Raw genomic sequence first — 114,319 nt, forward strand, 5'->3', positions numbered from 1 at the left:
ACGGCAGGCGGACCGCCTGGGACTTGATGGTGATGCCGCGCTCGCGCTCGATGTCCATCCGGTCGAGGTACTGGGCGCGCATCTGCCGGGGGTCGACCACACCGGTGATCTGCAGCATCCGGTCGGCGAGCGTCGACTTGCCGTGGTCGATGTGGGCGATGATGCAGAAGTTGCGGATCAGCGCCGGGTCGGTACGGCTGGGCTCTGGCACGTTGCTCGGGATCGCGGGCACCTTGGTCCTCGGGGCGGTCGATGTGATTCCGTCCATCCTCCCACGACCCCGGCACGGCCCGCCGTTCAGCTCTTCCGCAACCGCTCCCGGTGGGGCAGGATCAGCAGCCATGATCTTGGAGAGTGCCCTGCTCGACGTCCGCCCCGGGCAGGAGGAGGCCTTCCTGGCCGCCTTCGCCGGAGCCCGCCCGCTGATCGCCGCGCAGCGCGGCTTCCGCTCCCTGGAGCTGCGGCGCTGCCTGGACCAGGGGCGCGGCTCGCGCTTCCTGCTCCAGGTGGAGTGGGAGGCCCTGGAGGACCACACCGAGGGCTTCCGGGGCTCGGCCGAGTACCAGGAGTGGCGCCGGCTGCTGCACCACTTCTACGAGCCGTTCCCCGAGGTCGAGCACTACGGCGAGGCACTGCTCACGGCCTAGCCGGTTTGGGGGGCGCGCGGGGGCTTTGGTAGCGTTGGCCGCTGCACTCGGCACCGGTATGCCCTCTCAGCTGCCCGCCGGGTGCGACCCGTTCAACTTCCAGACAAAAGCTGAGGCACTTTCGTGGCGAACATCAAGTCCCAGATCAAGCGCAACAAGACCAACGAGAAGGCGCGCCTGCGCAACAAGGCCGTCAAGTCCTCGCTGAAGACCGCCCTGCGCAAGGCCCGCGAGGCCGCTGCCGCCGGCGAGACCGAGAAGGCCGTCGAGCTGGCCAAGGTCGCCTCCAAGGCGCTCGACAAGGCCGCCAGCAAGGGCATCATCCACAAGAACCAGGCCGCCAACAAGAAGTCCGCGATCACCAAGGCTGTCGCGGCCTGACCTGACGGTCCCCCTCGGACGGCGTGACCGGCGGCCCTCTACCCGCCTCCGCCGACCGGCCCCCCTCGCGTCAACTTCCGGCCCTCTACCCGGAACACGTGAGGCGTAGTGACTCCGTACCGCACGCGGCCTGCGTTCGCCACGCGGGTGCGGTACAGCGACAGGCGTCGTGGCTCCGGCCGCGGCGCCTGTCGGCGTTCCCGGGGGCGTTCCACCGCCGGACCTGACGCTCCCTCACGTTCTGCCACGCCCTGGTCACCGATATGGTTCGTGCGACGCGCTCCGTGCGGATCCCGGTTTGGGGGCTCATCAGATGACGCATCAGGTACCGACCAGGACGGACGGCGGCCGGACCTACGCACCGCCGCCGCCCTACCGGCGCCCGCCGCGCCGCAGCCGCCGGCACCTGGTCTGGGGCGCCGCGAGCGCCGCGCTGACCTCGGCGATCTGGGCCGCCGCCGTGCTCACCGTGCCGGGCCTGGTCGCGCTGCCCGAGGGGCCGGCGCCGGACCTCAAGGCGTACCGGGTGGTGGACGACCTGTGCACCGCCGCGAAGCTCAACCGCTTCTCCCAGCTCTACCCCGCGCAGTCCGGCACGCCGTACCACTACTCGACCCGGCACGCGGCGCTGGACGACATGTACTGCAGCAAGTACCTGAAGAAGAGCTCCGGGGAGACGGAGTACTCCTCCCTCTACATGCAGGCCCAGCTGCACCGGCGGACCGACCCGCGGGCCGAGTTCGAGGCCCAGCAGTCCGGGCTGCGGCAGCGCCACTACCAGATCACCGAGGTGCCCGAACTCGGCGAACAGGCCTACCTCGGCTACCTGGACGACCGCAGCAGCTCGGACCGGAGCTGGCACTACCTCACCCAGGTGCTCTACGTCCGGGACGGGGCGCTGACGTACTACCTCAGCTGGTCCGGCTCCTACCAGGAGGGCAAGGGCGTCGAACCGGACCGGGAGACCATCCGGCAGGCGCTGCTGATGGACAGCCGGGACCTGCTGCGCGCCCTGGGGCAGGCGAGCGCCTGACCCGACGCCCCGTCAGCGCAGGCGGAAGACCGGGCCGCGCGGGGTGAAGGGCAGCGCGGCGCCCTGCGGGACCAGGAAGGCGTGCTCGCGGCGGATCCGTACCACGTCGCACTCGCCGTCGGTGATCACCAGCACCGGGGCCGAGGGCGGGAAGTCCTCGGCCCGCTCCAGCAGGTCGACACCGGGCTGCAGCACGGTGCCGCCGCGGCCGCGCACCCGAACCCGGCCGGCGATGTCGTCGGTCGGCAGGAAGCCGGCGTCGTGCGCGGCCGCGTCGCAGAACACCACCCGGGCCGCGGGCACCTCACGGGCGGCCGCGTAGGAGGCGATGGCGCCGAGCGCCTTGCCGAGCAGCTGACGGCTCATCGATCCGGAGGTGTCCAGCACCACGCCGAAGGTGCAGCGGGCGAGCTCCTCGGGCGGGTGGTACCGCCCGGCGCGCGGGATGCCGGGGGTGGAGGCCTGCCGCCGGGACGGACGGGCGTAGCTGCGCACCGGCTGCGGGGAGGGCACGAACTCGTCGAACCAGCGCGCCAGTCGCGCGTCCCAGGGCACCGGCGGCTGGGACAGCGCGCGGATCTCCTCGACCAGGCCGGCCGGGAGGTACCCGCGTCCGCGCCGGTGCAGCTCGAAGCCCTGCTGGAGGCCGCGCCGGTAGAAGTCGTCCAGGTCGACGTAGTCGCGCGGGCGGCCGAGCGGCTCGCCCAGGATGTCGCCCCGGCCCTTCCCCGCCAGGGTGGCCAGGCGGCGGATCCGGCGCTGGTCCCGGACGATCCGGTCGTAGACCTCCTCGGCCGACAGGCCCTTCAACTGCGGGTCGTGGAGCAGCCCTTCGGGCATCTCGCCGACGCCCATCTCCAGCAGCCAGCCGTTGATCACGTAGTCGGCGGCGACGTTGAACAGGTACGGGTCCCGCCCGCCGCAGCGGTCACCGTGCCGGAGCGCGGCGTGCAGCATCTCGTGGGCCAGGACGAAGCGCCACTCCTCCTCGCTGTGGTGGCGCAGCGGGTTGAGGTAGATCTCGCCCGCCTCGGCGTTCACCGCCGCGACGGAGATGCCCTGGGCGCGGGCCAGTTCGGCGTCGGCGACCAGGGTGATCCCGGCGGCCAGGCCGCCGAGCAGCGGGTAGCTGGAGACGAACCAGTTGAGCGCCCTGGTCCAGGGCCGCTCGGGCGCGCGCTCGCCGGTCAGTTCGTCGCGGCGGCCGCCGGCCACGTCCATCGCGGCGGACATGGTGCGGGTCAGCGCGGCGGCGAAGGCCGTCGACCAGTCCGGCGGCCGGCGGGTGGGGTACCAGGGGACGAGCAACTGGTCCGGACTGCTGCCCGCGGTGCCGGGGATCGCGGGCAGCCCCTCCTCGCGCCAGCGGGCGGCCAACTGCTCCTCGTCGCCCGGCGGGATCCGGGGCTGGAGTTCGAACGGGCTGCGGCCGACCGGGAAGGTGGCCTGGAAGCGGTGCACCACCGCGCAGTTGGCGGCCTGCCGGTGGGCATCCGGCTGGGTCCGGCGGCCGTGCTCGGCGGGCAGGTGGCCGAAGCCGAGGTGGAGCAGGCAGTGCGCCAGCACCCAGGCCCACTCGGCCGGTTCGGCGTGGCGCATCCGGGGGTGCGTGAGGTTGGGGTGCAGGGTGCCGTCGGAGTCGATCACCAGCCAGCCGTCGTCCGGCTCGTCCGGGCAGTCCTCGGCGTGGCAGAGGTCGACGGGCAGGGCGGCGAGGGCGTGGTTCTCCTTGACCTTCCGCCAGCCCTCCAGGAAGGCCTCCATCGCCACGTCCCGGGGCTGGGTGCCCTTCTCGGTGGCACCGGCCTTCGTGCCGGCCTTCGTACCGGTCCTGGTGCCGGCCTTGGTGCCGTTCGCGCGCCGGCTCAACGGCGGGCCTCGACCAGGCGGGGCATGTCGCGGGCCGCCTCGATCAGGAACCAGGAGGGCAGCACCGGGTTGCCGTCCGGGCCGTCGGCGATCACCGTCTGGGCCACCTCGACCGAGATCTCGGCCAGTTGGACCAGCAGCGACTTGGCCCGGTAGGCGGTCTGCCGCAGGGAGTCGGAGACCTGCTCCTTGCGGGCCGGGAGCTCCTTCACCAGCCGGCCGCGGAAGGCGTCGGCCAGGTAGTAGAGCAGGTCGCGGTCCTCCAGGCGGTGCGGCCAGCGGGCGTCGCCCTTGAGGATCGCGTCCAGGCCGTAGGAGTTGCGGACGATCTTGATGTAGCCGCTGAAGGAGACCGCGTGCTGCGGGGTGAGCAGACCGTGCGCCAGGACCTTGAGGGTCGGCTCCTCCAGGGTCGGGCCGAAGGAGTGCAGGGCGTCCGAGAGCATGTGCCAGGCGCGCGGGGTGGAGAAGGGCTCCTCGGTCTTGGGCGGGGCGGACCAGAGGTGGTCCGGACGGTCCGTCAGGTAGTCCAGCACCCACGGGTGGACGCCGTTGGTGGCGGCCCAGGTCAGCCAGTCGGCGGCGCTGGCCCGGAGGTGGACGTGGACCAGACGGTTCACCAGGGCGGAGGCCATCGGGCGGGCCAGGGCTCCGTCGGTGGCGCGGTTCCCCGCGCCGATCACGATCGAGCCGGGCGGCAGCTCGTAGGAGCCGATCCGGCGGTCCAGGATGAGCGAGTAGAAGGCCTTCTGCACGTCCGGGGTGGCCGCGTTGAGCTCGTCCAGGAAGAGGCAGTAGGGCTCGGTGCGGGCGATCGACTCCGGCGGGCAGAACCGGGAGCGCCCGTCCTCGGTGATCTGCGGCACCCCGACCAGGTCCTCGGGCGCCAACTGGGTGCCGATCAGGCTGACGCACTCCAGCCCGAGCGACTCGGCGAACTCCCGCACCAGCGAGGACTTCCCGATGCCCGGGGCACCCCAGAGGAAGACCGGCCGGACGGTGGCCAGCCCCAGCAGCAACTCGGGGACCTGGGACGGCGACACGGTGACAGCAGCCTGCAACGCGGGGACTCCTCGGGAGGGTTGGGGATTCCGCGCCAGTGTGCGGGAGGGCCGGGCGGGCCGCACCTGCTTTTCGGGGGCTGCTGCTGTCGGAACGGGATGGGCGGGTGGGAGGTACTGGCCCGAGTGGGAGACGGGCCGACGGAGTGTCAGCGGTGCGCGGCGGGACCGCCGTCAGTACGGGCGGGCGCTCGCACGGGAGGCCCGGGCCACGGCGACCACCGCGCGCTCCAGGGCGTAGGCCGGATCGTCCGAGCCGCCCTTGACGGCCGCGTCGGCCTGGGCGATCGCGGTCAGGGCCGCGGCCACGCCGTCCCCCGTCCAGCCGCGCATCTGCTGGCGGACCCGGTCCACCTTCCACGGCGGCATGCCGAGCTCACGGGCCAGGTCGGCCGGGCGCATGTTCCGCCCCGCGGTGGCGAGGCGGCCGATCGAGCGGACGCCGGAGGCCAGCGCGTAGGTGATGCCGGTGGGCGGCTGGCCGACGGCGAGGGCCCAGCGCAGCCGCTCCAGGGCCTCGGCGGCCCGGCCGGTGACGGCCAGGTCGGCCACCTCGAAGCCGGTGGCCTCGGCCCGGCCGCTGTAGTACTTGGCGACCACCGTCTCGTCGATCGTGCCCTCCACGTCGGAGGTCAACTGACTGCAGGCGGCGGCGAGTTCACGCAGGTCACTGCCGAGGGAGTCGAGCAGCGCCTGACAGGCCTCGGGGGTGGCGGCGCGGCCCAGGGTGCGGAACTCGTTCTTGATGAAGGCCAGCTTCTCACCCGCCTTGGTGAGCTTGGCGCAGGCCACCTCGCGGCCGCCGGCCTTCCGCCCCGCGTCCAGCAGGCCCTTGCCCTTGGCCCCGCCGGCGTGCACCAGCACCATGATGACCTCCTCGACGGGGGCGTCGAGGTACGCCTTGACCTCCTTGACCGAGTCGGCCGAGAGGTCCTGGGCGGCGCGGACCACGATCACCTTGCGCTCGGCGAAGAGCGAAGGGGTGGTCAACTCGGCCAGGCTGCCGGGCTGGAGACCACCCGGGGCGAGGTCCCGCACGTCCGTGTCCGGGTCGGCCTCCTTGGCCGCGGCCACCACCGCCGCGACCGCGCGGTCGAGCAGCAGCTCCTCCTGGCCGACCGCGAGGGTCAGCGGGGCGAGCAGGTCATCGGGTGCACTCTTCCTGGCCATCGCCTACCAGGATCGCATGCGCGGCCGACAGCACCTCGACGGCTGTGCACAATGGTCCCCGTGACCATGAACGACACCCGACAGTTGCTTGTGTTCCCCGACCGCGACGCCGCCGAAGAGGTGGCCGAGGAACTCTCCGCCCGCTGGCCCGACCTGGGCGAGATCGAGGTGGCCCGGGACGCCCTCGCCGGCGAGGACGACGCCGAGGACGCCCAGTGGGTCGTGGCCGTGGAGGCCCCCGAGGACGGCTGGACCCCGGGCCAGCTGCGCGGCCTGGACGAGCTGGCCACCGACCAGGACGGCTGGCGCGAGGAGGGCTGAGCCGCAGCGCCCCGGGCCGCTCGGCCGCCCACCCCTCGGGCCCCCGCCGCTCCGGCCCCGATCGCTCCGGGCCCACCTCCTCCGGGCCCACCTGCTCCGGACTCGCCCGCTCCGGGCCCACCGGTTCCGGCCCCCGCCCCGTGGCGGGGGCCGCACACCGGGCCGCCGCCGGGTCAACCAGGGTGGTACCGGCGGTCCCTGGTACACCGTCAGCCGAGCAGCGATCATGGACCGCATGGACATGGACCGCCGCGAACTCGCCGACTTCCTCCGCCGCTGCCGAGAACGGATCAACCCGCAGGACGTCGGCCTCCCGGCGGGCTCCCGGCGGCGCACCCCCGGGCTGCGGCGCGAGGAGGTCGTCCAGCTCGCCGGGATGTCGGCCGACTACTACATCCGCCTGGAGCAGGCCCGCAGCCCTCAGCCCTCGCCGCAGATCCTCGCCTCGCTGGCCCGGGCGCTGCGGATGAGCGAGGACGAGCGCGACCACCTCTACCTGCTGGCCGGCCACCGGCCGCCGGCCGGGCGCCAGTACGGCACCTTCGTCCAGCCAGGGCTGCTCTACCTGCTGGACCAGCTCAAGGAGACCCCCGCCCAGCTGCTCAGCGACCTGGGCGACCTGCTGGCCCAGAACGCCATGGCCACCGCGCTGTTCGGCACCGTCTGCTCGATCCAGGAGGACGGGCGGAACGTGGTCTGGCGCTGGTTCACCGACCCCGCCGTCCGGGCCGCGTACCCGGCCGAGGAGCACGACCGGCTCGGCCGGGTGCACGTCGCCGACCTGCGGGCGGCGGTGGCCCGGCGGTCCGGGGACGCGGCCTCGACCGCGCTGGTGCGGCGGCTCTCCGAGGCCAGCGAGGAGTTCCGCACGCTCTGGGAGCTGCACGAGGTGGCCGTCCGGCGGACCAGCCGGATGCTGGTCGACCACCCGTCGATCGGGCCGATCAGCCTCGACTGCCAGACCCTGCTCACCCCCGGCGAGGACCAGCGGCTGCTGATCTTCACGCCGCCGCCCGGCACGGCGGACATCAACCACCTGGAGCTGCTGCGGGTGGTGGGGACGGAGCGGTTCAGCACCGCCGGGTGACGCCGCGGCCTGCCCGACGCCCCGGGCGGCAGCTTTCCGGACGGCGGCTCCCCGGGTGACGGCGTGCAGGGTGGCCGGACCGCCGAGGACGGCGACGGCCCCGGCCCGGTCGGTGCGCAGGACGGTGGCGCCCAGGGCGGCGAGCTGGGCCACGGTGCGGGCCGAGGGGTGTCCGTAGGGATTGCCCTCGCCGCAGGAGATCAGGGCCAGCCGGGGGTGCAGTGCGGCGGTCAACTCCCAGTCCTGGTGGGCCGATCCGTGGTGCGCCACTTTGAGGACGTCCACCCGGGACAGCTCGGCCCGGGCCCGCAGGGCGGCCTGGGCGGGTGGTTCGAGGTCGCCGAGCAGGGCGATCCGCAGAGCGTCGGGCGGCTCCCCGACGGTGGCGAGCAGGGCGATGCTGGCGTTGTTCGCCCCCGGGGTGGCCGGGGTCAACGGGTCGACGGGCCAGAGCAGCTGCCAGGAGAGGCCGGGAGCGGCGGTGCGCCGCTCGTCCTGCCGGGCGGTCAGCACCGGCACCTGCGCGGCGGCCGCCCAGGCCAGTACACGGGCCCGCTCGCCCGGCGGCGAGTCCAGGGTGGTGACCTGGAGCGCGCCCACCGAGCGGCCGCGCAGCACGCCCGGAAGCCCTTCGGCGTGGTCCGCGTGGTAGTGGCTGAGGATCAGCAACGGGACGGCCGTGACGCCGAGTTGGCGTAGGCAGCGGTCGGCGGCCACCGGATCGGGCCCCGCGTCCACCACCACCGCGCTGCCGGGCCGACCGCGCACCGGGAGCACCGTCATGTCCCCCTGCCCCACGTCGCACATGACGAAGCGCCAGCCCTCCGGGGGCCAACCGGTGGCCAACCGGACCAGGGACGGCGGCCGGAGCAGGGCCAGCAGGAGGGCGGGCAGCAGCACCGCCGCGAGCAGGGTGCGGGGGCGGCTGCGCCGGCCGAAGGGGCGGGCCGCCCAGACCAGGGCCAAGGTCGCCACCGCCAGTAGCAGGGAGCCGAACAGGCCTCCGGGCCAGTCGAGTTGGGCTCCCGGGAGGGCGGCGCCGTGCCGGGCCACGGCGGCCAGCCAGCCGGTCGGCACCGCCGCGAGGTCGGCCAGGAAGCGGGCCGGGCCCGGGGCGAGCGGTGCGACGGCGAGGGTGGCGAAGCCGAGCAGGGTGGCCGGGGCCACCGCCGCCTCGGCCAGCAGGTTGCACGGGACCGCGACCAGACTGATCCGGGGCGCCAGCAGGATGGTGGCGGGGGCGCAGAGCGCCTGCGCGGCCGCGGTGGCCCCGACGGCTCCCGCCAGGTGCCCGGGCCAGCCCCGGGCCCGGAGCGCGGCCGTCCAGCGCGGGCCGAGGGTGAGCAGGCCGGTGGTGGCGAGCACCGAGAACAGGAAGCCGAAGGAGCGGGCCAGGGACGGATCGACCAGCAGCAGGACCAGGACCGCGGTGGCGAGCGCGGGCAGTGCCTGGCGGGAGCGGCCGGTCGCCAGGGCGAGCAGGCCGACCAGACCGGTGGCGGCGGCCCGCAGGACGCTCGGCTCCGGCCGGCAGACCGTCACGAAGGCCACCGTCAGGGCGGCGCCGAGCAGGGCCGTGGTGCGCAGCGGCAGGCCGAGCAGCCCGGCCAGCCCGCCCCGGCCGGAGGTGCCCGCGGTGGCCGAGGCCCCGGTCAGGACGGCCAGCACGATGGCCAGATTGGCTCCGGACACGGCGGTGAGGTGCCCGAGGTCGGTGGCCCGGAACGCCTCCGTCAGCTCCGACGGCAGCCGGGTGGTGTCGCCGACCACCAGGCCCGGGAGCAGCCCGCGGGCATCGGTGGGCAGGTGGTCGGTGGCCTCCCGCAGCCCGGCCCGCAGCCGGGCGGCCGCCCGCTGGGCGGGGTTGGGGCCGGCCAGCAGCTGCGGGCCGCCCTGCACCACCAGGGCGGCGGCCGTGCTGCGGTACTCCTCGGCGGCGGGCAGCACCCGGGCCCGGGCGCGCACCCGGGCGGACGGGACCAACTGCTGCCAGGCCCCGGCGTCCTGGGCCCGGACGATCAGGGTGACGGGCGTACGGGTGCGGACGCCGTCGGCCCGGTCGACGGTGGCCTCGACGACCAGCAGCGACTGGCCGGGGGTGGTGCCCCGGGCGTGCGAGGAGCGGGGCTCGGGGTCGCCCGTCACGGTGAGCTCGACCGTGGTCAGGACCGTCGGGGCGGCGGGGGCGGGGGCTGGACCGGCGGCAGGGGCGGCGGCAGGGGCGGGGGCGGCGGCGGGGGCGTTCGGGGCGGCGGGAGTTGACGGGGCGTCGGTCACCGGAGGTACCGCGGCCCTGGCCAGGGCCGGGATCGGGCCGCGCTGGAGGTCGGCGGTGTGCAGGGTGGTGACGGCGGCCGCGGCCCCGGCCGCGAGCAGGACGGCGGCCAGCAGGGCACCGGCCCGGCGCGGGCTGCGCAGGGCCGGGATGGCGGCCCCGGCCAGCAGGAGGGCCCCTCCGAGCAGGTACGGCCGGTACTGCGGGCCGAGGCCCAGCACGGTGGCGGTGACCGCCCAGACCACGGCGGTGGGGAGCAGCAGTCGCAGGTCGGGCGGCGCGGCGGGGTCTGCGGTGGCGGTGGTCGCGGTGGCGGTGGTGGGCACGGGTTCACCTCCCTGGCCGGGAACGGGGGTCGGTCGCGGGCGGGCGGGCGGACGATCGGACGGGGCTCAGAGCGTGAGCAGTGCGCGGAGGTCGGCGAACTTCCGCTCGCCGATCCCACTGACCTCGCGCAGCTGGTCGAGGGAGCGGAACGGCCCGTGCTCCTGACGGTGCTGCAGGATCCGCTGGGCCAGCGTCGGGCCGACCCCGGGCAGGGCGTCCAGCTGCTCCCGGGTGGCCTGGTTGATGCTCAGCGGCCCGGCGGCCGGGACGGCTCCCCCGGCGGCTCCCCCGCCGCCGACGGCGTTGGCCGGGGAACCGCCGACCAGGATCTGCTCGCCGTCGGTGAGCACCCTGGCCAGGTTGAGCCCGTCGGTCGCGGTGTCCGGCAGCGGGCCGCCGGCCGAGGTCAGGGCGTCCGCCACCCGGGCCCCACTGGGCAGCGTCCGCAGACCGGGGTGGCGGACCTTGCCCGCGACGTCGACCACCACCGTCGGGCCCGCCGGCGGAACGGGCGGCCCCGGCGGCCCGGCACCCGGACGGGCCGAGGACGGCACGGAGGCGGAGACCACCGCCGTCACGGCGGGGACGGCGACCCGGCCGGGGCGGCCCAGCCAGAAGTGCTGCACGGCGTAGCCGACGGCAAGCAGGAGCAGCACGGCCAGCCCGACCACCGCCCGCCGGTCGAACAGCAGGACCCCCGGAAGCCGGCGCCCCACCACGGCAGCGCCCTCCGGCCCGGCACGCGGCCGCCCCTGACGCTCCGCCACCTCCCCGGCGGCCCCTTGCCCCTGCCCCTGCCCTTGCCGATCGCCGCCCACGGACGACCCCGGCCACTCACCACCCACGGACGCCCCCGGCCGGGACGGCGCCGGCGGGCTCTCCCAGGCCTCGGACCACACGGCGGCCGGAGGCTCCACCCGCTCCCCCTCGGGGTGCGGGACCGGGGGCACGAAGAGGTGGGCCACCCGCCCCCGGACGGTCTCGGTGGTCTCGCGTCGGCGGGCCGCGCCCGGCGTCATCGTTCTCATGGCCAGGACCGTAGGCCCGGCCGCCACCCCCGCCGAGGAAGCGTCACCAGCCTGTGGAAAACCCGGGGTTGTGGACGGCGAAGGTCCCTCGAACGAGGGCGTTTCAGCGCGGCGCGACCACCACGGCGAGCAGCCCGGGCCCGACGTGGGCACCGATCACCGCTCCCACCTCCAGCACCGTCAGCTCCCGCAGCCCGGGCACCCGGGCGCGGAGCCGCTCGGCCAGCGGTTCGGCCCGGTCGTCGGCGGCCAGGTGGTGCACGGTGATGTCCACCTCGTCCGCACCCGCGCACTCCACCGCGATCTCCTCCAGCCGGGCGATCGCCCGCGAGGCCGTACGGACCTTCTCCAGCGGCTCGATCCGGCCGCCCGACAGGTGCAGCAGCGGCTTGACCGACAGCGCGGAGCCGAGCAGCGCCTGCGCCGCGCCGATCCGACCGCCCCGGCGCAGGTACTCCAGGGTGTCCACGTAGAAGAAGCCGCTGGTCCGGGCCGCCCGCCCGGAGGCCGCCGCGACCACCGCTGCGACCACCGCCGCGAGCTCGGCGCCCTCTCCCCCCACCGTCCCGACCCCGGCCGCCCCGCCCCCGGCCGCCCCGTCTCCGGCGGTCTCCAGCGCCTCGGCCGCCGCGAGCACCGCGTGCCCGAGCGCCATCCCGACCAGTCGGCTGTCCACTACCTCCACCGGCAGCGGCGCCTCGGCGGCCGCCAGCCTGGCGGCCTCGACGGTGCCGGAGAGTTCGGCGGAGATGTGCACGGAGACGACGGCCTCGTACCCGGCCTCGGCCGCCGCCCGGTAGGCCTCGGCGAAGGTCTCGGGGCTGGGCCGGGAGGTGGTGACGCGCTGCTTGGACCGCAGGGCCTCGGCGACGTCCTTCGGGGAGATCTCGACCCCCTCGGCCAGCACCTCGTCCCCGACCACCACGCTCAGCGGGACCACCGCGATCCGGTGCCGGTCGACCACCTCCTCGGGGAGGTAGGCCGTGGAGTCGGTCAGGAGGGCGATGCGGCGGGACATGAGGCGGAGGTTACTCCCCCCTCCCCAGCACGGACACCCGGGGAACCTCCGGGGAGCCTCCGGGAGCCCGGAGGAGGGTCAGGACTTCCGCAGACGCTGTGTCAGGTCGGCCGCCAGCCCGAGGAGCTGCTCCGCCGTGACCGGCCGGTCGTTGCTGATCGCCTTCCGTTCCGGCCGGGGAGCGCCCCCCGCCGGAGCCGCGGACGAGGACGGAGCCGAAGCCGAGGACGAGGCCGAAGCCGAAGACGGAGAAGCAGCCGAGCCGGTGTCCCAGTGCCGCAGCGCCCCCGCCTCGGTCTCGCACTCGTCGGCCAGCCGCGCCAGCTCGTCGTCGGCGAAGCGCTGCATCCGGTCCTGGGCCGCCCAGCGCATCGACTCGGCGGCGTGCGTGATCCGCTCGGCCCGCTCCCGCAGTGCGGGCAGCTTGTCGGCCACCCGTCCCGCGTCGGGCTCCAGCTCCAGTGCCTTCAACTCGCCGTCCAGCTCGGCCGCGTGGGCGTCCAACCGGGTCAACAGCTGCAGGGACTCGGCGAGTTGGGAGTCCTCGGCGAGACCGGCCGCGAGCACCTTGCGGGTGGAGTCGAGGGCGGTGCGCAGCGAGAGCCGGACGGCCGAGATCTGGCCCGGGGCCCCGGGCTTGGCGAAGGTCTTGGCCTTCAGGGTGGCGGTCTCGATGGCCCGCCGGGCGTTGGCCTCCTGCTGGGAGAGCTTCCGGGCGGCGGCCTTGCCGGCCTTCACCGCACCGACCGTGATCATGATCAGCAGCGCGACCACGAAGAGCACACCGAGGCCGACCACCACGCCGAGCGCGTCCATCACGAGCCACCTTCCGGGAGACCGACCGAGGGCTCCACAGTAACCGCACGGGTTGCCGTGGAGCCCTCGTCGTAGGGGTCCGTGAGGAGAGATCAGGGACAGCTCAGGGAAACCCCGAGGACCGGCCCCGACGGATCGTCAGCGTCAGCCGGTGACGATGTTGACCAGCTTCGGCGCGCGCGCGATCACCTTGCGCACCTGGGCGTCCCCGATCGCCGCGACCACGGCCGGGTCGGCCAGCGCCAGCGCCTCCAGCTCGGCGTCGGAGATGCCCGGCGCCACCTCCAGGCGGGCCTTGACCTTGCCCTTGATCTGGACCACGCAGGTGACGGTCTCGTCCACCACGTAGGCCGGGTCGGCCACCGGGTAGTCGACGTACGCCAGCGAGCCCTCGTGGCCCAGGCGGCGCCACAGCTCCTCGGCGATGTGCGGGGCCAGCGGGGCGATCATCAGCACCTGCTGCTCGGCCACCTGACGCGGCGTCGAACCGCGCTTGACCAGGTGGTTGTTCAGCTCGATGGCCTTGGCCACCGCGGTGTTGAAGCGCAGGCCCGCCATGTCGCCGCGGATGCCGTCGATGGTCTTGTGCAGCACCCGCAGGGTGGCCTCGTCGGCCTCCTCCTCGCTGACCACCAGTTCGCCGGTGGTCTCCGAGACGATGTTGCGCCACAGGCGCTGCAGGAAGCGGTACGAGCCGATCACCGCGCGGTCGTCCCACGGGCGGGAGACGTCCAGCGGGCCCATCGACATCTCGTACAGGCGCAGGGTGTCCGCGCCGTACTGGTCGGCGAACTCGTCCGGCGCGATGGCGTTCTTCAGGGACTTGCCCATCTTGCCGGCCTCGCGCTTGACCTTCTCGCCCTGCCAGAAGAACTCGCCGTCGCGCTCCTCGACCTCGGCCGCCGGCACCGGGAAGCCCCGGTCGTCGCGGTAGACGTCGGCGGTGATCATGCCCTGGTTGAACAGCTTGTGGAACGGCTCGACCGAGGAGACGTGGCCCAGGTCGTGCAGCACCTTGTGCCAGAAGCGGGCGTACAGCAGGTGCAGCACCGCGTGCTCGGCACCGCCGACGTACAGGTCGGCGCCGCCGCCCGGCTTCTGCTCGGTCGGGCCCAGCCAGTACTGCTCGTTGGCCGGGTCGACGACCTTCTCGCCGTTGGACGGGTCGATGTAGCGCAGCTCGTACCAGCAGGAACCGGCCCAGTTGGGCATGGTGTTGGTCTCGCGGCGGTACTTCTTCGGGCCGTCGCCCAGGTCCAGCTCGACGTTGACCCACTCCTCGTTCCGCGACAGCGGGGTCTTCGGCGAGGAGGTCGAGTCGTACGGGTCATAGGTGTGCGGCGAGTAGTCCTCCACCTCGGGGACCTCGACCGGCAGCATCGACGCGGGCAGCGCGTGCATCGCGCCGTCCTCGTCGTAGACGATCGGGAAGGGCTCGCCCCAGTACCGCTGGCGGCTGAACAGCCAGTCGCGCAGGCGGTAGTTGACGGTGCCCTCGCCGATGCCGCGCCCGGTCAGCCAGGCGGTGACTGCGGCCTTGGCCTCGACCACCGACAGGCCGTCCAGCGACAGGTCGCCGTGGGCGGAGTTGACGATCACCGAGTCGTAGCTGTCGAAGGACTCGTCCCACTCCGACGGGTCCTCGGAGCGGCCGTCGGTGGGCCGCACCACGCAGCGCATCGGCAGGTCGAAGGCGCGGGCGAAGGCGAAGTCGCGGCTGTCGTGCGCCGGGACGGCCATGATGGCGCCGGTGCCGTAGCCCATCAGCACGTAGTCGGCGATGAAGACCGGGACCAGGGCGCCGCTGACCGGGTTGGTCGCGTAGGCACCGGTGAAGACGCCGGTCTTCACCTTGGCGTCCACCTGGCGCTCGACGTCGGACTTGGCGGCGGCCTCCGCGCGGTACTTGGCGACGGCCTCGGCCGGGGTGGCCGCACCGCCCTTCCAGTCCTCGTGGGTGCCGGCCGGCCAGGCGTCCGGGACGATGCCGTCGACCAGCTCGTGCTCGGGCGCCAGCACCATGTAGGTGGCGCCGAACAGGGTGTCGGGGCGGGTGGTGAAGACGGTGATCTTGTCACCGTCGATGCCGAACTCGACCCGGGCGCCCTCGGAGCGGCCGATCCAGTTGCGCTGCTGCAGCTTGATCGCCTCGGGCCAGTCCAGCAGGTCCAGGTCGGCGATCAGGCGGTCGGAGTACGCGGTGATCCGCATCATCCACTGGCGCAGGTTCGACTTGAAGACCGGGAAGTTGCCGCGCTCGGACTTGCCGTCGGCGGTGACCTCCTCGTTGGCCAGCACGGTGCCCAGGCCGGGGCACCAGTTGACCGGCACCTCCTTGGAGTACGCCAGCCGGTACTCGCCCAGCAGCTCGTCCCGCTCGACGCCGGACAGCGACGCCCAGGCACGCCCGCCCGGCACCTCGCGCTCGCCGGACTCGAACTGCGCGACCAGCTCGGCGATCGGACGGGCCTTCTGCGCGGCCTCGTCGTACCAGGAGTCGAAGATCTGCAGGAAGATCCACTGGGTCCAGCGGTAGTACTCCGGGTCGATCGTGGCGATCGAGCGGCGGGAGTCGTGGCCCAGGCCCAGGCGGCGCAGCTGGCGGCGCATGTTGTCCATGGCCGCCTCGGTGGTGATCCGGGGGTGCTGGCCGGTGGCGACGGCGTGCTGCTCGGCGGGCAGGCCGAAGGCGTCGTAGCCCAGGGTGTGCAGCACATTGTGGCCGGTCATCCGCTGGTAGCGGGCGTACACGTCGGTGGCGATGTAGCCCAGCGGGTGGCCGACGTGCAGGCCCGCGCCCGACGGGTACGGGAACATGTCCATGATGAAGCTGTGCGGCTTGGCGACCACGTCGCCGGCGGCCGGGTCGGCCAGGGTGCCGGCCGGGTTGGGGGCGTCGAACGTCCCCTCCTTCTCCCAGACGTCCTGCCAGCGGGACTCGATCTCGGCGGCCAGCGCGGCGCCGTAGCGGTAAGGCTCGGTGGCGGCGGCCTCGGCCGCGGCGGGGGTCGTCTCGCTCATGGTCCTTCGGGCTCCATCTGGGTCTCAGTGCGCGAACGGCGCGAACAGCCGGCTTCGGAAAACAAAAAAGCCCCTCGCAGGAGGGGACGCCACGCCGACTCCGGCCCTCGGGCCGGTCCTGGTCAGCGCGGCCGGCTAAGAAGCAGGCGCACGGTTCGCATGGCCAACAGGGTACCGCACCGCCCAAGGGCGGCTGTCAAGGTATTCGGGACCGCTCCTGACAGCCCGCCAGAACCGTGAGGGCCCTCAGGGCCGCTGGTCGAACTCCCGCAGCGCCCGGGCCACCCGGGCCGACTGCATCCCCGCCGCCAGCCGCCGGGCACCGTCGGCGGTGCGGGCCGCCTCCTCGTGGTCCCCCGTCCTGCGGTACGACCCGGCCAGACGGACCATCAGCAGCGCCTTCGCCCGGGCCCGTTCGGGCGCCAGCACCGCCACCGCCCCGGCCAGCAGCCGCTGGGCCTGCCCGTGGTCGCCGAGGAAGAGGTGCGCCTCGCCGACCATCCCCTCCAGGTCGGCCCGCTCCTGGACCCGCTCCGGCTCCTCCTCCAAGGCCCGGAAGGCCCGCTCGGCCACCGCCTCGGCGCTGATCTGCTCGCCCTTGCGGCCGTGCGCCCGGGCGATCCGGCCCAGCTGGAGCGCCCTCTCACGGGGCGTCAGCACCTCGTCGGCGGCCCGCAGCGCGGTGGAGAGCATGGCGACGGGGTCCAGCCCCCGCCCGCCGGAGACGTAGGTGGCCTGCACCGCCAGGCAGCCGACCGCGCTGACCCCGAGCCGCGGGTCCCCGCTGACGTGCGCGGCGCGCAGCGCCGCGACGAAGGCCCGCTGGGCGGCCGCGTCGTTGCCCAGGTCGTAGCTGGCCCAGCCGACCAGCCGGGCGGTCCGGCTGGCCGCCCCGTACAGCTCCCGGCCGAGCGCCTCGTCGTACGCGCCGAGCTCCAGCAGCTTGCCGATCACGTCCAGCTCGGCCCGGGCCAGGCCGAGGATCAGGCCGCCGCCGTAGGCCCGTTCCAGGCGCTGCTGGCTCTCGTAGCCCAGCCGCAGGTCGGCCAGCTGCTCGGTGGCTATCCGCAGCGCGCCCTCGCCGCCGGTCAGTTCGGGCGGCGGGGAGGCCCAGTCCTTGGCGGCCTGGAGCAGTTCGTCGCCGCGGAACAGGTCGGTCAGCCGGACCGGGCCGGTGTCGGCCCCGGCCTCGCGGAGCGCGGTCTGGGCGGTGTCGGCGGTCCACGGGTCGGTCAGCAGACGGGGCGAGAGCGTCTTGGCGCCCCGGCCGCTGCCCATCCGGCCCCAGAGCTGCTCGTAGGTGACCGCGATGCCGAGCGCCCCGCCGAGCACCTCGCAGACCGTCTGGTCGTGCGGGCTGCGTGGCACCATGCCCCGGTCCCGCCACTTGTAGGGGGCGGTGGAGCTGATCGCCAGGCCGGCCGGGAGCACCGCGCTGACCTCGCGGGCGAGCCGCTCCGGGTTCCAGCCGAGCTGGTGCAGGATGCGGGCCAGCTCCTCGTTGCGTCTGCGCTCCAGGTCGGCCATGCCCCAGACAGTACCGGGCGGCCGCGGAGGTCCCACCGCGATCGGACAAACGAAAGAGGGCCCCTCTCGTTTCCGAGAGGAGCCCTCTTTCTACTGTGGAGCTACGGAGAATTGAACTCCGGACCTCTTGCATGCCATGCAAGCGCTCTACCAACTGAGCTACAGCCCCGTGTCTTTCCGGCGTTTCCCCCGGCGACACCAGTTACTTTACACGCTCCCCGGCGTACTTCCCTAATCCCTTCCGGCGGCCACCGCCCGACGGGTGCGGAGAGCCAGGACGGCGGCGAGCACGAAGGCCACCGCCACCGCCGTGACCGCCGCCCAGAGCGCCCGGCCGGAGTCCGCGGGCGGGGCCGGGTAGGAGACCCGGCCGAGGAAGACGGTGCCGAGCAGCGCCACCCCGACCACCTGGCCGAGCTGAACCACCGTCACCAGCAGACCGCTGCCGTCGGCCGCGTCGGCCGGATCGACCCGGCCGAGCGCGGCGGCGAACAGCGGGCTGTACGCGCAGCCGGCCGCCAGCCCGGCCACCAGCAGCACCACCTCGATCACGACCCCGATCCCGGCCCCGCCGCCCGCCAGTGCGCCGACCACCAGGTACGCCCCGGCCGTGGTGGCCAGCCCCAGCGCCGGCAGCGAGCGGTGCAGCCGCCGCGGCAGCCGCTGCCAGCAGAGGCTGGAGAGGCCGAAGGCGACCGCCACCGGGCCGGAGAGCAGCCCGGCCCGCAGCGCGCTGTAGCCGAGCCCGGCCTGCTGGTGCAGGGCGAAGGAGAACAGGAAGCCGGCGAACCCGGCCATCACCAGGAAGACGGCACCGGCGGCCGGCAGCAGCCCCGGCGCACGGAGCACCCGGGCCGGCACCAACGGCTGACCGCCCCGGGCCCCGGTCCGGTGCTGCAGCACCGCGAACACGCCGAACAGCAGCGCGCTGCCCGCCAGCATCAGCCACCCCCAGCGCGGCCAGCCCAGCTCGTGCCCCAGCACCAGCGGGACCACCAGCAGACCGAGCGCCGCGGCCAGCACCAGCAGACCGGGCAGGTCGAACCCGCGCCCCCGGTCCCCCGGCAGCACCGGGAGCAGCCGCTGCCCGGCCAGCAGCAGCACCACCCCGATCGGCACGTTCACCAGGAAGACCGGCCGCCAGCCGGTGCCGAACAGATCGGCCTGCACCAGCACCCCGCCGACCACCTGACCGACCGCCAACCCGCCCGCCAGCACCGCCGAGTAGAGCCCGAGCGCCCGGACCCGGGCCGCTCCGGTGAAGGTCCGCTGCACCAGGCTCATCACCTGGGGCACCATCAGCGCCGCCCCGGCCCCCTGGAGCACCCGGAAGCCGATCAGCCAACCGGTGCCGGGCGCCAGCCCGCAGGCCAGCGAGGCGGCCGTGAACACCGCGAGGCCGCACTGGAACAGCCGGCCGTACCCGTACCGGGCGCCGAGCCGGGCACCGGTGATCAGCAGCACCGCGTACGCGATGGTGTACCCGGCGATCACCAGTTGCAGGGCCGCGCCGGAGGCCCCGAGGTCGGTCCGGATGGTCGGCACCGCGACGTTCACGACGGAGACGTCCAGCAGGGCCATGAACTGGCCGAGCAGGAGCAGGGCGAGCAGGCGCCCGGGGCGGGTCGGCGCCGCCGGGGCGGCCCCGGGGCGGGTCTGGAGGTCCGTCATGGGCACCAGCCTCCCGGCCGCCGGGTACCGGTGGTTAGAGCCTGCCGATCCTGGTACCGGCAGCACCCGGCAGGGCCGGCCGGCACCGGGTGACGATCCGTCAGGATGGGCGCATGACCGTCCTCGACGAACGCACCCCGCCGCCCGCCGCGCCGGACCGCCGGACCGAGCTGGCCGCCTTCCTCCGCGCCTGCCGGGCCCGGATCACCCCCGAGTCGGTCGGCCTGCCGCCCGGCCCGCGCCGCCGCACCCCGGGCCTGCGCCGCGAGGAGGTCGCGCAGCTCGCCGGGGTGGGGGTCACCTGGTACACCTGGCTCTAACTGTACATCCCTTAGGTTACTCGCCTGACATGCAGGCAATTAGCGGTAACTCACTTTGCCGTAAGGCAAGTTGAGCACATTGCCCGACCTACTGGGGAAGGTTCGGCGAGGTCAGGCCCACACTGGTCAACGGACGGGGTTACCGGGTTGGTCCAGCCAGACGGCTTGGGTACCGTCCGGGCTGATGGTCATCCCGAAGCGGATCAGTTCGGGTTTGCCTTCCTCCAGCCACCACAGGCGGGCCGCTGTGATCTCGTCCCAGAGTCGGCGGGGCCCAGACTGGTGAACGGCGTCCTCTGCATCCCATCGGCTGTACCGGACGGACGCCCATGATTCACCGCCGTCCGAGAGTTGCATGCGGTACGTGCCGTGGGGGTCGGATTCGTCCCAGGCGTGTTCGTACCGGACGCCAGGGACCTGAATGCCGATGGCAAAGGCCGCGTTCACATCCTCCAGGGCTAGGTCCGGGTCCATTGGGGATGCGCTCCGGCGCTCGGGGCCCCGGGTCGGGCCGCTCACGCGGTGCGGTCGCTGGGCCCGCATCCACATGAAGCTGACGTTGCCGACGAACCGGCCGTGCGACGGCTCGCCATCCTCGCCGACCACCAGGCGCAGTAGCCCCGCATTGGCGTACGGCGTGCCCCAGGGAGTCACGATCACGCCGCCGGGGTGAGTCTGCTCCAGCCACGCGGGAGGCACGTGCTGAACGGCTGCCGTCGAGTGGATTCGGTCGTAAGGGGCTCCGCCCGTCCAGCCAGCGAGTCCGTCGCCGACAGTGCAGGTCGGGGCGAACCCTGCTTTGGCGAGCCGATCGGCGGCTTCGGCGGCCACGGCCGAGTCAACCTCGATGGTGGTCACGGCCTCGTCACCAAGTCGGCTGCACAACAGGGCACTTGTCCACCCGGTGCCGGTTCCGATGTCGAGAACGGTGTGCCCCTCGCTCACGTCCAGGTACCGGAGCATGGACGCGACCAGGGACGGCATGGATGCGGAGGATGTTGCCACCCCGGGGCCGTCGTCGGTCCCGTCGTCCACCTGCGTGACAACCACGTCGTTGGCGTTCGCCAACGCCCACCACTCCGCCGGGTTGGCAGCGCGGGTAAGTCGGCGGTAGCCGGTCGCGGCGTCGCTATCGGCGATCCACACGGTGTCCGGAATGAAGGCAGAGCGCGGGGCGCGCTCGAACGCGCCCCGCCACTCCTCGCCCAGAGCGCCCGCCTCGGTCAGGTCAGCGAGCAACTGCGCGTAATTGTCCATGAGTTATGACTCGCTCACTTGCTCGGTGCGGGCGGGATCGGCTTGTTCCACTGCCCGTCGGACTCCTTCGGGGACTGCTGCTTGTCTCCGGAGCTTCCGCCTTTGCCATCTCCGTGCTTGCCCATGTCGGTGTTCCTCTCGATCGCTGGTCGTCAGGTGGTCTGCGTGGCGGTCTTCTTGGTGTCCGGCGGCATCGGCCCGGGGCCCGGGGGCGGGGACTTCAGCGGTGTGCCCATGCTGGCGACTCCTCATAGTGGGTAGAACCGGCGCAGGTAGCGCGCAGGGTCGTGCAGTGGTGCGAGAGACCCGCCCCAGATGATCATGTGAATGAGCTGCCTGGGACGGGAGTTGAAGCCCCAGGGGCACCGAGTCAGGAACGCCGGCGGCCCTGGGGAGCCTGGTGTGACCCCCACCGGCCAGACGTACGGGGGTACGTCTCTTCCCGTGGCGGTGAGGGTCGGTGGCCCGCTCTGCCGACTTGCCCAGCGGCAGGGGCCAGCCCGTTCCACGCACGACCCAGATGTAGCGCGCGGAACGGGGGTTCAGGAGGGGGTCGGCCCGGCTTCGGCGCCCCGGGCCAGGGCGGCGCGGACGCGGGCATGGGCCCGTCGGCGTCGCTGCCACCCCTCCACCCAGTCAGGGCCGAACGCGGTACCGATCATGGCCAGCGACAGGGCCACGAAGCACAGCACCCAACTCCGCGCGCTGGTCGGCTGCACCATGGCGAGGCCGAGGGCGACTCCGGCAGGAGCGGCACCGATCCCGAGGGCCAGCACGCCGGAGAGCAGTGTCACGCGGCTCACGCCGACCGCCGGGGCTGGTCGAGCTTCTGCCGCAGGGCCGTCCGGCGCTTCGCGGCCTCCCGCGCCCGCTCCCACACAACAGCCATTTCCGCCTCCATCCTTGCCGCCAACTCCAGCGCCGCACCCTGCTCGACCGGATTACACGTGTGGGCACGGGCATCCGCCAACTTCTGCGGGGACATGTGGATTTGGGCTCCATCCTCGGCCTGTTGCCGCTCGATACCATCGAGCCACACACAGGTGAAGCACCCGGGCGGCTCGGGGCTCGGCGGGCTCGGCGGGGGGACGTTCACCGGTCACTCCCAACGCCTTGGGCCTCGGGGTCGGCGCACCTCATGCGCTGCCGAACCGGACCGGCGGCCTGATACTCCGCCCGCATCAGAATGAAGTCACCCGGGGCGGCGCGCTGGTCAAACCCAGGGAGGCTTCGCCGATCCGGCACGGTCCACTGCCTGTGCATGCTGCGCCCCTTCGTCCGGCGGGCATCTGCGGCCCGTCACTGGTTCGGTGCTTTCTGTTACCAGCATCGGCGTGGGTGGCTAGCATCGGTAGTCCCCCGAACTTGACTCTTGCCATAGGGGGGACTCAGATCCGAAAGGACGATCGGGCGTGCGCCGTACGGAACTTGATCCATCGTCATCCCCCGCCGCTGCCTTTGGGGTGCAGCTTCGCAGGTCAAGGGAAGCGGGCGGGCTTTCCCAGGTACAGCTAGGGGCGCTGATCGGCTACAGCGACACGTTCCTGTCGTGCGTCGAAAGAGCTACAAAGAATCCCCCTCTCGCACTCGCGACTGCTGCTGACAAGGCTCTGGAGACCGGGGGAACGCTTGAGTTGATGTGGTGGAGCCTCAAGCAGACGGCGCTACTTGAAGGCTTCCCCGAGTACGCCGCACTAGAGGCCAAGGCGGCAGAGATCCGGATCTTTGAACTCGGCATCGTGCCAGGCCTGTTGCAGACTCCGGCCTACGCGCGAGCTCTCGCACAGGCGGCCGTGCGGCGCGGAAGCATCAACCAGGACCAGGCAGACGAACGCGTCGCCTTTCTCGCTGCTCGCCAACGTCTGCTCGACCAGCCATCACCACCACTGGTGTACGCCGTCCTTGACGAGAGCTGCATCATGCGGCCGATCGGCGGCCCGAAGGTAATCGCGGCCCAACTCACCTATCTCGAAGAGCTGGCCAAGCATCCAAAGATGACGATCCAGCTCGCCCCGTACAGCCTCCGGGAGGATGTGCCCTTCACTATGGCCGTCACGCTTCTGACCATGTCAGACAGGTCGGTGGTGGGTTACACGGAGTCCCAGCAACGGGGGCTCCTCGCCCGAGAAACTGCCACGGTCCGCCCCTGGGAAAACGACTACCATCAGCTACAGGTGGAAGCACTGTCGAAGGGCGCTTCTGTGGAGATGATCAGCAAGGTTCGGGAGGAAGCACCATGGGCGGCTACGACCTAAGCGGCGCGGATTACCGCAGCTCGACCTACAGCAACAACGGTGGCCAGTGCATCCAGCCTGCGATGAACTTGCACACTGACCGGGGCATCGTTCCCGTCCGCGACAGCAAGGACCCGAGCGGCCCTGCCCTCGTCTTCCCGGCCGCCTCCTGGGCCGCCTTCGCGACAGCCGTTGCCGATGGCGAGTTCGACACTGTCTGACGCCACGTCAAACACCGAAACGGCCCCGTACCGACCCCGTGATGGGGAGGGTACGGGGCCGTTGTCGTCTCCGTCAGTTCCAGCGCCAGGGGCCGTGGTCGAATGTGCGGTGTTCCTCGTCGTACAGGGCCGGAAGAGCGCGGGCCCAGCCGTCCGCGACCAGGCGGGCGGCCGGGACTATCAGGGCGGCCCAGTCGGTGATGGTGGCGGCGCGGGCCTGTTCCAGGATCAGCAGGCGGTACCGGGAGTACACCGCGTCATCCGGTCGGAGGTGCCGGTAGCGGCCCGCGTCGTCCAGCCACAGGCGGGCGTCGTGACTGAACAGCCGGTCGGCTTCCGGGTGGTCGGAGAGGACGTCCAGGACGTGCTCCTGGTCCGGGTTGTCAGCGGCCACCAGGGCGTGCAGGCGGTCCGTCAGGGAACCGGCGCCGAGCCGGCGGGCTCTACGCCGCCGGGCCACCGCGCACCCCCCAGCGGGCCCGTGCCATGGCCCTGGCTGCCGCAGAGCGGTCCGGGCCTGTCAGGCCGTCAGGGACCTGCTCAGGGTCCGGCATGACGGTCTTGACGATGGCCCATGCTGCCGCGCGTTCCCGGCGGGCCTCCGCCACGGCCGGATTGGCGACCAGTGTTCCCCGGGTACCGGAGATCAGGACGCCGTGGGCGGTCACGGCGGCGTCGCAGTCCTCCGCCCGGTCCAAGTGGGCCCCGGCCAAGGTCAGGGCCTCCTCGGCGAACTCGTCCGGCTCGCACACCTGGCGGAACAACTCCACCAGGCGCACCCCGGCGTTGCGGCCGTCGGGCACGGCGCCCCCTTCCTGTTATCTGTGCACGCGCACGCTTCTGGTGCGCTGGCAATGGGCGGACTGCTATACGCCTGCGGGGGCCGGGGAACCGCTGGAGGGGTTACCCCCCAGGGTGCCCGGCGTCAGGCCGCGAGCGTGATCTTGGTGATGGCGGCGCGGTGGGCGAAGCCGAAGCCGACCCGCATGGTGCCCCGGACCGCGACGCGGTCGGACGTGAAGAACGCATCCGAGGAAACGTCCACCTTCACGTCACGGCGCAAAATCGTGAACACACGGTCGTCCGGCAGGCCCCAGACGGTACCGGCCTTCACGGCCGGGCTGACGTACAGCGGCACGCCGCTGATCAGCCGTCGGGTAGGGGCGGTGGGGTCTGCGCCCAGAAGAGGGACGTTGCTGCCGGTCTGCTGCTTGAGCAGGGCCAGGGCAAGCGCGTCGGTGGGGTTGGCGACGAACGCGGTCAGGGTCGCGCCCACCGTCTCGGCCTGGGCGATGGCCTGGAGGAACGGATCGATGTTGGTGAACTTGGCCCCGGCCTGAATCACGGTGACCCCGGTCAGGGACTCAAGCCCCTTGGGAGCCGGTGCCGGTAGGTTGCCGAAGAACGCAGCGTCGACCTTGGCGGCGATGGAGCGGGCCAGGCCACTGCCGACCACGGCCTGGGCATCGGGGTTGCTGTCGTCGGCCAGCTCGGAGGAGACGACGGACAGCCCGGCGACCTTGGACGGCGTGACGACCTCCTCCCCCAGGGCGGCGTCATCGACGGGGATCTCTCCACCCTCGTCCACCCAGGCCGCCCCAGCGTCCTCCACCACCAGGGGCAGGTGCATCCGGGTGGACTGGGTGGCCAGGTTGGTGGAGACCTGGAAAGCGACCGATCCCGTCTGAACGGGCTGGACAATCAGGGCGGCGTACGCGTCCGGGGTGAATGCGGCAACGCCGGGCGTGGTGGTGGAAGTGGTTAAGGTGCGGTCTCCGGTTTTCTCTTAGCGGGTGGGCGGCTGAATGTGACCGACGAAAGCCGTGCTGCCGCGTCCGGCCTTTCGTTCCTCGCGGGCGCGGCTGAATGCGGAACTCCACTGCGTTGCCGGTGCCAGTCCGCTGGGAGTCAGTCCGCCACTTCCGAGCCCGGTGGGCTTGCTGGCGTGAATGGCGGCGCTGAGCGTGTGCGCCAGCTCTTCCAGGTTCTCGGCGGGGTGGTCCTTGAATGCCCGCAGGATTTCCGGCGTCACGTACGGCGTGCGGCGCGCCAGGTCCGTGATCAGGTCCTCCCGGTCGCGCTCCGCCTTGTACTGCTCCAGCTCGGCCACCCGCTGGCGCAGGGCCGTGAGCTCGTCCGGAACGCCGGCGGCCAGGGTCTCAGCCAGGGCGCCCTCCACCGGGGGCCCTGTGGCCGCTTGCGGGGCCTCTGGCAGGTCAGTGGAAGACATCAGCACTCTCCACGCTGGTGACGCCAGACAGCGCCAGACGGCCGTCCTGGGCGCTCAGTGCCCCGGCCGCGCAGGCCCGGGTGACGGCGCCCTGGAGGCCCAGGGCCTCGGCGGTCCGCTTCTCCCGGTACTCGGCGGACAGCTCGGGGCACCCTGCCGTCAGCGCGGAAGCGGCAAGCTCGCCGAGAAACGCAATGTGCTGCCGAGCGAGATTGATCCGGACATGAATTTCAGACATGGGGCGCTCTCCGTCCCGCAAGGCCCGGGGCAACAGACGGCCCGCACGGCAAATGGTCCCTACGTGGATCCAGAGAGAGCGAAGGTAGAGCGCCAGTCAGGCGTGTAGAAGTGTAGCTTTGAACCCCAGGATCTGTTTAGGCCCTATATATGTAGGCGTTAACCGTGAAACAGATGCAAACCTACACTTCTACACGCCCCTTCGCCGGAAAGGGAAACGGGTCGACTCGGGGCATGGCGTGCTGAATGTAGGACGGGACGCCGAACCTGGGTTAGAGCCTATGCGTATAGGTGTTTTACGTGGATCACCTACAAAACCTACATTCAACACAACCAGCACCCCCTAGAGACGCCAAACGGCCCGGCCCCGGGACTCTCCCAGGGCCGGGCCGTCGTGCTGTCGGGCCGTCAGGCGCTCACCAGGGCACGCCGTTCAGCCACGGTGGCCGGGCGGGTGAGCTTGTTCCTCTGCCGGGGTGGCTTACCCCACTCGATCACCACACGGTCGCCCGGAGTGCTCGCCGGGAGGATCGTCACCCGCAGGCCCTTCTCTGCCAGCATGCGGCGCTGCGTGGCCTCGTCAGCGCCCTCCCAGGCGTCGGACAAGGTCGAGTCCAACGTCACGTACGTGGTGGTCACTTCCGGGGCGTGCTCGGCCGTCAGCCGCGCCGTGGTCTCGGTGATCTCAGCCAGCTTCGCGGTCAGCCCGTCCAGCGCGGGCCCCTGCACCTTCGCAATCGCGGCGATCACACGCTCCTGCGAGGCCGCCAGATCGGCCAAGGCACCCGAGTGGTCGATGCCGCCGGTGTGAACGGCCTTCACCAGTTGCTCGGCGCCGAAGCGGGTGTGGAACTCGATGGACACCAAAGGCTCGACAATGCTCGCCATGATCGACCCGTGCCCGTTCTCGCACTGATAGACCGGCTTGCCTCGGTTGGACTTGCTGCCATTGAAGGCGCACCGCTGGACGCAGTCCACGAACCCGGCCAGGAACGGCGCTGCCGACCGGGGCGCGTACTCACCCCGAGCCAGCTCGTCCAAGCGCAGGCGCACGCGCGCGTAGGTGGTCGCATCCAGTACCTCCGGAGCGAACTGCACGGGGGTGACGCCGTCCTCCCGTACAACGAGTTCGCCCTTGTACTTGCGCCAACCGCGCAATGTGACCCCCTCCAACAGCTTCTTCCACTGCTGACGGCCGATCGGCAGGGGCTTGGACGTGCTGGCCAGGGTCCCGCCCGCCAGCAGCTCTCCGACGGCCTTGATCACCAGCGGCACCATCGCACTGTCCGCGTCCAGGTATGCCGGGGCCTTCGGGTGCTCCCGTACGGTCTTGAACGGGAACGGCGCGGTCCCGGAGATCCACCGGCCCTGCTCCCGGCGTTCCTGGTGCGCGGCCAGGATGCGCTCCGTCATCATCTGGCGCTCCCACTCCGCCAGCGCCACCAGGATGAGGGCGATCAGGCGCCCGCCGGGGGTGCCCGTGTTCAGCGAGCCGTCCGACGTTGCCAGGATGACGCGCTTGCCGGGCGTCTCTGCCCACTCCACCAGGTGCAGGAACTCCCGGACGGAGCGGCTGTAGCGGTCGAGCTTCCATGCCCACACGTGGGTCGGCTGATATGCCATGAGGCCGGACAGCCCTTCGCGGTCATCAAGAGGGGCCGCGCCGGACACGCCGTCGTCGATGAACACCTTGGCCGTGCACGGGTCGTACCCGGCAAGCTCAATGGCTGTCTGGCATGCCTTGAGCTGGACGTCCAACGACGTGGAAGCGTCGTCCGCACGCGACAGGCGCAGGCTGATCGCAAGGCGGGCCTCGGGGCGGAAGGTGGCGGGTACGGTGGGTGCAGAGGTCATGCTGGCCTGGGAGCGCACGGGTCGCTTCTCCGTATCGGGAGCGGTGAACAGTTCCCTCGAACAGGGCCGGCCGATCAACGCCAGCGAGCAGGTGCTCGCCGCGGTGGGCCGGACCCTGCTGCTGGACCGGACCGAACTCGACCACCTCTACCGGCTGGCCGGCCTCAGCGCCGTCCGGCGGACCGACCCGGCCCGGCCCTCCCTGGACCCGGCGACCCAGCAGATCCTGGACCAGCTCGACCCGCTGCCCGCCGCGGTGAACAACACCCGCTACGACCTGCTGGCGCACAACGCCGCGTACGACCTGCTGTTCCCCGGCGCGACCCGCCCCGCCGCACCGGGCGGGCGGCGGAACAGCATGTGGTGCGCCTTCACCGTCCCGCCCTGCTGCAACCCCTTCGTGAACCGGGACACCGAACTGCCCCGGATGGTCGGGGTGCTGCGCGGCGCGTACGGACGGCACGTCGGGGAGCCGGTCTGGGAGGAGTACGTCCGCGACCTGGCGGCGGCCAGCCCGGAGTTCCGCGAACTGTGGGCCCGTCAGGTGGTGGCGCCGCCCCGCTCGGCCCTCAAGGTCTTCCGGCACGCGGCCGTCGGGGAGCTGCGGTTCGGCCTCCTACCTGACCATGCCGAGCGCGCCCGAGGTCTACCTGACGGTCTACACCCCGGAGCGGCCCCAGGACCGGGCCGCCCTGGAGTGGCTGGCCGCCCACCCGGACGCCCCCGCCACCGACCACCACCACTGAGGGCGCCGGGAACACCGGGAACGCCGGAAGGCCGCCTCCCCTGGGGGAGACGGCCTTCCGACTGTCTGTGGAGCTACGGAGAATTGAACTCCGGACCTCTTGCATGCCATGCAAGCGCTCTACCAACTGAGCTACAGCCCCGCGTGCCGCACGGACCTGACGGTCCGTCGAAGCGGAGTGGAGCTACGGGGAATTGAACCCCGGACCTCTTGCATGCCATGCAAGCGCTCTACCAACTGAGCTACAGCCCCGCACTCGGAGGACTTCCCGCCTTCCTTCCGGTCGGCGTTCTTTCCTGCGAACGAGGAAGACTCTAGCTGGTCAGGGCCGGAACTGCGAAATCCGGCCCGGTCCGGGGCCCCTGCCTCAGGTCTCGTCGCCGATGACCGGCTGCGGCAGCGTGCCCGCGTTGTGCTCCAGCAGGCGCCAGCCGCGCACGCCCGGGCCGAGCACCGACCAGCAGCAGTTGGAGAGCCCGCCGAACCGCTCCCACTGGGCCGGCTCCAGCTCGAGCAGCCGCCCGAGCATGGTGCGGATGGTGCCGCCGTGGCTGACCACCACCAGGGTGCCGTCCTCGGGCAGCTTCTCCACCGCCGCCAGCACCACCGGGACGGACCGGTCGGCCACCTCGGTGCTCAGCTCGCCGCCGCCGCGGCGGACCGGCTCGCCCATCGCCCAGGCCTGGTACTCCTCCGGGTAGCGCGCCCGGATCTCACTGTTCGTCAGACCCTGCCACTCGCCCGCGTAGGTCTCCCGCAGGCCCTCGTGGTGGTCCACCGTCAGACCGGTGACCTTGGCCAGCTCGGCGGCGGTGCGCCGGGCCCGCTTGAGGTCGGAGGAGATCAGCAGGTCGGGCTTGAGCCCGGCGAGCAGCCTGGCCGCCCGCTGCGCCTGGAAGATCCCCTGGTCCGTCAGCTCGATGTCGGTGCTGCCCTGGAAGCGGTTCTCGAGGTTCCAGGAGGTCTGGCCGTGCCGCCAGAAGACGATGCGCGGGCCCCGCGCCTTGCCGCTCAGCTCTCGTCCTCGGAGGCGACGGCGTCCTCGGCCTCGCCGGTGGCGTTGCCCGCCAGGTCGGTCAGCACGCTCTCGGGGCGGTTGCGGGTGGCCAGCGCGTCGGCCGGGATCGGGAGCTCGGGGCAGTCCTTCCAGAGGCGGTCCAGCGAGTAGAAGGAGCGCTCCTCGGAGTGCTGGACGTGCACCACGATGTCCAGGTAGTCCAGCAGGATCCAGCGGCCCTCGCGCTCGCCCTCGCGGCGGACCGGCTTGATGTCCAGCTGCTCGCGCAGCTGGTCCTCGATCTCCTCGGCGATGGACTTCACCTGGCGGTCGTTGGCGGCCGAGGCGATCAGGAAGGCGTCGGTGATCGACAGCACCTCGCTGACGTCGAAGGCGATGATGTCGTGGGCCAGCTTGTCGGCGGCCGCCTGGGCGGCGACGTTGATCAGGTTCTGGCTGTGCTCGGTGGCAGTCACGTTGTACTTCCGGTCGGCTGTCTGGGATTCGCCTTCCAGGATCTCACGAACCGGCTCCGCCCCCGGCTGGATGGGCCGGGGGCGGAGCGAGGACGGGGCGACCGCTACTGCTTGGGGGCCGTGAAGTCCTTGCCGAGCACGATCACCACGTCGGCGTTCTGGGCGCCGGTGACCTTCTTCACCGCGTCCTCCTTGAACCCCAGCGCGGTGGCCAGCGACTGGGCGGCGGCCTGCTTGGCGTCGTCGGTGTAGCGGATCTCGCTGACCGGCTGGACCGGCGCCTTGGCCCCGGTCGGCAGCACCTCCAGGCCGCCGTTGGTGACCTGGATCGCGGCGGTGGTGGCGGCGTCGTCGCTGCCGCTGGCGTTCAGGATGCTGACCCGGGTGGTGGCGTTGGCCGCCTTGGCCTTGCTGACCGTGCCGCCCAGCACCTCCTTCACCTGGGCACCGGCGGTGGCCTCGTCCAGGGTGCCGTCGGGCTGCACCTTGAGGGTGGAGACGGTCAGCTTGCCGCTCTGGTCGAGCTGGGCCAGCTGGGCCAGCACCGCGCCGAGGGCGGCCTCGGGCAGCGAGGGGTCGAGCACCGAGCCGACCCGGCGGACGGTGTCCTGGGCCTCCTTCAGCTCGGTCGGCATCACCTTCAGCACCGCGTCCATGACCTGGCCGAAACGGGCCAGCTGGGCGTCGGTGGACTCGCCGGGCGCCTGGTAGGTGGCGTACGCGACGGCGGCCGGGCCGCTCAGCGTGACGTTCTTCCCGGCCGGGGCCAGCTCCTTGCCGGCGGCGTCCTTCACCGCGGCGTTGGTGTCCACCTTGATGGAGCCGAGCTGGGCCACCATCCGGTCCAGGTACGGGGTGTCGAGGCGCCACGTCCCGGCGACCGGGGCGCCGAGCACGGTGGCCAGGCCCTCGCGGGTGGCGGCCGCGCCGAGCGCGTCCATCGACCTGCCGAGCGGCTCGGTGGCGGAGTCGCCGGTGCTGGGCAGCTTGAGGACGTCCGGCAGCAGCAGCACGCTGGCCTTCTGGCCGGACTGGTCGTTGACCAACAGGGCGGTGGAGACCTTGCCCTGACGGTCCTTCAGGTGGAGCACGTTCACGGTCCGGCCACCGGCCGCCTTGGCCGCGGCGCTGGAGCCGCCGAGGTCGCCCTTCCACCACAGGTAGCCGGCCGTGCCGCCGCCGGCCAGGGCCAGCACCAGCAGGGCGCCGATCGCCCGGGTGCGCAGCTTGCGGCGGCGCTCGTCCCGGCGCTCGGTGCGGGACTCGGCGAACTTCAGCCAGTCGATGACGTCCTCGGCCTGGTCCACCTCCTCGTCCACGAAGGTGAACTCACCGGTCGGGTAGTCCCGGTCCGCCTTGGGGCCGGCGGGCTTGGGCGTCGCGGGCTTCGGCGCGGCCGGGCGGGCGGCCGCGGCCGGCCGGGGCGCGACCGGCGGCGGCACGACCGCGGGCTCGGGCTGCTGCGGCACCACCGGCGGCGGGGCCACCGGCTGGACGGGGGCCACCGGCTGCTGGGGCTGCTGGTAGTACTGCTGGGGCTGCTGCTGGTACGGGTCCTGGACGTACGCCTGCTGCTGCTCCGGCTGGACGTACTGCTGCTGCCCGTAGCCGTCGTAGTACTGGGGCTGCTGGGGCTGTTGCGGCTGCTGGTAGTACTGCTGCTGGTACGGGTCCTGGACGTACGCCTGCTGCTGCTCCGGCTGGACGTACTGCGGCTGGCCGTAGGCGTCGTAGTAGACCTGCGGCTGCTGCTGGTACGGGTCCTGCGGGTACCACTCCTGCTGCCCGCCGCCCTGCTGCTGATCACCCGTCACGGGGTGCCCCCTCGCGCGTACAGCTCCCGCTTGTGGATGTACCGGACGACGCCGTCCGGGACGAGGTACCAGACCGGTGCGCCCTTGGCGACCCGCACCCGGCAGTCGGTGGAGGAGATGGCCAGCGCGGGCACCTCGACCAGGGAGACGCCGCCGGCCGGCAGACCGGCGTCGGAGAGTATGTGGCCGGGCCGGGTGCAGCCGATGAAGTGGGCGAGCTCGAACAGCTCGTCGGAGGAGCGCCAGGAGATGATCTGGGCCAGCGCGTCGGCTCCGGTGATGAAGAACAGGTCCGCGTCCGGGTGCTGGGCCCGCAGGTCGCGCAGGGTGTCCACGGTGTAGGTGGGGCCCTCGCGGTCGATGTCGATCCGGCTGACCGAGAACTGCGGGTTCTCGGCGGTGGCGATGACCGTCATCAGGTAGCGGTCCTCAGCGGGGGTGACGTGCCGGTCGCTCTTCTGCCACGGCTGCCCGGTCGGCACGAAGACCACCTCGTCGAGGTGGAAGGCGCTCGCCACCTCACTCGCGGCGACCAGGTGCCCGTGGTGGATCGGGTCGAAGGTGCCGCCCATCACGCCGAGGCGCTTGCGTGCCCGCTCACCGGCGGCCTTGGCCTGCTGTCCCATGCCGCCACACCTTACGCGAACCCCGTCGCGGCCGGGCAAGCCCGCCCGGCCGCGCGGTGCGCGACGCCGCTGCTCAGCGGTCGCGGTTGAAGCGCGTGGTGATGAAGAGGAGGAGCAGCAGGATGAACAGACCCGCGCCACCGGTGAGGTACGGGCTCAGGCTCTCGTGGTTGCCACCCTCGCCGCCCTCGGAGGCCAGCTGGGTCAGGAGGGGAAGTGCGGTGTGGGTCATGGTCGGCAGGACCTTCTCGACTCGGTGAGGGCCAGGGCGCGCGGGCCGGGGCGGCCCACCGGCCCATCGTACGGGGCGCCCCCGCGCAACCGCTCGCCGCCCCACCGCGTCTGACGCCTCGGCAGGGGCTCGGCGGACGGGGTGTCAGCTGTTCCGGGCGGACGGGGTGTCAGCTGTTCCGGTTGGCCCGGGCGATCGCCCAGCCGAGCAGGCCGACGCCGACCACGCTGGCCACCAGCACGATGCGCAGGAAGAGGCCCGGGCCCGGCTCCTCGGAGATCGGTCCGGCCAGCTGGGCAAGGGTGGCGGCGTTCATCGGGGTCTCTCCTCGGTCCGTACGGCTCGACCCTCAGGGTAGACCCGCTCACGCCGACGGACGGACGCCGGGCCCGGCGTAGGGTGGCCGACGGGGACGAGTACACGCAGACGGACGTTGGAACCGACAGCAAGCGGGGGCCGGGCGGAAGCCGGTGCCGGCGACGACCCAGGAGGTACTCAGCAGATGACCGACATGACCAAGGACAACGCGCCGGGCCGCCGCCGCGAGCGCTTCCCCGGGATCTCGACCCGGGCCTGGGAGCACCCGGCCGACCGGTCCGCCCTGGTCGCGCTCCGCAGGCTCACCGGCTTCGACGACGTGCTGAGGAAGCTGGCCGGCCTGGTCTCCGAGCGCAGCGTCCGGCTGATGTTCCTGGCCACCGCGGTGAAGGCCTCGGAGCGCCAGTTCCCCGAGCTGCACGCGATGGTGCGGGACGCGGCCTACGTGCTGGACCTCGACCAGGTGCCGGACCTGTACGTGACCCAGGACCCGACGGTCAACGCGATGTGCATCGGGATGGACACCCCGATCATCGTGCTCACCACCGGGCTGGTCGAGCTGCTCGACGCCGAGGAGCTGCGGGCCGTGATCGGCCACGAGGTCGGGCACGCGATGTCCGGCCACGCGGTCTACCGGACCATGCTGCTGATCCTCACCAACGTGGCCACCCGGATCGCCTGGATCCCGCTCGGGAACCTCGCCATCACCGCGGTGATCACCGCGCTCAAGGAGTGGTTCCGCAAGGCCGAACTCTCCTGCGACCGGGCCGGTCTGCTGGCCGGTCAGGACCTCCAGGCCTCGATGCGCGGGCTGATGAAGCTGGCCGGCGGCCACCACCTGGCCGAGATGAACGTGGACGCCTTCCTGGAGCAGGCCGAGGAGTACGAGAAGGCGGGCGACCTGCGGGACGGCGTCATCAAGCTGCTCCAGGTGCTGCCGCAGACCCACCCCTTCGCGGTGGTGCGGGCCGCCCAGCTGAAGAAGTGGTCGGAGAGCGACGAGTACCGCTCGATCCTGGCCGGGGCCTACCCGCGCCGGGCCGACGACCCGGACGCCTCGGTCGGCGAGCAGTGGAAGGCCGCCGCCGAGTCGTACTCCAAGTCGGTCAAGGAGAGCAAGGACCCGCTGATGGGCCTGCTGCGGGACGTGGCCGGCGGGGTCGGCACCGTCGGCGGCAAGCTCCGGGACACCTTCACCGGCAAGCCCGCCTCCTCCGGCGGATCGGAGCGCCCCGGCGGTTCGGAGCGGTCCGGCGGGGAGTGAGCTCCGCGGGCCCGGGGGCGCGTGCCGCCCCCGGGCCCGTCACTGCTTGAGCGGCGCGCAGAGCGTCCAGGCCGGACGGGCGTGGTCGCCCGGGTCGACGGCCGGCGGCGGGGCGGAGCCGCCGAGCAGCGGCTGGAGGTCGGCCGCCAGCCGGGTGCCGCAGGCGGTCGGCCCGGCCTGCAGCACCGAGTCCACCACCCGGACCCGGGAGGCGGCCAGGTCGGCCCGGTCCAGCTCGAAGCGGAGCGCCCGGCGGACGGTGTGCAGGGTGACCGGGCCGGACGGCTGGTCGGCGGCCCGCAGCGCGTAGACGAAGGTGTGGTCGGTGCCGATCTCCAGCGTCCCGGCGTCCGCCTCGTCCACCCGCATCGCGCCGACCACCTTGACCGTCTCGGTGGCCAGCGCCACCGCGGCCGGGTCGAAGCGGACCAGCCAGCCGGTCGCGGCGTGGTGCTGGTCGTCGCTGGGGGTGGCCAGGCTCTGGTCGAACTGGTCCTGCTCCCCCGGGGTGAGCAGCCGGCGGACCGCCTCGGTGCCGCCGCGGCCGGTCAGCACCGCCGGGTCGAGGGCCGAGACGGTCAGGTACTTCTCCACCGTGGCCAGCGCCCGGGAGACCTCGGACTTGGTGAAGTGCGCGGTGGCCGAGCCGCCGGGGGCGGCCAGCCCGGCCGTGCCGTCCCGGTAGGAGGCGGGGAGCCCGGCGAACGGGTCCTGCCGGTCGGCCACCGGGGTGACGGCCGAACTCGGCACCAGGGCCACCAGACTGACGGTCAGTTGGTTCCCGGTCGGCTGGGTGGAGCGGGGCTGCGGGGTGGAGAGGCCGAAGTAGACCGCGGCCGCGAAGGCCACCACGATCACCAGCATCAGGGCCAGCGCCTGGCGGGAGAGACTGCCCAGCGGCCCCCGCCGGCGGACCCCCGCCCGCCCGTACCCGCCGCCCAGCCGCTCCCGGGCCGAGAGCTCCTGGATCCGGGCAGCGCGGACGAACGATTCGTCGAAGACGACGGACCGGTACTCGTCCTCGTTACCTGAACCACCGTCGGGCACACCCTCCGGAGGTTCGAGCGGGTCACCCATGATTCAAGGGTAGAGCGGCCGTTCGCGCGCCACGAGAGGCTGTGCACAACTTCTTCGCGGCCGCCGGCGGGGCGGCCCGCGGGCGGTGTCAGCCGGTCAGCGAGACCGCTCTCGGCGGGGCCGGAACGGGGATGTCGGACGGGCTGCTGGTGCCCGTCTCCGGGCGGCCCGCCGGTGCCTCCGCGCCACCGGTGCCCCGGTAGATCGCGGCCACCGCGACGGCCACCACGCTGACGCCCATCACCACCGCGAGCACCCAGGCGACCGGCCGGTGCCAGCGCTGCTGGGCCACCGAACGGGCGGCCCCGGCCCGGCCGGGGTCGAAGCCGTCGGACCGCCAGCGCGAGCGGCGGGCGGGGCGGCCCGGGGGCGCCCACGGGTCCCAGTAGCGCCGGTCGTCCTCCAGGCCGGCCGGGTGCGGCCGGAGCTCCAGCGGGAGCCCGCCGGCGTCCGGCAGCTCGGAGCCGCGCCCCAGGGTCAGCGTCTCCGGCTCGAACCTGGCCTCGGCCGCGGCCAGCTGCCGCTCCTCGGCGCTGGGCTCGTGCACAGCGGCTGACCGGATGAATGCCTCGTCGAGGACCACGCTGGCGAACTCTTCGTCCGCTCCACCGTGGTCTGCGCCGTCGGAGTACGGCGAGTCCCCCTGCTTCTCGGCCATGGCTTCAATGTATTACCGGCCGGGGGATTTGTCTGTGGCTATTCGCAGTTCGGGCGTCACGGACGGCCACCACTGCGGCCGTCCGTGACCCGACGTCAGCCGTTGGCACCGCCCACGGTCGGAGTAGCCCCGCCCCGCACGTGCCCGTCACCGGTGACGACGTACTTGGTCGAGGTCAGCTCCGGCAGCCCCATCGGGCCGCGCGCGTGCAGCTTCTGGGTCGAGATGCCGATCTCGGCGCCGAAACCGAACTCACCCCCGTCGGTGAACCGCGTCGACGCGTTGACCGCCACCGTGGTGGAGTCCACCAGCTGGGTGAACCGGCGGGCCGCCGCCTGCGAGGTGGTCACGATCGCCTCGGTGTGGCCGGACGACCAGCGCCGGATGTGCGCCACCGCCGCGTCCAGCGAGTCCACCACGGCCGCCGCGATGTCGTAGGAGAGGTACTCCGTCTCCCAGTCCTCCTCGGTGGCCGGCACCGCCGTCACCGCGGTCCCCTCGGCGGCCTTCAGCACCGCGTCGTCGCCGTGCACGGTGACGCCCGCCTCGGCGAGGGCGGCCAGCGCCAGCGGCAGGAAGGCGTCCGCCACGTCGCGGTGGACCAGCAGGGTCTCGGCGGTGTTGCAGACGCTGACCCGCTGGGTCTTGGAGTTGAGCAGGATGCCGACCGCCATCGCCAGGTCCGTCTCGGCGTCCACGTAGACGTGGCAGTTGCCGGTGCCGGTCTCGATCACCGGGACGGTGGAGCCCTCCACCACGGTGCGGATCAGCGAGGCGCCGCCGCGCGGGATCAGCACGTCCACCAGACCGCGGGCCCGCATCAGCTCCTGCACCGAGTCCCGGCTCTCCCCCGGCACCAGCTGGATCACGTCGGCGGGCAGGCCGGCCGACTCGACGGCGTCCCGCAGGACCTCGGTGAGGGCGGTGTTGGAACGGTAGGCGGAGGCCGAGCCGCGCAGCAGCACCGCGTTGCCGGACTTCAGGCACAGGGCGGCGGCGTCCACCGTGACGTTCGGGCGGGCCTCGTAGATGATGCCCACCACCCCGAGCGGGACCCGGACCTGACGGACGTCCAGACCGTTGGGGAGGGTGTAGCCGCGCACCACCTCGCCGACCGGGTCCGGCAGGCCGACCACGCTGCGCACGTCGGCGGCGATGGCGGCGATCCGCTCGTCGGTGAGGGTGAGGCGGTCGATCACGGACTCGGCGGTACCGGCCTCGCGGGCGCGGGCCACGTCCTCCGCGTTGGCCGCGGTGATCTCGGCGCTGCGGGCGGTCAGGGCGTCGGCGATCGCCAGCAGCGCGGCGTCCTTGGCGCGGCGCGGCAGTGGGGCGAGGACGGCGGCCGCCTCACGTGCACGGCGCGCGACGGCGAGGACGGGGCTGGTGGTCAGGTCGCTGGTCATGGCGCAAGGGTAGCGACTGCCGTCCCCGGGGCCGCCCACCTTTCGAGCGGTGAGACGGGGACGCCCGGGGCGCGCCGGGTTGCGCCCCGCAGGGGCGCGGGGAACTGCGCGCTGGGGAACGGCAGCACGTGCAACCGGCTGACCTGCCCTCAGGTGCAGGTGAGCCGCCTTCCGACTCGCGCAGTTCCTCGCGCCCCCAGAGGTGTGGCCACTACCAGGGGTGGACGCCGCCGAGGTGGGGCGGGGGCCCGCCGAAGCCTTCGGCGATGCGTTTCTGGTAGGTGGGGCGGTCGATCACCTCGAGGCCGACGATCTCCCAGGGCGGGAGGTTGGCGGTGCTCTTGTGCTCGCCCCAGAGGCGGAGCGCGATGGCCGCCGCGTCGTGGAGGTCGCGGGCCTGCTCCCAGTAGCGGATCTCCGCGTGGTCCGCCGCGTAGCGGGCCGTCAGGAAGAAGGAGTGGTCGTGCGCCAGCTTCTCCAGCCCGGTGCGGAGTTCGGCGAGCGGGGTGACCTGTCCGGCGACGCTGAGCACGATGTGCCAGAGCCGGGCCTCCGGCTGCTCCGGCTCCTCGACGCGCTCGGCCGCGCCGGGCCGCAGGCGCCGCACGGGCGAACGCTGCTCGGCCACCCGTGCGGTCGCGTCGCTCCCGCTCTCCCCGGCCCCGCCGTCGATGCTGGTCAGTCTCCGTCCCACCGGCGGCCTCCTGTTCGGCGACGTCGTGTCACGGCCGCCGCTGCGGCCCCCGGGCACGGCCCGTCAGCCACGCAGGATGACCAGGTCGTCCCGGTGGATGACCTCGCGTTCGTACGCGGCACCGAGCTCCTGGGCCAGCTCCTTGGTGGAGCGGCCGAGCAGACGGGGCAACTCCCTCGCATCAAAGTTGACCAGTCCACGGGCGACGATGTGGCCGTTTTCGCCAAGAAGGTCCACCGGATCACCCGCGGAGAACTCCCCGTCCACCCGGGTGACGCCGGCGGGCAACAGGGACTTGCCGCCGGAGACCACGGCCTCGACCGCGCCGGGGTCGAGCTGGAGGGCGCCGCGCGGGGTGGAGGCGTGTTCCAGCCAGAGCAGGCGGTCGGCGGAGCGGCTGCCGGTGCGCAGGAAGAGGGTGCCGGTCTGACGGCCCGCCAGGGCGTCGGCGGCGTGCCGGGCGGCGGTGAGGACGACGGGGATGCCGGCGCCGGTGGCGATCCGGGCGGCCTCGACCTTGGTGACCATGCCGCCGGTGCCGACGCCGGCCTTGCCGGCGCTGCCGATCTCGATGCCGGCCAGGTCCTCGGGGCCGGCCACCTGCTCGATCCGGCTGGTGCCGGGCTTGCTGGGGTCGCCGTCGTAGAGGCCGTCCACGTCGGAGAGCAGGACCAGCAGGTCGGCCCGGACCAGGTGGGCGACCAGGGCGGCGAGGCGGTCGTTGTCGCCGAACTTGATCTCGGCGGTGGCAACGGTGTCGTTCTCGTTGACGATCGGCATCGCGCCCATCGCCAGCAGCTGGTCGAGGGTGCGGTAGGCGTTGCGGTAGTGGGCCCGGCGGCTGGCGTCCTCGGCGGTCAGCAGCACCTGGCCGACCCGCAGGCCGTAGCGGGCGAAGGAGGCGGTGTAGCGGGCCACCAGGAGGCCCTGGCCGACGCTGGCGGCGGCCTGCTGGCGGGCCAGGTCCTTGGGGCGCTTCTCCAGGCCGAGCGGGGCCAGGCCGGCCGCGATGGCGCCGGAGGAGACCAGCACGATCTCGGGGGCGTCGGGCCGGGTGCGGACCTTGGCGAGGGCGTCCACCAGGGCGTCCACCCGGTCGGCGTCCAGGCCGCCGGCCGCGGTGGTGAGCGAGGAGGAGCCGACCTTGACGACGATCCTGCGTGCGGTGAGCACTTCCTGACGCAGTGTCCGGTCCGTCATCTGGCTGCCCTCCGCACGTGGTTCGACGGAGCGTAATCTACGCGATCACGACGCGGCCCCCGCACGCGATGTCACCCTGTGGGACGTGCGCGTGCGGGGGCTGACGGTCGGTCAGTCCTCGTCCGAGTCCAGCTCCGGGCGGTTGCTGGAGAGCGCCTCGAAGGCGAGGTACTCCTCCTCCGCCGCGTCCCGGCCCTTCTGCTTGGCCCGGCGGCGGTCCACGGCCGGACGCTGGGTCTCCATCCGGTGGTCCTCGCCGCGGCGGCCGAGCATCTCGGCGCCGGCGGCCATGGTGGGCTCCCAGTCGAAGACCACGGCGTTCTCGTCGGGCCCGATGATGACGGTGTCGCCCTCCTGGGCGCCGACCTTCCAGAGCCGGTCCTCGACGCCGAGGCGGGCCAGGCGGTCGGCCAGGTAGCCGACGGCCTCGTCGTTGGTGAAGTCGGTCTGGCGGACCCAGCGCTCGGGCTTGGAGCCGCGCACGCGGTAGGCGCCGTCCTCCTCCTCGACGGTGAAGCCGGCGTCGTCGACCGCGACCGGGCGGATCACGATCCGGGTGGCCTCCTCGACCGGCTTGGCCGCGCGGGCCTCGGAGACGATCTGGGCCATCGCGAAGCTCAGCTCGCGCAGGCCCTTGCGGGAGGCGGCGGAGACCTCGAAGACGCGGTAGCCGCGCTCCTCCAGGGAGGCCCGGGTGAGGTCGGCGATGTCCTGGCCGTCCGGCACGTCGGTCTTGTTGAGGGCGACCAGGCGCGGGCGGTCCTCCAGACCGCCGTACTGGGCCAGCTCCTCCTCGATGGTCTCCAGGTCGGTGAGCGGGTCCCGGCCGGGCTCCAGGGTGGCGCAGTCCAGCACGTGCACCAGGACCGAGCAGCGCTCCACGTGGCGCAGGAACTCCAGGCCCAGGCCGCGGCCCTGGCTGGCGCCGGGGATCAGGCCGGGGACGTCGGCGACGGTGTAGACCGTCTCGCCGGCGGTGACCACGCCGAGGTTGGGGACCAGGGTGGTGAACGGGTAGTCCGCGATCTTCGGGCGGGCCGCCGAGAGCACCGCGATCAGCGAGGACTTGCCCGCGCTCGGGTAGCCGACCAGCGCGACGTCGGCGACGGACTTGAGCTCCATCACGATGTCGCGGGCGTCGCCGGGCTCGCCGAGCAGCGCGAAGCCGGGCGCCTTGCGGCGGGACGAGGCGAGCGCCGCGTTGCCGAGGCCGCCGCGGCCGCCCTGGGCGGCGACGAAGCTGGTGCCGTGGCCGACCAGGTCGGCCAGCACGTTGCCCTTCTTGTCCATCACCACGGTGCCGTCCGGCACCAGCAGCACCAGGTCGTCGCCGGTGGCGCCGGTCCGGTGGCCGCCCGCGCCGGGCTTGCCGTTGGTGGCCTTGCGCTTGGGCGAGTGGTGGTACTCGAGCAGGGTGGTGACCTGGGCGTCGACCGTCAGGATGACGCTGCCGCCCTCACCGCCGTTCCCGCCGTCGGGTCCGCCGAGGGGCTTGAACTTCTCCCGGTGCACGGAGGCGCAGCCGTGGCCTCCGTTACCCGCGGCGACGTGCAGTTCGACGCGGTCCACGAAGGTGGTCATGAGGTGTGCCTCCAGCTATGGGGAAAAACAGTTGTCTGCTTCAAAGCATGGAGGGTGGACCGGATAATTCCGGTCCACCCTCCACGGAATCCGACGTGACGTCAGATTCAGGCCTCAACGGCCACGATGTTGACGACCTTGCGGCCGCGACGGTTGCCGAACTGGACCGCACCGGCGGTCAGCGCGAACAGGGTGTCGTCGCCACCGCGACCGACGCCCGCACCCGGGTGGAAGTGGGTGCCGCGCTGGCGGACGAGGATCTCGCCGGCGCTGACGACCTGGCCGCCGAAGCGCTTGACGCCGAGGCGCTGGGCGTTCGAGTCACGGCCGTTGCGGGTAGAGCTTGCGCCCTTCTTGTGTGCCATCTCTCGCTATCCCCTTACTTGCTGACGGAGTCGATGCTGGTGATCCGCACAGCGGTGTGCTGCTGGCGGTGACCCTGGCGGCGACGGTAACCGGTCTTGTTCTTGTAGCGCAGGATGACGATCTTCTCGCCCTTGGTCTGGTCGACCACCTCGGCGTGAGCCTTCACGCCGGCGAGCACCCACGGGTCGGAGGTGACGGCGTCACCGTCGACGACCAGGATGGTCGAGAGCTCCACCGAGTCACCCGGCTTGGCGTCAACACGGTCAATCTCCAGCACGTCGCCGACGGCGACCTTGTGCTGGCGGCCGCCTGCGCGAACGATCGCGTACATGCGGTACCCCATTTCTAACTCGGTCGGAAACTCTCGATGCCAGCACCTGGGTACGGACACAGGCGCCTCCCCCGGACCGGAGCCCGGGAGGTGATGTGCTCGGGAGCGTGGCGTAGACACGCCGAGGGTCAAGAATACGGACGGCCCACCGCTTGGGCAAACCGGCCCCTACCGGGCCGGGGCGGTCGGAACCGACCGCCCCGGCACCAGGGCTTACTCGGCCGCCGAATCACCCTCGGCGGCCGCTGCCTTCTTGGCCGCCGCGCTGGTCCGCTTGGTGGCGGTCTTGCGGGCGGTGGTCTTCTTGGCCGCGGCGGTGGTCTTCGCCGCAGCGGTCTTCTTGGTGGCCGTGGCCTTCTTCGCGGCGGTCTTGCGGGCCGCGCGCTTCTTCGGCGCCGGAGCCTCCTCCTCGGCCGGGGCCTCGGTGGTCCCCTCGGCGGGAGCCTCCTCGGTCACGGCGGCGGGGGCCTCCTCGGCCGGCGCCTCGGCGACGACCTCGACGACCTCGACGGGCTCGACGACCTCGGCCACCGGCTCCGCCACCTCGACGGCGGGCGCCTCGGCGGCCGACAGCGCGGCCTCCATGGCGGCCTCGGCGCGGGCCTGCAGCACCACGATCTCGGCACCGGCCGGGGTGCCCGCCGGAGCGGTCGCCTTCCGGACGGCCCGGCGGCGGGTGCGCCCGGCCGGAGCGGCCGGGGCGGCCGGGATCTCCACCAGGTCGACCGCCGGGGCGGCCTCGGGCTCGGCGGCGGCCTCGACGGCCGGCTCCTCGCGGAGGGTGACCAGCGGCTCCTCGCGGAGCGTCACGATCACCGGCTCCTCGACCGCGGTCTCCTCGCCGGAGACGATCTCGAGGTCGTCGTGCTCGTGGTCGTGGTCGTGGTCGTGGCCGACCGCCTGCGGCTCCTCGGCCGCGGCGCCGCCCTTGCCCCGGCGACGGCGCTTCGAGCCGCCCGAGGCGGCCTCGCCGGCCGTGCCGACCGGGCCACCGCCGCCACCCTGGGAGGTGGGCTGCTCCATGTGCACGATGACGCCGCGCCCGTTGCAGTGCACGCAGGGCTCGGAGAAGGACTCCAGCAGGCCCTGGCCGACCCGCTTGCGGGTCATCTGCACCAGGCCGAGCGAGGTGACCTCGGCCACCTGGTGCTTGGTCCGGTCCCGGCCCAGGCACTCCAGCAGGCGGCGCAGCACCAGGTCGCGGTTGGACTCCAGCACCATGTCGATGAAGTCGATCACGATGATGCCGCCGAGGTCGCGCAGCCGGAGCTGACGGACGATCTCCTCGGCCGCCTCGATGTTGTTCCGGGTGACGGTCTCCTCGAGGTTGCCGCCCTGGCCGACGAACTTGCCGGTGTTGACGTCGACCACGACCATCGCCTCGGTCCGGTCGATCACCAGCGAACCGCCGCTGGGCAGCCAGACCTTGCGGTCCAGCGCCTTCATCAGCTGCTCGTCGATCCGGTAGGTGGCGAACACGTCCACGTCGGAGGTCCACCGCTGCAGACGGTCCGTCAGGTCCGGCGCCACGTTGGAGACGTACTCGTGGATGGTGCTCCAGGCCTCGGCACCCGAGACGATGACCTTGGTGAAGTCCTCGTTGAAGATGTCGCGGACGACCCGGACGGTCATGTCCGGCTCGCCGTAGAGCAGCGCCGGGGCGTTGCCGGAGGCGGCCTTCTTCTGGATCTCCTCCCACTGCGCCTGCAGGCGCTGCACGTCGCGGGTCAGCTCGTCCTCGCTGGCGCCCTCGGCGGCGGTGCGCACGATGACGCCCGCGTCGTCCGGGACGATCTTCTTGAGGATCTGCTTCAGGCGGGCGCGCTCGTTCTCCGGCAGCTTGCGGGAGATGCCGGTCATCGAGCCCTCGGGCACGTAGACCAGGTAGCGGCCGGGCAGCGAGATCTGGCTGGTCAGGCGGGCGCCCTTGTGGCCGATCGGGTCCTTGGAGACCTGCACCAGCACGGACTGGCCGGACTTCAGCACCGACTCGATCCGGCGCGGGCCGCCGTGGCCGAGCGCGCCGAAGTTGACCTCACCGGCGTAGAGCACCGCGTTGCGGCCCTTGCCGATGTCGACGAAGGCGGCCTCCATCGACGGCAGCACGTTCTGGACCTTGCCCAGGTAGACGTTGCCGACGTACGAGGTGGCCTGCTCCTTGTTGACGTAGTGCTCGACGAGCACGTTGTCCTCGAGGACGCCGATCTGGGTGCGCTGGCCGTTCTGACGGACCACCATGACCCGCTCGACCGACTCGCGGCGGGCCAGGAACTCGGCCTCGGTGATGATCGGCACCCGGCGGCGGCCCAGCTCGCGGCCCTCGCGGCGGCGCTGCTTCTTGGCCTCCAGACGGGTGGAGCCCTTGATGGACTGCACCTCGTCCGGGTCGAACGACGGCTCGGCGGAGCGGCGGCGCGGCTCGCGCACCTTCACCACGGTGCGGACGCCGTCCTCGGTGGTCTCGGCGGCCGGCTCGGCACCGGCCTCACCGCTGCGGCGGCGACGGCGACGACGGCGGCGCGAGGAGGCCAGGCCACCGGCCAGCTCGTCCTCGTCGTCACCCTCGGCCTCGGCGTCGGCCTCCTCCTCGGCGGCCGGCACCTCCTCCTGCTGCTCGGTGGCCTCCGGCTCCTCGGCCTCGCCACGGCGGCGGCGACGGCCACCGCGACGGCGGCGGCGGGACGGACGGTCGTCCTCCCACTCGTCCTGCTGCTGCTCCTGGGGCGCCGTCAGCTCGGCGGGCTCCTCCTCGGCCGGGGCCTCGGCCCGGACCGGCTCCTGACGGACCGTCTCCTGGCGCACCGGCTCCGAACGGGCCTGCTCCCGGCGCGGCTGGGTCTGCACGCGGACCGCACGGCGGTCGCGGCGGCGGCGGCCGACGCCGCTGTACTCGTACTCGTCCTCCTCGGTGACCGGAGCGACGACGACCGGCTCGGCCTGCGCGACCGGGGCCACGGCGGCGACGGCCGCGGGCTTCTCCGGGGCGACGTAGGGGGCGGGCTCCTGGAAGACCGGGGCCTGGAAGATCGCGGTGGACGGGCGGACCGCGCGGCGGCGGGCGCGCGGCGGGGCGGCGTCCTCGACCACCGGCTGCGGCGCGGCGGCGGCCGGCTCCTCGGCGACGGTCTCCTCGACCGCCTCCGGCTCCTCCTCCGGGGTCTCCTCGGCGACCGGCTCCACGACGGTCTCCTCGACCACCGGGGCGGGCTCGACCACACGGCGGCGGCGGGTGCGGCGGGCCGGGGCGGCGGGCTCCTCGGCCACCGGCTCGGCCGCGGGGGCCTCGGCCGGGGCCTCGACGGCGGCCGGACCCGCGGCCACGACGGCCTCGGCGGTCAGCGGCTCGGCGGCGGGCTTGGCCTCGGCGCGCTTGCGGGTGCGGCGGGCCTTGGGCTTCTCCTCCGCCACCGGCTCGGCGGCCGGGGTCTCGGCCGGGGCCTCCGCGGCGGCCGGCTCGGTGGTGACCACCGCGGTGGCCTCCGGCGCACCGGCCGGGGACTCGGCGCGCTTGCGGGTGCGGCGGGCCCGGACCGGCTTGGCCTCGGCGGCCGGCTCGGCCGCGGGGGCCTCGGCCGGAGCCTCGTGCGTCTCGGCCGGCAGCACCGTCTCGGCGGCCTCGACGGCCGCGCCCTGCGGGGTGCCGGCCGGGCGGGACACGGCGCGGCGACGACGGCGCGGCGGGGCCGCGTCGGTCTCGGGTGCGCCCTGCTGTTCGCTGTTCTCGTTATCGAGCATGCGGGTGGATCTCCCGTCAGGCCCCCGGGCTCCGCATCCGGGCACGTCGCGACGCCGCCGGGCCGGCCGGGCCGCGGGTTCGCGGGCCAGACCGCCTGGGCGTCGCCGTGCGGACGCGAGGCCGCACAGGGGCTCGTAGTCTCGCTCGGCGCCCCGCACGGTGCGGGGTGTCGAAAGTCTTCTGGTACCGACCAGTCTTCTGTGGTTGTCCGGCCTGCGCCGGTCCCCCGTCCCGGATGGCTGCCGGAGGGGCCTCGGGCCCACCACCCATCCGGGGTGGCGGGCCACAAGGGGCTGGCCTGCGTCGACGCCCGCTCCCCTGGGGAGCCGGGCGGCCCGGAGCGGCAAGGCCCGGAAGCCGGGCCTGCCCTCCTCCCGCCAGGCGGACGCAGGTGCGCGCGGCCCGGCGGCCTCTAGCCGGCCGGGGCCGCGGCGCGGTCGAGCGCCAGCGGGTCGGTCACCGTGCCGGTCTCTGCGTCGAGCGGCCCCTGCGCCAGCCTGGTCACCTCAGCGGGGACCGGCGGCGCCAGGTCGGCCGTCGCACGGAGACCGGACAGAACGTCGTCGGGTCGTACGGCGGGTGTGGCGTGTCGTACTACCAGGCGCAGTATCGCACAGGGTCCGGCGGTACGAACATCGCGCGTACCGTCCGTACCGGTGTTGTTACCGTCGCCCACCTGCGGCGCAAGGAGTTCCAGCGCCGCCACCGCGCCGCGCGCGTCGAAGACCCGGATGCCGTTCTTCGTCTGGCGTTCGACCTCCACCTGCTCCTCGGCCAGGAACAGCGCGATCGCGCGGGCCGCCTCCTCCTCGGTGACCCGGTCCAGCCGGACCTGCCACTCGGAGGCCTCCAGGCGCTCCACGAAGTGCGGCGTGCGCACCTCGACGGCGTCGATCACGTCCAGGCCGGGCGGCAGCGACTCGTCGAGCTGCGCGCGCAGCGCCTCCGGGTCGCGGACCTCGGCGAGGCCGATCTCCAGGTACTCGGCCTCGCTGGCCACCCCGGTCGGGGCGGCGTTGGCGTACGAGACCTTCGGGTGCGGGGTGAACCCCGCCGAATAGGCCATCGGGACCGCCGAACGGCGGAGCGCGCGCTCGAACGCCCGCTGGAAGTCACGGTGGCTGGTGAAGCGCAGACGGCCGCGCTTGGTGTAGCGGAGACGGATGCGCTGCACCGTCGGCGCGGGCGGCGGACCGTCGGGCGTGCGGCGTGCCAGGGCGCTCAGTCCTTAGTCAGTGGGTCGGGCCGGCCGCTCGCGTGATGGGCTCCGGCCGGACTTCTGTCAGCGTCAAGGGTACGGCCTGTGCCGCCCACCAGTGCCCGCCTGGCCTCCCGGGCCGCCTCCCGGACGGAGGACCAGGCCCGCTTGAGCTCGTCCTTGACGGGCCACCAGACGTCCCGGCGCGCCCAGCGGCAGGGCCGCACCACCGCCCAGCGCCACAGCCGCCCGGCCAACCGCCAGGCCCAGCGGAGGACCTGACCGACCGTCCGGAGCACCGGCCGCAGCAGCACCCGCCAGAGCCAGGCGAGCGGGATCACCAGCAGGTACCGCAGCAGTACGCCGACGGCGCGGCCGAGGACGGTCAGGACCGTGAGCAGACCCCGGAGCAGCCGGACCAGCCCGCGCACGCAGGCGAACAGCACCTCGACCAGCCCGTACCAGAGCGGCGTGAGCACCGACCGCCAGAGCCACCGCAGCGGGGCCGCCACCAGGGTCCGCCCCGCCCAGGCCAGCCCGCGGCCGAGCAGCGACAGTCCGGACCACACACCCCGGCCGAACAGCACCGCCCCGGCCCGCAGGGCGCGGCCGACCGGAACCAGCACCCAGGTACCGAACCACTCCAGCGGAACCACCACGCCCCAGCGCAGCAGCCAGGCCAGCGGCAGCAGCACGCCGTTGCGTCCGAGCCAGACCAGCCCCCGGCCGACCGCGACCAGCGCGGCGCCGAGCGCGAACAGCGCCACCGCCAGCCCGCGCCCGGACGGGCGGAGCACCCGGCGGCCGACCCAGCCGCCCGGCCGGACCAGCAGGGTCCGCCAGAGCCACCGGGCCAGAGCCATCAGGCCGCGCCCGGTCAGGATCAGCACGGCGCCGACCGTGACCACGGCGGCGAACAAGGCGCGCCCGACCGGTGCCAGTACCTGTGTGCCGAACCACACCAGCGGGCGCAGGACCAGCGTCCCGACCAGCCAACCGAGTGCCCGGCCCGCCGCCGTCAGGCAGCGCTCCACGGCGCGCGCGAACGGGCGCAGCAGGTGCTCGGTCACCGCCTCGACGGTCCACGCCACCGCGCGGCCGACCGCCACCAGCCCGCGCCACAGCACCCGCAGTACGGCCGCCACGGCCCGTCCGACCGGCGTCAGCAGGTACGCGTACAGCGCCTTGCCCGTCCAGCCGAGCGCGCGCCCGACCGGGACGAGCAGGTAGGCGTAGACCGCCAGGCCGGCCCGGGCCAGCACGCGCGAGGCCGCGCGCCGGGCCAGCACCAGCAGCTCCCAGACGAAGCGCACCGGGAGCACCACCGCGAAGGCGACGGCCCGCGCGGGTATCCGCACCGCGGCGGCCAGGCAGCCCTCGGCCGGTCTGTCCTGCTCATCCATGAACGGGCTCCCCCCGTAAACGACCTGACGGTCCCTGCCGTGCAGCACGCACGGGAGGGACCGCCGGTTTCCTTGCCTGTGTTACGAGTTGACGACCGTGAGCGGCAGCAGCTTCTTGCCGGTGGGGCCGATCTGGATGTGAGTGTCCATCTGCGGGCAGACGCCGCAGTCGAAGCACGGGGTCCAGCGGCAGTCGTCGACCTCGACCTCTTCGAGGGCGTCCTGCCAGTCCTCCCAGAGCCAGTCCTTGTCGAGGCCGCTGTCCAGGTGGTCCCAGGGCAGCACCTCCTCGTAGGTGCGCTCGCGGGTGGTGTACCAGTCGACGTCGACGCCGGTGCCGGCCAGGCCCTTCTCGGCGGCCGCCATCCAGCGGTCGAAGGAGAAGTGCTCGCGCCAGCCGTCGAAACGGCCGCCGTCCTCGTAGACGGCGCGGATCACGGCGCCGATGCGGCGGTCACCGCGGGAGAGCAGGCCCTCGATGATGCCGGGCTTGCCGTCGTGGTAGCGGAAGCCGATGTTCTTGCCGTACTTGCGGTCGCCGCGGATGGAGTCGCGCAGCTTGGCCAGGCGCTCGTCGGTGGCCTCGGCGGAGAGCTGCGGGGCCCACTGGAACGGGGTGTGCGGCTTGGGCACGAAGCCGCCGATGGAGACGGTGCAGCGGATGTCGTTCTGGCCGGTGACCTCGCGACCCTTCTGGATCACGTTCTTGGCCATCACGCCGATCTGGAGCACGTCCTCGTCGGTCTCGGTGGGGAGGCCGCACATGAAGTACAGCTTCACCTGGCGCCAGCCGTTGCCGTACGCGGTGGCCACCGTACGGATCAGGTCCTCCTCCGAGACCATCTTGTTGATGACCTTGCGGATGCGCTCGGAGCCGCCCTCGGGGGCGAAGGTAAGGCCGGAGCGGCGACCGTTGCGGGTCAGCTCGTTGGCCAGGTCGATGTTGAAGGCGTCGACCCGGGTGGAGGGCAGCGAGAGGCCGATCTTGTCCTCGGTGTAGCGGTCGGCCAGGCCCTTGGCGATCTCGCCGATCTCGGTGTGGTCGGCGGAGGAGAGCGAGAGCAGGCCGACCTCCTCGAAGCCGGTGGCCTTGAGGCCGCGCTCCACCATCTCGCCGATGCCGGTGATGCTTCGCTCCCGCACGGGGCGCGTGATCATGCCGGCCTGGCAGAAGCGGCAGCCGCGGGTGCAGCCGCGGAAGATCTCGACGGACATCCGCTCGTGCACCGTCTCGGCGAGCGGGACCAGCGGCTGCTTGGGGTACGGCCACTCGTCCAGGTCCATGACGGTGTGCTTGGAGACGCGCCACGGCACGCCCTCGCGGTTGGCCACCACGCGGGCGATCCGGCCGTCCTCCAGGTACTCCACGTCGTAGAACCGCGGGACGTAGAAGGCGCCGGTGCGGGCCAGCCGGAGCAGGACCTCGTCGCGGCCGCCGGGGCGGCCCTCGGCCTTCCAAGCCCGGATGATCTCGGTCATGTCGAGCACGGCCTGCTCGCCGTCGCCGACCACCGCGACGTCGATGAAGTCCGCGATCGGCTCGGGGTTGAACGCCGCGTGGCCGCCGGCCAGGACGATCGGGTCGTCCAGGCCGCGGTCGGCGGCGAGCATCGGGATCCCGGCCAGGTCGAGCGCGGTCAGCATGTTGGTGTAGCCGAGCTCGGTGGAGAACGACAGGCCGAACACGTCGAAGGCGCGCACCGGGCGGTGGGCGTCGACCGTGAACTGCGGGACGCCGTGCTCGCGCATCAGCTTCTCGAGGTCCGGCCAGACGCTGTAGGTGCGCTCGGCGAGCACGCCCTCGCGCTCGTTGAGCACCTCGTACAGGATCATGACGCCCTGGTTGGGCAGGCCGACCTCGTAGGCGTCCGGGTACATCAGGGCCCAGCGGACGTCCGCCGAATCCCAGTCCTTGACGGTCGAGTTGAGCTCGCCGCCGACGTACTGGATCGGCTTCTGGACGTGCGGGAGGAGGGCCTCCAGGCGTGGGAAGACCGATTCGACTGACATGCGGTGAGCCCTTTGCGACGCGGAACGGGGTGACCCTTCAGGGTAGCCGAACCCGACTGCGTCAAGTTTCGCGCACCGAGTCGGTCAGATCCCTATCGGCCGCTGGGTCCGGACGCACTGGAGCAGGCCGATGCCGATCCAGACCGCGAACATCGAGGAGCCGCCGTAGGAGACGAAGGGCAGCGGGATGCCCGCCACCGGCATGATGCCGAGGTTCATCCCGATGTTCTCGAAGGCCTGGAAGGCCAGCCAGGTGATCACGCCGGCCGACACGACGGTGCCGAACAGGTCGGTGGCCTGCCGGGCGATCTTGCAGGCCCGCCAGAGCACCACGCCGAGCAGCAGGATCAGGCCGAGCCCGCCGACGAAGCCGAGCTCCTCGCCGGCCACCGTGAAGACGAAGTCGGTCTGCTGCTCGGGGACGAACTGGCCGGTGGTCTGGGTGCCCTTGAACAGGCCCATGCCGGTCAGGCCGCCGGAGCCGATCGCGATCCGGGCCTGGGCCGTGTTGTAGCCCACGCCGGAGGGGTCGAGCGCCGGGTTGGCGAAGGCGGCGAAGCGGTCGATCTGGTACTTGCTCAGCACGCCGAGCTGCCAGATCGCCACCGCCCCGCCGACGCCGGCGGTGATCAGGCCGAAGACCCACTTGTTGGCGGCGCCGGAGGCCAGCAGGATGCCCATGATCGCGATGCCCATCACCATCACCGAGCCGAGGTCCGGCATCAGCATGACGACGGCCATCGGGACGGCGGCCAGGCCGAGGGCCATCAGCACCGAGCGGTCCGAGGGGAAGGCCCGCTCCCCCGCGTCCACCTGGGCGGACAGCACCAGGGCCATCACCAGCACGATCGCCAGCTTGGCGAACTCGGCGGGCTGGATGGAGAAGCCGCCGCCGAACTGGATCCAGGCCTTGGCGCCGTTGATGGTGGAGCCGAGCGGGGTGAGCACGGCCATCAGCATCAGCAGGGTGATGACGTAGACGAAGGGCACGGCGGTGCGCAGGCGCCGACTCCCTATCAACACCACCACCACGAACAGGGCCAGACCGATCGCCAGGTTGGTCAGGTGGCGGTAGAGGAAGTACTGCGGGTCGCCGTGGGTCAGCGAGTCCCGGCCGCGGGTGGCGGACCAGATCAGCAGCGAGGAGCCCAGCGAGAGCACCAGCGCGGCCAGGATCATCAGCCAGTCCAGCCGCCGCAGCGGGGAGTCCTTGGCCAGCGCCCTGCCGACCGCGCCGCGCGGCGGCACGGGGCCGTAGGAGGAGTACGACGTCATCCGCGGGTCCTCCTGACGGTCGGCTCCAGGGCGGCCACGGCGAGCATCCGGGGCGCCGTCGGCGGAGCCTGCGGGGCCGGGTCGAGGAAGGTCGCACCGAGCTCGAAGGCTCCCGGGAAGGAGGCCGGCCGGACCGCGGTGCCGTCGGGGTTGAACTTGGGGAGCTCGGCCTGCGGCTTGGTGAGCAGGGCCTTGCCGGTGTCGACGTTGCCCTTGTCGTCCACGCCGTAGATGGCCTGGTAGATGCGGCGGACGGCGTCACCGGAGGCGCCGGAGCCGGTACCGGCCTGACTCATCGTCATGACCACCGCGTAGTCGCGGCTGTAGGTGGTCAGGTACGAGGTGGTCTGCTTGCCGAAGACCTCGGCGGTGCCGGTCTTGGCGTGCAGCTCGATCTTGCCCTGCGGCCAGCCGGCGCCGACGAACTTCCAGGCGGCGGAGCCCTGTTCGATGACGCCCTTGGTGGCCTGGTCGATGTACTGCAGGGTGCGGGCGTCGGTGGGGATCTTCCCGTCCTCGTGCGGGGCGATCTCCCGGACCAGCGTGCCGTCCGGGGCGACCACGGCCTTGGCCACGGTCGGCCGGTAGAGCGTGCCGCCGTTGGCCAGCGCGGCGTAGATCCGGGCCATCTGGAGCGGCGTCACCAGGGTGTCGCCCTGGCCGATGGAGTAGTTGACGGCGTCACCGGCGCGCATCTGGTAGCCGTCGGCGCAGTTCTCCTTGGCCACCTGGGTGCCGTAGTCGTTGCCGCCGGACTGCGCCTGCTTGCACCAGGCGTCCTTGTTGGCGTCGTAGTACTCCTGCTTCCACTGGCGGTCCGGGATCCGGCCGGCCGCCTCGCTGGGCAGGTCGATGCCGGTCTTGGCGCCGAGGCCGAACTGCTTGGCGGTCTTGTAGAACCAGTCCTTGGCGTCCTTCTTCGGCTTGATCCCGCCGTCGGCCATCCACTGGTCGTAGGCGAGGCCGTAGAAGACCGTGTCGCAGGAGACCTCCAGGGCGCGGGCCAGGCTGATCGAGCCGTAGCCCTTGCTCTCGAAGTTCTTGAACTCGCGGCCGCCGAAGGTCAGCGAGCTGGGGCAGGCGTAGTTGCCGCTGAGCGAGTAGCCGGCCTGGGCGGCGGCCGCGGTGGAGACCACCTTGAAGGTGGAGCCGGGGGCGGACTGACCCTGTATGGCCCGGTTCAGCAGCGGGTAGTTGGACTCCTTGCTGGTGAGCGCCTGGTAGTCCTTGCCGGCGATGCCGCCGACCCAGAGGTTGGGGTCGTAGGTGGGGGCGCTGGCCATCGCGACGATCCGGCCGGTGTGCACGTCCATCACCACGGCCGCGCCGGAGTCGGCCTCGTAGTTGCGGTGGGTGTCCTTGTCGACCACCTTGCGGGCGTCGACCATGGCCTGGGCGAGGTTGTCCTCGACCGCCTTCTGGACCCGGGCGTCGATCGAGGTGACCAGGTTGTTGCCGGGCTGGGCCGGGGTCTTGCCGGCGCTGCCGATCACCCGGCCGAGGTTGTCCACCTCCAGCCGGTCGATGCCGGTGGTGCCGCGCAGGTCGTTGTCGTAGACGGACTCCAGGCCGGCCCGGCCGATCTGGTCGACCGGCAGGCGGCGCTCCCGGCCCGGCTTGTCCTTGGTCTTCTGCACCTCGTCGTCGGTGACCGGCGAGAGGTAGCCGAGCACCTGGGCCAGGTTGGCGCCCTCGACGCCGGTGTAGCGGCGCAGCGAGGTGGGCTGGGCGGTGATGCCGGGGAAGTCCTCGCGGCGTTCCATTATCTGCATCGCCTGCTGGGTGGTGGCCGCCTTGGTGACCGGGATCGGCTGGTACGGGGAGCCGTTCCAGCACGGCTGCGGCGTCTTGGCGTCGCAGAGCCGGACCTTGTCCTGGACGTCCTTGGCGGGCATGCCGAGCACCTCGGCGAGCCGGGTCAGCACGGCCTTGCCGCGGTCCTTCTGCTGGAGCAGCTCGGTGCGGCTGACCGAGACCACCAGCTTGGCCTCGTTGCCGGCCAGGATCCGGCCGGAGGCGTCCAGGATCTCGCCGCGCACGGTCGGCTCGACCACCTCGCGGACGTGGTTGCCGGCCGCCTTCTCGGCGTACTCCTTGCCGGTGCGGATCTGCAGGTACCAGAGCCGCCCGCCGAGGGTGGCGAGCAGCGACAGCACGAGGACCTGGAGCACGATCAGACGGATCGTCACCCGCGGGGTGCGGCCGGTCTCCGGGATGTTGGTCACGGGTGGTCGCTCCTCACGGGCGCTTGGCGAGGCCGGGGATCCGCCGCTTCTTGCCGTAGCCCGGCAGCGCGGAGACCTCCCGGGTGGTCTTGTAGCGGGACAGCGTGCCCAGGCCCGAGCTGTTGCCGTCCTCGGACTCGGTGATCACCGGGGCGCCGTCGAAGCGGCGGGCCAGCGCCATCACGGCGGGCACCACGAAGGGGGCCAGCAGCACGTCGTAGAGCAGTGCGCTGAACACCAGGCCGGTGAGGCCGACGTGCCGGGCGGCGGTGTCGCCGACCAGCGCGCCCACCATCGCGTACAGCAGGGTGGAGGCGACCGCGGCGACCGCGACCACCAGCAGCGCGCTGAGCGCCGAACGCTGGCGGCCGCCCTCGGGGCGGAGCAGGCCGGCCGCGTAGCCGAGCAGGCAGAGCACCAGGGCGTACCGGCCGACGGCGTGGTCGGACGGCGGGGCCAGGTCGGCCAGCAGACCGGCCGCGAAGCCGATCAGGCAGCCGCTGGTGGGGCCGTAGACCAGGGCCAGGCCGACCACCACCAGGAGCATCAGGTCCGGGGTGGCACCGGGCAGTTGGAGCCGTCCGAGCACGCTCACCTGGACGACCAGGGCGAGCATCAGCAGGACGGCGGGCAGCACGATCCGGTTGATCCGCATGGTCAGTTCCCCCCTGCGGTCTGGTTGGCGGGCTGGGCCGGGGGCAGCACGGCGTCGCGCGGGTCGGTGCGCGGCGGGACGACCACCACGCCGACCAGGTCGAGGCGGGTGAACTGCACGTACGGCTCGACCAGCACGGTCTTGGTGAGCTGGCCGGGGGTGGACTCGACCTCGACCACCTTGCCGACCGGGACGCCGGGCACGAACGGGCGGCCGCTCTGCGAGCCGAAGGTCACCAGCCGGTCCCCCGGCTTGACCTGGGCCTTGCCGTTGAGCAGCGAGACCTTCATCGGGCCGGTGCCCTGGCCGTTGGCGAAGCCGATCTCGCCGCTGCCCTCCAGCCGGGTGCCGGCGCTGAAGCCGGGGTCGGAGGCGAGCAGCACGGTGGCGGTGGTCGGCGCGATGGTGGTGATCCGGCCGACCAGGCCCTGACCGTTGATCACGGTCATGTCCCGGGTCAGGCCGTCGTCGCTGCCGGCGTCGATGGTGATGGTCCAGGAGAAGGCCTGGGCCGCGCCGATCGCGATCACCTGGGCGGCCTTGACGGTGTATCCGCCGTTGCCGGCCGTCCGGAGCAGCTCGTCCAGCTGCTTGGTGCGGCCCGCGGCGGTGTCCGAGGAGGCGACCCGCTGGCGCAGTTCGGTGTTCTCCCGGGTGATCTGGTCCAGCCGGGCCTGGTGGGTGCCGGCGTCCCGGACCGCGCGGACGGTGCCGGCGACCGGGTCGACGGCACCGGCGGCGGCCCGCTCGACCGGGCCGAGCGCACTGGCGGCGAACCGCCGGGCACCGCTGAGCGGAGAGCTCTCACCGCCCTTGATGTCCACGGTGATCAGCGCGAACGCGACCGCCACCAGCAGGACGAGCAGTAGTCGGCTCTCTCGTGTGTCCCTCACGGTGCGGGAGCTGCCCTTCGATGCCGGGCCCCCGGCCGCTGTGGACGGCTGGGGGCCCTTCAGTTGACGTGTCTTCTTGCCTGACTGACGCCGTGCCCGGTCTGACTAACGACGCGGCTGTGCGTCCAGTACCTGCTGGAGCGCCTCGAACTCCTCGACGCACTTGCCGGAGCCGAGCGCGACCGAGTCCAGCGGGTTCTCCGCGATGTGGATCGGCATGCCGGTCTCCCGGCGCAGCCGCTCGTCCATGCCGCGCAGCAGGGCGCCGCCGCCGGTCAGCACGATCCCGCGGTCCATCACGTCGCCCGCCAGCTCCGGCGGGCACTGGTCCAGGGTGGTCTTCACCGCGTCGATGATGGAGTTGACCGGCTCGTCGATGGCCTCGCGGACCTCGGCCGCGGAGATCACCACGGTCTTCGGCAGGCCGCTGACCAGGTCGCGGCCGCGGATCTCGGCGTGCTCGTCCTTCTCGCCCTCCAGCGCGAAGGCGGAGCCGATGCTCATCTTGATCTGCTCGGCGCTGCGCTCACCGAGGAGGAGCGAGTACTCCTTCTTGATGTGCTGCACGATCGCGTTGTCCAGCTCGTCGCCGGCCACCCGGATGGACTGCGCGGTGACGATCCCGCCCAGCGAGATCACCGCCACCTCGGTGGTGCCGCCGCCGATGTCCACCACCATGTTGCCGGTGGCCTCGTGCACCGGGAGCCCGGCGCCGATCGCGGCCGCCATCGGCTCCTCGATGATGTGCACCTGGCGCGCGCCGGCCTGGGCGCTGGCCTCGATCACGGCGCGGCGCTCCACCCCGGTGATGCCGGAGGGCACGCAGACCACGACGCGCGGGCGGGCCAGGTAGCGGCGGCGGTGGATCTTCAGGATGAAGTACCGCAGCATCCGCTCGGTGATCTCGAAGTCGGCGATCACGCCGTCCTTCAGCGGGCGGATGGCGACGATGTTGCCCGGCGTGCGGCCGATCATCTTCTTCGCCTCGGAGCCCACCGCGAGGATGCCGCCGGTGTTGGTGTTCACCGCGACCACCGAGGGCTCGTTGAGCACGATTCCCTTGCCCCGGACGTAAACCAGCGTGTTGGCCGTGCCGAGGTCGATCGCCATGTCACGGCCGATGAACGACAGGTTGTTGCCCATGGGGTGTGTGGTGCCTTCCCGAGCTCGGATGCAGATGGCGGGGAGATGGGGGCGAGCGACGGCGGACAGCCGTACCGGGCCCGTGAGTTGTGCTCCATCGTAGCCACGCCGGTCGTCGCGGACTGCTCGGACTGCGAGGTACGGGATGCCGCCCATTCTCCGGCGGCCCGACGGCATCTCCGAGGATTGGGACGCCGTGTCGGGGTTCCGAGTTCCGTATATGAGGATCAAACGCCGATATTCACCCGGCCGGTCCCCGGGGGGCGGGGACCGGCCGGGTGATGACCGTCCGTCAGGCGTGCGACGGGAAGAAGATCTTGATCTCGCGCTCGGCGGAGACCTCGGAGTCGGAGGCGTGGATCAGGTTCTCGCGGGTGATGGTCGCGTAGTCCCCGCGGATGGTGCCGGGGCCGGCCTGCAGCGGGTCGGTCGCGCCGGCGAGGGCCCGGACACCCGGGATCACGTTCTCGCCCGTGACGATCAGCGCGATCGACGGGCCCGAGGTCATGAACTCCAGGAGCGGCTCGTAGAAGGGGCGGCCGACGTGCTCGGCGTAGTGCTCCTCCAGCGTCGCGCGGTCGAAGGTCCGTAGCTCGACGGCGGCGAGCTGCCAGCCGGCCTTGCGCTCGATCCGGCTGATGATCTCGCCGGCCAGGCCGCGCTTGACGGCGTCGGGCTTGAGCAGGACGAGAGTGCGCTGGGACACGGTACGGCTCCTGGGGACTAGGCGTCGGTCACCCGGAACATTACCTTGCGTGGTCGAACCCGAAGGGACGGCCCGATTGCGTGAGGCCGGGGGCGCGAGGAACTGCGCGAGCCGGAAGGCGGCCCACCTGCAACTGACCCACCGTCAGCCAGCTGCAGGTGCTGCCGTTCCCCCGCGCGCAGTTCCCCGCGCCCCTGCGGGGCGCTACCACCCGTGCCCCGGGCGGCGCTACGCCGTCGCGGCGGCGCGGGCGGCCTTGATCTCGTCGATCTTGCGGCCGTAGTGGACCGACGCCCACCAGAGGCCGGCGAAGACGATGCCGAGGCCGAACATCGTGGGCAGCACGAAGCCGCTGAGGACCAGGCCGATCTGGAGGGCCCAGCCGACGGCCACCGCGCCGGGGCGGGTGATCGCTCCGCAGAGCAGGACGCAGAGCACCATGGCGACCCCGCTCACCGCCCAGATCGTGCCCGCCCCGATGTCGGAGAGCTGCATCGCGACCAGCGCCGCGAACATGATCAGCAGTGCCTCGCCGATCAGGGTGGAGGAGCAGAGGGTCCGCATGTCACTTCCTCCCGAACAGGATGCGGGCCTCGCCGATGGTGATCACCGAGCCGGTGACGATGACGCCGGCCCCGCCGAGGTCCTCCTCCTCGGCCGCCGTGATCGCCGCTTCGATCGCGTCGTCGAGGCGGGGCTCGACCCGGACGCGGTCCTCGCCGAAGACCTCGACCGCGATGGCGGCGAGCTGGTCGACGGGGGTGGCGCGGTGGGTGGAGTTCTCGGTGATGACGACCTCGGCCAGGATCGGCTCGAAGGCCTCCAGGAAGCCGGCCGCGTCCTTGTCGCCGCTGGTGGCGATGACGCCGACCAGCTTGGAGAAGCCGAAGGACTCGCGGATCGCCTCGACGCTGGCCTGGGCGCCGTGCGGGTTGTGCGCGGCGTCGAGGATGACGGTGGGGCTGCGCCGGATGACCTCCAGGCGGCCGGGCGAGGAGACGCCGGAGAAGCCCTGGCGGACCTTGTCGATGTCGAGCCGGTCGCCGCCCGCCTTGCCGCCGACGCCGAAGAAGGCCTCGACCGCGCAGAGCGCGAGCGCCGCGTTGTGGGCCTGGTAGGCGCCGTGCAGCGGGATGAAGATGTCCTCGTACTCGGCTCCGCCGAGCCCACGGAGCGTCACCATCTGTCCGCCGACGGCCACCTCACGGCGGATCACGCCGAACTCCATGCCCTCGCGGGCCACGGTGGCGTCCACCTCGACGGCGCGGCGCAGGATCGACTCGGCGGCGTCCAGCGGCTGCTGGGAGACCACGGCCAGGCCGCCGGTCTTGATGATGCCGGCCTTCTGGGCGCCGATCTCGCCGGTGGTGTTGCCGAGGCGGTCGGTGTGGTCCAGGCCGATCGGAGTGATGACGGAGACGGCGGCGTCGATGACGTTGGTGGCGTCCCAGGTGCCGCCCATGCCGACCTCGACCACGGCGACGTCGACCGGGGCGTCCGCGAAGGCCGCGTAGGCCATGCCGGTGAGCACCTCGAAGAAGGACATCGCGATGGGCTGCTGCTGGTCGACCATCTGGACGTAGGGCTCGATGTCCCGGTAGGTCTCGATGAACTTCTCGACGCTGATCGGCGCGCCGTCCAGGCTGATCCGCTCGGTCACCGACTCGACGTGCGGGCTGGTGTAGCGGCCGGTGCGCAGCTCGAAGGTGTTGAGCAGCTGCTCGATCATCCGGGCGGTGGAGGTCTTGCCGTTGGTCCCGGTGATGTGGATCGCCGGGTAGGCCCGCTGGGGCTGCCCGAGGATGTCCATCAGCGCCCGCATCCGGTCGAGCGAGGGCTCGATCTTGTTCTCCGGCCAGCGCGTGGAGAGGGCGGTCTCGATCTCGCGCAGCTCGCCGTGGTTGTCGGCGGCGTCCGGGTTGCCGGGGCGGATCGTGTACGGGTTCTGCGGGGCCTTGTCGCTCACGCGGACAGTGTACGGAGCCCGCCGCCCCTCGGAAGCGGGTGAGGCCGGTCACCTTGCAAACATTTAGCAAAGTGCATCGTTTACAGTGGAAAACTATGGCGGCCAACGATGATCACCATGGATTCATAGTCGATCATCCGTTTGGAGCCTTCCTTTGGACGTCCTGCACTCCTACGTCACCGCGCACGAGTCGCAGGTGCTGTGGGTGGCGCACGCGCTCTCCCTGCTCCTGCTGGCCTACATGGCCTTCGTCTTCGGCCGCTTCCTGCTCTACTGGGCCGGCTCCGCGCACGCCTTCCGGCGCAACCGCCCGGCCGATCCCGGCGATCCGGGGCTCTTCCAGTGGCACCTGGTGATCCCGTGCCGGGACGAGGAGGCCGTGGTCCGGCAGACCCTGGACGGGCTGCGCCGCAGCGCGCCCGAGGCGCACCTGTGGGTGGTCGACGACGACAGCGAGGACCGCACCCGCGCGCTGGTGCTGGAGGCCGCGGAGCAGGACCCGCGGATCCACCTGGTGCAGCGCCGCCGACCGGAGGCGCGGATCGGCAAGGGCGCCGCGCTGAACGCGGCCTACCGGCAGATCACCGCCTGGCTGCCCGGGGGCACCGACCACGAGCGGGTGGTGCTCGGCGTGGTGGACGCGGACGGCGAACTGGAGCAGGGCGCGCTGGCGATGGTCGCCACCGACAAGGCGATGGGCCGTCCGGACACCGGCGCGGTGCAGATCGGCGTCCGGATGCGCAACGCCGACGACCAGCGCCCGCTGCCCGGCCGCGGCCGGATCGCCAACGGCTTCGCCCGCTACCTGGTGCGGATGCAGGACGTCGAGTTCCAGGCCGGCAACGCCGGGATGCAGCTGCTGCGCCGCCGCACCGGCAGCGTCGGCCTGGGCGGGAACGGCCAGTTCGTCCGGCTGTCCGCGCTCGACGCGCTGGCCGCGGCGGGGGACGGACGCAGCCCGTGGCCCGAGCGGGCGCTGCTGGAGGACTACGAGTCCGGCCTCGAACTCCGGCTGGCCGGCTACCGGCTGACGCACGTGCACGAGACCCGGGTCTCCCAGGAGGGCCTGGTCTCCGGCCGGCGCTTCCTCACCCAGCGGACCCGCTGGGCCCAGGGCAACATGCAGTGCCTGCGCTACACCTGGCGGGTGCTCAGGTCGGAGCACTACCGGCCCGGCGGCAAGGCCGAGGTGCTCTACACCTTCCTCCAGCCGGTGGTCGCGGTGCTGCTGGTGCTGCTCTTCCCGGTCTCGCTGGGCATCTCGGTGGCCACCCGGGTCTTCTACCCGCAGGACGCGATGGCCTTCGAGGAGCGGTTCGGCCCGTGGATGGCACTGGCCTTCGTGGTCGCCGCCCTGCCGCTGGTGCTCTGGGGGCTGTCCTACCGACGCACCGTGCACCCCGACCGCAGCCGGCTGACCGGGCTGCTCTGGGGCCTCGGCCTCTGGCTGTACACGTACCACGTCTTCCTGGTGGCCATCCGGGCCGCCGTCCGGCTGCTGCTCGGCCGCAACGGCTGGGCCAAGACCCGGCGCAACGCCGAGCTCACCGCCGTCGGCGCCCCCACCGCACTCGAAGCCTGACCGGCTCCATCCCGAACGGACCCCCACCGATGACCACCTGCTCCCCCGCCCCCGCCCGGATCGCCGTCGTCCTGGGCACCCGCCCCGAGCTGGTCAAGCTCGCCCCGCTGATCCACGAGCTCGGCCCGGCCGCCCGCCTGGTGCACACCGGGCAGCACTGGGACGAGGCCATGTCCGGCCGGTTCCTGCGCGAACTCGACCTGCCCGAGCCCGAGTTGCTCACCGGCGTGGGCGGCCGCCCGCGGGCCGGCCAGGTGGCCGCCGCGCTGGCCCAGCTGGAGTCCGCGTTCACCGCCGAGCGCCCGGGCGCCGTGGTGGTGCAGGGCGACACCAACGCCACCCTGGCCGGCGCACTGGCCGCCAACGCGCTGGGCATCCCGCTGGTGCACGTGGAGGCCGGGCTGCGCAGCCGCGACCGTGCCATGCCGGAGGAGCACAACCGGGTGATGGTCGACCACATCGCCGACCTGCTCTGCGCCGCCACCGAGGAGAACGCCGCCAACCTGCGCGCCGAGTCGGTCACCGGCGAGGCGATCGAGCTGACCGGCAACACCGTGGTCGAGGTGGTGGAGCGTCAGCTCCCGGGCCCCGACGTGCGGGCCGCGCTGCTGGCCCGGTACGGCCTGGCCGAGGACGGCTACGTGCTGGCCACCGTGCACCGGCCGGAGAACACCGACACCGCCGGGGCGCTCGGCGCCGTCCTCACCGAGCTGGACCGGATCGCCGCCGCCGGCACCGCCGTGCTCTTCCCGATGCACCCGCGCACCCGGGCCGCCGTGGAGCGCTTCGGCCTGGAACCGCTGCTGGCCCGGCTGACCGTCACCGAGCCGGTCGGCTACGGGGACTTCCTGGGCCTGGCCCGGCACGCCGCGCTGCTGGTCTCCGACTCCGGCGGGGTGCAGGAGGAGTGCACCGTGCTCAAGCGGCCGCTGCTGGTGGTGCGCCGCTCCACCGAGCGTCCCGAGGCGGTGGACGCCGGCTTCGCCGCCCTGGTCGCGCCCGGCCCGGAGCTCGGCACGCTGGCCGCCGCCTGGCTGGCCGACACCCCCGAGCGGCTGGCCCGGCTGGCCTCGACCCCCAGCCCGTACGGCGACGGTCTGGCCAGCGAGCGGATCGCCCGGCTCACCCTGGCGCTGGCCGAGCCCTTGACAGCCTGAGTGGTCTACTCCACCGTGTGTCCCACGTCACTGGTCCAGACCGGTGACTGACTCCCTGCACTGCTCCGCACCATCCTCACTCCCCCACACGGAGATGGCATGCGCGCAAGAAGCACGGTGAACGCGTTCCTGGTCGCCCTGGTGGCCGCCGCCCTGGCCCTGGTCGGCCTGCTGCTGACCACACCCGGCGCGGCGGCCGCACCCGGCGACGTGGAGCTGATCGAGAACGGCAATCTGGAGAGCGGGAACCACGTCTACCCGTGGAGCTGCTCCAACAGCTCGGGCCAGCCCGACTCCACGGGCGGCCGCGGCATCTCGCTGCGCGTCACCCCCACCGCGAGCGACAACGGCAAGTGCACCACCGTGGTGACCGTCAAACCCAACTCCACCTACGCGCTGAGCGCCTGGGTGAACGGCCCGTACGTCTACCTGGGCGCCGAGGGCGGCGCCACCGCCTCCACCTGGACCAGCAGCACCAGTTGGACCAGGCTGAGCACCACCTTCACCACCGGGGCGAGCGCCGGCCAGGTCACCGTCTACCTGCACGGCTGGTACGGCCAGAGCTCGTTCCTGATGGACGACATCTCGCTGATCGGCCCGGGCGATCCCAAGCCCTCCTCCAGCGTCACCACGCCGAAGCCGAGCACCTCGGCCAGCCCGAGCACCTCCGCGAGCCCGAGCACCTCCCCCAGCCCGAGCACCAGCACGAGCCCCAGCCCCAGCCCGTCCCCCACCGGGCCGCAGCCGCCCAACAAGCACCTGCTGACCGGCTACTGGCAGAACTTCGACAACGGCGCCACCGTGCAGCGGATCAGCGACGTGCCGGCCGCGTACGACATCATCGCGGTCTCCTTCGCCGACGCCACCGGCACGCCCGGCGGGATCTCCTTCACCCTCGACCCGGCACTGTCGAGCAAGCTCGGCGGGTACACCGCCGCGCAGTTCAAGGCCGACGTCGCGGCCAAGCGGGCGGCCGGCAAGAAGGTGATCGTCTCGGTCGGCGGGCAGAACGGCACGGTGGCGGTGAACAGTTCGTCGTCCGCGACCACCTTCGCCAACACCGCCGCCGCGGTGATCCAGGAGTACGGCTTCGACGGGATCGACATCGACCTGGAGAACGGCGTCAGCGCCACCTACATGGGCCAGGCGCTGCGCTCGCTGGCCGGGAAGGTCGGCAGCGGCTTCGTGCTCACCATGGCGCCGCAGACCATCGACATGCAGTCCACCGGTGCGGAGTACTTCAAGCTGGCGCTGAACGTGAAGGACATCCTCACCATCGTCAACATGCAGTACTACAACTCCGGCGCGATGCTCGGCTGCGACGGCCAGGTGTACTCCCAGGGCACCGTCAACTTCCTCACCGCGCTGGCCTGCATCCAGCTCAAGGGCGGCCTGGCGCCGCGTCAGGTGGGCCTCGGCGTGCCGGCTTCCACCAGCGCGGCGGGCGGCGGCTACGTCAGCCCGTCCGTGGTCAACGCGGCGCTGGACTGCCTGGCGGCCGGCACCAACTGCGGCACCTTCAAGCCGGACACCAAGTGGCCCGGCATCGGCGGCGCGATGACCTGGTCGACCAACTGGGACGCCAAGGCGGGCGGCGGCATCGCCACCACCGTCGGCGGCCACCTGCACGCGATGCCCTGACCCGGCGTCGGCCCCGGCGCGGGGTCGGCGCTGACCCCGCGTCAGCCCTGGCGCGGGATGCCCGTCCGGGCCCCGTGCCGGTGCCGCAGCTCGGTGACGATCTCGGTGAGCTCCCCCTCCGGCAGGAAGGGGAGCATCATCGCGACCGCCTGGAGCAGCCCGCCGAGCAGGAAGGTGGTGTCGGGGGTGGCGGCCACCAGGGCCCGGACGGTGGCCACGTCCCCGGCGTCCACCGCCTCCAGCAGTTCGGCCACCCCGACCAGTTCCTCCTCGGTGTCCACCTCGGAGGTGTTCTCGGGGGCCCGCCGGGCGAGGGCGCGGAGCACCCGGTCGGCCACCTGCGGGGCGTACGCCTTGCGGACCGCCTCGGCGGCGATCCACGCCAGCAGGGTGGTCACCTCGCCCTCGGCGTTCTCCGCGAGCAGCAGCTCCAGCTCGTGGTCGAAGGCGAGTTGGTTGCCGTGCCGGAACGCGAGCAGCAGGGTGGCCGCCCTGGCCTTCGCCTCGGTCACCTGTTCCATCGGCAGTTCGTCGGCCAACTCCCTGGTCACCACCACGCCGTGCCCTCCCGTCAGTCGACTACCTCGTCCCGGAACACCCACTTACCGTACACAGTCGAACTGCAAACACCCCTTAACCCGCGCGCAAAAAAGCAGACCCGATCGGCGCACGCCATTTAAGGAATTCGTCAGGCACTCACCGCGAAGGTGCGGCGCAGCTCCTCGATCTCCTCCACGCACTTGCCGGAACCGACCACGACGCAGTCCAGCGGATTCTCCGCGACCCGCACCGGCAGGCCGGTCTCCCGGGCGATCCGCCGGTCCAGGCCGCGCAGCAGCGCGCCGCCGCCGGTGAGCACGATGCCCTGGCCCATCACGTCCCCGGCCAGCTCCGGCGGGCAGCGGTCCAGGGTGCGCTTCACCTCGGCGACGATCTCGGCCACCGGCTCCTCCACCGCCTCGCGGACCTGAGCCGCCGTCACCAGGGCGGTGCGGGGCAGCCCGAGCACCGAGTCCCGGCCCCGCACCTCCAGCTCGTCCGCCCCCTCGAAGGCCTCGGCCGCCTCCGCCGCCTCGGCCGAGCCGATCGCCAGCTTGACCTCCTCGGCGGTCCGCTCGCCGATCAGCAGGCCGTGGTCCTTCTTGACCTGCTTGGCGATCACCTCGTCCATCCGGTCCCCGGCCACCCGGATCGAGCCGGCCGCCACCATGCCGCCCATCGAGACCACGGCCACCTCGGTGGTGCCGCCGCCGATGTCCACCACCATCGAACCGGTGGGCTCCTGCACCGGCAGCCCGGCGCCGATCGCGGCCGCCATCGGCTCCTGGATCAGGTGCACCGAGCGGGCCCCGGCGCTGCCGACCGCCTCGATCACCGCGCGCCGCTCCACCCCGGTGATGCCGCTGGGCACGCAGACCACCACCCGGGGCCCGGGCCGGAACCAGCGGCCGGTGGCCCCGGTGGCCTTGGCCATCAGGTGGCGCAGCAGGTGCCGGGTGCCCTCGAAGTCGGCGATCACGCCGTCCTGGAGCGGCCGGGAGGCGACCACGTCCTCCGGGGTGCGGCCGAGGGTCCGCTTGGCCTCGGCGCCGACGCTGAGCACCTCGCCGGTCTTCCGGTCGACCGCGATCACCGAGGGCTCGTTCAGCACGATTCCCTTGCCGCGGAGATAGACCAGGGTGTTGGCCGTTCCGAGGTCGATCCCGATGTCCTGCCCACGCCCTTGTCGACTGCCCGCCATTGGCCGCCCGCCCTCTCGTGTTCCGAACTCTTCGTGCACGTCCGCCGACGACCAGCGTACGTGAGGGAATTCGGCCGAACGGGTTATCCGGCACCCCGGGAATCCGACGGGCAATCAGTTCCCTTTTCGGGAACGGCCGAGGGCCGCACCCCCGCGCGGAGCGGGTGTGCGGCCCTCGGCCGGTGCGGCGTCAGCTCGCGGGCAGCGAGGCCAACTGCGCGGTGATCCGGGCGATGTCGGCCTCGGCGGTCTCCTGGCGGCCCTTGATCTTGGCCACCACGTCGTCCGGCGCCTTGGCGAGGAAGCCCTCGTTGCCGAGCTTGGCCGTGCACTGCGCCTTCTCCTTCTCGGCGGCGGCCAGGTCCTTGGCCAGGCGCTTGCGCTCGGCGGCCACGTCGATGGTGCCGGAGAGGTCGAGCGCCACGGTGGCCCCGGCCACCGGCAGCGAGGCGGTGGCGGCGAAGCCCTCCTCCGGAGCGGTCAGGCGGGCCAGCGAGCGGATGGCCGTCTCGTGCACGGCCAGCCGGGTGCCGACCAGGTCCAGCTGCGCCGGGACCTTCTGGGTGTCCTTCAGGCCCTGGTCGTTGCGGAACCGGCGGACCTCGGTGACCACCTGCTGGAGCAGCGCGATCTCCGACTCGGCGTCGGCGTCACGGTAGCCGGAGTCCTTCGGCCACTCGGCGACCACCACCGACTCGGCGCCGGTCAGCGTGGTCCACAGGGCCTCGGTGACGAACGGGACGACCGGGTGCAGCAGACGCAGCGTCACGTCCAGCACCTCGCCGAGCACCCGGCGGGTGGCGTCGGCCGGCGCTCCGCCCTTGGCCAGCGTGCTCTTGGTGAGCTCGACGTACCAGTCGAAGACCTCGTCCCAGGCGAAGTGGAACAGGGCGTCCGAGACCTTGGCGAACTCGTAGTCGTCGTAGAGCGCGTCCACCTCGGCCACGGTGGCGTTCAGCCGGGACAGGATCCAGCGGTCGGCGGCGGTCAGCTCCTCCGGCGCGGGCAGCGGACCTTCGACGGTGGCGCCGTTCATCAGCGCGAAGCGGGTGGCGTTCCAGACCTTGTTGCAGAAGTTCCGGGAGCCCTTGACCCAGTCCTCGCCGATCGGCACGTCCGCGCCCGGGTTGGCGCCGCGTGCCAGGGTGAAGCGGACCGCGTCGGCGCCGTAGGCGTCCATCCAGTCCAGCGGGTCGACGGCGGTGCCCGAGGACTTCGACATCTTCTTGCCGAACTCGTCGCGGACCAGACCGGTCAGCGCGATGGTCTTGAACGGTGCCTGACCGTCCATCGCGTACAGGCCGAACATCATCATCCGGGCAACCCAGAAGAAGATGATGTCGTGGCCGGTCAGCAGGACGTCGGTCGGGTAGAACTTCTCCAGGTCCGGGGTCTGCTCCGGCCAGCCCAGCGTGGAGAACGGCCACAGGCCGGAGGAGAACCAGGTGTCCAGGACGTCCGGGTCCTGGTGCCAGCCCTCGCCGGTCGGCGGCTGCTCGTCCGGTCCGACGCAGATGACCTCGCCGTCCGGGCCGTACCAGACCGGGATGCGGTGACCCCACCAGAGCTGGCGCGAGATGCACCAGTCGTACATGTTGTCGACCCAGTCGAAGTACCGGCGCTCCAGCTCCTTCGGGTGGATCTCCACCCGGCCGTCGCGGACGGCCTCGCCGGCGGCCTGCGCCAGCGGCTCGACCTTGACCCACCACTGGAGGGACAGGCGCGGCTCGACGATGGTGTGGCAGCGGGAGCAGTGGCCGACCGAGTGGTCGTACGGCCGCTTCTCGGCGACGATCCGGCCCTGCTCGCGCAGCGCGCCGACCACGGCCGAGCGGGCCTCCAGCCGGTCCAGGCCGAGGAACGGGCCGTGCACGGTGATCGCACCGTGCTCGTCCATCACGGTCAGGTTCGGCAGGCCGTGGCGCTGGCCGATGGCGAAGTCGTTCGGGTCGTGCGCCGGGGTCACCTTGACGGCGCCGGTGCCGAACTCCGGGTCGACGTGCTCGTCCGCGACGACCGGGATCTCACGGTCCGTCAGCGGCAGCTTGATGGTACGGCCGACCAGGTGGGCGTAGCGCTCGTCCTCCGGGTGGACGGCCACCGCCGTGTCGCCGAGCATCGTCTCGGCCCGGGTGGTGGCGACCACGATGGAGTCGTCGCCGTCGCCGTAGCGGATCGAGACCAGCTCGCCCGGGACGTCCTCGTGCTCGACCTCGATGTCGGAGAGCGCGGTGAGGCAGCGCGGGCACCAGTTGATGATGCGCTCGGCGCGGTAGATCAGGCCATCGTCGAAGAGCTTCTTGAAGATGGTCTGGACGGCCTGGGAGAGGCCCTCGTCCATGGTGAAGCGCTCGCGGGACCAGTCCACGCCGTCGCCGAGGCGGCGCATCTGGCCGAGGATCTTGCCGCCGTAGTTCTCCTTCCACTCCCAGACCTTCTCGACGAAGGCCTCGCGGCCCAGGTCGTGGCGGGAGAGGCCGGACTCGGCGAGCTGCTGCTCGACCTTGTTCTGGGTGGCGATGCCGGCGTGGTCCATGCCGGGCAGCCAGAGCGCCTCGTAGCCCTGCATCCGCTTGCGGCGGGTCAGGGCGTCCATCAGGGTGTGCTGGAAGGCGTGGCCCAGGTGCAGCGCACCGGTGACGTTCGGCGGCGGGATGACGATGGTGTACGCGGGCTTGTCGCTCTTCGCGTCGGCGGTGAAGTAACCGCGCTCCACCCAGCGCTCGTACAGCTCGCCCTCTACCTCCGCCGGGGCGTAGGTCGTCGGGAGGGTGGCTGCGTTGTCCCCGTCGAAGGTGCCGGGGCGCTGGTTCGTGGTGTCGGTCACGACGCACAGTTTACGTAAACCGGGAGACCTCTCACGACCGCCTTTCCGCCCGGCACCCGGACGGGGGCGGCGAACATCCATGCGGTACCGTGCCCTACTCACCGTTGGAATGCCGTTGGAACGCCGCCGGGCGCGGCAACAGGGGGAGTGCAGATGTACGGACCACCGCAGGACCAGCCGCAGCAACCGTACGGCCAGCCCCCGCAGTTCGGTGCCCCGCAGCCTCCCTACGGCCAGCCCGCACCCCCGCCGGCCCCCGGCTACGGCTACCCGCAGGCGCCCCAACAGCAGCCGCCTGCACCGCAGTTCGGCGCCCCGCAGCCCCCGTACGGCCAGCCCCAGCCGCAGCCCCAGGGGTACGGCTACCCGCAGGCGCAGCCCCAGCCGCAGCCCTACGGCCAGCCCGGCTACGGCCAGCCGCAGTTCGGCGGCCCGGTGCCCGCCCCGCCGAAGAACAACACCCCCGCCATCGTGATCGGCATCCTGGCCGGCGTGCTGGTGCTCGGCGGTGGCGGCTACGCGGCCTGGAACGCCGTGCAGGACGACACCACGGTCTCCTCCGGCCCGGGCAGCGGCTCCGGCGGCGGTTCGGGCAGTGGTTCGGGCGGCGGCTCCGGCAAGGGCTCGGCCGGCAAGTACAAGCTGGCCGCCCCGCCGACCCTGCCCGGCGGCTACGTGCTGAAGTCCAGCAGGGACGCCCCGTCCGGCTCGACGGTGGCCGGCGCCAGCTACGAGGGCGGCCTGCTGGCCAGCTACAACAAGGGCAAGGACCTGATGGACACCATCACCATCGGTGGCTCCTGGGGCAAGGTCGACAACCCCAAGGAGATCATCAAGCAGGTCAACACCCAGATGACCAGCACCGGGAAGCTCAGCTGGAAGACCCCGCTGGCCGAGGTCTCCGCCGAGGACACCAAGGACAAGGGCGGCTACCTCTCCTGCGGCGTGGCCACCGCCAGCACCGTGGACATCCCGATCTGCGTCTGGGCCAACCACTCGGGCTACGGCTCGGTGACCTTCAGCAAGCTCAGCCTCAAGGGCGACACCGACGCGATCAGCCCGAGCGAGGCCGCCTCGCAGAGCCGGGCGATCCGGGACGCCATGATGGCCCCCAAGTAAGCCCTCCCGCACGGCGGAACGCGGCGGCCCCCGTCCTCACCGAGGAGGACGGGGGCCGCCGCTTCGTGACCGGGCGTCAGGCGCTCTTGTCGCGCCGCTCGCGCTTGATCATGTCGCGCGGGACCAGCGTCGGGATGGCGTGCTTGGAGACCACGTCACCGGTGACCACCACGCGGGCCACGTCCTGACGGGACGGCACCTCGTACATCACCGACATCAGCACCTCCTCCATGATGGCCCGCAGGCCACGGGCGCCGGTGCCGCGCAGGATCGCCTGGTCCGCGATGGCCTCCAGCGCGTCGCGGCTGAACTCCAGCTCCACGCCGTCGAGTTCGAAAAGCTTGCGGTACTGCTTCACCAGCGCGTTCTTCGGCTCGGTGAGGATCTGCAGCAGCGCCTCGCGGTCGAGGTTGTGCACGCTGGTGATCACCGGGAGACGGCCGATGAACTCGGGGATCATGCCGAACTTGACCAAGTCCTCCGGCATCACCTGGCGGAAGTGGTCACTGGCGTCCGACTCGCGCTTGGATCGGATCGTGGCCCCGAAGCCGATGCCCTTGGCACCGGCGCGGCCCTCGATGATCCGCTCCAGGCCGGCGAACGCACCGCCGACGATGAACAGGACGTTGGTGGTGTCGATCTGGATGAACTCCTGGTGCGGGTGCTTGCGGCCGCCCTGCGGGGGGACGCTCGCGGTGGTGCCCTCCAGGATCTTCAGCAGCGCCTGCTGGACGCCCTCGCCGGAGACGTCCCGGGTGATCGACGGGTTCTCGCTCTTGCGGGCCACCTTGTCGATCTCGTCGATGTAGATGATCCCGGTCTCGGCCTTCTTGACGTCGTAGTCGGCCGCCTGGATGAGCTTCAGCAGGATGTTCTCGACGTCCTCGCCGACGTAGCCCGCCTCGGTCAGGGCGGTGGCGTCGGCGATCGCGAACGGCACGTTCAGCATCCGGGCCAGCGTCTGCGCCAGCAGGGTCTTGCCGGAGCCGGTCGGGCCCAGCAGCAGGATGTTGGACTTGGCCAGCTCGATCGCGTCCTCGCGGCCGTTCCCACCGCTGCGCCCGGCCTCGCCGGCCTGGACGCGCTTGTAGTGGTTGTAGACCGCGACCGAGAGCGACTTCTTGGCGATGTCCTGGCCGACCACGTACTGGTCCAGGAACTCGTAGATCTCGCGGGGCTTCGGGAGCTCCTCGAAGCGCACCTCGGAGGTCTCGGCGAGCTCCTCCTCGATGATCTCGTTGCACAGGTCGATGCACTCGTCGCAGATGTACACGCCTGGCCCGGCGATGAGCTTCTTCACCTGCTTCTGGGACTTGCCGCAGAACGAGCACTTGAGCAGGTCGCCACCGTCTCCGATGCGTGCCACGAGGTGCTTCCCCTTCGCCAGGGGCCCCGCGGGGGTCCGGGGCCTGGTGCTGTGAGCCGATCCCGCCGCACCACGGCGGCCGGTCTCGCTATCCGACGGTACTCTGCCGAGCCCGTAATTCCGCCGTCTTCGACAGGTCTGCCGTACGCCCTGGGCGAATTGATACCGAACAGATGCCGTCGAAGGAAGGGGCGGGGCACGGCGGACCGCCGTACCCCGCCCCAGGAGCCACAGGGGGCTCAGGAGGTCAGCGAGGACTTCCGGGTGGAGATGATCTGGTCGATCAGGCCGTACTCGAGGGCCTCCTCGGCCGTCAGGATCTTGTCCCGCTCGATGTCGTCGCGGACCTGCTCGACCGGCTTGTTGGAGTGCTTGGAGAGCATCTCCTCCAGCTGCTCGCGCATCCGGAAGATCTCCTTGGCCTGGATCTCCAGGTCGGAGACCTGGCCGCGGCCGGTCTCGGTGTACGGCTGGTGGATCAGGATGCGGGCGTTCGGCAGCGCCATCCGCTTGCCGGGGGTGCCCGCGGCCAGCAGCACGGCCGCCGCGGAGGCCGCCTGGCCCATGCAGACGGTGGTGATGTCCGGCTTCACGTACTGCATGGTGTCGTAGATCGCGGTGAGCGCCGTGAAGGAGCCGCCGGGCGAGTTGATGTACATCTGGATCTCGCGGTCCGGGTCCATCGACTCCAGGCAGAGCAGCTGCGCCATGATGTCGTTGGCCGAGACGTCGTCCACCTGGGAGCCGAGGAAGATGATGCGCTCCTCGAACAGCTTGGCGTACGGGTCGTACTCGCGGATGCCCTGCGAGGTGCGCTCGACGAAGCGCGGGACGATGTAACGGCCCTCGGCCCGGGGGGCGGTGAGCTCGGTGCGCGCGGTGTGCATGGGGGTTCTGTCCTCCGAAGCGTGACGGTCGGTTGGGTCTGCTGCCGGTGCCGGATCAGGCGCCGGTGCCGCCGCCGCCGGGAACGTCCGCGGCGCTGTGCATGATCGAGTCGATCAGGCCGTACTCCTTGGCCTCCTCCGGGGTGAACCAACGGTCCCGGTCGGAGTCCGCGGTGACCCGCTCGAAGGACTGGCCGCTGTGCTGCGCGATCAGCTCGGACATCCGCTTCTTGGTGCGGAGCAGCTGCTCGGCCTGGATCCGGATGTCGGTGGCCGAGCCGCCGAGGCCGGCGGAGGGCTGGTGCATCAGGATGTTGGCGTTCGGCAGCGAGAAGCGCTTGCCCTTGGCACCGGCCGTCAGCAGGAACTGGCCCATCGAGGCGGCCATGCCCATCGCGATGGTGACCACGTCGTTCTTGATGTACTGCATGGTGTCGTAGATCGCCATGCCCGCCGTGATCGAACCGCCGGGCGAGTTGATGTACAGGTAGATGTCCTTCTCCGGGTCCGCGGCCAGGAGGAGGAGCTGGGCGGTGATCTTGTTGGCGATGTCGTCGTCGACCTGCTGGCCGAGGAAGATGATGCGCTCGTTGAGCAGCCGGTTGTAGACCTGGTCGCCCAGGCCGCCGAGCACGTCACCAGCGGCGGCGTGCGGCGCCATCAGGCCAGGCATCTGCATCTGCGGGAACGTCACTTAGCCACCTGCTCAGTCGAATTGTCGCTGTCTATGGACCCTAACGCGCAGGCCCCGCCTCGGAATCCCCCGCGCGGAACTGTTCGCTGTGAGCGCAGGGTCCGGAAGCGGTTACGGGAACGGCCCGGACGCCCCCGAGGGGGTGTCCGGGCCGCTCTCTGACCGTGGGTCAGACCGTGGTGCGGGAAGTACCGTCAGGCTCAGGCCTCGGTGGTCTCCGCCGACTCCTCGGTCTCCTCGTCGTCCTCGAAGGAGACGACCTCACCGTTGGTGTCGGTGACCTTGGCCTGCTCGACGACCAGGGCCAGCGCCTTGCCGCGGGCGACCTCGCCGACCAGCAGCGGGACCTGGTTGGCCTGGACGACCTGCTGGGCGAACTGGTCCGGGGTCATGCCGGAGCCGGCCGCGCGGCGGACCAGGTGCTCGGTGAGCTCGTCCTGGTTGACGCCCAGCTTCTCCTTGTCGACGATCTCGTCGAGCACGAACTGGGTCTTGATGCCCTTCTTGGCCTGCTCCTCGGTCTCCTTGGCGTAGTCCTCGAGGGACTTGTCCTGGGTGGCGAGGTAGGTCTCGAGGGTGAGGCCCATCGGCTCGAGCTGGTGGTGCTCGAGGTTGTGCTTGCGGGTCTCGACCTCGTCCTTGAGGAGCTTCTCCGGGTACTCCATGTCGACCAGCTTCAGCAGCTCGTCGAGCACCCGCTCCTGGGCCTGGGTGGCCTGGTCGAACTCACGCATGCGCTCCAGGCGCTTGCGGGAGTCGGCCTTCAGGTCCTCCAGGGTGTCGAACTCGCTCGCCAGCTGCGCGAACTCGTCGTCCAGCTCCGGGAGTTCCTTCTCCTGGACGGCGGTGACGGTGACGGTCACCTCGGAGCTCTTGCCGGCCTGGGTGCCGCCCTTGAGCTCGGTGGTGAAGGTCTTGGTCTCGCCGGCCGACAGGCCGACGACGGCCTCGTCGATGCCGTCCAGCAGGCGGCCGGAGCCGATCTCGTAGCTCACGCCGGTGGCGGTGCCGTCCTCCGGCACCTCACCGTCGACCTTGGCCTCCAGGTCGACGACCACGACGTCGCCCTCGGCGGCGGCGCGCTCGACGTCCTTGACGGACGAGAAGCGCTCGCGCAGCTGCTCCAGGGACTTCTCCACGTCGGCGTCCTCGACCACGATCGGGTCGACGGTCACCTCGATGCCGGCGAAGTCGGGCAGGGTGATCTCCGGACGGACGTCGACCTCGGCGACGAAGGTGAGGTCACCGCCGTCGGCCAGGTTCTCGACACCCTGGATGTCGGTGATCTCGGGCTGGCCGAGGACCTCGATCTTGCCCTCGTCGACGGCCTGCGTGTAGAAGCGCGGCAGCGCGTCGTTGACGGCCTCCTCCAGAACGGCGGCGCGGCCGAAGCGCTGGTCGATGACCTTCGCCGGGATCTTGCCCTTGCGGAAGCCCGGGACAGAGACCTGCGAGTTGATCTTCTTGTAGGCCGCGTCGAGGCTCGGCTTGAGCTCCTCGAAAGGCACCTCGACGGTGAGTCGAACCCGGGTCGGGTTCAGAGTCTCGACGGCGCTCTTCACGGTTGGGTCTCCTATGGGCTTGCGGTCAGGTTGTCTCCGCCGTGACCGGCCGGCGGGCCGGGCGGTGCGGGCGAGACGGGCGATGGGCGGTTGGAGCTGCATCTCCCGTACAAGGGGGTGGACGGTGAGCTTGACTCCTCGCCCTCGGGCGGTTGACCTGCACGGATCTGCACAGGGACTACCGCCAGCCGCCCATCCTACCGGTAGCACGAAAGGCGGACGCCAGGGTGCTGCCACACGGATGACGGGGGCCCGCGCAGGAACCCCCGGACGGCCCCGGGACGCCAACAGGGCCCCGCCTTCGGACGAGACCCTGCCGCACTGTCGGGGTGGCCGGATTCGAACCGACGGCCTTCCGCTCCCAAAGCGGACGCGCTACCAAACTGCGCCACACCCCGTGGTGCCGAGAGGAAGCGTACACGCCACCCCACACCCCCCACGGCCGTTCGCACGGGCGGCCGTTGACCACCCGACGGGTGCTCCCGACGTGCCGAAGCGTCAAAGTGGTGTGCGAGCAGCCGATCCGACCAGGTACGCTGACCCTGTCCTCGGGACCGCTGCACGCGGCCGCGGGGCGTCCCGTGCGGGTGTAGCTCAATGGTAGAGCCCCAGTCTTCCAAACTGGTCACGCGAGTTCGATTCTCGTCACCCGCTCCACAAAGGCTCCGGCCCCCGGTCACTGACCGGGGGCCGGAGCCTTTTTGACGTCGTCTCAGTCGGTTCAGACGTTGACGCCGTGGGCGCGCAGGTAGGCGACCGGGTCGATGTCGGAGCCGTAGGACGAGCCGGTGCGGACCTCGAAGTGCAGGTGCGGGCCGGTCACGTTGCCGGTGGCACCGGAGAGGCCGATCTGCTGGCCGGCCGAGACGGTCTGGCCGGCCGAGACGCCGATCGAGGAGAGGTGGGCGTACTCGGAGTACTTGCCGTCCGCGTGGCGGATGACGACCTCGTTGCCGTAGGAGCCGCCGTTGCCGGCCTTGACCACGGTGCCGGAGGTGATGGCCTTCACGCTGGTGCCGGTGGAGGCGCGGAAGTCCACACCGGTGTGGTAGCCGCTGGACCAGGAGGAGCCGGAGGCGTGGTACGCGGTGGAGGTGCCGCCGGGGACCGGGGCCACGTAACCGCCGGAGGCGACGGTGGTGGAGGTCTCGGCCTTGGGAGCGGCGGCCTTCGGGGCGGCGGCCTTCGGGGCGGCGGCCTTGGGAGCCGCGGCCTGCGGGGCGGCGGCCTTGGGGGTGGCGGCCTGCGGGGCCGGGGTGGAGGCCTTGGAGCGCGAGGCCTTGGTGCTGTCGGCCGACTCGGCGGCCTTCGGCTGCTGCTGCGGGGCCGGGGCCTGCTGCGGCGCCGGGGCGGCCACGGCGGCCTTGCCCGCGAGGGAGAGGTTCTGGCCCGGGTAGATCAGGTTCGGGTTGCCGCCGATGACGGTCCGGTTGTCCTGGTAGAGCTTCTCCCAGCCGCCCTCGACCTGCTGGACGGAGGCGATCTTCGAGAGGGTGTCACCGCTGACCACCTGGTAGGCCTTGGCCTCGGCGGCCGGGGCGGCTGCCGGAGCCGCGGCGGGCGCGGCGGCCGGGGCGGACTCGGCCACCACGGCGGTGACGGCGGCGGCGGCCTCGGGGGCGACGGCCGGGGTGTGGTTCTGGTGCGCGCTGGCGGCGCTGACCGGGACGGCGAACGCGGCGCCGACCACACCGGTGGCGACCGCGATGCGGGTCAGACGGGACAGCTGGACACGACGGTGCTTGCCCATGGGGCTGGTCCTCTCCGACGCCTGTGAGGTGAGCTGTCGGGTTCGGGCTGGAGATGCCCGGCCGCTGACGCGGCTTCACCCCTAGCCGCACCGGCGTACCGGTACGGCGACTTACCTGTGGGTCCCCCACTCCTGCCGTGGCTGTGCTGGTTCGAGGCTCCGGACGGCGGCAGGACTCGGCGTTCCGCCCGGTGGGCCCGTCCGGTCGATCCGCCGGACTGGATCCGCAGCTAAGCCCATCGCCCCCGGAGCTGGCAACCCCCGGTTGAACGATCAACCAGGATCGGGCGGGACCAAAGTCACTCCGGGCTCGGGACTTCCGCCTTTTGCGGCCATGATCGCTGACCCTGGGCCGATCCTCCGCATACACAGGGTGCCGAATGCGACGGTCCGGATACGCCCCTGCGCGCTCCGTCGGCAGGCGCCGTGACACCGGTCACGCCGGGCCGATACGCTCGCCGTTCGAGGTTCCCGTTCGAGAACAGAGCGCCGCCGTCCGGGCGGCACCGAGGAGATCCGCCCGTGCCCCACGAGGAGCGGCTGGCCGTCATCCGACGCGGCGTGGTCCGCGAGATGGCCCGGTTGGGCCTGGAGTTCACCGTGGACGGTGCGGTGGTCCGGGGGCCCGGCACCACCGCCGTGGCGGTCCGCGACCACGCCGAGCGGGGCACCACCGGGCACGTGGACCTCGGCTACGTCCTCCAGCTCGGCCGGGGCGACGGCCCGGTGGTCTGGGACTGCGCGGCCGGCTTCGGTGGCGACGACGCCGAGCAGCTCGACAACGCGGTGATGATCTGGGCCGGCACCACCGCCACCGCCGTGCTCCAACTGCTCGACGGCGGGCACGCGTTCAGCACGCCGGAGTTCCCGGGCTGGCGGGTGGTGCAGAGCCCGGCGGCCACCTTCGGCACCGGTTCGGAGCTGCTCGCCGACTGGCTCGCGGAGCAGCACTCCTCCCCCGCCCTGGCCGCCGCCGTCCTGCCGGAGCTGCTGCCCGGGCAGGTGAACGGCGTGAAGCTGTTCTTCGGCGGCAAGGCCGGCCACGACGTGGCCGAGGTGCGGGTGAACGGCCGGGTCAGCAGCGCGGCCTCGCGGGCACTGCGCGCACAGGACTGGCCGCGCGGCGAACGGCTCTGCTGGGCGCGGCTGTTCCTGGTGTTCGCGCCCGAGCCCGAAGCACTGCCGGAGCGCGCGGCGGCGCCCGCACCACCACGGCGCGGACTCGCGCGCTGGTGGCGGGGGCGGCGCTGACCCGCCGTCAGGCGGGCCGCCGGGGCAGCCCGGCCACCGAGGTCAGCCGGCCACCGAGGAGATGGTCTTGGCGAGCTGGCTGAGGAACTCCTGGATCGGCCCGGCCGCGGTGGACTGGCTCAGCATGAAGCCGAACAGCGCGGCGATGATGGCATGACTGGTCTTCAACTGCTTGTTGCGGATGAAGATCACGCAGATGATGCCGAACAGGACCAGGGCTGAGACGGAGAAGGCCACCCGGACTCACTTCCTCTTTCTACGTAGCGAGTTTCGTGGCGGGCCCAATCCCCCGAGCAATCCCCCGGACCCCCCGAGAACCGACCGTCCCACCCGGACTCAGTGTGGTCGTTCGTGCGGACTGCGTAAAGGACTTGCCGTGAGCAGGCCCCGAAGATCCTGCGATGTGAGACGAATTTCCGCCGACCGAGACGATAGCCGAGCAGGCCTGACGGTCCGTCGGCAGGGCCGCCCCAACTGGCAGTTGACGGCTCCGGCCGGTCCTAGATCCACTTTCCGGACTATGCCCCAGGAATGGCCGAAGATCGGCGTTCGGACTTGACAGTCGGTCAGCCCCGCCAGAGCAGCAGGACCGCGCGGTCGTCGTTGACGTCCTTGGCCACCGACTCGATGAGCTTCACCGCCGAGCCGCGGCCGCCGAGTTGGGCGAACGGGGCGCCCCCGACCAGCCGGTCCGCCTCGCCCATCAGCCGGTCCATGCCCTCGGTCAGGTCGCGGCCGGGCACCTCGACCATGCCGTCGGTGCAGAGCATCAGCACGTCGCCGCGGTCCAGCCGGCCGCGCACGCCCTCGAACTTGGCGCCGTCGTACACCCCGAGCAGTCCGCCCTCGGGGGCCTCCATCACGTCCCAGCGGCCGGTGCCCGCGTGCCGCTGCATGCCCGGCAGGTGGCCGGCCGAGAGCAGCTCGTACTCGCCGGTGTCCAGGTCGAGCACCAGGTGGACGGCGGTGGCGAAGCCCTCGTCCCAGTCCTGCCGGAGCAGGTAGCCGTTGGCCGCCGGGAGGAACTCGTGCGCCGGGAGCGAGCCCAGCAGGCCGCCGAACGCGCCGGAGAGCAACAGGGCGCGCGAGCCCGCGTCCATGCCCTTGCCGGAGACGTCCGCCAGCACCACCTCCAGCACCCGGCGGCCCGGCCCGGTGCGGGCCGCCACCACGAAGTCCCCGGAGAAGGACTGGCCGCCGGCCGGGCGCAGCGCCATGTCCGCCGACCAGCCCTCGGGCAGCGGGGGCACCCGGCTCTGCACCCGCAGCCGCTCGCGCAGGTCGAACAGCATCGAGCCGCCGCCCCGCCACGGCACGCCGACCCGGCTGCGGAACTGGGCCAGCAGCAGACCGGCCACCCCGACCGCGCCGACCACCAGCGCGGCACCGGGGGTCACGCCGAAGACGTAGGTGTCCGGGTGGTCGCTGGCCACCCGCTCCCCGGTGTGGATCAGCGACTCGGTGGAGAGCCCCAGCGCGGCGGCCGCGTAGAGCAGCACCAGGGTGCCCGGCCGCAGCAGCAGCGCCCCGGCCAGGATCGGCAGCACCAGCGCGGTGGGCGGGGCCCAGGCCGGGATCAGCACGTTGAGCAGCACCAGCAGCGGGACGGCGGCGAACAGCACCCCGAAGGCCAGCCAGTCGGCGGCGTCCCCGCGGAAGTGGTCCACGGCGGTCCGGCGCAGCACTCGGCGGGCCCGGTACAGCCTGCCGCGCAACCGGGCCGTCCACGGGCCGTCGGCCGCCGCTGCGGCCTGGCCCGTGCCAGTCGTCCGGGGCTCGGAGCCCGGCGTGCTGCCAGCCATGGGCCTTGACCTTATCCACCGGCACCGGGTGCCGTCGACGGGTGGGGCGGCGCCGGGCGCGTTCACGGGTGAGGGTTCAGCGGGTTTCGGCCGCAGGGACGGTGGCGGTGGTGGCGGTTCCGTGCGCGTACCCGCCGAATGTCGGTCGCGCACGACGGATGCCGGGTGGTAGCTCTTGGCATATGACCGCACAACGTACGACTTCTGATGACACGACAGGCGACGGCCTGACCGTCCGTACGCTCACCGCCGAGGAGTGGGACCGCTGGTACCGCACCCTCGAGGTGGCCTTCGGCGGCGGTGAGGACCACCCCGAGGACCGGGCGCTGTGGCGGGAGTTGACCGAACTGGAGCGCTCGGTCGGGGTCTGGGACGGCGACCTGCCGGTCGGCGGCGCCGGCGCCTTCACCTTCCGGCTCGCGGTGCCCGGCGGGGCCGTGCTCCCGGCCGCCGGGGTCACCATGGTCGGCGTGCTGCCCACCCACCGGCGGCGCGGCATCCTCAGCCGGCTGATGCGCGACCAGCTCGACGAGGTCCGCCGGCGCGGCGAGGCGCTCGCGGTGCTGACCGCCTCGGAGTCCCCCATCTACGGGCGCTTCGGCTACGGCCTGGGCACCTGGCGGATGTCGGTCACCGTGCCGCGGCGGGTCACGGTCCGTGCGCCGGTCGACCGTTCGGTGCGGCTGCGGCTGGCCCCGCCGGAGTCGGTGCTGGCGGCCTGCGAGGAGCTGTACGCGGAGCTGGTGCCGAAGCGGCCCGGGATGCTGGCCCGCCGCCCCGGCTGGGAGAAGCTCCCGCTGAAGGACGCGCCGGCCGGGCGGGAGGGCGCCTCGCCGCTCCAGTGCGTGGTCGCCGAGGACCGGGAGAGCGGGCAGCTGCTGGGCTACGCCCGGTACGCGGTCGCGATGGACTGGAGCGACTCCGACATCGCCGACGGCACCGTCCGGGTCCGCGACGTGGAGGCCCGGACGCCCGGTGTCTACGCGGCGCTGTGGGAGTTCCTGCTCGACCAGGACCTCTGCGGGCGGGCCCGCATCCGCAACCGTCCGGTGGACGACCCGGTGCTCCACCTGGTCGACGACCCGCGGCGGCTGGAGCCGCAGCTGGTGGACGGGATGTACGTGCGGCTGGTCGAGCTCGGGGCGGCGCTGTCGCAGCGGGGCTACGCGGCGGGGGTCGACGTGGTGCTGGAGGTCTCCGACGCGTTCTGCCCCTGGAACGCCGGGCGCTGGCGCCTCCACAGCGACGGGCCCGGCAAGGGGGCGAGCTGCGCACCGACCACCGCACCGGCCGATCTCGCACTGGACGTCCGGGAGTTGGGGGCGGCCTACCTCGGCGGCGTCCGGCTCTCGGCGCTGGCCTCGGCGGGCCTGGTCACCGAACTGCGGGACGGCGCCCTGACGGAAGCGACGCGGGCCTTCGCCTCGGACGTCGCACCCTGGCTGCCGCACGGCTTCTGACGCGCGGAGGGCTGGGCCGGGGCGCGAGGACGTACGTGGTTACCCCGGGGGCGCGAGGAACTGCGCGCTTCGGAAGGCGGCTCACCTGCAACTGACCCACCGTCAGCCGGTTGCAGGTGCTGCCTTTCCAACCCGCGCCGTTCCCCGCGCCCCCGGTGTGACCGCTTTCAGCCCTGCTGGGGGTGGTGGGCCGGGATCGGGGGGAGCTCGCCGGTGGTCTCGTAGTCGGAGAGCATCTCGATGCGGCGGGTGTGGCGCTCGGCCCCGCTGTAGGGGGTGCTGAGGAAGATCTCGACGAAGCGGGTGGACTCCTCGACGGTGTGCATCCGGCCGCCGATGGAGATGACGTTGGCGTTGTTGTGCTCGCGGCCGAGCTCGGCGGTCTGCTCGCTCCAGGCGAGCGCCGCGCGCACGCCCTTCACCTTGTTGGCGGCGATCGCCTCGCCGTTGCCCGAGCCGCCGATGACGACGCCGAGCGCCTCGGGGTCGGCGGCGGTCCGCTCGGCCGCCCGGAGGCAGAACGGCGGGTAGTCGTCCTCGGCGTCGTAGACGTGCGGGCCGCAGTCGACCGGCTCGTGGCCGTTCTCCTGGAGCCACTTCACGAGGTGGTTCTTGAGGTCGTATCCGGCATGGTCGGAACCCAGGTACACGCGCATGCGTATGAGTGTGGCATGCGCGTGTGCCCGGGCCGCCGTCGGTCCGTCAGCTCAGGAGGCGCGTCGCAGCAGCTTCCAGGCGAGCGGCAGGGCACCCATGGCGAGCAGGACCTTCAGGCCGTCGCCCACCAGGTAGGGGTAGAGGCCGAGTTGGGCCGCGCGGGCCAGCGGGACGCCGAGCGAGACGGCCAGGTAGGGGACGCCGACGGCGTAGACGGCGAGGTTGCCGAGCACCATCGCGCCGGCGGTGCGCAGCGGGCTGCGGTCAGCGCCGCGGCGGGCCAGGGCCCCGACCAGGCCGGCGGCGAGCACGAAGCCGATCACGTAGCCGAGGCTGGGCGCGGCGAAGCCGGAGCTGCCCTCGGCGAACCAGGGCATCCCGGCCATGCCGGCCAGCAGGTAGAGGCCGAGCGAGGCGACGCCGCGGCGGGTGCCGAGGGCGGTGCCGACCAGCAGGGCGGCGAAGGTCTGGCCGGTGACGGGCACCGGCGAGCCGGGGACCGGGACGGAGAGCTGGGCGGCCAGGCCGGTGAGGGCGGCGCCGCCGGCGACCAGGGCGAGCTCGCGGGCCTGGGCGCCGAGGCGGGTGGCGGCCTGCGGGAGCAGGTCGGCGAGGACCGGGGTGCGGCCGGGGAGGGTGGTGGCGGTGGCCATCGACGGGCTCCTGACGGTTCGTTGCTTCGTGTGGTGATCACTTGTGAACCTATGCCGCCGGGGCGGCCGGGACCGGCGTCGGAACCGGCCAAGGGTGGGCCGTGGGGCTTGTCGGAACCGTCCTGACTACGACGATCGGTGTAGGCGTTCGATCACTTTCGGTCAGGAAGATGTCCGGATCGCGGTCTTCGGGGCGCGCGTATTGGCATGTCCAGATGACCTACCGAATAGTGGACGGATCGTCCCGCAATCCGTACACACGTCTGGACCCACCCTGATGCCGACCCCAACCTCTCCCCCGACGGTGGAGCCCACCGAGCCCGGCACGGGCGCCGCGCCGTCCGGCCAGCTCTCGCACGGCCTGAAGCAGCGTCACCTCTCGATGATCGCGCTCGGCGGAGTGATCGGCGCCGGGCTCTTCGTCGGCTCGGGCGCGGGCATCGCGGCCGCCGGCCCCGCCATCGTGCTGGCCTTCGCGCTCTCCGGCCTGCTGGTCATGCTGGTGATGCGGATGCTCGGCGAGATGTCCGCCGCCCGTCCGGCCAGCGGCTCCTTCTCGGTGCACGCCGAGCGGGAGATCGGCCCCTGGGCCGGTCTGACGGTCGGTTGGATGTTCTGGACCCTGCTCTGCGTGGGCGTCGCGGCCGAGGCGATCGGCGCCGCCGGGATCATGGTCAAGTGGTTCCCCGGCTCGCCCAGCTGGGTCTGGGTCGCGCTCTTCATGGCCTTCTTCTGCGGCACCAACCTGGCCGCGGTGAAGAACTTCGGCGAGTTCGAGTTCTGGTTCGCCGCCGTCAAGGTGCTGGCGATCACCGCCTTCCTGGTGATCGGCGTGCTCGCCATCTGCGGCCTGCTGCCCGGCACTTCGGCCCCCGGCAGCGCCAACCTCACCGGCCAGGGCGGCTTCTTCCCGAACGGCGCCGGCGGCCTGGTCACCGGCCTGCTCGCCTCGGTCTTCGCCTACGGCGGCCTGGAGACCGTCACTATCGCCGCCGCCGAGTCCGAGGACCCCCGGCGCAGCGTGGCCACCGCGGTGCGCACCGCGATGTGGCGGATCGCCCTCTTCTACGTCGGCTCGATGGCGGTCATCGTCACCCTGGTGCCGTGGAACGACCCCGAGGTGGTCGCCAGCGGCCCGTACGTCGCGGTGCTGGACGCGATCGGCTTCCCGGCGGCCGGGCAGGTCATGAACGTGGTGGTGCTGATCGCCCTGCTGTCGGCCATGAACGCCAACATCTACGGGTCCTCGCGGATGGTGTTCTCGCTGGTGCAGCGCGGGCAGGGGCCGAAGGCGCTGGCCAAGGTGCACGGCGGGGTGCCGCGGATCGCGGTGCTGGCCTCGTCGGCGTTCGGGTTCTTCGCGGTGCTGCTCAGCTTCTGGTGGCCGGAGACGATCTTCGCCTGGCTGCTGAACATGGTCGGCGCGGCGGTGCTGGTGGTGTGGGGGTTCATCGCGGTGGCGCAGCTGCGGATGCGGCGCCGGCTGGAGCGGGAGGCCCCCGAACTGCTCACCGTCCGCATGTGGGCCTTCCCCTACCTCACCTGGGTCGCCCTCGCGGGGATCGTCACCGTCCTCGGCCTGATGACGCTCGACGCCGACAACCGCACCCAGCTCTACTTCACCGCCGGCCTCGCGGTGGTCCTCTCGGTCATCGGCTTGGTCAAGCAGAAGAGCTCTGCGGAGGCGCGGGGTTAATTGGTCACACCGGGGGCGCGGGGAACTGCGCGAATCGGGAGGCGGCTCAGCTGCAACTGACTCACCGTCAGCCAGTTGCAGGTGCTGCCTTTCCAACCCGCGCAGTTCCTCGCGCCCCTGGGGCCTCCGGCCCCGGGACGCGCGGCCCCGGGGCGTTCCGCCTACTCGAAGGACGGGCCGGCGGTGCGGGTGCGCTTGATCTCGTAGAAGCCCGGGGTGGAGGCGACCAGGACGGTGCCGTCCCAGAGGCGGGCGGCGGCCTCGCCGCGGGGGGTGGGGGTGACCACCGGGCCGAAGAAGGCGACGCGGTCGCCGTCGGGGCCGTCGACGGCGATGACCGGGGTGCCGACGTCCTCGCCGACCAGGCCGATGCCCTCCGCGTGGGAGGCCCGCAGGGCGTCGTCGTACTCGGTGGAGTCGGCGGCGTCGGCCAGCTCGGCCGGGAGGCCGGCGGCGAGCAGGGCGGCCTCGATGGTGGCGCGCTCGTTGGGCAGGCCCTGGTTGTGGAAGCGGGTGCCCATCTCGGTGTAGAGCGGGCCGAGGACCTTGTCACCGTGCTGCTGGGCGGCGGCGATCAGGACGCGGACCGGGCCCCAGGCCTTGTCCAGGAACTCCCGGTACCGCTCGGGGAGGTCGCGGCCCTCGTTGAGCACCGCGAGGCTCATCACGTGCCAGCGGGTCTGGACCGGGCGGAGCTCCTCCACCTCGAGCATCCAGCGGGAGGTCATCCAGGCCCAGGGGCAGCCCGGGTCGAACCAGAAGTCGGCGGTCTTCTTGGAGTCTGCGGTCGTCACGGAGGCGTCCTTCGCGGGGTCGGGGGCAGTTCCAACTGGACGCAACACGACGGAGTACCTCACTGATTCCGCCGGTCTGTGCAATGGCACAGCAGGGCGGCCGTGAAAGGATGCCCCCGGGGAAGACCCCCCGACCGTCACCGTACGAGCGAGACAAAGGAGTACCGCCCGTGCCGGGCAAGAACCTGAGCCGCGAGGAAGCCCAGCAGCGGGCCGCGATCCTCTCCGTGGACACCTACCGGGTCCACCTCGACGTCACCTCCGCCGTCGACCCGTCGGCCGCGACCTTCCGGTCCACCTCCACCATCGCCTTCCGGTGCTCCGAGCCGGGCGCGGCGAGCTTCGCCGACCTGCTCGCGCCGGCGGTCCGCGCCGTCACCCTGAACGGGACCGCGCTGGACCCGTCCGAGGTCTTCGACGGGACCAGGGTGCGGCTGGAGGGGCTGGCCGCCGAGAACCTGCTGGTGGTGGAGGCGGACTGCGCCTACAGCCGCACCGGCGAGGGCCTGCACCGCTTCGTCGACCCGGTGGACGGCGAGACGTACCTCTACACGCACTACGAGCCGGCCGACGCCCGGCGGGTGTTCGCGAACTTCGAGCAGCCCGACCTCAAGGCCCCGTTCACCTTCACGGTGACCGCCCCGGCCGCCTGGGACGTGTACGCCAACGCGGTGCACACCGAGGTCACCGAGGAGGGCGCCGCCCGCACCTGGCGGTTCGCGCCGACGCAGCCGATCTCCACCTACCTGACCGCCGTGGTGGCCGGCCCGTACCACGTCGAACGGGCCCACTACAGCCGGGAGTCGAAGGACGGCTCGACGCTGGAGATCCCGCTCGCGGCCACCTGCCGCAAGTCGCTGGCCAAGTACTTCGACGCGGACGAGATCTTCACCGTCACCAAGCAGGGCCTGGACTTCTTCCACACCGAGTTCGACTACCCGTACCCGTTCGGGAAGTACGACCAGTGCTTCGTGCCGGAGTACAACATCGGCGCGATGGAGAACCCGGGCTGCGTGACCTTCCGGGAGGAGTTCGTCTTCCGGTCGAAGGTCACCGAGGCCGCGTACGAGGGCCGGGCCAACGTCATCCTGCACGAGATGGCGCACATGTGGTTCGGCGACCTGGTCACCATGAAGTGGTGGGACGACCTCTGGCTGAAGGAGTCCTTCGCGGACTTCATGGGCTCCTACGGCCTGATCGGCGCGGGCACCAAGTACACCGCCGCCTGGATCACCTTCGCCAACCGGCGCAAGGCCTGGGCGTACCGGCAGGACCAGTTCCCGACCACCCACCCGATCACGGCCGACATCCGTGACCTGGAGGACGCCAAGCTCAACTTCGACGGCATCACCTACGCCAAGGGCGCCTCGGTGCTCAAGCAGCTGGTGGCGTACGTCGGCGCGGAGGCGTTCTTCGAGGGCGCCCGCCAGTACTTCAAGCGGCACGCCTTCGGGAACACCGTGCTGGACGACCTGCTGGTGGCGCTGGAGGAGACCAGCGGACGGGACCTCAGGTCCTGGGCCGCCGCCTGGCTGCAGACCTCCGGGGTGAACGTCCTGACCCCGCAGCTCACCGTGGACGCCGAGGGCCGGATCACCGAGCTGGCCGTGCTCCAGGACGGCGAGCCCGCGCGTCCGCACCGGATCGCGGTCGGCCTCTACGAGCGGGACACCGACGGCGCGCTGGTGCGCACCGAGCGGGTCGAGCTGGACGTCACCGGTGCCCGCACCGTGGTGGACGGGCTGGTGGGCAAGCCGCGCCCGGCGCTGGTGCTGCTGAACGACGACGACCTGACGTACTGCAAGGTCCGCTTCGACGACCGCTCGCTGGCCACCCTGCGCGAGGGGCTCGGGGAGATCGACCAGCCGCTGAGCCGGGCGCTGGCCTGGTCGGCGGTCTGGAACCTGACCCGGGACGGGCTGATGCCGGCCCGGGACTACCTGGACCTGGTGGACCGCTTCGCCGGCACCGAGTCGGACATCGGCGTGCTGCAGTCGCTGCACCAGCAGTCCCGGACGGCGCTCGACCTGTACGCCGCGCCGGAGCACCGGGGCGAGGGCGAGCGCCTGTTGGCCGCCTGCGCGCTGCGCGAGCTGCGCGCGGCCGAGCCGGGCAGCGACCACCAGCTGGCCTGGGCCCGCTTCCTGGCGCTGACCGCCGACGGCACCGAGCACCTGCAGCTGGTCGAGGGCCTGCTGGCCGGCAGCGCCCGGATCGACGGGCTGACGGTGGACCAGGAGCTGCGCTGGTCGCTCTGGCTGGCGCTGGCCTCGGCCGGCCGGGCCACCGCGGAGGAGCTGAACGGCGAGCTGGAGCTGGACAACACCGCCTCCGGCCGCCAGCACCTGACGCACTGTCTGGCCGCGCTGCCCACCCCGGGGGCCAAGGCCACCGCCTGGGCCGCCGTGGTGGACTCCGACGAGCTGCCGAACGCACTGGTCGAGGCCCAGATCGCGGGCTTCGCGCAGGCCGGGCAGCGCGAGCTGACCGCCGGGTACGCCGCCCCGTACTTCGAGGTCATCGAGGAGATCTGGGCGCAGCGCTCGATCGAGATCGCGATGCGGATCGTGAGCGGGTTCTTCCCGCACTACCAGACCGACGAGGCCACCCTGGCCGCCACCGACGCCTGGCTGGCCGGGCACCCGGAGGCGGCTCCGGCCCTGCGCCGCCTGGTGCTGGAGTGCCGGGACGACCTGGCCCGCGCGCTGCGGGCGCAGGCCGCCGACCGGGGCTAGCGGGACGCACGCCGAGGGGCCCGGTCCAGACGCGGACCGGGCCCCTCGGGTGTCGTTCGCGACTACTTCAGGGTGGCCGAGGTCAGACCGGCCTGCACCTGGCGCTGGAAGGAGAGGTACACCACCAGCACCGGCAGCATGGCGATCGTCATGCCGGCGAACAGGGCCGGGGCGTCGCTCTTGTAGCCGGACTGCAGGGCCAGGTTGACCAGGCCCTGGGCCAGCATCGAGTGGTCGGCCTCACCGGCGGTGGTGGGCTGCATCAGGGTGACCGGCAGGATGTACTGGTTCCACTGGCCCAGGACGTTGAAGATGCCGACGCTGATCAGGCCCGGCTTCGCCATCGGCACCATGACCTGGAAGAACGCCCGGGTGTGCGAGCAGCCGTCCAGCATCGCCGCCTCGTGCACCGCGCCCGGCAGGGTGCGGAAGAACGAGTACATGAAGAACACGGTGAACGGCAGCGAGTACGCGACGTACACCAGGATCAGGCCGGCGTAGCTGTTCAGACCGAGGTACGGCGAGATCTCGCCGAGGTTGCGGACCATGAAGAACAGCGGCACCAGGGCCAAGTAGACCGGGAACATCGAGCCGGCCACGAAGAAGTAGTAGACGACCCGGTTGCCCTTGAACTCGTACCGGGCCAGCACGTAGGCGGCCATCGAGCCGAGCAGCATGGTCAGGGTGACCGAGCCGGCCAGCACGATGAGCGTGTTCACGAAGAACCCGCCGATGCCCTTCTCCCAGGCCCGGCCGAAGGCGTCGAAGCCGAAGGACTCGGGCCAGCTCCAGGCGGAGCCGTTGATCTGGGAGTCGGTCTTGAAGGAGCCGAGCACCACCCAGGCCAGCGGGAGGACGATCATGACCGCCCAGATCGCCAGGAAGCCGTGCGAGAAGACGTTGAGGACCTTGCCCTCCTCGCCGAAGCGCTGCTCGCGGTCCGGGGCGGCCTGGCCGCCGGTGCGGAGCTGACCGGGAACCTTCGCGGTCTTGTCGAGAGTCGCCATCACAGGTCCCCGCTCAGTACTCGATCTTGTCGCGCTTGGTGGCCCAGAGCGAGACGACGGTCAGGATCAGCGTGAAGAAGAAGATCACCACGCCCATGGCACAGGCGTAACCCGCCTCGCCGTTGCGCAGGAAGCTGCGCATCAGGTAGGTCGAGATCAGCTCGGAGTGGTGGTCGGGGCCGCCGCCGAAGTAGGCGCCGGGGGTGATCGAGGCGACCAGGGCGAAGGCGTCCATGGCCACGATCGCCAGGTAGACCCAGGCGGTCTGGACCGTCTCCCAGAGCAGCGGGAGGGTGATCTTGAAGAAGGTCTGGCCGCGCTTGGCGCCGTCCAGCAGGGCGGCCTCGTAGATGTCCTTCGGGATCGACTGCATCGAGGCCGAGAACAGCACCAGGTAGAAGCCGACGCCGGACCAGACCAGCACCGCGAGCACGCACCACATGACCAGGTCCGGGTCGGACAGCCACTGCACCGGGTCGGTGGCGGTGGCCAGGCCCAGCTTGATCAGGACGCCGTTGGCCAGGCCGCTCTGGTCGGTGCGGTAGACCGCGCCCCAGAGCACCGCGAGGATCGCGATGGAGAGCACCTGCGGGAAGAAGAAGACCACCTTGTAGAAGCCGGCGCCCTTCACCCCCTGGACGCCGCCGGTGCCGCCCTTGCCACCGACGTTGAGCATGAAGGCGAAGAACAGCGCGATCAGGATCGTCACGACCGGCAGCAGCACCAGCAGCATCAGGTTGTGCCACAGCGCGTTGCCGAAGACCTCGTCACCGAAGAGCTTCGTGTAGTTGTCCAGGCCGACGAAGTTCATCTCCTGGCTCGCCCCTGACCAGTCGGTCAGGGAGTATCCGAAGGTCTGCGCGTACGGCCAGAGCACGAGGCCCACGTACAGCAGGATCGGAAGAAAGAGGAACCCCACGATGAAGGGGTACTTGCCGTGACGCATGGTCACTTCTCCTGTCCGTCAGGCGGACGCCCCGGGGGCGGTTCGGGTCCCCCGGGGCGCTGTGGTGATTCCGACCGGTCAGGCGGTCTTGTTCTTGGTGGCCGACTCCTTGGCGCGCTTGATCCACTCCGCCGGAGTGATGCGCTTGGCCATCAGCTCGCCCGAGGCGTTCTGCAGGTCCTCGTCGAACTTGGAGGCGGTGTTCGGGTACTGGTAGTTGAAGGTGTTGGTGCCGGCCGCCTTGAGGGCGACGACGGTCGAGGCGGTGCCCGGCTTGAGCTTGACCTCGGGGCCGACGCCGTCCTTGAGGCAGGTGAGGCTGTTGGCGGTCTGCGCGAAGCTGGCCGAGGCCTCCTTGGTCAGCATCTTGCGCAGGAACTCCAGGCCACCGGCCACGTTCTTGGCCTTGGACGGCACGATGAACGGCTCGCCCGCGCCGGCCCGCATGGCCTCGAAGGGCAGCTTGTCACCGGGCAGCGACGGCATCGGCAGGAACTGCATGTCGAAGTCGGCCGGGGTGGTCGGCAGCTGCTCGTTCTCCAGCCAGGAGCCGGAGGGGATGAAGGCGGCCTTGTACTGGTTCCACGCGGTCTGCGACTCGGTGTGGGTCATGCCGTTGGTGCCGGGGAGCAGGAAGTCCTTGTCGACGATCTGGAAGAACGCGTCGACCACGGTCTTGACCGACGGGTCGTCCCAGGCGGTGGCGTCCAGGGCGTCGATCCGCTTCATGAGGTCCAGGCCGCCCTGCTTGGCGATCATGTCCATCATGACGACGTTGATGTAGTACGGGTACTTGCCCTGGTGGGCGACCGGGGCGATGCCCTTGGCCTTGATCTGCTCGCACAGGGTGATGAACTCGGCCCAGGTCTTCGGCGCGGTCCAGCCGTTGTCCTTGAAGAGCTTGCCGGAGTACCAGAAGCCCCAGACGGTGTAGACGTAGGACAGGTTGTAGACCTTGCCCTTGACCGTGCCGGACTCGATGGTGCCGGGCATCAGCACGTCGCGGATCTTCTTGGACGGGTCGTCGATGTACGGCGAGTCCAGCAGCGGGGCCAGGTCGGTGAGCTGGTTCGACTCGGCGAGGACGTCCAGCTTCATCTGCTTGGCGCCCGAGTCGTCGATGACGTCCGGCGGGGAGCCGGCGTTGAAGCGCGGCTGGAGCTTGCCGGTGACGTCCTTGTCGGCCTGGTGGTTGATCTTGGCGCCCGGGAACTGCTTCGAGTACATCGCCTCGAAGGCCTTGGCGTACTCGTTGCCGTAACCACCGTCGAAGATGAAGACCTCGAGGCCGTCCGCGTCCTTGACGCCGAACGGGTTCTTGGCGTCGGTCAGGTTGAAGCCGCCGGCCGCCTTGGCGCCCTTGTCGGCGCTGCCCCCGGTGCCACCGGCACAGGCGGTGAGCAGCGAGCCGCTGCCGGCTGCGAGCACGGCCACCGCGGCCGCCCGCTTGAAGAGATCACGACGGTTGTACTCGGTTGCAGAGCCCATGAGTGCCCTAACCCCTCGGTGTCCAGAAGATGCGTGCAGGAGCTGACGGACCGTCAATTCCTGTCGGGTGAGGCGCGCCTAGCGGCCAAGGGGCCGGTCAGAGGCGGTTTCCGTGATGCGCAAAGGTATAGTCCACTGTTCATCTGGCGGCAATAGCCGGACCGCCGGATGTGACTCGTGGGAGCCAAAGCGTTGTCGGCGGTGCAGCATGTGCAATGTGCAGGGAGCCTGCATATTTGCCCGGCGGCCCCGTCGGCAAGCAGAAATCTAGCGCGCTTGTGTTCGTTTGAACATAGAAATGCGCAGCTTCGCGCATCACAGAACAGTGACGCGCGAAGCTGCGCAATGGGCATCCGGACCCGGGATGACGCTACGTCAGTACTTCATGCCCTTGTCAAGGGCCTTCACCAGGGTGCCCTGGGCGTCGTCGTGGTCCAGCGCCCAGGCCATCACGCCGCCCAGCCCAGTGAGCCGGGAGTAGGCGGCCTTGGCGGTCAGCACCTCGGGGGTGTCGAAGGTGTAGAAGGTGTTGCCGTCGTACTTCCAGCTGACGCCCGAGCGCCAGTCAGTGTGCACCGCTCCGGGCAGGGCCTTCAGGTCCTTGTACGCCACGTCGCCGCCGGAGGCGGTGGCGGGCTGGAACAGGCCGTCGCCCTTGGGGCCGGGCTGCACCCCGGTCCAGGTGTGCGAGTAGAACGGCACCCCGACCACCGTCTGACGGGCCGGCAGGCCCTTCTCGATGTAGTGCCGGACGGCCTTGTCGGCACTGCGCTGGACCGGCGCCGGGTCGCCCTTCACCGCGAACAGCGGGGCCTGGTTGTTGGTCGGCCCCTTGCCCTCCCACGGCCCGTGCAGGTCGTAGGTCATCAGGTTGAGCCAGTCCACCGACCGGGCCACCTTGGGGAGCTCCAGCCGGTCGGCCACCTTGTCGTTGGCCGCGACGGCCGCGGTGAGCAGGTAGTGCTTGCGCGACTTCCGGCCCAGCTCGTCCAGCTGGCGCCGGAACTCGGCCATCAGCAGGGTGAAGTTGCGGCCGTCCTCCGGCCGGGAGACGTTGCCGGGGTCGCCGTCCCCGCCCGGGTACTCCCAGTCGATGTCGATGCCGTCGAAGACGCCCAGGCCCGAGCCGGGGCCGCCCTCGGCCGAACCGAGCTGCGGCAGGTCGCCCTTGATGTAGAGGTCGAGGCAGGAGGAGACGAAGGCCCGGCGCGAGGCGTCGGTCAGCGCGGCGTCCGAGAAGTACTTGGACCAGGTCCAGCCGCCGAGCGAGATCACGGCCTTCAGCTGGGGGTTCTTGGCCTTGAGCTTGCGCAGCTGGTTGAACGAGCCCTTGAGCGGCTGGGTGTCCGTGTCGGCCACCCCGTCCACCGACTCCTCGGCGCCGACCGGGCGCTGGTAGTCCGCCCAGGCGTCGCCGACGCCGGCCTCGTTGGCCTCGAAGCACTTGCCCTCGGCGCTGACGTTGCCGAAGGCGTAGTTGATCACGGTCAGCTTGGCGGCCTGGCCGGAGGTCTGGACGTTCTTGAAGGAGAAGCCGGAGTAGACGCCCCACTGGGTGAAGTAGCCGACCCGCTGGCCCTTCAGCTGTGGGGTGTGGTCGCCGCCGTGGGCGTACGCGGCGGTGGGGGCGAGGACGGCGGCCGCCGTGACGGCCGCGAGGAGTGCAGAGGTTCGCCTGGGCATATGGGGGACCCAATCTCTGAAACAGCGTCAAATGGTCTGGACCAAGTGCTGCTTGAGAGGTGTAGTCCATTGAAGGCGAACGCACAAGGGGCCCGGACCGCTGGTGCGGTCCGGGCCCCTTGCATTCAGCTCGGTCAGCCGTTGATCAGGCTGCGCAGCACGTACTGCAGGATGCCGCCGTTGCGGTAGTAGTCCGCCTCACCGGGGGTGTCGATGCGGACGACCGCGTCGAACTCCACGTCCCCGGCCTTGACCTTGACGGTCTTCGGGGTGCGGCCCTCGTTGAGCTCGGTCACGCCGGTGAAGGAGAAGGTCTCCTCGCCGGTCAGGCCGAGGGAGTCGGCGTTCTGGCCCTCCGGGAACTGCAGCGGGAGGACGCCCATGCCGATCAGGTTCGAGCGGTGGATGCGCTCGTAGGACTCGGCGATGACGGCCTTGACGCCGAGCAGCGCGGTGCCCTTGGCGGCCCAGTCGCGGGACGAGCCCGAGCCGTACTCCTTGCCCGCCAGGACGACCAGCGGGATGCCGGCGGCCTGGTAGTTCTGCGAGGCGTCGTAGATGAACGACACCGGCGCGTCGGCCTGGGTGAAGTCGCGGGTGTAGCCGCCCTCGGTGCCCTCGGCGATCTGGTTCCGCAGGCGGATGTTGGCGAAGGTGCCGCGGATCATCACCTCGTGGTTGCCACGGCGGGAACCGTACGAGTTGAAGTCGCGCTTCTCCACGCCGTTCTCGGTGAGGTACTGCGCGGCCGGGGTGCCCGGCTTGATGTTGCCGGCCGGGGAGATGTGGTCGGTGGTGACCGAGTCGCCCAGCTTGGCCAGGACGCGGGCGCCGGCGATGTCGCTGACCGGGCTCGGGGTCTTGGCCATGCCCTCGAAGTACGGGGGCTTCCGGACGTAGGTGGACTCGGCGTCCCACTCGAAGGTGTTGCCGGTCGGGACCGGGAGCGACTGCCAGCGCTGGTCGCCCGCGAAGACGTCCTGGTAGCCGTTGGCGAACATGGCCTCGTCGATGGAGCCGGCGACGGTGTCGGCGACCTCCTGCTCGGACGGCCAGATGTCGGTCAGGAAGACGTCGTTGCCGTCGGCGTCCTGGCCCAGGGCGTCGCGGGTGATGTCGACGTTCATGTTGCCGGCCAGGGCGTAGGCGACCACCAGCGGCGGGGAGGCCAGGTAGTTCATCTTGACGTCCGGGTTGATCCGGCCCTCGAAGTTGCGGTTGCCGGAGAGCACCGAGACGACCGCGAGGTCGGCCTCGTTCACCGCGGCGGAGACCTCCTCGGGCAGCGGGCCCGAGTTGCCGATGCAGGTCACGCAGCCGTAGCCGACCAGGTTGAAGCCCAGCTTCTCCATGTAGGGGAGGAGGCCGGCCTTCTCGTAGTAGTCCATGACGACCTTGGACCCGGGGGCCAGGGTGGTCTTGACCCACGGCTTGACCGTGAGGCCCTTCTCGACGGCCTTCTTCGCCAGCAGGGCGGCGCCCAGCATGACGGAGGGGTTCGAGGTGTTGGTGCAGGAGGTGATCGAGGCGATCACGACCGCGCCGTTGTCGATCTGGTACTCGGACCCGTCGGGGGCGGTGACCGCGGTCGGCTTGCTGGCCTCGGCGGAGTACGCCGGGAGCGCCTCGGCGAACTTGCCGGCGGCCTCGGCCAGGATCACGCGGTCCTGCGGGCGCTTCGGGCCGGAGATCGACGGGACGACGGTGGAGACGTCCAGCTCGAGGTACTCGGAGTAGGCCGGCTCGTGGGCCGGGTTGTGCCAGAGGCCCTGCTCCTTGGCGTACGCCTCGACCAGGGCGAGCTGCTGCTCGTCGCGGCCGGTGAGCTTCAGGTAGTTGATGGTCTCGGCGTCGATCGGGAAGATCGCACAGGTCGAGCCGAACTCCGGCGACATGTTGCCGATGGTGGCGCGGTTGGCCAGCGGGATGGAGCCGATGCCGTCGCCGTAGAACTCGACGAACTTGCCGACCACACCGTGCTTGCGCAGCATCTCGGTGATGGTGAGCACCAGGTCGGTGGCGGTGGTGCCGGCCGGCAGCTCGCCGGTCAGCTTGAAGCCGACCACGCGCGGGATCAGCATGGAGACCGGCTGGCCGAGCATCGCGGCCTCGGCCTCGATGCCGCCGACGCCCCAGCCCAGCACGCCCAGGCCGTTGACCATGGTGGTGTGCGAGTCGGTGCCGACGCAGGTGTCGGGGTAGGCCTGGCCGTTGCGGACCATGACGGTGCGGGCCAGGTGCTCGATGTTGACCTGGTGCACGATGCCGGTGCCGGGCGGGACGACCTTGAACTCGTCGAACGCGGTCTGGCCCCAGCGCAGGAACTGGTAGCGCTCCTTGTTGCGGCCGTACTCGATCTCGACGTTCTGGACGAAGGCGTCCGGGGTGCCGAACTTGTCCGCGATGACGGAGTGGTCGATGACCAGCTCGGCCGGGGCGAGCGGGTTGATCTTCGCCGGGTCGCCGCCCAGCTCCTTCACGGCCTCGCGCATGGTGGCCAGGTCGACCACGCAGGGGACACCGGTGAAGTCCTGCATGATCACGCGGGCCGGGGTGAACTGGATCTCCTCGCTCGGCTGGGCGTTCTCGTCCCAGTTCCCGAGCGCGCGGATGTGGTCGGCGGTGATGTTCGCGCCGTCCTCCGTGCGGAGCAGGTTCTCCAGCAGGACCTTGAGGCTGTACGGCAGCCGCTCGGAACCCTCGACGGCGGAGAGCTTGAAGATCTCGTACGACTCGTCGCCCACCTGCAGCGAGCTGCGGGCGTCGAAGCTGTTCGCGGACACGACTGACTCCTTCTGAATCCACCCGGTGGTAAGGTGACCCTAACTTGGGCCCGACCGCCACCTTGGGAGGCGTACGCCTCTCGGCAAGTATCTTGACGTCAAGATAGACCCTAGCGCGGAGTTATCTCGATGTCGAGATAAACCATAGTGCATGGGTGTGCCGTCTCCGCGTCAGGCATGCCCCTATCTGACAGCCGTCCTTGAGCACCTGTCCAAAGTTCCGCTCGGACCGCCCTCACACAACATCAGGTCACCTTCGCCGGAGCCGTAACGCGGCTCGGGCGCTCGGGCGTCTGGGTATCGGCTGCCCCGCACCGGGCGGGGCCGGTACGGGGGAGGCGCCTTGCTCGGGAGCAGCCGGCGGTCCGAGATGAGACTGCGGGAGTTCGAGGAGTTCGCCCAGCACAGGGGCGGCGCGCTGTTCCGCACCGCGCTGCTGCTCTGCGGCGACTGGCACCTCGCGGAGGACCTGACCCAGACCGCGCTGGCCCGCATCCACGCCTCCTGGGGCCGGGTCCGCCGGGCCGACTCCCCCGAGGCGTACGCGCGCAGCGTTCTGATGCGGTGTTTCCTGTCGCACCGTCGGCTCAGGCGCTCGGGCGAGCGGCCCTCGCTCGGCGAGCTGCCCGAACCGCCCGCCGCACCGGACGGTGACCCGGCCCTGCGGGTCACCCTCCTCGCCGCCCTGGCCCAGCTCCCGCCGCGGGACCGGGCCGTGCTGGTGCTCCGGTACTGGGAGGACCGCAGCGTCGAGGAGACCGCCGCCGAGCTGCAGCTCCGGCCGGGCGCCGTCCGCAGCCAGTGCCTGCGGGCGCTGGGGCGGCTGCGCACCGCGCTCGGGCCGCTCGACCAGCTCTCCGCGCCGTGAACCGGGACGTTGACCCGGGTGTCGACCGGGGCGGCGACCGGGGCGGCGGCAGCCGTGTCCGTACCGCATTCGACCAGTCCGATCCGAGGGGATGTCAGATGGAACCGAAGGACGTGCAGAAGGTGTTCGGCGACGCGGTGGGGGACGCCGCGCCGGACCTGGGGCCGCTGATCGCCGGGGCGGCGCGGGAAGGGGCGGCGCTCCGGAGGCGGCGGGCCTTCGGGATCGCCGGTGCCACGGCGGTCGTGGCGGTGCTGGCGGTCGGCGGGGCGCTGGCCGTCACCCCGGGGCCGGGCGAGCCCGCCGACGGAACCCGCGTGGCGTTGACGGCGGCCAGTGGCAGTACCCCGGCGACCGCCACCGGACAGGTCCCGCTCACCGGGCAGGCGGCCGTCCTGAACCTGGCCCGGCTGCTCCCCGTCGCACTGACGCACGGCGACTACACCGGGCGGGACCTCCTGCCCGGCACGGCCCAGCCCGAGGCCCGCGGGGAGCTCACCGTCCGGAGCGGCTCGGGCACCGCCCGGATCGGGATGGCCCTGACCCCGGACTTCTCCCCCACCGCCGGGAAGCCGGGGGTGCCGGGTACCGGTGGCGACGTCTTCGACTGTGCGAACCGCGGGCCCCAGCTCGTCTGCCGGAGCTCCACCCGGCCGGACGGCAGCCGGCTGCTGGTGTGGGAGAGCCGGGTCGGTGAGGACGTGCAGCGCGGCGCCGACCTGCTGCGCGCCGACCGCGTGCGGGTCTCCGCGTCCAGCAACAGCGTGATGGACCGTCAGCGGGAGAAGCGGCTCGCGGGACCGCCGCTGAGCCTGGAGCAGTTGGAGGCGGTCGTGCTCAGCCCGTCCTGGACCACCACGATCAGCGCGGAGCAGGCCGCGCGGGCGGCCGCCGAGGTCAAGGTGTACACCGACGGCCGGGCGACCCTCGCCCCGAAGGCCGGCTGAGGCCCTCCCGCCCGGGGGCATCGGCGGGCCCCTCGTACGGGTGACTTCGGCGGGTCCCGGTGAGTGGTGGGCGGGGCCGGGCGGGATCACCTGGCAGCTTGGGGGCGGACGTCCGCCCCGAGAGCCGAGAGGCCCCGCCATGCCCGCCGCCCCCGCCCTGGCCGCGCTCGCGCTGCTGCCCTCCACCGTCCTGCCGTGCACCACGGTGGAGGCGGTCTTCGACCGGCCGGACGGGATCGTGCCCGCCACCGCCGTGAGCTTCGCGCCGGAGGCCGTGCCCCACGGCGCCGCCGTGCGGGTGGTGGTGGAGCGGGCCGGGGGCACCACCACCGTCTCGATGGAGGTGGACGGACTGACACCCCGTCACACCTACCCCGTCCACGCGCACGTGCGGGGCTGCGGCACCGCGCCCGGCGACTCCGGCCCGCACTACCAGGACCGGGCCGACCCCGTGCTGCCCTCCACCGATCCGGCCTACGTCAACGACCGCAACGAGCTCTGGCTCACCCTGCGCACCGACGACCACGGCCGGGCCGCCGACCGCTCCACCGTGGCCTGGGAGTTCCGCCCGGGCGGGGCCGGGTCGCTGGTGCTGCACGCCGGGCAGGACGGGCAGGGGCACTCGCTGGCGCAGCGGGTGGGCTGCGTCAACGTGGACTTCTGAGCCCGCCGTCACCCTGAAGGCCCGTCAGGAGCCGAGGGTGGCCACCAGGACGGCCTTGATGGTGTGGAGGCGGTTCTCCGACTGGTCGAAGACCACCGAGTGATGGGACTCGAAGACCTCGTCGGTGACCTCCAGCTCGGACATGCCGGTGGCCGCGTGGATCTGCCGGCCGACCTCGGTGCCGAGGTCGTGGAAGGCCGGGAGGCAGTGCAGGAACTTGACCTTCGGGTTCCCGGTGGCCTTGATGGTCTCCATCGAGACCTGGTACGGCTTCAGCAGCTCGACCCGCTCGGCCCAGACCTCCTTGGGCTCGCCCATCGAGACCCAGACGTCGGTGTAGAGGAAGTCGGCCCCGGCCACGCCCGCGGCCACGTCCTCGGTGAGGGTGATCCGGGCCCCGCTGGCCTCGGCCAGCTCCCGGGCCGCCTGCTGCACGTCCTCGCTCGGCCAGAGCTCCCGGGGCGCGACGATCCGGATGTCCATGCCGAGCAGGGCACCGGTGACGAGCAGGGAGTTCCCCATGTTGAAGCGGGCGTCGCCGAGGTAGACCAGGGTGGTCCGCTCCAGCGGCTCGGTGGTGTGCTCGGTGATGGTCAGCACGTCGGCCAGCACCTGGGTCGGGTGCCACTCGTCGGTCAGGCCGTTCCAGACCGGGACGCCGGCGAACTCGGCCAGCTCCTCGACCAGTACCTGGCCGTGGCCCCGGTACTGGATGCCGTCGAACATCCGGCCCAGCACCCGGGCGGTGTCCTTGATCGACTCCTTGTGGCCCAGCTGCGAACCGGAGGGGTCGAGGTAGGTGGTGGTGGCGCCCTGGTCGTGGGCGGCCACCTCGAAGGCGCAGCGGGTGCGGGTGGAGGTCTTCTCGAAGACCAGCGCGATGTTCTTGCCGACCAGGCGGCGCTGCTCCGTCCCCGCGTACTTCGCGGCCTTGAGCTGGGCGGACAGGTCGATCAGGAAGCGGAACTCCTGAGCGGTGAAGTCCAGCTCCTTGAGGAAGTGCCGGTTCCGGAGGTTGAAGGCCATGCCGGGCTCCTGGGTTGCTGCGGGGACAGTGAGATGGGAAGTGTATACGACTCCCTGAATTTCTATGCATGAATCGGGAGGCGAGTCCCGCCCGGGGCCACCGACCGCGAGGGCGGTGGCCCCGACGGACCGTCAGAGCCGGGGGTCGACCGGCTCCGACTCGAGCGCGAGGACGGCGAAGACCGCCTCGTGCACCCGCCAGAGCGGCTCCCCCGCCGCCAGGCGGTCCAGCGCCTCCAGGCCGAGCGCGTACTCGCGCAGGGCCAGCGAGCGCTTGTGGCCGAGCGAGCGCTCGCGCAGCCGGTCGAGGTGCTCGGTGTAGTCCGGGCCGTAGATGATCCGCAGGTACTCCCGGCCGCGGACCTTCACCCCGGGCTGGACCAGGCGGCCGTCACCGCGGACCAGGGAGGCCAGCGGCTTCACCACCATGCCCTCGCCGCCCGCGGCGGTGAGCTCCTCCCACCACGCCGTGCCGGCCGCGACCGAGGCCTCGTCGGCGGTGTCCACCAGCAGGCGGCCGGTCCGGCGCAGGACCGGGGCGTCCTGGTCGTCGGCCTCGACCAGGCGGTCGATCCAGGCCAGGTGCTGGTCGTGCGGGCGGGTCGCGAGGTTGGCCCCCTCCGCCGCCAGCACCTGGAACGGGGCCAGCCGCAGGCCGGTGAGCCCCTCGGTCGGCCAGCAGTAGCGGCGGTAGGACTCGACGAAGGCCTCGGCGTCCGCCGCGCGCTGCCGCTGACGGGCGGTCAGCCCGGCCAGCGGCAGACCGCGGGCCTCCCCCGCCTCCAGGGCGGCGATCACCTGCGGCAGCGCCGAACCGGCGGCCGCGCCGACCGCCGCGTACTGACGGCGCAGCAGCTCCACCGCCTTGAGCGACCAGGGCATCAGCTCGGCGTCCAGCAGCAGCCAGTCGGTGGCCAGCTCCTCGAACAGCCCGGCCCGCTCGGCCGCCGTGCGCAGCCGGTCGAGCACCGCGCCGGTCAGCTCCCCGTCGGTCAGGAACGCCCGGCCCGTCCTGGTCCAGATCGCACCGGGGCCCTCCACCCCGAAGCGCTTCTCCAGCCCCGCCGCGTCGCGGGCGAGCAGCACCACGGCGCGCGAGCCCATGTGCTTCTCCTCGCAGACCACCTCCCGGACGCCGGCGGACCGGTAGGCGGCGAACGCCTCCTCCGGGTGCTCCAGGTAGCCCTCCCGGCGGGAGGTGGCGACCGGGGACATGGTCGGCGGCAGGTAGGCGAGCAGACGCGGGTCGAGCGCGAAGCGGCTCATCACCTCCAGCGCGGCGGCCGCGTTCTCCTCCCGGACCGAGACCCGGCCGTGGTGGGCGGTCTCCACCACCCGACGGCCCGTCACGTCCGCCAGGTCGAGCGGGCGGCCCTCCCGGGCGCCCGGCGCGTCGGTGTGCATCGGCCGCACCGGGGCGTACCACTCCTGCTCGGCCGGGACGGAGACGACCTCCCGCTCCGGGTAGCGCAGCGCGGTCAGGCTGCCGCCGAAGACGCAGCCGGTGTCCAGGCAGATGGTGTTGTTGAGGAAGCTCGCGGTCGGCACCGGGGTGTGGCCGTAGACCACCAGGGCCTTGCCCCGGTACTCCTCCGCCCACGGGTAGCGGACCGGCAGGCCGTACTCGTCGGTCTCGCCGGTGGTGTCGCCGTAGAGGGCGTGCGAGCGGACCCGGCCGGAGTTGCGGCCGTGGTACTTCTCCGGCAGACCGGCGTGGCAGACCACCAGCCGACCCTCGTCCAGCAGGTAGTGGCTGACCAGGCCGCGCATGAAGGCCCGCACCTCGGCGCGGAACTCCTCGGTCTCCCCGGCCAGCTGGTCGATGCTCTCCTGGAGGCCGTAGGCGACGGTGACCTTGCGGCCGTCCATCCAGCGGCCGAGCTTGTTCTCGTGGTTGCCGGGCACGCAGAGCGCGTGGCCCGCGCCGACCATGCCCATCACCAGGCGGAGCACGCCCGGGCTGTCCGGGCCGCGGTCGACCAGGTCGCCGACGAAGACGGCGGTGCGGCCCTCCGGGTGGACGGCGTCCACCGGGCGGCCCCGCTCGTCCCGGGCCAGCTGGTAGCCGAGGGTGGTGAGCAGGGTCTCCAGCTCGGAACGGCAGCCGTGGATGTCACCGACGACGTCGAACGGGCCGGTGAGGTGGCGCAGGTCGTTGTAGCGCTTCTCGGTGCGGATCTCGGCCGCCTCGATCTCCGCCTCGCCGCGCAGCACGTGCACCTTGCGGAAGCCCTCGCGCTCCAGGCCGCGCAGCGAGCGGCGCAGCTCGCGCTGCTGACGGGGGATCACGTGCGCGGGCAGCTGGCGGTCCGGCCGGGTGCGGTTGCGCTCGGCGCAGACGCCCTCCGGCACGTCCAGCACGACGGCGATCGGCAGGACGTCGTGGTCCCGGGCGATCTTGATCAGCTGGCGGCGCGCCTCGGCCTGGACGTTGGTGGCGTCCACCACGGTGCGGCGGCCGGCCGCCAGGCGCTTGCCGACGATGTAGTGGAGCACGTCGAAGGCGTCGGCGGAGGCGGACTGGTCGTTCTCGTCGTCGGCCACCAGGCCCCGGCAGAAGTCGGAGGAGACCACTTCGGTCGGGCGGAAGTGACGGCGCGCGAAGGTGGACTTGCCGGAGCCGCTGGAGCCGATCAGGACCACCAACGAGACGTCGGTGACCGGGAGGGAGCGGCCGCGCGGCTGCTCGGCATCAGGGTTCTCGGTGCGGTTCTGGGTGGTCATCAGGCGGCGCTCCTCTCTGCGGAGTCGGTGCTGGTCGGTGCGGGGCCGGTGCCCGGTGCGGAGTCGTCGCGGCGGAACAGGGCGAGCTGGGTCGGTGCGCCGACCTCCTCGTCCAGCGGGCCCACCGGGCGGACGGTGACGGTGTACCCGTAGTCGGCGGCCACCTTCCCGGCCCAGGCCAGGAACTCCGCCCTGGTCCACTCGAAGCGGTGGTCGGCGTGCCGGACGTGACCGGCCGGCAGCGTCTCCCAGCGGACGTTGTACTCGACGTTCGGCGTGGTCACCACGACCGCGCCGGGGCGGGCCGCACCGAACACCGCGTACTCCAGCGCGGGCAGCCGGGGCAGGTCGAGGTGCTCGATCACCTCGGAGAGCACGGCCGCGTCGTAGCCCTTCAGCCGGGCGTCGGTGTAGGTGAGCGCGCCCTGGACCAGCCCGACCCGGGCGGCCTGACGCTCCGACATCCGGTCCAGCCGGAGCTTGCGGGCCGCCGCCGACAGGGCGCGGGAGGACACGTCCACCCCGAGCACCTCGGTGACCGCCGGGTCCTTGAGCAGCTCGGCCACCAACTCGCCCTGGCCGCAGCCGAGATCGAGCACCCGGGCCGCACCGGTCTCGCGCAGGGCGGCCAGGATCGCCTCCCGGCGCCGCACCCCGAGGCTGACCGGCTTGGGACTCTCCTCGGAACCTTCGGCACCCGCCGGGCCCGCGGCGGCGGCCGCCTCCGGACCGTCGTCGTCCACCGTGTCGTCCACCGCGTTGTCGACCTCCTCGGCCTCGCGGTCGTCCGCCTCGGCCAGCCGGGCCAGCTCCAGGCGCTCCATCGCCACCCTGGTCAGCGACCAGCGGCGGGCCAGGTACCGACGGGTGATCAGACCGAGCTCCGGGTGGGCCCCGAGCCAGCCCTCGCCCGCCGCGAGCAGCTTGTCCACCTCGTCGGGCGCGACCCAGTAGTGCTTCGAGCCGTCCAGCACCGGCAGCAGCACGTACAGCTGCTGGAGCGCGTCGGCCAGCCGCAGCTCGGCCGTCAGCTCGACCCGGACGTAGCGGGAGACGCCCCACTCCGGGAAGGCCTCGTCCAGCGGGACCGCCTCCGCCTCGACCTGCCAGCCGAGCGGCTCGAACAGACGGCGCACCATGGCCGGGCCACCGCCCTCGCCCGCGCCGTTGGCCGGCACGGCGGGCAGCGAGATCCGCAGCGGACGGGGCTGCTCGGCCAGGCCCGGGCGCTGCTCGCAGACACCCTTCATGGCCGAACGGAAGACGGTGCGCAGGGCGACCGCGAGCAGCGAGGAGGCCGCGTAGGGGCGGTCGTTGACGTACTGCGCGAGCGCGAAGTCGGGCGACCCCGAGCGGCCCTTGCCCCGGCCCTTGCGGACCAGCGCGACCGGGTCGACGTCCAGCAGCATCACCGCCGTGCACGACTGCTCGCCCGCTTCGGGGTAGAAGACGTGGGCCTCGCCGTGCGACGTCGAGAACTGCTGCACCTTGTCGGGGTGCTTGTGGAGCAGAAAGCCCAGGTCGGAAGCCGGGCGTTCGGCCGTTCCTGTGGTGGAGATCGAGATGAACACCCGTCCGAGTATCGCCGAGGCCGGGCCGGGCCGACACCGGGTTTTCCCCGGGTGACCAGCGGGGACGCCCGGCGGCTGTCCGGACGGTGAGCGTGTTCGTCAGGGCGGGGGGCGATTCGTTAACGTGCTCGATGTGACTGCTGAAACCACCTCCACCCTCGCAAGCGGTGCCCTCGCCGTCGGTCTGGCGACCGTCGCCGAGGACGGCACCATCCTCGACACCTGGTACCCGGCCCCGGAGCTGGCCGCCGCCCCCGGCCCGTCCGGGACCGTCCGGCTGACCGCCGAGGAGGCCGACGCCGCCCTCGGCCAGGGCGCGGCCGAGGCGCTGCGCACCGACGCCCGCCGCGGCGTCGAGGTGATCGCGGTGCGCACCACCATCTCCTCGCTGGACGAGAAGCCGGTCGACGCGCACGACGCCTACCTGCGTCTGCACCTGCTGAGCCACCGTCTGGTCCGGCCGCACGGCCAGAACCTGGACGGCATCTTCGGCCTGCTGGCCAACGTCGCCTGGACCAGCATCGGCCCGGTGCCGGTGGACCTGGTCGAGCGGGCCCGGCTCGCCGTCCGCGCCCAGGGCGGGCAGCTGGCCGTGTACGGCATCGACAAGTTCCCCCGGATGACCGACTACGTCGCTCCGAGCGGCGTCCGGATCGCCCACGCGGACCGCGTCCGCCTCGGCGCGCACCTGGCCGTCGGCACCACCGTGATGCACGAGGGCTTCGTCAACTTCAACGCCGGCACCCTGGGCACCTCGATGGTGGAGGGCCGGATCAGCGCTGGCGTCGTGGTCGGCGACCACAGCGACATCGGCGGCGGCGCCTCGATCATGGGCACCCTGTCCGGTGGCGGCAAGCAGGTCGTCTCGGTCGGCGAGCGCTGCCTGCTCGGCGCCAACGCGGGCATCGGCATCTCGCTGGGCAGCGACTGCGTGGTCGAGGCCGGTCTCTACGTGACCGCCGGCACCCGCGTCACCACCCCGGACGGCAAGGTCGCCAAGGCGGTCGAGCTCTCCGGCCAGGACAACCTGCTGTTCCGCCGCAACTCCCAGACCGGTGCGGTCGAGGTGATCGCGCGGTCCGGCTCGTGGGGCGGCCTCAACGCCGAGCTGCACGCGCACAACTGACCCTGGGTCATGACCCGTCCGCCGCCCGGGCGGACGGGTCGGACGGGGCGGGCGGAAGGCCCTGACGGGGCGCGGCACCGGGGTTCCGGTGCCGCGCCTCCGTCGTCCCCGGCCCCGGTAGCCGAGCGGCGGGCCCGGCCGCAAACCGGGATCACCCCTGGGACTGACCGCGAGCGGGTGTTGGACCTCTACGAGTGGTCTGCGGTGACCGGGCTCCGGCCGGGTTCGTTGGACCGCCGGGGCCGCTTGCCCGAGCGGCGGCCCCGCCACCGACGTCCGTCGGTTCACACCGCACTACCGAGCTGAAGGGGTCCGCTCATGTCCGAGCCCTGGTCCGAGGCACCCACCGCACCACAGCAGACCACGCCTGCCCCGGCCGCCGCGCCGATGAACCTGCTGGAGCAGATGCAGCAGCTGCTCGCCGACCTGAACGCCGACCTCGCCGGACTGGACGCCGATCTGCAGTCCTCCGCCGACCGCGCCGGGGCCCGCCGCCGACCGGACGACCTCTCGACGGACGCCGCCGCCCGGGGCTGACCTTCGCACGCCGCGACCGGCGGCCCCAGCGGTACGACCAAGGTCGGCACCCCCTGGCTCCCCGTCGGTCCGGCCCCTCCCGCCTCCGCCGGACCGCCGACCCCCACTCCCGGCCCCGGCCCCGCCCCAGCCCCCGGCGCCGACCCGGGCCCGGGCCCGGGCTCCGGCGGTGCAGCCGCCTCCCCCGGGGCCACCGCGCCGACGGCGCCCACCGCGCCCTCCGCCACCGGGGCCGCTGCGGCCTCCGGGGACTGACGGCGGATCATCCGGAGCAGTTCGGCCACCGTTTCCTTGCACTCGGCCCCGGCGTCCACCCCGTCGATGCAGCGCCAGTAGAGGCCCTCCTCGTCCGCCCCGCAGGCCAGCACCACCAGGGCCTCGGCCACCTCGTGGAGCAGCAGCGCGAGCTCCGTGAGCACCGGCCCCGCCTCGCCCAGCTCGTCCAGCCGGGAGGCCCGCCCGTTCCCGCCCCAGTCCGCCCGGTGCCACTCCTGGTCACCGCCCGCCGGGGCACCCTCCGGTGCGCCCCCGGCCGGCCCCGGCAGCTCCAGGCAGCCGACCGCGTGCGCCCCGGCGTCGCAGAGCATCTGCCCGAGCGGGGCCAGCTCGCCGTCCTCCTGACCGGCGATCCGGGCCCCGACCGCCTCGGTGATCAGGGCCGCCTGCCACGCCTCCGCCAGCACGTCCGGCACGCTCCTGGCCTCCGCCAGGGCGTGCCGGGTGGTCTTGATCAATCGCAGCGCGTCCATCCCGGCCGCTCCCCTCGCTCGCGTGGGACCCGCACCGCCGTGGCTGACGGTGCGTCACGCGGCAAGACTGCGGCGGACGCCGGACGGACGGGGACGGGCCGCCCGTCCTGTGGAAAACCGCCCCCTGTGGACAACGCGTGTCACCCGTACGGAGGACCGCGCCCCACCGTCAGACCGGGAAGCGGACCTCGTTGCGCTCGATCTTCGCCGCCAGCGCGGCCGCCGGGTCCACCCCGACGGCGGTGCAGAACTGCAGCAGGTAGGCGAGCACGTCCGCCACCTCGTCCCGGACCCGGTGCGCCCGCTCCGGCTCGGCCATCACCGTCTCGGCCTGCTCCGGCGTCAGCCACTGGAAGATCTCCAGCAGTTCGCCCGCCTCCACCGTGAGGGCGGCGGCCAGGTTCTTCGGGGTGTGGAAGGGCTCCCAGCCCCGTGCCGCCGCGAAGTCGGTGAGCCGCTGCTGGAGCTCGTCCAGGGTGTTGTCGGTCGTCATGCGACAGGTCTACCCCATCGCCGCCGCGCCGGCGCCGCCACGGTCGGGCTGCGCCGGCACCCGGGCGGTCTCCGGCCGGAGCACGCTGTGCCCGCTGGCCGGATCCCGCCGGCACTCCACCAGCGAGACCTCCTCCCCCGCCTCCCGGGCCGGGCCCGGGTCCTGCACCGCCGCCAGCAGCCGGACGTCCTCCTTGGCGCACACCTCCCGGGCCAATCGCAGCAGCGCGGCCACCTGCTCGGGGGCCAGGCCCGCCGACAGGTCCTCGGCCAGCACGGTGAGCTGACGGTGCGCCGGCGGCACCTCGCCCGCCGGGTCCACGTCCAGCACCCCGGCGCCGGTGAGCAGCACGGCGGCGAAGGCCAGCAGCCGCAGCATGCCGTCGGAGGCCTGGTCGGCGCTGGTCCGGCCGAGCACCCCCTCGTCGAAGACGGCCATCAGCTCCTCCCGGGAGTCCGGGCCGCGGCGGCTGACGTCCAGGCCCAGCAGCGGGTGCGGGGCGGCCTGCTGGACGGCCTTGAGCAGCCGCCCGTACCGGCGGGTGCACTCCTGCCGGATCCGGGCCAGCACGGCGGAGACGTTGGCGGCGGTGCCGAGCAGCCGGGCCTCGGGCTCGTACCCGGTCCAGTCCCGCATCAGCGCGGGCACCGGGTGCAGCGGGAACACCTCGCGCAGGGCGGTGAGCAGCTGCTCGGCGGCGGCCAGCACCTTGCGCTCGCCGGGCGAGGAACCGGCCACCCGGAGCGGGATCTGAGCGGTGATCAGGCTCTCGCTGGGGAACGGCGCCCGGATGTCGCCCTGCCGGGTGTCGTTGTGCCAGGTGACGTTGACCTTGCCGTGCGCCACGTCCTGCTCCCCGGTCTCCACCAGGGTCTGCCCCGCGCAGGTCAGCCACTCGCGGGCGACCCGGACCGGCCCGTCGGTGCGGACCACCAGCTCCAGGCGGATCGGGCCCTCGGCGGAGCGGACGGTGCAGCCCAGGATGATCGCGTTCCGGCCGTGCGGGACGCAGCCCAGCAGGCCGCCCCTGATCGGCAGCGCGAGCGGCCCCGCGGCCGAGCCGATGCCGTCCAGCGAGGGGCCGATGGGCTCGCCGAGGGCGAGCCGGGAGAGGGTGGCCAGTGCGTCCAGCGCGTTCGACTTGCCGACCCCGGACGGCCCGTGCAGCACCGTCAGCGGGGCGAGCGGGAGGGTGGTGCGGCGGTAGGACTTGAAGGAGGTGAGGCGCAGCTCCTCGACCGTGGGGCGGAGCACGGGGCGGACGGCGGGTGTCTGGAGAACTTCGCTGGTCACCCGGGGGACGTTAGCCGTCGGCCGGCGCGGAGAAACGTGCCTGCTCCGGAGGTTCATCCCAACGGGTCCGCCGCGCGGCGCGGGCTCCGGTACGTGATATGCGCAGGCCGGAGGGGGTGTCAGCGATGAGTGGGGTCAGCGGCGGGTGGGGTCAGCGGTAAGTGGTGAGCAGCACCGAGCCGGTGACCTCGACCGGGTCCGGCAGCCCGGCCAGGGCGGCGGCGAGCTTCTCCCGGTCGGTGTGCCAGGCGTTCGGGCCCATGGCCACCACGGCCTCCGCCTCCGCCCGGCCGAGCCGGAGGGTGAACTCGACCTCGGTGCGGTCGGTGTGGGTGAACCAGGGGCTGAGCTTCTCCTCGGTGCGGCGCTCCTTCTCCTCGTCCACCGAGAGCAGGCCCAACGCGGCCACCAGTTCCCGGAGGTGACGGGAGGTCGGGGTGACCAGCAGCAGCCGGCCGCCCGGCCGGAGCACCCGGCGCATCTCCGGGCCGTTGCGCGGCGCGAAGACGTTGAGCAGCAGCTCGGCGGAGTGGTCCTGGAGCGGAAGGGGGCGCCAGGCGTCGCAGACCAGCGCGCCGATCCGCGGATGCGCCTTGGCCGCGCGCCGCAGGGCGTACTTGGAGATGTCGAGCGCCGCGCCCACCCCGCCGGCCCGCTCCAGCACGTGCGCCAGGTAGTGCCCGGTGCCCGCGCCGAGGTCGGCCACCAGGCCCTCGACCGGGCCCTCCGCCGCGGCGGCTCCGGCGAGCGCGTCCGCGATCGGCCGGTAGTGCCCGGCCGACAGGAACGCGGTGCGGGCGGCGACCATCTCCGCGGTGTCGCCCGTCCCGGTGTGCGCGTCACCGGCCAGCAGGCTGACGTAGCCCTGCTTGGCCTGGTCGAAGCCGTGGCCCGAGGCACAGCGCAGGGTCCGGCCGTCGAGGACGAGCGGCCGGGCGCAGTGCGGGCAGGCCAGGTACTGCTCGATGTCCTGCAACAACGTCGGTGGTCCTCGCCGGTCCGGGGGTGGGCCACCAGCTTACTGACGAGGTCAGTCGGCTTCGCCCTCGCCGTCGTCCTCGCCGCTGACCCCTTCGTCCTCGGGGTCCTCGACGATCCAGCCGGCCAGCCGCTCGGAGACGCCGCTGACGCCGAGCTTGCCCTCCCGGATCGCCCGGGCCAGGCTGCGCACCTCGCGCGCGGTGGTGGCCACGTTGCAGCCGCTGGCCACCAGGTAGGAGTACGCGACGGCGGTCGCGAACAGTTCGTTGGTCCGCTCCAGCGCGGGGACGCGGATCAGCTGGTGCATCAGGGCCGCGGCGCGGTCCTGCGGTTCGGGGTAGACGGCGATGTCGAATATCTCGGCCTGGTGCCGGACGACGGCGGCGAGCAGGGAACCGTAGTCGGTCACCTGGGGGTCGCCCGGGGTGTACTGCTCGGCGGTCATGAGCAGCCAGGACAGGTCCACCTCAAGCTTCAACGGCGCACGTCCTGGAGCTCGGAGCCGCGCTCGGCGAACTCGGCGAGGAAGGCACTCTCGTACTCCTTCATGAACTGGGCCGCGGTGTCGACGAACAGCCGCCCGGACTCGCCCATGTCCTGGCGCACGAGCCGCTCGATGTACTGGTTCATGCTGATCCCCTGCTGCTCGGCCCGCTCGCGGGCGATCTCGGCGGTCGTGGCATCCACCCTGACGTTCAGCTGCTTCTTGGTCATGCTTCAAGCTAGCGCCGATGTGCTAGCACAACAAGGGCGCATTCCGGCCGCCTCACTCCTGTACCCGCGCGCGGGGCGCTTACCACCCCCGCGGGCCGGCCGATCCGCTCAGGGCATCGGCAGGTCGTGCCCGCCGGCCCGGCAGTGCCAGACCGCCCGACGCTCCGTCAGCTCCGGGTGCAGGCCGGTGCGGTGGTCCGGGCAGGTCGGCCAGACGGTGCGGTGGACGTGGGCGACGAAGGTCTGGACGGCGTCCGCGACGGTCACCTTCGCCTCCTCCGGGCCCAGCGCGCGGACCTGCTCGCCGAACACGGCGACCGAGCCGGTCGTGTCGTAGTCGCACTCCGCCTCGACCTCCGGCCGCAGGTCGAGCGGCGACCCGAGGTCCCGCTCGGCCGCCGCGCGCAGCGCCGCCAGGGCGGTTTCGGCCACCGCGGCGCGGCGCTCCAGCATCAGTTCGGGCACGTACGGCGGCGCGACCTCACCGTGCGCGTCCCGGACGGCGCGCAGCCAGGCCAGCGCTTCGTCGGACAGCCAGGCCGGGTCCAGGCCCAGCTCCGGTTCCCCGGCGAGCACCGCCAGCCAGGTGTGGAAGGGGTCGTTCCCGCTCGTCGTCACGGCGGGCAACGCTAACGGGGGTCAGTGCGGGTCGCCCTCGATTTTCCCGGCCAGGGCCCGGGTCGTGGGCGGGAGTTCGCGCCACTGCCGGGTGAGCAGGACGAGTGCCAGGGCCAGGTAGACGTAGCTGAGGACCAGCCGGTCGTTCTCGCCCGGGAGGACGAACTGCACCACGAACAGGACGAAGAGCAGGCCCGCCTTCCACGGCAGGAAGCGCAGGTCCAGCAGCAGGACGACGGCCAGCAGGGTCTGGGCCGCCGTCAGCAGCACCTCGTCCACCTGCCGTTCGACCAGCGGGAGCGCCCAACTGCCGCCGCCCGCCGCGTAGGCCAGCGGGAGGCAGGCGATCAGCAGGGTCCACTGGTTCACCTTGCTGGAGAGCAGGGCGCCGAGGCCGTCGTCGCCGCGCAGCCGCCAGGCGAAGACCACCGCGACGATCAGCTCGGGGGCCTCCGAGGCCAGCGGGGCCAGCCACTGCACCAGCAGGAAGCGGTCGATGCCCAGCGAGGCCCCGGCGTCCACCAGCGAGGTGGCGAAGGGCTCGGCACAGGCGAAGACCACGGCGGCCGCCACCGCGAACACCAGCACCGTGGTCGGGCGACGGCGCCGGGCCGGGAGGGCGGCCAACCGGGCCGGGACGCCGATCAGTTCCTCCTCGTCGGTCTCGCTGCACCGGCCGATCCGGTAGAGGTAGCAGCCGTACCAGGCGATCAGCACGACGGCGACCAGCCAGGAGATCTCCCTGGTCAGTGGCATCAGGAAGGCGAAGACGGCGGCCGCACCGAGGAACGCGACGTCGATCCGGCGGTGTTCGCGCAGGCTCACGCCGGGGCGCACTCCCGCCCGCCGGGCCGCGACGTACGCGGCGAGCGCCACCAGCGGCCACCCCACGCCGACCAGCAGCCGGTTCGCGCCGGTCATGTTGGCGGCGGCGTACGCGGCGTACTCCGGCTTGGAGCCGGCCGTGTACGCGAACCAGAGGTCCACGGCGTACTCGGGCAGCACCGCGATGAACGCCAGCAGCGCCAGCGCCAGCGGCCCCGCGATGTCGGCCCGGGCGGTCTCCGCCGCCCACATCAGCAGCAGCGCGGCGGAGAGCACCCCGAGCCCGAACAGCAGCATCCCGGGCACCGGTGCCGGGTGCACCCCGGCCAGCCGCAGCACCACCGCGGGGACGGCCCCGAGACAGGCCGCGCCGAGCCGCAGGGCGGTGGTGCGCGTCGAGGGCGGTGGTGCGGACGGCGGCTCCCCCGCGTGCGCGCCGACCGTACGCTCCCCCGCACGCGCACCGGCGGACGGGACGTCAGACACCCTTCCGCCCGCCTCTCGTCCCCGGCCGGCCGGTCGCCGAGCCACCCGCCGACCCGCCCACGGGCCCGCCCGGCGCACCACCCACCGCCGTGCCCGCCGCCGCAGCTGCCGCCGCACCCGCCGGCCCGCCCACGGGCCCGCCGAGCCGGGCCGCCGACCGGGCCAGCCCGTCGGCCGCCGCACCGCAGCGCGCGGCCAGTTCGGTGATCCGTTCCCGGAAGGCCTCGGCCTGCGGGCCCTCCCAGCCCAACGCGGCGACGGCCTTGAGCAGCCGCTCCTCGTGCTCGCGCAGCGCGGTGGCGTGCAGGCGCAGCCCGGCGACCGGGCCGGCGGGCTGGGGACGGCGGGCGGCGGGGAACTCGGTCACGGTCGGCTCCAGGGGGCGAAGGCGTTGGTCACGCCGTCGAGGGCGTGGGTGAGTTCGGGGTGGTGCCGGAGCAGGACCGTCACCATGGTGGTGCGGTCGACCCAGCGCAGGCCCTCGGGGGTGTAGACCTCGGGGCGGTAGTCGGTGGTGAAGAAGCGGTCGCTCTTCAGCCGCCGGCTGGCCATCAGCACGAAGATCCGGAACAGCGAGTCGCTGAAGCCGAACCCGGCCGGGCGCGGCTCGGCCAGGTTCCCAACCAGGGTGTCCACCAGGTCCAGCCGGCCCTGGTAGACCTCCTCCAGCAGTTTGGCGTCGGCCTGTTGACCGCCCGTCAGCTCCTCGAAGGAGGTGACCGGGCGCTTGCGCAGCATCTGCCGGTAGGCGTTGTAGCGCGGGATGCCGCGCTCGCGGTCGCGCAGCACGTCCACCGTGCCGAGGTCCAGGTGCTCGCCGGTCAGCCGGGCCAGGTTCCGCAGCCCGTCGGGGTGGTTGTGGAGCACCAGGGCGCCGGGGTGGGCGGTGCCGAAGGAGTAGAGGAGGTCGCTCATCCCGTACTGGTCCACCGAGCTGCGGGTGGCGGCGCCCTCCATGTCGTCGAGGCCGATGCTGCGCCGGACGCCGCCGCCGCGGTGGTCCCGGACGATCAGCTCGTCCGGGATCAGCGGGTGCAGCCGGTAGGCCGAGACGAACTCCTCGGTCATCGAGAACGGCGCCGCGTGGTGCTCGGTCGGCGAGCCGAGGATGCCGCTGAGCATCTCCCCCCGGCCGATCCGGCCGAACCTGCGGCTCACCCAACGGGGCAGCACGCCGTACCAGTTGGCGTTCATGGCCCGGCGCAGCACCGGGGTGTCGAGGATGCCCGGGGTCCACTCCACGGTGTGGATCTTCGCCATCAGCGCGGTGTTCACCAACCGGGCGGTGTGGAACAGCCGTTCGTCGTCCCAGGTCGGGTAGTGGGAGCGCAGGTGGCCGCAGATCGCGTTGTGCTCCTTGGCGAACAGGGTGTGCAGCAGCGAGAGCCCCGCCCAGTAGTCCCCGTTCATCCCGGTGGCGTCCAGGCAGCCCATCCCCGGGCGCGGGTCGACCGGCAGCCGGCCGCCGGGCAGCGCCATCCGGCCGTCCTCCCCGGTGCGCAGCGACCGGCAGGTGGCCTCGTCGGAGCCGTAGATCTGGGAGCCGTCCCACCAGTGGGTGAGGGTGTTCTCGTAGGTGGGCGGCGCGTCGGGCGTGGTGTGCGCCAGCGGGTCCGGGCGGGTGCGCCTGACCCGCATCGGGCACTCGGCCCAGTCGTCGTCCGCCGCCAGCGGGACGGTGAACGGCTCGGCCGCCGCGTTGTCGCCGTGGTTGGCCCAGCCGTGGTTCTCGAACTGGATCCAGGCCGCCGCCAGCAGGTTGAGGCTGCGGGCCGGGACGAAGGACCGCCGGGCCAGCAGCTCCCGGCTGACCTCGCGCGGGCTCGGGGTCATCAACTCCCGTTCGCCGCCCGGGTGGCAGAGCTCCAACGGGGCGTTGCGGTCCAGCCGGGTGCCGGCCCGTCCCATGTCCTCGTCGTCCGGGTCGTAGCCGGAGCCGTCGTAGGAGCGGTACGGCAGCAGCGTCGCGCTCGGCCGGCGCGGCCGCTCGCCGCCCGCGCCGTAGGTGTCGTACAGGTTGTGGCGGCGCAGCTCGTCGCGGATCACCTTGAGGTTCACCAGGCCGATCGGCGCCGGGAGTTGGTGCCACTCCCGGCGCCGGTTGACCCGGGCGAAGACCGCCGACCCCAGGCGCTCCAGCGCACCGGGCGGCCCGTAGGCGGGGGCCTGCGCGGGGGCCGGCCCAGCGGACTGGGGACGGCGGGCGGCGGGGACCGCGGAAGTGGCGGGGACCGCGGGAGCGGCGGCGGGCTCGCTGCGGGGTGTGCTGGTCTCGGTCATCGCGGTCCTCAGCGGTCGTAGAGCGAGAAGAGGCGGTTGCCGGTCACCCGGCCGCGGTACGGCGCCAGTTCGGCATCCACGTGGGCGGCGGCATCGGTGGCCTCGAACTCCAGGTTGTGCGCGTAGCGCTCGGCGGCGTGGCAGAGCGGGAAGGCCCGGGTGTCGTCGACCCAGGTGTACTCGGTGAACCCGGCCGGCAGCGCGTACGGCGAGATGGCCGAACGGCCCTCCAGGCTCGGCACGATGTCGTGCTCGTTCACCAGCGAGAAGACCTTGGTCCTCGGGTCGGCCGGGCGCTTGGCGTCGATCGGGGAGCCGATCGCCACCACGTGGGTGACGGTGTAGAGGGCGGTCAGGTCCCGGTTCCCCGCCAGGTTCATCGCGGTGACCCCGCCCTGGCTGTGGCCGATCAGGGCCAGTTCGGCGCCGGAGGGGATGAAGGAGCGCAGCGCCTTGGCCACCGCCCGCGAGTACGGCGAGTCCGGGCGGCCGACGGCGTTGAAGGCGCCCACCATGTCCTGCGGGCTCTCGGCGTTGAAGCTCCGTGCCATGCCCGCGAGTTGGACCACGTACCGGAGCACCCCGTCCGGCCCGGCCACCTGCTGCACCAGCAGGGTCCCGCCGGTGCTGATCAGGTCGATGTTGCGCACGTACCCGGTGATGGTGCCGGTGCTGTCCAGCCCGGCGACCAGTGCGGCGTCCGGCACCAGCGGCTCGGCCCGGCCGGGGCCCCGGTCGAAGAACTCCCAGAAGCCGGCCCCGAGTCCGAGCAGCGGCTCAGCGGTCATCGCCTTCCCGGTCGCCACCTGCCAGCCGGCCGTGTCGTTGAACGGGTTCTCGTCGGTCAGCGCGTTCCAGGCCAGGATGTCGGCGAAGGACGGCGCCAGCATCGCGAAGGCGTGCTCGGCGCCGTCGCTCTCCAGCAGGGACTTGAAGATCCGGACGGCGTCGCGCTGCCGGTCCTGCTCGATGGCGGCCAGGATGCGGCTGGTGGACGGGTTCTCCAGCAGCTCCGGGTGGGTCACGGCGGCCGCCCGGATCCGCGCCTTCAGCCCGGCCACGGCCAGGCTGACCGCCAGGCTCTCCCGGCTGGTGACCACCCCCGCCAGCCAGGCCGCCCGGGCCAGCGGGCCGCGACCGCGCGGCGCCCAGCCGAGGCCGGCCGGGTCGGTCAGCGTCCGCAGCAGGCTGCGCCAGGCACCGCGGCGGACGGCCGTCGGGGCCTGGGCGCCCAGCGCCAGTTCGGAGACGTACGCGGCGGCCTCGCCCACCGCCTCGGCGGCCTCGGCGAGTTCGCGGCACAGGTGGTTGAGGGTGGCGACGTCCGGCTCGGTGGCCAGGGTGTGGGGCATCGGGATCGGATCTCCTGACGGGGACAGGTAAGTGGTTACCCCGGGGGCGCGGGGAACTGCGCGCTTCGGAAGGCGGCCCACCTGCAACTGAGGCTCCGTCAGCCGGTTGCACGTGCTGCCGTTCCCCTGCGCGCAGTTCCCCGCGCCCCCGGCGGCGTGACCACGTACGACCAGGGCCTAGCGCGGGACGAGGCCCAGTCGGAGCGCGGAGAGGTCGACCGAGCCGGGGAGGGGGCGGTGGATGTCCAGGGCGGGACGGCCGCCGGTCACCCGGTGGCCGCGCAGGACCTCCGCGACCAGGGCGGTGAGCACCATCAGCCCCAGGTCCGTCCCCGGGCACCGCCCCCCGCCGTGGCTGAACGGGGCGATCGCCAGGTCGAGTTCGGCCCCCGGCACCAGCCACCGCGCGGGGACGTACAGGTCCGCCCCCGGCACCTGCTCCGGGTCGCGCTGGTGGAAGGCCGCCGGCACCAGCACCGTCGTCCCGGCCGGGTGACTGACGCCCCGCCAGGTGGTCTCGGCCCGCGTCACCCGCACCAGGTCCGGCACCAGCGGGAACAGCCGCAGCGCCTCCTGCACGCAGGCCCGCACCCGCGGCAGCCCCTCCCCCGCCGGCCCGCCGGCCCGGGCGTCCACCTCCGCCCACGCCGCGTGCTGCTCCGCCGGGTGGGCGGCGAGCAGCAGCAGGGTGCGGGCGAGCATGGTGCCGAGCAGGTCGAGCGCCAGCAGCCAGTGGTGGGCCTGCCCGACCGGGTCGACCTCCCCGGTCGGGTCCGGGTGGAGCCGGGCCCGGCCGGTCAGCGTGTGCTCCGGCGCGTCGGCGGCGTACTCGGCCAGCCGGGCGTCGGCCCGGGCGTACCGCGCGGCGGCCTCCCGGCGGCGGCCCTTGCGCAGGCCCATCCAGTTGGCCTCGCGGCGCAGCGCGAGCAGCAGGTCGGTGAGGTGCTGGTCGTCCGCCGCGGCGTCCCCGAGCACCGTCCGCCGCCCGATCCGGCCGGCGGCCCGCTGGAGTGCGGCGCTGTCCAGGGTCCGCCCGGCGGTCAGTGCCTGGGCCTCCTCCGCGACCACGGCCAGGAACGGGCCGCAGGACGGGTGGACCGGCCGGCCGGCCGCCAGCACCTGGTCGTTGACCGCGCGCCGCTGCTCGCGCAGGTCGCCGTGCGAGCAGATCACGCCGGTGGGTT

Annotated in this window: 96 protein-coding genes, 5 tRNA genes, 4 pseudogenes and 1 riboswitch (2 of these 106 only partly in view); of the genes and pseudogenes, 23 read left to right on the forward strand and 82 right to left on the reverse strand. The window is 72.3% G+C overall.

The window, feature by feature from the left end:
* Nucleotides 1-232: the 5' portion of a translation elongation factor 4 gene (gene lepA, locus ACIA8O_RS08460; RefSeq protein ID WP_345282496.1), read on the reverse strand. 1,640 nt of this gene lie to the left of the window's left edge; the window shows 232 of its 1,872 coding nt (coding positions 1-232); its start codon is at nt 230-232; its stop codon lies beyond the left edge, outside the window.
* A 109-nt stretch (nt 233-341) separates the two neighbouring features.
* Between lepA and ACIA8O_RS08465 the strand changes: the two genes are divergently transcribed.
* From ACIA8O_RS08465 to ACIA8O_RS08475, 3 genes are all read left to right on the forward strand, one after another.
* Nucleotides 342-647, forward strand: a complete 306-nt coding sequence (locus ACIA8O_RS08465) for an antibiotic biosynthesis monooxygenase family protein (RefSeq protein WP_396292822.1) — start codon at nt 342-344, stop codon at nt 645-647.
* A gap of 123 nt (nt 648-770) precedes the next feature.
* Nucleotides 771-1,028 (forward strand): 30S ribosomal protein S20, encoded by a 258-nt coding sequence (gene rpsT, locus ACIA8O_RS08470; protein ID WP_396292823.1) that lies wholly within the window; start codon nt 771-773, stop codon nt 1,026-1,028.
* Between the two features lie 313 nt (nt 1,029-1,341).
* Nucleotides 1,342-2,061: a hypothetical protein gene (locus ACIA8O_RS08475; RefSeq protein ID WP_396292824.1), complete on the forward strand. Its 720-nt coding sequence runs from the start codon at nt 1,342-1,344 to the stop codon at nt 2,059-2,061.
* A gap of 12 nt (nt 2,062-2,073) precedes the next feature.
* Here ACIA8O_RS08475 and ACIA8O_RS08480 read toward each other — a convergent pair whose 3' ends face one another.
* From ACIA8O_RS08480 to holA, 3 genes are all read right to left on the reverse strand, one after another.
* Nucleotides 2,074-3,825, reverse strand: coding sequence for a VWA-like domain-containing protein (locus ACIA8O_RS08480; protein WP_396292955.1), 1,752 nt, complete (start codon nt 3,823-3,825; stop codon nt 2,074-2,076).
* Between the two features lie 101 nt (nt 3,826-3,926).
* On the reverse strand, nt 3,927-4,991 hold the full coding sequence (locus ACIA8O_RS08485; RefSeq protein ID WP_396292825.1) for an AAA family ATPase: 1,065 nt from the start codon (nt 4,989-4,991) through the stop codon (nt 3,927-3,929).
* A gap of 174 nt (nt 4,992-5,165) precedes the next feature.
* Nucleotides 5,166-6,161, reverse strand: coding sequence for a DNA polymerase III subunit delta (gene holA, locus ACIA8O_RS08490; RefSeq protein ID WP_396292826.1), 996 nt, complete (start codon nt 6,159-6,161; stop codon nt 5,166-5,168).
* Nucleotides 6,162-6,227: 66 nt separating this feature from the next.
* Between holA and ACIA8O_RS08495 the strand changes: the two genes are divergently transcribed.
* Nucleotides 6,228-6,482 (forward strand): hypothetical protein, encoded by a 255-nt coding sequence (locus tag ACIA8O_RS08495; RefSeq protein ID WP_396292956.1) that lies wholly within the window; start codon nt 6,228-6,230, stop codon nt 6,480-6,482.
* Between the two features lie 235 nt (nt 6,483-6,717).
* A complete protein-coding gene (locus ACIA8O_RS08500; RefSeq protein ID WP_396292827.1) occupies nt 6,718-7,569 on the forward strand; it encodes a helix-turn-helix transcriptional regulator in 852 nt (283 codons plus the stop codon).
* Nucleotides 7,570-8,157: 588 nt separating this feature from the next.
* Here the strand turns inward: ACIA8O_RS08500 and ACIA8O_RS08505 are convergent.
* The 8 genes and pseudogenes from ACIA8O_RS08505 to ACIA8O_RS08540 all read right to left on the reverse strand — a co-directional run.
* Nucleotides 8,158-10,170 (reverse strand): annotated as a pseudogene (locus ACIA8O_RS08505) (ComEC/Rec2 family competence protein); the annotation flags it as partial.
* 66 nt (nt 10,171-10,236) lie between these two features.
* Nucleotides 10,237-10,938: a helix-hairpin-helix domain-containing protein gene (locus ACIA8O_RS08510; RefSeq protein WP_396292828.1), complete on the reverse strand. Its 702-nt coding sequence runs from the start codon at nt 10,936-10,938 to the stop codon at nt 10,237-10,239.
* Between the two features lie 364 nt (nt 10,939-11,302).
* The gene (locus ACIA8O_RS08515) at nt 11,303-12,217 is read right to left on the reverse strand and encodes a DegV family protein (protein ID WP_396292829.1); all 915 of its coding nucleotides are present in this window, start codon (nt 12,215-12,217) and stop codon (nt 11,303-11,305) included.
* A 78-nt stretch (nt 12,218-12,295) separates the two neighbouring features.
* The gene (locus ACIA8O_RS08520) at nt 12,296-13,033 is read right to left on the reverse strand and encodes a hypothetical protein (RefSeq protein WP_396292830.1); all 738 of its coding nucleotides are present in this window, start codon (nt 13,031-13,033) and stop codon (nt 12,296-12,298) included.
* 144 nt (nt 13,034-13,177) lie between these two features.
* Nucleotides 13,178-16,054, reverse strand: coding sequence for a leucine--tRNA ligase (gene leuS, locus ACIA8O_RS08525; RefSeq protein ID WP_396292831.1), 2,877 nt, complete (start codon nt 16,052-16,054; stop codon nt 13,178-13,180).
* Between the two features lie 246 nt (nt 16,055-16,300).
* Nucleotides 16,301-17,581 carry a hypothetical protein gene (locus ACIA8O_RS08530; RefSeq protein WP_396292832.1) on the reverse strand — a complete coding sequence of 427 codons (1,281 nt, stop codon included), beginning with the start codon at nt 17,579-17,581 and terminating at the stop codon, nt 16,301-16,303.
* Between the two features lie 96 nt (nt 17,582-17,677).
* A tRNA-Ala gene (locus ACIA8O_RS08535) sits at nt 17,678-17,750 on the reverse strand.
* A 62-nt stretch (nt 17,751-17,812) separates the two neighbouring features.
* Nucleotides 17,813-19,252: an MFS transporter gene (locus ACIA8O_RS08540; RefSeq protein WP_396292834.1), complete on the reverse strand. Its 1,440-nt coding sequence runs from the start codon at nt 19,250-19,252 to the stop codon at nt 17,813-17,815.
* Nucleotides 19,253-19,365: 113 nt separating this feature from the next.
* Between ACIA8O_RS08540 and ACIA8O_RS08545 the strand changes: the two are divergent.
* A pseudogene (locus ACIA8O_RS08545) lies at nt 19,366-19,569 on the forward strand (transcriptional regulator); the annotation flags it as partial.
* Between the two features lie 129 nt (nt 19,570-19,698).
* Here ACIA8O_RS08545 and ACIA8O_RS08550 read toward each other — a convergent pair.
* Together ACIA8O_RS08550 and ACIA8O_RS08555 are read right to left on the reverse strand one after the other, a co-directional pair.
* Complete coding sequence (locus ACIA8O_RS08550; protein ID WP_396292836.1) at nt 19,699-20,829, reverse strand: methyltransferase domain-containing protein; 1,131 nt, start codon at nt 20,827-20,829, stop codon at nt 19,699-19,701.
* Nucleotides 20,830-21,371: 542 nt separating this feature from the next.
* The gene (locus ACIA8O_RS08555; protein WP_396292837.1) at nt 21,372-21,632 is read right to left on the reverse strand and encodes a hypothetical protein; all 261 of its coding nucleotides are present in this window, start codon (nt 21,630-21,632) and stop codon (nt 21,372-21,374) included.
* Nucleotides 21,633-22,241: 609 nt separating this feature from the next.
* Between ACIA8O_RS08555 and ACIA8O_RS08560 the strand changes: the two genes are divergently transcribed.
* Both ACIA8O_RS08560 and ACIA8O_RS08565 read left to right on the forward strand, forming a co-directional pair.
* Nucleotides 22,242-23,084: a Scr1 family TA system antitoxin-like transcriptional regulator gene (locus tag ACIA8O_RS08560; protein ID WP_396292838.1), complete on the forward strand. Its 843-nt coding sequence runs from the start codon at nt 22,242-22,244 to the stop codon at nt 23,082-23,084.
* Nucleotides 23,066-23,284: a DUF397 domain-containing protein gene (locus tag ACIA8O_RS08565; protein ID WP_396292839.1), complete on the forward strand. Its 219-nt coding sequence runs from the start codon at nt 23,066-23,068 to the stop codon at nt 23,282-23,284. The genes ACIA8O_RS08560 and ACIA8O_RS08565 overlap by 19 nt, the downstream gene beginning before the upstream one ends.
* Nucleotides 23,285-23,357: 73 nt before the next feature.
* Here ACIA8O_RS08565 and ACIA8O_RS08570 read toward each other — a convergent pair whose 3' ends face one another.
* The 6 genes and pseudogenes from ACIA8O_RS08570 to ACIA8O_RS08595 all read right to left on the reverse strand — a co-directional run bounded on the left by ACIA8O_RS08570 (nt 23,358) and on the right by ACIA8O_RS08595 (nt 27,623).
* Nucleotides 23,358-23,744 (reverse strand): hypothetical protein, encoded by a 387-nt coding sequence (locus tag ACIA8O_RS08570; RefSeq protein ID WP_396292840.1) that lies wholly within the window; start codon nt 23,742-23,744, stop codon nt 23,358-23,360.
* A complete protein-coding gene (locus tag ACIA8O_RS08575) occupies nt 23,728-24,087 on the reverse strand; it encodes a hypothetical protein (RefSeq protein WP_396292842.1) in 360 nt (119 codons plus the stop codon). Before ACIA8O_RS08575 ends, ACIA8O_RS08570 begins: the two co-directional genes overlap by 17 nt.
* Nucleotides 24,088-24,209: 122 nt before the next feature.
* Nucleotides 24,210-25,043: pseudogene (locus ACIA8O_RS08580) on the reverse strand (phage major capsid protein); the annotation flags it as partial.
* A gap of 27 nt (nt 25,044-25,070) precedes the next feature.
* Nucleotides 25,071-25,514, reverse strand: coding sequence for a hypothetical protein (locus ACIA8O_RS08585; protein WP_396292843.1), 444 nt, complete (start codon nt 25,512-25,514; stop codon nt 25,071-25,073).
* The gene (locus tag ACIA8O_RS08590; protein ID WP_396292844.1) at nt 25,501-25,752 is read right to left on the reverse strand and encodes a hypothetical protein; all 252 of its coding nucleotides are present in this window, start codon (nt 25,750-25,752) and stop codon (nt 25,501-25,503) included. The genes ACIA8O_RS08585 and ACIA8O_RS08590 overlap by 14 nt, the downstream gene beginning before the upstream one ends.
* Before the next feature lie 407 nt (nt 25,753-26,159).
* Nucleotides 26,160-27,623: a recombinase family protein gene (locus tag ACIA8O_RS08595; protein WP_396292845.1), complete on the reverse strand. Its 1,464-nt coding sequence runs from the start codon at nt 27,621-27,623 to the stop codon at nt 26,160-26,162.
* Here ACIA8O_RS08595 and ACIA8O_RS08600 point away from each other — a divergent pair.
* Nucleotides 27,604-28,203: pseudogene (locus ACIA8O_RS08600) on the forward strand (transcriptional regulator); the annotation flags it as partial. The gene ACIA8O_RS08595 and the pseudogene ACIA8O_RS08600 overlap by 20 nt on opposite strands.
* 216 nt (nt 28,204-28,419) lie before the next feature.
* Here ACIA8O_RS08600 and ACIA8O_RS08605 read toward each other — a convergent pair.
* From ACIA8O_RS08605 to ACIA8O_RS08640, 8 genes are all read right to left on the reverse strand, one after another.
* Nucleotides 28,420-28,492 (reverse strand) — tRNA-Ala (locus ACIA8O_RS08605).
* Nucleotides 28,493-28,529: 37 nt separating this feature from the next.
* A tRNA-Ala gene (locus ACIA8O_RS08610) sits at nt 28,530-28,602 on the reverse strand.
* A gap of 115 nt (nt 28,603-28,717) precedes the next feature.
* Nucleotides 28,718-29,365 carry a histidine phosphatase family protein gene (locus ACIA8O_RS08615; RefSeq protein WP_396292957.1) on the reverse strand — a complete coding sequence of 216 codons (648 nt, stop codon included), beginning with the start codon at nt 29,363-29,365 and terminating at the stop codon, nt 28,718-28,720.
* Nucleotides 29,362-29,823: a ribosome silencing factor gene (gene rsfS, locus ACIA8O_RS08620; RefSeq protein WP_396292846.1), complete on the reverse strand. Its 462-nt coding sequence runs from the start codon at nt 29,821-29,823 to the stop codon at nt 29,362-29,364. Before rsfS ends, ACIA8O_RS08615 begins: the two co-directional genes overlap by 4 nt.
* A 104-nt stretch (nt 29,824-29,927) precedes the next feature.
* Nucleotides 29,928-31,637: a LytR C-terminal domain-containing protein gene (locus ACIA8O_RS08625; protein WP_396292847.1), complete on the reverse strand. Its 1,710-nt coding sequence runs from the start codon at nt 31,635-31,637 to the stop codon at nt 29,928-29,930.
* On the reverse strand, nt 31,634-32,263 hold the full coding sequence (gene nadD, locus ACIA8O_RS08630; protein WP_396292848.1) for a nicotinate-nucleotide adenylyltransferase: 630 nt from the start codon (nt 32,261-32,263) through the stop codon (nt 31,634-31,636). The genes ACIA8O_RS08625 and nadD overlap by 4 nt, the downstream gene beginning before the upstream one ends.
* 73 nt (nt 32,264-32,336) lie before the next feature.
* Nucleotides 32,337-32,495 carry a hypothetical protein gene (locus ACIA8O_RS08635; protein ID WP_396292849.1) on the reverse strand — a complete coding sequence of 53 codons (159 nt, stop codon included), beginning with the start codon at nt 32,493-32,495 and terminating at the stop codon, nt 32,337-32,339.
* Nucleotides 32,496-32,664: 169 nt separating this feature from the next.
* On the reverse strand, nt 32,665-32,811 hold the full coding sequence (locus ACIA8O_RS08640; protein WP_396292850.1) for a hypothetical protein: 147 nt from the start codon (nt 32,809-32,811) through the stop codon (nt 32,665-32,667).
* Between the two features lie 186 nt (nt 32,812-32,997).
* Here ACIA8O_RS08640 and ACIA8O_RS08645 point away from each other — a divergent pair, with 186 nt between their 5' ends.
* Entirely contained in the window at nt 32,998-34,077 is a 1,080-nt protein-coding gene (locus ACIA8O_RS08645) for a M48 family metallopeptidase (RefSeq protein WP_396292851.1), read from the forward strand.
* A 39-nt stretch (nt 34,078-34,116) separates the two neighbouring features.
* Here the strand turns inward: ACIA8O_RS08645 and ACIA8O_RS08650 are convergent, their stop codons facing one another.
* The 20 genes from ACIA8O_RS08650 to ACIA8O_RS08745 form a co-directional block, all read right to left on the reverse strand.
* Nucleotides 34,117-35,154: a hypothetical protein gene (locus ACIA8O_RS08650; RefSeq protein ID WP_396292853.1), complete on the reverse strand. Its 1,038-nt coding sequence runs from the start codon at nt 35,152-35,154 to the stop codon at nt 34,117-34,119.
* Between the two features lie 88 nt (nt 35,155-35,242).
* Nucleotides 35,243-35,812, reverse strand: coding sequence for a hypothetical protein (locus ACIA8O_RS08655; protein WP_396292854.1), 570 nt, complete (start codon nt 35,810-35,812; stop codon nt 35,243-35,245).
* 95 nt (nt 35,813-35,907) lie between these two features.
* Nucleotides 35,908-37,218 (reverse strand): glutamate-5-semialdehyde dehydrogenase, encoded by a 1,311-nt coding sequence (locus ACIA8O_RS08660; RefSeq protein ID WP_396292855.1) that lies wholly within the window; start codon nt 37,216-37,218, stop codon nt 35,908-35,910.
* Between the two features lie 211 nt (nt 37,219-37,429).
* The gene (locus ACIA8O_RS08665; RefSeq protein WP_396292856.1) at nt 37,430-37,969 is read right to left on the reverse strand and encodes a hypothetical protein; all 540 of its coding nucleotides are present in this window, start codon (nt 37,967-37,969) and stop codon (nt 37,430-37,432) included.
* Nucleotides 37,970-37,975: 6 nt separating this feature from the next.
* Nucleotides 37,976-39,112 (reverse strand): glutamate 5-kinase, encoded by a 1,137-nt coding sequence (proB, locus tag ACIA8O_RS08670; protein ID WP_396292857.1) that lies wholly within the window; start codon nt 39,110-39,112, stop codon nt 37,976-37,978.
* Nucleotides 39,113-39,223: 111 nt separating this feature from the next.
* A complete protein-coding gene (gene obgE / locus ACIA8O_RS08675; RefSeq protein ID WP_396292858.1) occupies nt 39,224-40,693 on the reverse strand; it encodes a GTPase ObgE in 1,470 nt (489 codons plus the stop codon).
* A 107-nt stretch (nt 40,694-40,800) separates the two neighbouring features.
* On the reverse strand, nt 40,801-41,058 hold the full coding sequence (gene rpmA, locus ACIA8O_RS08680) for a 50S ribosomal protein L27 (protein ID WP_030058248.1): 258 nt from the start codon (nt 41,056-41,058) through the stop codon (nt 40,801-40,803).
* Nucleotides 41,059-41,072: 14 nt separating this feature from the next.
* Nucleotides 41,073-41,390, reverse strand: coding sequence for a 50S ribosomal protein L21 (gene rplU / locus ACIA8O_RS08685; protein WP_345282382.1), 318 nt, complete (start codon nt 41,388-41,390; stop codon nt 41,073-41,075).
* A gap of 213 nt (nt 41,391-41,603) precedes the next feature.
* Nucleotides 41,604-45,125: a ribonuclease E/G gene (locus tag ACIA8O_RS08690; RefSeq protein WP_396292859.1), complete on the reverse strand. Its 3,522-nt coding sequence runs from the start codon at nt 45,123-45,125 to the stop codon at nt 41,604-41,606.
* Nucleotides 45,126-45,538: 413 nt separating this feature from the next.
* Nucleotides 45,539-46,300 (reverse strand): TIGR03936 family radical SAM-associated protein, encoded by a 762-nt coding sequence (locus ACIA8O_RS08695; RefSeq protein WP_396292860.1) that lies wholly within the window; start codon nt 46,298-46,300, stop codon nt 45,539-45,541.
* Between the two features lie 47 nt (nt 46,301-46,347).
* The gene (locus tag ACIA8O_RS08700) at nt 46,348-47,727 is read right to left on the reverse strand and encodes a hypothetical protein (protein WP_396292861.1); all 1,380 of its coding nucleotides are present in this window, start codon (nt 47,725-47,727) and stop codon (nt 46,348-46,350) included.
* An 81-nt stretch (nt 47,728-47,808) separates the two neighbouring features.
* Nucleotides 47,809-49,737, reverse strand: a complete 1,929-nt coding sequence (locus ACIA8O_RS08705) for a TIGR03960 family B12-binding radical SAM protein (protein ID WP_396292862.1) — start codon at nt 49,735-49,737, stop codon at nt 47,809-47,811.
* Nucleotides 49,738-49,821: 84 nt separating this feature from the next.
* On the reverse strand, nt 49,822-51,012 hold the full coding sequence (gene rodA, locus ACIA8O_RS08710; RefSeq protein ID WP_396292863.1) for a rod shape-determining protein RodA: 1,191 nt from the start codon (nt 51,010-51,012) through the stop codon (nt 49,822-49,824).
* Nucleotides 51,009-53,237 (reverse strand): penicillin-binding protein 2, encoded by a 2,229-nt coding sequence (gene mrdA, locus ACIA8O_RS08715; RefSeq protein ID WP_396292864.1) that lies wholly within the window; start codon nt 53,235-53,237, stop codon nt 51,009-51,011. The genes rodA and mrdA overlap by 4 nt, the downstream gene beginning before the upstream one ends.
* 13 nt (nt 53,238-53,250) lie before the next feature.
* Nucleotides 53,251-53,892, reverse strand: a complete 642-nt coding sequence (gene mreD, locus ACIA8O_RS08720) for a rod shape-determining protein MreD (RefSeq protein WP_396292865.1) — start codon at nt 53,890-53,892, stop codon at nt 53,251-53,253.
* A 2-nt stretch (nt 53,893-53,894) separates the two neighbouring features.
* Nucleotides 53,895-54,785, reverse strand: coding sequence for a rod shape-determining protein MreC (mreC, locus tag ACIA8O_RS08725; RefSeq protein WP_396292866.1), 891 nt, complete (start codon nt 54,783-54,785; stop codon nt 53,895-53,897).
* A gap of 105 nt (nt 54,786-54,890) precedes the next feature.
* A complete protein-coding gene (locus tag ACIA8O_RS08730) occupies nt 54,891-55,916 on the reverse strand; it encodes a rod shape-determining protein (RefSeq protein WP_345282492.1) in 1,026 nt (341 codons plus the stop codon).
* 304 nt (nt 55,917-56,220) lie between these two features.
* The gene (gene ndk / locus ACIA8O_RS08735; protein ID WP_396292867.1) at nt 56,221-56,634 is read right to left on the reverse strand and encodes a nucleoside-diphosphate kinase; all 414 of its coding nucleotides are present in this window, start codon (nt 56,632-56,634) and stop codon (nt 56,221-56,223) included.
* Between the two features lie 228 nt (nt 56,635-56,862).
* The gene (locus ACIA8O_RS08740; protein ID WP_396292868.1) at nt 56,863-57,198 is read right to left on the reverse strand and encodes a DUF4233 domain-containing protein; all 336 of its coding nucleotides are present in this window, start codon (nt 57,196-57,198) and stop codon (nt 56,863-56,865) included.
* Nucleotide 57,199: 1 nt separating this feature from the next.
* Entirely contained in the window at nt 57,200-58,525 is a 1,326-nt protein-coding gene (locus ACIA8O_RS08745) for a bifunctional folylpolyglutamate synthase/dihydrofolate synthase (RefSeq protein WP_396292958.1), read from the reverse strand.
* Nucleotides 58,526-58,754: 229 nt separating this feature from the next.
* On the opposite strand from ACIA8O_RS08745, the gene ACIA8O_RS08750 reads away from it, so the two are divergent.
* The 3 genes from ACIA8O_RS08750 to ACIA8O_RS08760 all read left to right on the forward strand — a co-directional run bounded on the left by ACIA8O_RS08750 (nt 58,755) and on the right by ACIA8O_RS08760 (nt 62,980).
* The gene (locus ACIA8O_RS08750; RefSeq protein WP_396292869.1) at nt 58,755-60,182 is read left to right on the forward strand and encodes a glycosyltransferase; all 1,428 of its coding nucleotides are present in this window, start codon (nt 58,755-58,757) and stop codon (nt 60,180-60,182) included.
* A gap of 29 nt (nt 60,183-60,211) precedes the next feature.
* Nucleotides 60,212-61,339 carry a non-hydrolyzing UDP-N-acetylglucosamine 2-epimerase gene (wecB, locus tag ACIA8O_RS08755; protein WP_396292870.1) on the forward strand — a complete coding sequence of 376 codons (1,128 nt, stop codon included), beginning with the start codon at nt 60,212-60,214 and terminating at the stop codon, nt 61,337-61,339.
* 99 nt (nt 61,340-61,438) lie between these two features.
* Entirely contained in the window at nt 61,439-62,980 is a 1,542-nt protein-coding gene (locus ACIA8O_RS08760) for a chitinase (protein ID WP_396292871.1), read from the forward strand.
* Between the two features lie 41 nt (nt 62,981-63,021).
* Here ACIA8O_RS08760 and ACIA8O_RS08765 read toward each other — a convergent pair whose 3' ends face one another.
* The 3 genes from ACIA8O_RS08765 to ACIA8O_RS08775 form a co-directional block, all read right to left on the reverse strand.
* On the reverse strand, nt 63,022-63,537 hold the full coding sequence (locus tag ACIA8O_RS08765; protein ID WP_396292872.1) for a hypothetical protein: 516 nt from the start codon (nt 63,535-63,537) through the stop codon (nt 63,022-63,024).
* Between the two features lie 131 nt (nt 63,538-63,668).
* A complete protein-coding gene (locus tag ACIA8O_RS08770; protein WP_396292873.1) occupies nt 63,669-64,721 on the reverse strand; it encodes a rod shape-determining protein in 1,053 nt (350 codons plus the stop codon).
* Between the two features lie 190 nt (nt 64,722-64,911).
* On the reverse strand, nt 64,912-67,548 hold the full coding sequence (locus ACIA8O_RS08775) for a valine--tRNA ligase (RefSeq protein ID WP_396292874.1): 2,637 nt from the start codon (nt 67,546-67,548) through the stop codon (nt 64,912-64,914).
* 153 nt (nt 67,549-67,701) lie between these two features.
* On the opposite strand from ACIA8O_RS08775, the gene ACIA8O_RS08780 reads away from it, so the two are divergent.
* The gene (locus tag ACIA8O_RS08780; RefSeq protein ID WP_396292875.1) at nt 67,702-68,667 is read left to right on the forward strand and encodes a hypothetical protein; all 966 of its coding nucleotides are present in this window, start codon (nt 67,702-67,704) and stop codon (nt 68,665-68,667) included.
* Nucleotides 68,668-68,743: 76 nt separating this feature from the next.
* On the opposite strand, the gene clpX is transcribed toward ACIA8O_RS08780, so the two are convergent.
* From clpX to ACIA8O_RS08805, 5 genes are all read right to left on the reverse strand, one after another.
* Entirely contained in the window at nt 68,744-70,033 is a 1,290-nt protein-coding gene (clpX, locus tag ACIA8O_RS08785; protein WP_345289180.1) for an ATP-dependent Clp protease ATP-binding subunit ClpX, read from the reverse strand.
* Between the two features lie 239 nt (nt 70,034-70,272).
* On the reverse strand, nt 70,273-70,920 hold the full coding sequence (locus ACIA8O_RS08790) for an ATP-dependent Clp protease proteolytic subunit (RefSeq protein WP_396292876.1): 648 nt from the start codon (nt 70,918-70,920) through the stop codon (nt 70,273-70,275).
* Between the two features lie 55 nt (nt 70,921-70,975).
* On the reverse strand, nt 70,976-71,593 hold the full coding sequence (locus ACIA8O_RS08795) for an ATP-dependent Clp protease proteolytic subunit (RefSeq protein ID WP_371682527.1): 618 nt from the start codon (nt 71,591-71,593) through the stop codon (nt 70,976-70,978).
* 221 nt (nt 71,594-71,814) lie between these two features.
* A complete protein-coding gene (tig, locus tag ACIA8O_RS08800; protein WP_396292877.1) occupies nt 71,815-73,176 on the reverse strand; it encodes a trigger factor in 1,362 nt (453 codons plus the stop codon).
* A 324-nt stretch (nt 73,177-73,500) separates the two neighbouring features.
* Nucleotides 73,501-73,574 (reverse strand) — tRNA-Pro (locus ACIA8O_RS08805).
* Nucleotides 73,575-73,759: 185 nt separating this feature from the next.
* On the opposite strand from ACIA8O_RS08805, the gene ACIA8O_RS08810 reads away from it, so the two are divergent.
* A tRNA-Gly gene (locus ACIA8O_RS08810) sits at nt 73,760-73,833 on the forward strand.
* 64 nt (nt 73,834-73,897) lie between these two features.
* On the opposite strand, the gene ACIA8O_RS08815 is transcribed toward ACIA8O_RS08810, so the two are convergent.
* Nucleotides 73,898-74,926, reverse strand: a complete 1,029-nt coding sequence (locus tag ACIA8O_RS08815) for a peptidoglycan DD-metalloendopeptidase family protein (RefSeq protein WP_396292879.1) — start codon at nt 74,924-74,926, stop codon at nt 73,898-73,900.
* A gap of 5 nt (nt 74,927-74,931) precedes the next feature.
* A riboswitch (cyclic di-AMP (ydaO/yuaA leader) is annotated at nt 74,932-75,085 on the reverse strand.
* Between the two features lie 363 nt (nt 75,086-75,448).
* On the opposite strand from ACIA8O_RS08815, the gene ACIA8O_RS08820 reads away from it, so the two are divergent.
* A complete protein-coding gene (locus ACIA8O_RS08820) occupies nt 75,449-76,177 on the forward strand; it encodes a DUF6348 family protein (RefSeq protein ID WP_396292880.1) in 729 nt (242 codons plus the stop codon).
* A gap of 42 nt (nt 76,178-76,219) precedes the next feature.
* Here the strand turns inward: ACIA8O_RS08820 and ACIA8O_RS08825 are convergent, their stop codons facing one another.
* Both ACIA8O_RS08825 and ACIA8O_RS08830 read right to left on the reverse strand, forming a co-directional pair.
* Nucleotides 76,220-76,414: a hypothetical protein gene (locus ACIA8O_RS08825; RefSeq protein WP_396292881.1), complete on the reverse strand. Its 195-nt coding sequence runs from the start codon at nt 76,412-76,414 to the stop codon at nt 76,220-76,222.
* A 329-nt stretch (nt 76,415-76,743) separates the two neighbouring features.
* The gene (locus ACIA8O_RS08830) at nt 76,744-77,979 is read right to left on the reverse strand and encodes a PP2C family protein-serine/threonine phosphatase (RefSeq protein WP_380149972.1); all 1,236 of its coding nucleotides are present in this window, start codon (nt 77,977-77,979) and stop codon (nt 76,744-76,746) included.
* A gap of 182 nt (nt 77,980-78,161) precedes the next feature.
* Here ACIA8O_RS08830 and ACIA8O_RS08835 point away from each other — a divergent pair, with 182 nt between their 5' ends.
* Complete coding sequence (locus ACIA8O_RS08835; protein WP_396292882.1) at nt 78,162-79,439, forward strand: GNAT family N-acetyltransferase; 1,278 nt, start codon at nt 78,162-78,164, stop codon at nt 79,437-79,439.
* 167 nt (nt 79,440-79,606) lie between these two features.
* On the opposite strand, the gene ACIA8O_RS08840 is transcribed toward ACIA8O_RS08835, so the two are convergent.
* Entirely contained in the window at nt 79,607-80,095 is a 489-nt protein-coding gene (locus ACIA8O_RS08840) for a ribose-5-phosphate isomerase (protein WP_396292883.1), read from the reverse strand.
* Nucleotides 80,096-80,146: 51 nt separating this feature from the next.
* A complete protein-coding gene (locus ACIA8O_RS08845) occupies nt 80,147-80,749 on the reverse strand; it encodes a biotin transporter BioY (RefSeq protein WP_396292884.1) in 603 nt (200 codons plus the stop codon).
* Between the two features lie 277 nt (nt 80,750-81,026).
* On the opposite strand from ACIA8O_RS08845, the gene ACIA8O_RS08850 reads away from it, so the two are divergent.
* Nucleotides 81,027-82,445, forward strand: coding sequence for an amino acid permease (locus tag ACIA8O_RS08850; protein WP_396292885.1), 1,419 nt, complete (start codon nt 81,027-81,029; stop codon nt 82,443-82,445).
* 161 nt (nt 82,446-82,606) lie between these two features.
* Here the strand turns inward: ACIA8O_RS08850 and ACIA8O_RS08855 are convergent, their stop codons facing one another.
* Nucleotides 82,607-83,239, reverse strand: coding sequence for a disulfide bond formation protein DsbA (locus tag ACIA8O_RS08855; RefSeq protein ID WP_396292886.1), 633 nt, complete (start codon nt 83,237-83,239; stop codon nt 82,607-82,609).
* A gap of 170 nt (nt 83,240-83,409) precedes the next feature.
* Here ACIA8O_RS08855 and pepN point away from each other — a divergent pair, with 170 nt between their 5' ends.
* Nucleotides 83,410-85,974: an aminopeptidase N gene (pepN, locus tag ACIA8O_RS08860; protein ID WP_396292887.1), complete on the forward strand. Its 2,565-nt coding sequence runs from the start codon at nt 83,410-83,412 to the stop codon at nt 85,972-85,974.
* A gap of 62 nt (nt 85,975-86,036) precedes the next feature.
* Here the strand turns inward: pepN and ACIA8O_RS08865 are convergent, their stop codons facing one another.
* The 5 genes from ACIA8O_RS08865 to acnA all read right to left on the reverse strand — a co-directional run bounded on the left by ACIA8O_RS08865 (nt 86,037) and on the right by acnA (nt 93,881).
* The gene (locus tag ACIA8O_RS08865) at nt 86,037-86,981 is read right to left on the reverse strand and encodes a carbohydrate ABC transporter permease (RefSeq protein ID WP_396292888.1); all 945 of its coding nucleotides are present in this window, start codon (nt 86,979-86,981) and stop codon (nt 86,037-86,039) included.
* A 13-nt stretch (nt 86,982-86,994) separates the two neighbouring features.
* Nucleotides 86,995-87,927 (reverse strand): carbohydrate ABC transporter permease, encoded by a 933-nt coding sequence (locus ACIA8O_RS08870; protein ID WP_396292959.1) that lies wholly within the window; start codon nt 87,925-87,927, stop codon nt 86,995-86,997.
* A gap of 78 nt (nt 87,928-88,005) precedes the next feature.
* Entirely contained in the window at nt 88,006-89,415 is a 1,410-nt protein-coding gene (gene ngcE / locus ACIA8O_RS08875; RefSeq protein ID WP_396292889.1) for an N-acetylglucosamine/diacetylchitobiose ABC transporter substrate-binding protein, read from the reverse strand.
* 375 nt (nt 89,416-89,790) lie between these two features.
* Complete coding sequence (locus tag ACIA8O_RS08880; RefSeq protein WP_396292890.1) at nt 89,791-91,098, reverse strand: glycoside hydrolase family 18 protein; 1,308 nt, start codon at nt 91,096-91,098, stop codon at nt 89,791-89,793.
* A gap of 134 nt (nt 91,099-91,232) precedes the next feature.
* A complete protein-coding gene (gene acnA / locus ACIA8O_RS08885) occupies nt 91,233-93,881 on the reverse strand; it encodes an aconitate hydratase AcnA (RefSeq protein WP_396292891.1) in 2,649 nt (882 codons plus the stop codon).
* 370 nt (nt 93,882-94,251) lie between these two features.
* On the opposite strand from acnA, the gene ACIA8O_RS08890 reads away from it, so the two are divergent.
* From ACIA8O_RS08890 to ACIA8O_RS08900, 3 genes are all read left to right on the forward strand, one after another.
* A complete protein-coding gene (locus ACIA8O_RS08890) occupies nt 94,252-94,749 on the forward strand; it encodes a SigE family RNA polymerase sigma factor (RefSeq protein WP_396292892.1) in 498 nt (165 codons plus the stop codon).
* 98 nt (nt 94,750-94,847) lie between these two features.
* The gene (locus ACIA8O_RS08895; protein WP_396292893.1) at nt 94,848-95,696 is read left to right on the forward strand and encodes a hypothetical protein; all 849 of its coding nucleotides are present in this window, start codon (nt 94,848-94,850) and stop codon (nt 95,694-95,696) included.
* Nucleotides 95,697-95,835: 139 nt separating this feature from the next.
* Nucleotides 95,836-96,360, forward strand: coding sequence for a superoxide dismutase family protein (locus tag ACIA8O_RS08900; protein WP_396292894.1), 525 nt, complete (start codon nt 95,836-95,838; stop codon nt 96,358-96,360).
* A gap of 24 nt (nt 96,361-96,384) precedes the next feature.
* Here ACIA8O_RS08900 and argF read toward each other — a convergent pair whose 3' ends face one another.
* From argF to ACIA8O_RS08915, 3 genes are all read right to left on the reverse strand, one after another.
* Nucleotides 96,385-97,386: an ornithine carbamoyltransferase gene (argF, locus tag ACIA8O_RS08905; protein WP_396292895.1), complete on the reverse strand. Its 1,002-nt coding sequence runs from the start codon at nt 97,384-97,386 to the stop codon at nt 96,385-96,387.
* A 132-nt stretch (nt 97,387-97,518) separates the two neighbouring features.
* Nucleotides 97,519-100,110, reverse strand: a complete 2,592-nt coding sequence (locus ACIA8O_RS08910) for a polynucleotide kinase-phosphatase (RefSeq protein WP_396292896.1) — start codon at nt 100,108-100,110, stop codon at nt 97,519-97,521.
* Nucleotides 100,110-101,681, reverse strand: coding sequence for a 3' terminal RNA ribose 2'-O-methyltransferase Hen1 (locus ACIA8O_RS08915; RefSeq protein ID WP_396292898.1), 1,572 nt, complete (start codon nt 101,679-101,681; stop codon nt 100,110-100,112). The genes ACIA8O_RS08910 and ACIA8O_RS08915 overlap by 1 nt, the downstream gene beginning before the upstream one ends.
* A gap of 133 nt (nt 101,682-101,814) precedes the next feature.
* Here ACIA8O_RS08915 and dapD point away from each other — a divergent pair, with 133 nt between their 5' ends.
* Nucleotides 101,815-102,807, forward strand: coding sequence for a 2,3,4,5-tetrahydropyridine-2,6-dicarboxylate N-succinyltransferase (gene dapD / locus ACIA8O_RS08920; protein WP_396292899.1), 993 nt, complete (start codon nt 101,815-101,817; stop codon nt 102,805-102,807).
* A 284-nt stretch (nt 102,808-103,091) separates the two neighbouring features.
* Here the strand turns inward: dapD and ACIA8O_RS08925 are convergent, their stop codons facing one another.
* The 12 genes from ACIA8O_RS08925 to ACIA8O_RS08980 all read right to left on the reverse strand — a co-directional run.
* Nucleotides 103,092-104,093, reverse strand: coding sequence for a DUF6099 family protein (locus ACIA8O_RS08925; RefSeq protein ID WP_396292900.1), 1,002 nt, complete (start codon nt 104,091-104,093; stop codon nt 103,092-103,094).
* A 169-nt stretch (nt 104,094-104,262) separates the two neighbouring features.
* Entirely contained in the window at nt 104,263-104,586 is a 324-nt protein-coding gene (locus ACIA8O_RS08930) for a nucleotide pyrophosphohydrolase (RefSeq protein WP_396292901.1), read from the reverse strand.
* A 9-nt stretch (nt 104,587-104,595) separates the two neighbouring features.
* Nucleotides 104,596-105,879, reverse strand: coding sequence for an AAA family ATPase (locus tag ACIA8O_RS08935; RefSeq protein ID WP_396292902.1), 1,284 nt, complete (start codon nt 105,877-105,879; stop codon nt 104,596-104,598).
* A gap of 151 nt (nt 105,880-106,030) precedes the next feature.
* Nucleotides 106,031-106,858 carry a putative RNA methyltransferase gene (locus tag ACIA8O_RS08940; protein ID WP_396292903.1) on the reverse strand — a complete coding sequence of 276 codons (828 nt, stop codon included), beginning with the start codon at nt 106,856-106,858 and terminating at the stop codon, nt 106,031-106,033.
* A gap of 51 nt (nt 106,859-106,909) precedes the next feature.
* A complete protein-coding gene (locus tag ACIA8O_RS08945; protein WP_396292904.1) occupies nt 106,910-107,338 on the reverse strand; it encodes a fic family toxin-antitoxin system, toxin component in 429 nt (142 codons plus the stop codon).
* Nucleotides 107,335-107,574, reverse strand: a complete 240-nt coding sequence (locus tag ACIA8O_RS08950; RefSeq protein WP_396292905.1) for a toxin-antitoxin system HicB family antitoxin — start codon at nt 107,572-107,574, stop codon at nt 107,335-107,337. The genes ACIA8O_RS08945 and ACIA8O_RS08950 overlap by 4 nt, the downstream gene beginning before the upstream one ends.
* Nucleotides 107,575-107,682: 108 nt before the next feature.
* A complete protein-coding gene (locus ACIA8O_RS08955) occupies nt 107,683-108,192 on the reverse strand; it encodes a hypothetical protein (RefSeq protein ID WP_396292906.1) in 510 nt (169 codons plus the stop codon).
* Nucleotides 108,193-108,213: 21 nt separating this feature from the next.
* A complete protein-coding gene (locus ACIA8O_RS08960; protein WP_396292907.1) occupies nt 108,214-109,503 on the reverse strand; it encodes a hypothetical protein in 1,290 nt (429 codons plus the stop codon).
* A complete protein-coding gene (locus ACIA8O_RS08965) occupies nt 109,496-109,870 on the reverse strand; it encodes a hypothetical protein (RefSeq protein ID WP_396292908.1) in 375 nt (124 codons plus the stop codon). Before ACIA8O_RS08965 ends, ACIA8O_RS08960 begins: the two co-directional genes overlap by 8 nt.
* Nucleotides 109,867-111,783 carry a peroxidase family protein gene (locus ACIA8O_RS08970; RefSeq protein ID WP_396292909.1) on the reverse strand — a complete coding sequence of 639 codons (1,917 nt, stop codon included), beginning with the start codon at nt 111,781-111,783 and terminating at the stop codon, nt 109,867-109,869. The genes ACIA8O_RS08965 and ACIA8O_RS08970 overlap by 4 nt, the downstream gene beginning before the upstream one ends.
* Nucleotides 111,784-111,791: 8 nt before the next feature.
* On the reverse strand, nt 111,792-113,135 hold the full coding sequence (locus tag ACIA8O_RS08975) for a hypothetical protein (protein WP_396292910.1): 1,344 nt from the start codon (nt 113,133-113,135) through the stop codon (nt 111,792-111,794).
* 177 nt (nt 113,136-113,312) lie between these two features.
* On the reverse strand, nt 113,313-114,319 hold the 3' portion of the coding sequence (locus ACIA8O_RS08980; protein WP_396292911.1) for a cytochrome P450. It continues 388 nt past the right edge of the window; only the last 1,007 of its 1,395 coding nucleotides appear in the window; its start codon lies off the right edge, out of view; the stop codon is at nt 113,313-113,315.

The organism is Kitasatospora sp. NPDC051853 (genome assembly GCF_044452665.1).
In the GTDB taxonomy this organism is placed as follows: domain Bacteria; phylum Actinomycetota; class Actinomycetes; order Streptomycetales; family Streptomycetaceae; genus Kitasatospora.

Excerpts from the sequence above, each read along its gene's own strand:
- wecB (WP_396292870.1), top strand. The coding sequence starts at position 60,212 with ATGACCACCTGCTCCCCCGCCCCCGCCCGGATCGCCGTCGTCCTGGGC.
- proB (WP_396292857.1), bottom strand. The coding sequence starts at position 39,112 with ATGACGGACCGGACACTGCGTCAGGAAGTGCTCACCGCACGCAGGATC.
- nadD (WP_396292848.1), bottom strand. The coding sequence starts at position 32,263 with ATGGGACAGCAGGCCAAGGCCGCCGGTGAGCGGGCACGCAAGCGCCTC.
- ACIA8O_RS08590 (WP_396292844.1), bottom strand. The coding sequence starts at position 25,752 with ATGTCTGAAATTCATGTCCGGATCAATCTCGCTCGGCAGCACATTGCG.
- ACIA8O_RS08520 (WP_396292830.1), bottom strand. The coding sequence starts at position 13,033 with ATGGACGCGCTCGGCGTGGTGGTCGGCCTCGGTGTGCTCTTCGTGGTC.
- ACIA8O_RS08910 (WP_396292896.1), bottom strand. The coding sequence starts at position 100,110 with ATGACCACCCAGAACCGCACCGAGAACCCTGATGCCGAGCAGCCGCGC.
- ACIA8O_RS08655 (WP_396292854.1), bottom strand. The coding sequence starts at position 35,812 with ATGGCCGAGAAGCAGGGGGACTCGCCGTACTCCGACGGCGCAGACCAC.
- ACIA8O_RS08530 (WP_396292832.1), bottom strand. The coding sequence starts at position 17,581 with ATGGCCGACCTGGAGCGCAGACGCAACGAGGAGCTGGCCCGCATCCTG.
- ACIA8O_RS08850 (WP_396292885.1), top strand. The coding sequence starts at position 81,027 with ATGCCGACCCCAACCTCTCCCCCGACGGTGGAGCCCACCGAGCCCGGC.
- obgE (WP_396292858.1), bottom strand. The coding sequence starts at position 40,693 with ATGACCACCTTCGTGGACCGCGTCGAACTGCACGTCGCCGCGGGTAAC.
- ACIA8O_RS08870 (WP_396292959.1), bottom strand. The coding sequence starts at position 87,927 with ATGCGTCACGGCAAGTACCCCTTCATCGTGGGGTTCCTCTTTCTTCCG.
- ACIA8O_RS08645 (WP_396292851.1), top strand. The coding sequence starts at position 32,998 with ATGACCGACATGACCAAGGACAACGCGCCGGGCCGCCGCCGCGAGCGC.
- ACIA8O_RS08900 (WP_396292894.1), top strand. The coding sequence starts at position 95,836 with ATGCCCGCCGCCCCCGCCCTGGCCGCGCTCGCGCTGCTGCCCTCCACC.
- ACIA8O_RS08795 (WP_371682527.1), bottom strand. The coding sequence starts at position 71,593 with ATGCCTGGCCTGATGGCGCCGCACGCCGCCGCTGGTGACGTGCTCGGC.
- holA (WP_396292826.1), bottom strand. The coding sequence starts at position 6,161 with ATGGCCAGGAAGAGTGCACCCGATGACCTGCTCGCCCCGCTGACCCTC.
- ACIA8O_RS08480 (WP_396292955.1), bottom strand. The coding sequence starts at position 3,825 with ATGGAGGCCTTCCTGGAGGGCTGGCGGAAGGTCAAGGAGAACCACGCC.
- ACIA8O_RS08790 (WP_396292876.1), bottom strand. The coding sequence starts at position 70,920 with ATGCACACCGCGCGCACCGAGCTCACCGCCCCCCGGGCCGAGGGCCGT.
- ACIA8O_RS08930 (WP_396292901.1), bottom strand. The coding sequence starts at position 104,586 with ATGACGACCGACAACACCCTGGACGAGCTCCAGCAGCGGCTCACCGAC.
- ACIA8O_RS08475 (WP_396292824.1), top strand. The coding sequence starts at position 1,342 with ATGACGCATCAGGTACCGACCAGGACGGACGGCGGCCGGACCTACGCA.
- ACIA8O_RS08760 (WP_396292871.1), top strand. The coding sequence starts at position 61,439 with ATGCGCGCAAGAAGCACGGTGAACGCGTTCCTGGTCGCCCTGGTGGCC.
- rpmA (WP_030058248.1), bottom strand. The coding sequence starts at position 41,058 with ATGGCACACAAGAAGGGCGCAAGCTCTACCCGCAACGGCCGTGACTCG.
- ACIA8O_RS08640 (WP_396292850.1), bottom strand. The coding sequence starts at position 32,811 with ATGAACGCCGCCACCCTTGCCCAGCTGGCCGGACCGATCTCCGAGGAG.
- ACIA8O_RS08550 (WP_396292836.1), bottom strand. The coding sequence starts at position 20,829 with ATGGACAATTACGCGCAGTTGCTCGCTGACCTGACCGAGGCGGGCGCT.
- ACIA8O_RS08835 (WP_396292882.1), top strand. The coding sequence starts at position 78,162 with ATGACCGCACAACGTACGACTTCTGATGACACGACAGGCGACGGCCTG.
- ngcE (WP_396292889.1), bottom strand. The coding sequence starts at position 89,415 with ATGGGCTCTGCAACCGAGTACAACCGTCGTGATCTCTTCAAGCGGGCG.
- ACIA8O_RS08770 (WP_396292873.1), bottom strand. The coding sequence starts at position 64,721 with ATGGCGGGCAGTCGACAAGGGCGTGGGCAGGACATCGGGATCGACCTC.
- ACIA8O_RS08815 (WP_396292879.1), bottom strand. The coding sequence starts at position 74,926 with ATGGGCAAGCACCGTCGTGTCCAGCTGTCCCGTCTGACCCGCATCGCG.
- ACIA8O_RS08540 (WP_396292834.1), bottom strand. The coding sequence starts at position 19,252 with ATGACGGACCTCCAGACCCGCCCCGGGGCCGCCCCGGCGGCGCCGACC.
- leuS (WP_396292831.1), bottom strand. The coding sequence starts at position 16,054 with ATGAGCGAGACGACCCCCGCCGCGGCCGAGGCCGCCGCCACCGAGCCT.
- ACIA8O_RS08780 (WP_396292875.1), top strand. The coding sequence starts at position 67,702 with ATGTACGGACCACCGCAGGACCAGCCGCAGCAACCGTACGGCCAGCCC.
- mreD (WP_396292865.1), bottom strand. The coding sequence starts at position 53,892 with ATGCGGATCAACCGGATCGTGCTGCCCGCCGTCCTGCTGATGCTCGCC.
- ACIA8O_RS08950 (WP_396292905.1), bottom strand. The coding sequence starts at position 107,574 with ATGACCAAGAAGCAGCTGAACGTCAGGGTGGATGCCACGACCGCCGAG.
- ACIA8O_RS08565 (WP_396292839.1), top strand. The coding sequence starts at position 23,066 with ATGGGCGGCTACGACCTAAGCGGCGCGGATTACCGCAGCTCGACCTAC.
- ACIA8O_RS08890 (WP_396292892.1), top strand. The coding sequence starts at position 94,252 with ATGAGACTGCGGGAGTTCGAGGAGTTCGCCCAGCACAGGGGCGGCGCG.
- ACIA8O_RS08740 (WP_396292868.1), bottom strand. The coding sequence starts at position 57,198 with ATGCGGACCCTCTGCTCCTCCACCCTGATCGGCGAGGCACTGCTGATC.
- ACIA8O_RS08465 (WP_396292822.1), top strand. The coding sequence starts at position 342 with ATGATCTTGGAGAGTGCCCTGCTCGACGTCCGCCCCGGGCAGGAGGAG.
- ACIA8O_RS08635 (WP_396292849.1), bottom strand. The coding sequence starts at position 32,495 with ATGACCCACACCGCACTTCCCCTCCTGACCCAGCTGGCCTCCGAGGGC.
- argF (WP_396292895.1), bottom strand. The coding sequence starts at position 97,386 with ATGGCCTTCAACCTCCGGAACCGGCACTTCCTCAAGGAGCTGGACTTC.
- ACIA8O_RS08830 (WP_380149972.1), bottom strand. The coding sequence starts at position 77,979 with ATGGCTGGCAGCACGCCGGGCTCCGAGCCCCGGACGACTGGCACGGGC.
- rplU (WP_345282382.1), bottom strand. The coding sequence starts at position 41,390 with ATGTACGCGATCGTTCGCGCAGGCGGCCGCCAGCACAAGGTCGCCGTC.
- ACIA8O_RS08585 (WP_396292843.1), bottom strand. The coding sequence starts at position 25,514 with ATGTCTTCCACTGACCTGCCAGAGGCCCCGCAAGCGGCCACAGGGCCC.
- ACIA8O_RS08975 (WP_396292910.1), bottom strand. The coding sequence starts at position 113,135 with ATGCCCCACACCCTGGCCACCGAGCCGGACGTCGCCACCCTCAACCAC.
- ACIA8O_RS08650 (WP_396292853.1), bottom strand. The coding sequence starts at position 35,154 with ATGGGTGACCCGCTCGAACCTCCGGAGGGTGTGCCCGACGGTGGTTCA.
- ACIA8O_RS08840 (WP_396292883.1), bottom strand. The coding sequence starts at position 80,095 with ATGCGCGTGTACCTGGGTTCCGACCATGCCGGATACGACCTCAAGAAC.
- ACIA8O_RS08495 (WP_396292956.1), top strand. The coding sequence starts at position 6,228 with ATGAACGACACCCGACAGTTGCTTGTGTTCCCCGACCGCGACGCCGCC.
- ACIA8O_RS08880 (WP_396292890.1), bottom strand. The coding sequence starts at position 91,098 with ATGCCCAGGCGAACCTCTGCACTCCTCGCGGCCGTCACGGCGGCCGCC.
- ACIA8O_RS08845 (WP_396292884.1), bottom strand. The coding sequence starts at position 80,749 with ATGGCCACCGCCACCACCCTCCCCGGCCGCACCCCGGTCCTCGCCGAC.
- ACIA8O_RS08970 (WP_396292909.1), bottom strand. The coding sequence starts at position 111,783 with ATGACCGAGACCAGCACACCCCGCAGCGAGCCCGCCGCCGCTCCCGCG.
- ACIA8O_RS08690 (WP_396292859.1), bottom strand. The coding sequence starts at position 45,125 with ATGCTCGATAACGAGAACAGCGAACAGCAGGGCGCACCCGAGACCGAC.
- ACIA8O_RS08895 (WP_396292893.1), top strand. The coding sequence starts at position 94,848 with ATGGAACCGAAGGACGTGCAGAAGGTGTTCGGCGACGCGGTGGGGGAC.
- ACIA8O_RS08705 (WP_396292862.1), bottom strand. The coding sequence starts at position 49,737 with ATGTCAGTCGAATCGGTCTTCCCACGCCTGGAGGCCCTCCTCCCGCAC.
- ACIA8O_RS08500 (WP_396292827.1), top strand. The coding sequence starts at position 6,718 with ATGGACATGGACCGCCGCGAACTCGCCGACTTCCTCCGCCGCTGCCGA.
- ACIA8O_RS08660 (WP_396292855.1), bottom strand. The coding sequence starts at position 37,218 with ATGACCAGCGACCTGACCACCAGCCCCGTCCTCGCCGTCGCGCGCCGT.
- ACIA8O_RS08700 (WP_396292861.1), bottom strand. The coding sequence starts at position 47,727 with ATGGATGAGCAGGACAGACCGGCCGAGGGCTGCCTGGCCGCCGCGGTG.
- ACIA8O_RS08925 (WP_396292900.1), bottom strand. The coding sequence starts at position 104,093 with ATGGACGCGCTGCGATTGATCAAGACCACCCGGCACGCCCTGGCGGAG.
- ACIA8O_RS08515 (WP_396292829.1), bottom strand. The coding sequence starts at position 12,217 with ATGTCCCGCCGCATCGCCCTCCTGACCGACTCCACGGCCTACCTCCCC.
- rodA (WP_396292863.1), bottom strand. The coding sequence starts at position 51,012 with ATGACGTCGTACTCCTCCTACGGCCCCGTGCCGCCGCGCGGCGCGGTC.
- ACIA8O_RS08865 (WP_396292888.1), bottom strand. The coding sequence starts at position 86,981 with ATGGCGACTCTCGACAAGACCGCGAAGGTTCCCGGTCAGCTCCGCACC.